Below are 115,343 nucleotides of genomic sequence, written 5' to 3' on the forward strand. Positions count from 1 at the left end.
TGCTGGGGTCGCCGCAAGGGCCGCGCATGGGCAGCTTCATCGCGCTTTACGGGCTCGACAACAGCCGAAAGCTAATTGCGGAGTCGTTGGAGCAGGTCGCGGCCTAGCGGAGCGCCGCTAGTGCGGCCTGACCCGTCAGGCCGACGCCGGCACGGCGCAGCGCCTCGTCGAGCGCCTGGTCCGCCGAGACAGCCACGTCCGGCTTCACCCCGACTCCTTCCCAGCCCTCGCCGTTATCGGGATCGAAGGTGCGACCGACCGGTATGAACGCCGCATAGATGCTGCCGACCGGCATCATCCGGCCATAATGACCAGCGCCATAGGTCGTCTCACCGATCACCGTCGCTCGATGGCTGCGCTTGAACGCGAGGGCGAGATGCTCGGCGGCCGAGGCGGAGCGCTTCGAGGTCAGATAATATACATCGGCCTGCCGCAGCGCCGTGGGCGTGGAGTCGGGTAGCGCGCTATGCACCCGGCGCACCACATCTTCGGAGGTCGGGACCATCTTGATGGTCGGGCGATTGTCATCCGGGTCGCTTCCCGCTTCCTCGGCCGCCCGGCGCGTATCCATCGTGAGCAGATCGGCCGGCTTGGAGAATATCTCCCCGAAAATCATGTCCATTTCATCCATGCCGCCACCGCGATGGGCACGCGCATCGATGATCAATGTCTTCGCATCCTTGTGCGCGTCGAGGAATTTGCGAAGCTCCTGCAGCGTCGCCTCATTGCCCGGGAACATGGCGAAGCTGATGTAGGCCACGCCCGGCGCCAACCAACCCGACCTCGTAATTGCGCTACCGTCGGGCAAGCTGATCGGAGCATTCTCGTTTGCATTGCCGCGATCCTCGGGCGGAATGACGTGCAGGCGGAGGTGCCCATCTTTATGCACTGCCTGGAGATCGTTTGAGACGCGAATGGCGAAGGCCCTGGCATTCGGGAAGCTGTCATAAGCACCCGACGCGAGGTTGGACCGAAGCATCGCCGCGTAGGCCTTCCCCACGTCGGGGAAGACGAAATTGCTTTCCAGCGCCGTCGCCAGATTCTCGACGGCGACCTTGGCGTCGCCCGCCCGGAACGGGTCGTCTGCCGCCTGCTGGACTGGCGCTGTGATAGGCTGGCTGGAAAGCGGGCCGGCAATCGCGACCGCAGCCAGCACTATGGGAAACAGGCGTGTCATTTACGGAAGCTCCGCTGTGTTAAATTAATAACACAGTAGCTGAAGATTCACGGAAAATCTGACTGAATTAAGGGGTAAGGGCGCCAAAAACGGGCGGAGGATCAGGGTCCGAAGCTTAAAATCTGCACGTCGAGCTTGCGCTTCTCGACCAGTGCAACGCTGCGAACCGGTGCCGCCTTGATCGTGGCGGTTGAGCGCTTCGCGACCTTCTTGCTGTGATGGCATTTTGACGAGCCAGACTTGTCCGCCGACCAGGCGGGCGCAGCGACGGATGCTGACAACATCAGCGAAATTGCCGTGGCGGCATTGGCGAGCAGCTTGATCATTGTCCGGTTCCCAATGTCGGAGTCTTAACTCAAATTATTGGCGCAGGGTAGGCAATTGCACTGGCTTCCTTGCCAAAATTTGGCAAGGTTCGGCAGATGTTCGACAATTTCGACCTGAAGCTCCTGAACGCCATGCAGGAGGACGCGGACCGCACCGCCGAGCAATTGGCGGAGATTATCGCGCTTTCCCCCTCCGCGATTGCCCGCAGGCTGCGGCGATTGCGAGAGGAAGGCCATATCGCGCAAACCATCGCGCTTTTGCCCACGGCAATGGCCGATCGGCGGTTGAGGGCACTGGTCAATATCCAGCTGCACGACCATGCGCCGGCGGGCGGCCTCGCCGAGCTCAAGGAACGTATGCGTGCGTTGGATCAGGTTCAGCTATGCCTGGAAGTCAGCGGTACCACGGACATGCTCCTCCTGGTCGCGTCCCGGGACATGGCCGAATTCAACGCATTCGCCGACGCCGAGCTGGGATCGAACCCGGTCGTCCAGCGATACGAGACCAGCTTCGTCAAGAAGGAGATCAAGAACCGGCCGATGATCCGGCTGGACGAGCGCGACGCGCAGGCCTGAGACCCGCGAGCCGCATGACGGTTAGCTGGCCTTCTTGCTCGCGATCCAGCGGTCGATCTTCTGCTCGAGGATCGCGAGCGGAAGCGCGCCGGTCATCAGCACCTGTGCGTGGAATTCGCGAACATCGAACTTTTCGCCCAATTCCGCTTCCGCCTTCTTGCGAAGACGCTGGATGGTCATCGCGCCAGTCTTGTATGCAAGCGCCTGGCTGGGGATGGCGATGTAGCGTTCGACCTCGGCGGTGGCGTCGGTCTTCCCCATGCTGCTGTTGGCCAGCATGTAATCGATCGCCTGTTCGCGGGTCCAACCCTTGGAGTGGATGCCAGTATCGACGACCAGCCGCATCGCGCGGAGCATTTCATCGTCGAGCGTGCCCATGCGCTGATAGGGGTCCTTGAAGAAGCCCATGTCGTAGCCCAGCGTCTCGGCGTAGAGCGCCCAACCTTCGACGAAGGCGGTGTTTCCGCCGAACCGCATGAAGGCGGGCAGGTCCGCATTCTCCTGCGCCAGGCTGATCTGGAAATGGTGCCCAGGCGAACCCTCGTGCAGGTAGAGTGTGGTCATGCCCGGCGTCGTGCGTGACGGCAGGTCGTATGCGTTGAAGTAGAAGATGCCGGGCCGCGAACCGTCGGGCGTTCCCTGTTCATAGCTGCCGCCGGCCTGGAACTTCTCGCGGAACGGCTCGTACGGGCGGATCTCCAGCTTGGCCTTGGGAAGCGTAGAGAAATAGGTCGGAAGCTTCGCATCGACCGCCTTGCCGATGTCGTAGTAGCCCTGGGTCAAAGCCTCGCGGGTCGGCTTCTTGAATTTGGGGTCCGTGCGAAGATATTCGAAGAACTCCGGCAACGTGCCCTTGAAGCCGACTTCCTGCTTCACCTGTTCCATGCCGGTCTTGATGCGAGCGACCTCGCTGAGGCCGGTCTGGTGAATTTCCTCCGGCGTCAGAGGCAAGGTCGTCGTCGACTGGACCATGTAGGCGTAGAGTTCCTTGCCGCCCTTCATGTACATGAGGCCGTACCCGTCGCGCGCCTTGGGCAGGTAGCTCGTCTGCAGGTAATCGCGGAGATTCTTCATCGCCGGGTAAATGTCGTTGGTGATGGCCGCCCGATAAGCGGCCTCGAGGCGGGTCTTGTCGCCCTGGCTGAAGTCAGCCGGGAATTTCTTCACTGGCTGGTAGAAGGGCGAGTCCTCGATCGGCTGCTTCAGCTGGGTGTCGAACTGCTCGATGACGTTCTTGATCGTCATCTTGGTTTCGAACACGCCGGCGGCCTCGCCTTCCTTGAACCGACCGATCGCGCGGCCCAGCAGGGTGGCGTAACCGGCGTGGCGCTTCAGTGCATTGTCATAATCCATGACGGTCTTGAACGGCGCGCCGCCTGACCCGCTGGAGAAGCTGGGATAGAAGGTGTGGAAACCCGAGAAATGGTTGATCGGGCGAACCTTGCTGACGTTCAGATACTGGGGCTCGTAACCCCTCAGCGTATCCTTGGTCGAAAATTCGAATACGTCATAGGCGAGCTGGTCGGTCGGGCTCAGCGATGCGCGATCGATCGCGTGGAGCGCTGCAAGATCGGCTTCGGATGCGGCCTTCTCTTTCGCCAGATAGTCCTCGGTGATGTAGTCGCCGAACTGATCGGCATAGCGCAGGTCGCCGCGGAAAATGCCGAAGATTGGGTTGCGCTTCAGCTGCGCCTCATCGCTGTCCTTGAACAGCTTGAACAGCCGGTCGTGGGGGGTCTGCGCGACGGCATCGGAAGCAGCCGGCTGGGCAGCTTGAGCCGCGACTGGCGCGGCGGAAAGCAGCGAAGTGCAAAGTAGTACTGCGAGCGTCTTGGTGCGGCGATTCATCGGTGAGAAACCCCTGACATATAGTGTATTAAGCGCATAAAACGGCTATTTCGCGTGGGCAAGTGCTGCAACGCCACTTCGACCAACTGCTCGAGCCTGTCTACCAGAGGAAGCTATTGAGCTGGGGCCTCTGCGGCTGCGCCTCCGGGAGACTCCGGCCGTTGGGCCGCAGTGCCTGCCGGATGGGGAGTAGCAGGCGGCGCGGCAGCCGACGCTGCCCGGGCAATGGCCTTCATGATACGCGGTGTCGCTCCGCAACGGCAGATGTTCGGGAGCGCCGAAAGCTGATCCGGCGTCGGATTGGGCGTCGCCCGCATGAGCGCCGCCAGCGCCATGATGAATCCGGGGTCGCAGCGCCCGCACTGGCTGACCTGCTCGGCTGCCCAGGCCTGTTGCAGCGGATGGGCGCGGTCTGCGGACAGCCCTTCAATGGTGGTGATCTCGGCGCCTTCGGCGGCGGCGATGGTCAGCTGGCAGGACAGCACGGCCTGGCCGTCAGCAATGACCGTGCAGCTGCCGCAATCGCCGCTGTAACAGCCATGCTTGGCGCCGGTGAGATTGGATGCGTCCCGAAGCGCGAACAGCAAGGGCGTTTCCGGATCAAGCCGGTATTGGAGCGCCTCGCCGTTGACGGTCATTCGGGTCATGGGCGGAGCCTAGCTTGCAATATCCGCTCGCGCGACCCCATGATGCAGTAATGGGGCACATCCAGACGGCGCTGGGGCGCATCGGATATATTGAGAAGGGTAGCGGCGATGAAACGCCGATCCTTTTCCTGCACGGCGTCGGATCCGACAAAAGCGTCTGGCGGCCGCAGCTAGATCATTTCGGAAGATCGCGACGATCGATTGCATTCGATTATCCGGGCTATGGCGAAAGCGAGTTCGTCGATGGCGAGACGCGCGAGGACTTCGCTGCCGCGATCCTCGCGGCCATGGATTCGCTTGAGATCGATCGGGCCCATATCTGCGGACTCTCCCTTGGCGGCGTGATCGCCATCGCAATGCATTCGGTTGCGCCAGAGCGCTGCGCCTCGCTGATTATCGCCGACAGTTTTGCGGTTCATCCGGACGGCCAGGGCATCCACGACCGATCGGTCGCCGCCAGCCAGGCCATGACGATGCGCGAACTGGCCGAAGCACGAAGCGGGCTCTTGCTGGGTTCGGAAGCGACGGATGCGCTCAAATCTGAAGTAGTGGACACGATGACCGCGATCGATCCGGCCGCCTATCGCCTAGGCGCAGCGGCCGTTTGGTTGGCGGACCAGCGCGATCGCGCAGCGAGGATCGATGTGCCGACCCTGGTCCTGGTCGGTAACGAGGATCAGATCACCCCTGCCAGTCTGTCGGAGGATCTCCACAGATTGATCACGGGGTCGGATCTTCTGGTGATCGACAAGGCCGGTCACCTGGCCAACGCAGAGCAGCCGCAAGCCTTTAATTCAGCGATTGAATCCTTTCTCTCTCAACAGCGTTAGCGCCTTGTTAACTATGTGATTTAAGCCAGTTTTTTCCTTGTCCTGCGAAAAGCGGGGCAATGAAGACCGCCGCACTCCGCTTTGCCCACATCCTGCCAGCTCTGGCAGTGGCCGCATTTGCACTGCCTGCACAGGCACAGGTGGTTTCAGCCGCGTACCGCGGAATTTCGAAATCGGAAGCGATCCTTGGAGGAGCGCCCAGCGCCCTTGCTGCGATCACCGCACGACAGGACGGCGCTGCCTATCTGCAACCGGCAGCGGCTCCATCCTATTATCGGCCGGCGGTTGCCAATTACGCCCGCCCGGCGATTTCGAGCGACCGCCCGGACGTGTTCAACAGTGTCGCCCTATCCATTGGCCGCAGCCCGCTCGATGCGCGCTGGAGCCAGGTGTCGGGGGCGGGCGTCGGCGGAAACGCCGGCGCCTTCGCCGCCTCGCTTCGCGACCAGGACGTGTTGTCGAAGCTCGAGGCCGTGAACAGCTACGTCAATGCGCGCGTCCGCTTTGTCGACGATCGCGTACAATTCGGCGTCGCGGATCGCTGGCTTGCCCCGGCCGATACGCTGAACCGCGGACGCGGCGATTGCGAGGATTTCGCGCTAGCCAAGCGCGCCATGCTTCGTGCCGCCGGCGTGTCCGACAAGGACCTGTATATTGTTGTCCTGAAAGACCTCAGCCGCCGCGCCGATCACGCCGTTCTGATCGTGCGAGCAGCAGGCCGCTTCCTCGTGCTCGACAATGGCACCAACCGCATCGTCGATTCCAGCGACGTACAGGATTACAAGCCGATGCTGACCTTCGCATCCAACGGCCGGTCCTATACCCATGGATATCGCCGGGACCTGCCGCCGGTCACTTATGCGGCCAATCGCGTTACGGCGCCGGTCGTGTTGGCTGAAACGCGGTTCGAACCGTCGTCAGGCGACGATGAGCTTCCGCAGGTCGTGCAGGAAACGGCTAGCCTGGTTCCTACCGCCGTTACGCTCTGATCAACGCTCGCGCAGCGCGTCGCTGCGGGCCTTCAGCACCGGCTTCAACAGATAGCTGAGAACGCTCTTGCGGCCCGTGATGATCTGCGTGTCGGTCATCATGCCCGGGGTAATCGGTAGCCGACGGCCAATCTTGTCGAGATAGGCCTTTTCCGTTTCGACGATGACGATGAAGTAAGCCTGGCGCTCGACCTCGTCATAGATGCTGTCCGCCGAAACCTGGACGACTTTGCCGTCAAGCCCGCCATAGGTCGAGAAGTCGTATGCGGTGACTTTGACCAGCGCCTTGTCGCCCACCTTGATGAAGGCGATGTCGCTCGGCTTGACCCGCGTTTCGACGAGCAATTTGTCGCCCATCGGAACGACTTCCATAACCTTCTCGCCGGGCTGGACGAAGCCGCCGATCGTGGTGATCTGAACGTCGTTGACGATGCCGTTGACCGGGGAACGCAATTCCATCCGGCCTGGTGCACCTTGCGCACCGCTCAGCGACTGCCGGTTGATGGCGATTTTCTGCTGCACCTGGCTGCGCTCGTTCAACGCTTCCTGGCGGAAGGTGAAGGATGCTTCATTGGCCTGGCTCAGCGACTCGCTGACAGCGGCCATGGCGCGACCCTGCTGTTCGCGGGCCGCCGCGATCCGTCCCTGCAAATCGACGACCTCGCGCTGTGCGTTCGCAAGCTCAGTTACCGGAACGATGTTCTTCGCCGCGAGCGGCTCCAGTCGATTCACATTATCCTGCGCCAGCACGAGGCTGCGCGACAGGGAACTAATCGTAGCCGCTGCTTCCGCACCTTCGCGTCGCCGCTGTTCAGCAGCAGAGCGTAACGCAGCGACACGGCTGGACAGGGCTTGCCGGCGAACCGCGCTCAAAGTCGCCTCTTCGCCGCCCAATGAGGCCGACGAACCACCCAGCCCTTCGGCTTCGAGACGGGCCGACCGGGCCTGAAGCGCATCGGTTTCGGCTTGGATCGAACGGCTTTCCGGATTGTCGAGACGGGCCAGCAATTGGCCTTTCGTGACCTGCTGACCCGAGCGGACGAGCAGTTCGACCACTGTTGCAGGCTCAGCCGACTGGATGAGCTGTACTTTGCTGGACGGAATGACCTTGCCCTGTCCGGCGGTAACTTCGTCGACCTTGGCCAGCATCGCCCACAAGATGAAGACGGCAAAGCCGATCGAGACGGACACGATGATCCGCTGCGCGCCGCTTAGCGGTGCGCGATGCCGGTTGGCCGGCTGCTGGGAAAGGAATGGAAGCGTCGCCATGATCCGAACTCGCCTATTCGCGGGCCGCCAGCGTGACCGGCTTGGCCGGCTCCGCGGGGAACGCTTGTTGCTTTGCTGTTGCGCTGGAAGCCGAGCTTGATTCGGACGGCATCGGGATGTTGAGGGTCCAGCCCTTGGATGTATCGAGAAGCCCGCCGACGTCATTCTCGGCGCGCGAAATCGGTGGTCCGGCGACCGCCGGATCCTCGACCGGAACCAGGCTGCCGTCGGTCAACACAGCCTGACGGAGAGGAGGCCGAAGCGAAGCGGGGTCGTTCGGCTCGCCGATGTAGCGACCGGAGAAAGCGGCGGTCGAACCCCAGGCGCCTGGCCAGCGATAAAAGATATGGGCGCCGATCTGGGCGATCTTCGCCAGTCGCGGCGCCCAATAGGGTGCGACATAATTGGCATGGTAATGCGTCGCTGCCCCAACGGATTTCTCGACGAAGCCGTTGATCGCTGCAGCTGCGATCTTTTCTGCTTCCTGCCACGCACCAAGCGCGGGACGGCGATAGAGCGAACCGTCGCAGACGAAGCTGAACTGGCAAACCGGATCGCGAGCGCCCTGATAGACCACCCCGCAAATCGACTTGGGGAAAGCCGGATGGCGCATCCGGTTCAGCACGACCTGCGCCACGGCGCGACGGCCCTCGAGCGGCTCGAACCCGGCTTCGTAATAGATTGCCTGCGTCATGCACAGCAGAGCCCGGCGCCGGTCCAGCGGATCCGAGCCCGAAAGATCGAACGGCCGCGAAGCGGAGATTGGCGCGGTACTGAAGGGCATCGAGGCGTTGATCAACTTGGCCTGGTCACCGGTCGCACGGTTGTGGACCAGCTCTTCGCCCGACGTCGCAGCAATCAATGAAGCTGCTGCAGACGACGGAATGGAAACGGTAGCGGTCGAGGCCAGCGTCGGATCGACGCGCAGCGTGGTTCCGCCAACGATGCCGGCGAGCAAAGCCGCCGCCGCAAAAGTTGCGGTCCGACGCGCAATGGCGAGCGTGGGCAGCAGGGCCGTCATTGTGCGGCGTCTTTCTGGCCAGCATTCTTGAGCTTGCCGAGCACCTCGTCGCGCGGTCCGTCGGCAACGATCTTGCCGCCGTCGATGACGATCAGGCGGTCGCAGATCGTCAGCATATTGTGGCGGTGCGTCGAGACGACCATCGCCTGGTCCTTGCCCAGCGCGGTCTTCAGCTTCTCGATGAAATAGAGCTCGGTCTGCGTATCCATCGCGCCCGTCGGCTCATCGAGGAACAGCAGCTTCGACGGACTGACCAGGGCACGTGCGAGCACGAGCAGCGAACGCTGTCCGCCGGAGAGAAGCGAGCCGCGCTCGCCTACCGGCCGATCGAAACCGGCGGCATCCCGCGACAGGAAGATGTCGGCACCAGAGCGAACCACTGCATCGATCAGCTGCTGATCGTCCGCCCGCGCCGCGCCCAGCATGAGGTTGTCGCGGACCGTGCCGGAGAACAGCTCCGCGTCCTGGCCGACGAAGCGGAAGGCTTCGCGCAGCTGGTGCGGGTGATATTGGCGGCTGTCGAGGCCATCGACCAGCATCTCGCCGCCCGTTGGGGCGTAAAGGCCGCACATCAGGCGGCCCAGCGTGGACTTGCCCGAGGCAACGCGGCCGATGATTGCAATGCGCTCGCCCGGCTCGATTTTCAGGTTGATGCCCGACAGGCTGTCGACGCTTGCCAGCGGATAGCGGAAGTCGACGCTCTTGAGTTCCAGGTGCCCGGCACGGATTTCCGGCACGATGCTGCGCGCGGCGACCTTTCGCTCGTCGGTCGCTTCCATCATGTTCTGAAGCGATTCAAGTGTCGTCATCGACTGCTTGCCGCGCGTCAGGAGGAAGGCGAATTGTCCGATCGGTGCCATGGAGCGGCCGGCCAGCATGACGATCGCGATGATCGCACCCATGCTGATGTCGCCCTCCTGGAACAGGTAGAAGCCGCCCACCACCAGCCCGACGCTGATCGCCTGCTGGCATACCGATGCAAGGTTGATGGCAACCGACGTCAGGCGGCGAAGCTTTTCCTGGGTCGCGGCGGACATCGCCGCATAGCGCCGCCAGCGACCGAGCATCTGGCCTTCCGCGCCGGCGGATTTCAGCGTTTCGATTGCCGAGATGGATTCGACCAGAACGCTATGCTGCAGCGAACTATCGGCCTGAGCGTCGATCGCCGCGCCGGCCATCCGCTTTTGCAATATCGTGCCAACCGTGAGCATCGCAGCGATGCCGACAATCGGCACCAGCACCAGCCAGCCGCCGATCAGTGCGATCAGGGCCAGGAACACGAGCATGAAAGCGATGTCGACCAGAAGCACGACTGAGGTCGATGCGAAGAAATCGCGCACGCCTTCATATTCGCTGACCCGTTTGGCGAAGGCGCCGGTGCTGCCTTGGCGCTCGGCCATCGGCAGGTTCATCACCTTTTCGAACAGCTTCTGCGAATATTTGTCGTCGAGCTTGCGGCCGATTTCATCGACCAGCTGCGACCGCGCGAGGCGCAGCGTATAATCGAAGCCCAGGGCCAGGAACACGCCGATTGCCAGCACCCACAGGGTCGGCACGGCCTTGTTCGGAATGACCCGGTCGTAAACGTTCATCGTGAACAGCGGCACTGCAAGCGCCAGCAGGTTGACGATGAGCGCGGCCAAAAGAACCGGCCAGAATTCGCGACGGACCTTCCACACTTCCGACCAGAACCAATGGGTCCGGCGGAGCTTGTCCCACGGGCGTTCGCCCGCTCGCTCCTGCGTCGGATCGGCCTCGACCGCGACGGCGTGGCCCGTGAAAACCGGTTCCAGGTCCGAAACCGGAACCCACATCGGTTCAGCGGTGCCCGGAGAATAGATTAGGGCGTCGCCCGCCTTCATCTCGATGAGGACCGCGGCGCGTTCCTCGGTCAGTTCGATGATCGCGGGGAGCTGTTGCAGGCGCCAGCCCGAAATGCGGCGGCGCGAAACAGGCTCGCCGCGCATTCCGACCTGTTCGAGCGCAGGCTCGATCTGGTGGAATGGCAGCGTACCCGTCGAAGAAACCGCCAACCCCGCGCGCAGCAAGACCGGGGAAGACGGCCTGTCTGCGCGGCGCGCGAGGAAGGTTAGGCAATCGAGGACAGGGTCGATCTCACGCGATGGCGCGGAATCCAGCCAGTGCATGATACTCAACACCCGTCCCCTTCATCACTTAATTGTTGCCCGACGGATAGGGCGAAGGATCTTCCCCAGGCGTGGGCGGGCCCATGCGCGGATAGGGGAAGCTGTTCTCCTGCCGATCCTCAGGCGGGATTGGATTGACGTCGAACTTCTGACGCTGGTCCTGACGAGCCTCGGTCGCAATCTGCACGCCAAGCGCATCGATCAGGCGATTGCTCGCCGCCAGGATGCGATACTGGGCATAGAGCTTCGACATGCGCGCCGTCTCAAGCGACGACTGGACGTTGAAGCGCGTGTTCTGCGCATCCAGCACGTCGAGCAGCGAACGGCGGCCGACATTGAACTGCTCACGATAGGAGAGCAGCAGGTCGTCGGCGACGCGGCCCTGGGTTTCGAGCTCCGTTACCAACCGGCTCTGGTTGGTGAGGCGGCTCCAGCCCGAACGAGTATCCTCTTCGGCACGGCGGGTCATTTCGAACAGCCGTGCGTGGATCTCGTCAGCCCGCGACTTTTGCTCGCGAACATTGGCCGTGTTGGCAAAGCCGTCGAAGATCTTCCAGCGCATCACGACGCGGGCGCCAAGGTCGCTGGTGCGGCCTTCGAACCCGTCGATGTCCTGACCGTAGCGAGCCGTGCCTTCAAGATTGAAGCGCGGCCCAAGCTCCGACTGGGCGACCTTGGTGAGGTACCGTTGGGCTTCCAGGTCGGCGATCGCCTCCTGGACCCGCGGGTTGTTCTGCCGGGCCAGCTCTTCTGCTTCCGCCAGCGAGGCCGGCATGGCCTGCGACAGATCGGGCGGCATGGAGACCGCATCGATCGGAACGCCGGTCAGCGTCTGGAACTGAATCGCCGCCGTATCGAGGTCTTCCTGCGTCTCGGTCACCCGGGCGCGGGCCGACTGCAGGCGCTCTTCGGCCTGCTGCTGGTCAGCGATCGAGATGGAACCGCGAGCAACGCCTTCGCGAAGGTCGCCGGCGAGGCGATCGTGGAACGTCACGTTGTCCTGCGCGATCGCAACCAGCCGCTGCTGCAGCAGATAGTCGATATAGGCGCGGCTGATGTTCAGAGCGACGAACTCGCTCCGCTCCTCGACGCGGGCACCTGCGGCATCCGTGCGGGCAGCCTGATACTTGATATCAGCCTGGCGTCCGCCCGAGTTCCACAGCAGCTGGTCGGCGATGACGAACCCTTCGACAGGCTTCAACGTCTCGTCGTCCAGGCCGATGTCACGGCGGGTCGGGTTGCGCAGCTTGCGGAGGCCAGCCGAGCCTTCGACCGAAACGGTCGGCAGCCATTTGCCTTCAGCCTGCTTGCGCTCTTCCTTGGTGGCGAGCTTGTTATGGACCGCTTGCCGGATTTCCGGATTGGTCTGCATCGCCGATTGAATGGCGTCCCTAAGTTCTACGCCAAATGCCGGCGTGGCGCACATCAGCACCGCCCCGGGAACGATAATCGTCCAGTGCTTCCTCTTCATGTCTTCCCCCTTCTGGTCATGGGCGTATAGGCCCTCCCCGTCCACAGGGAGGGCCCTGCCCCCGTCAGCCGTTGTGAACCGGCTGAACTGCGTCATGATGGTTTGCCGAAACATCCATCTTCATCATCATGTCGAGCGCGGCTCCGCCAGCGGCATGACCGCCGGTGTGCCAAGCCGAAACGCCCGCATCTTCAAGGCTTGCCATATGGGCAAGTGCCTGAAGTCCGCCGTTTCCGCCCGGCAGGTTCGCGAGCGCGGCATCGACGTCCGAACCGCTATCCTGCAAGGCTTCGGCAACGATCTGCTCGACCGAGCCGCCCTTCTGGGCATTGCCACCGTCGTTGGCGGCTGCCTCAAGGGCTTCGGCCGAAACCATCGCAACCGTCGGTGCAACCGGGTTGGCCGCATCGGCAGCGCTATGCGATCCGCCATCATCGGCCGCCGGAGCATCGTTCGATTCCGGCGCCGCCTTTGCCGCGCTGTCATCGAGGCTGTTGCTCGAGCTCGAATGATCCGAGCTGCTGGAGGAAGTATCAGCCGGGGCCGAAGCCTTGGACGAAACTTCCGGAGCCAGCATCGACACTGCGGCGTCGCCGCTGTCGTCGACCGAATAGCTCATGACCGTTTCAGGCGCCGCATGGCTTGCTGCCTCGACATTATGGCCGTTGCCATTGTGCTTGCCATTGTCATGAGCTGCGACCGGTTCGACAAATCCAGCGGCAGCCACAGCAGTTGCCAGCGTCAGCGTGTTGCTGTTCGCCGCAATCTTCTGCACCTGCTGCTCCTGGCTCGCGAACGAGGAGAAGGTGGCAGCAAGCGTATCCACCGGCGGATTGATCGCCGTCGAGATGGTCGCCGCCTCCTGGTCTCCGTCACGATCCTGCGCGACAATGTCGAAGTCCTGCAGGATGGGATCGCCAGACGAAACGCTGCCGATCGACAGGATACCGAGGTCGTAGCTGCCGCCACCGGCGGGCTCGAGGCTCTGGTTCACCACCGCGCTGAACGGATCGGACGTGTCGATTTCGTACTGATCCCCTTCCTGAAGGTTGAAGATCGAAACTGAACCGTCCGCATTGAACGTCACGCTGGTCGTGGTCGTACCGCTGCCGTCTGCATTGGTGTGCAGGAATGACAGCGAAGCCGGCACGTTTGGATCGAAGGTATGCGACACGCCGATCGCGAAGTTGATCGTCACCGAAGTGATGTCGGCGATCGACTCTCCGACTTCCGGCGCGACGGACGGCGTATTCTCGTAGACATTGTCTTCGTCTGCGAGGATCGCAGTGACCCGCATGTCGACGACCGTGTCGGGATTGCCGTTGGTCTGGGCAATCAGCTGCTCGAAGTGGGTCGTCGTGACATGCCCGCTGTGATGGAAGCCTTGCGGTCCATTCGGCGGGTCGCCCGGGCCGACTACCGTTTCCAGATTTTCGACGAAGTCGATCCGGATCCGTTCGCCGCTTTCCATGGACTGGTTGTTGACGCCCATCGAAGTCGAGTTGGTGTTCACCGTACCGTTACCCGACAGGATAAGGTCGGTGTTTTCGGCATTGTTGTTGCCAACGTCGGATCCGACCAGTCGGAAGGCGACATTGCCGGCCGCGGCGCTGGTCAGATCGGTGAAGCTGGTCTCCGTACCGTTGGAGATGACGCCGTGCAGCTGGAAGCTGTACGTCCCGTTCTGATTCAGCGTGATGGTGAAGCCAACGTCGCCGTCAGCAGTCTCCGCAGTCAGTACGTTGCCGTTGACCTGGTAGAACAGCTGTTCGCCGCCGAAAGTGAGGTTGTGGCCATCAGCGTCCTGGGCGGGATCGCCGTCATGGGCCGAGTTGAAGAACAGCAACCCGTAGCCGTCAGATCCGATCTCAAGATTGAGATTTTCGATCTGAACGGTCGTGTCACCATTTTCCACTTCGACGCCAGCGGGCGGAGCAGTGAACTCCGGACCGTCGTCCTCGATGTGGAACACACCTTGACCGACACTGACCGTAGCGGTGTCGAAGTCGCCATCGGCGTCGGTGACACGCTGCACCACCTGGACATTGGCAGCCGCCGCCGTGGTCAGCGTCGACGTGTCGTCGTCGCTGCCGGTGTTGGCATGCCAGACGTTGAGCAGTTGGGTGAAGGTCACCACACCAGTCGTCGGGTTGATGCTGATGGTGAAGTAGGGGGTTGCCCCAACCGTACCAGTGATGGTGAGACCATCACCACTGATGTTGAGCACGATCTCCGCACCTCGGCCGATGCCGTCGCCGTCACCGGCGGTGATGTCAGCCTGGTCGAGCGCATAGAGACCCGAACCGACGTTCGATCCCGACAGAGAAAGCGAATAGGTAACTGCACCCGCTCCATCGGCGCCATAATCAGCCGGCCCGACGAAGTTGTTGGAGAAGTCCGCCGTGATCTGGCCAAGGCCAGCGGGCGCACTATCGCCATTCGTTTCCGTTCCCAGCGGACGGGTTTCGTCGAGGACCAACTGGTCCAGCGTCGCGTTTACGTCGGCCTGGGCGTCGGGGCCATCGTCGAGGAACACAAGGTCGTCGCCGATTGGTGCCGAGCCAGGTGCCGTATCGCCATCGCCATCGGTGATGGTGATCGTGGCATTGACCAGGCCGGTCAGATCCAGCGCGTCATTATGCAGCGCTGGACCGCCATCCTGGGTATGGTTCAGCGCAACGTTCTGGGTCAGCGTGACCCTCCCGTCGGTGCCGATGTCGATCGTGAACGCGACGTTCGAGCCATTATAGCGGCCCTCGATCGTGTTAGCGTCGACCTGCACCAAGGTGATGGCGAAATTGCCGGCAGTAGTGAACAGGCCGGTACCCGGGCCACCAGTGATCGCCAGGCCATAAACGACCGAGTTGACCGCCGCAGCGCCATCGGCACCAAAGGCCTGGGTCGCGGTGATCATCGCGGCAGCACTCGTGTTGCTGATCGGGAAACCGGCCGGCGTTCCGGCGCTGGTTTCGTCGAGCGTGACACCCGATGCGCCCACGACATTCGACAGGGTCGGAGCATCGTCGTTGAACTCGATGTTCAACGTGCCGTTGACACCACCTGCCGGCGAATTGTCACTGTCGGTGACCGTATAGGTCAGCGGGACATTCGGCGCACTGGTCTCATTGCCGCCAGCCGCGTGGATGACGTTGTCGCGAAGCGTCAGCGTATATTCGCCAGTCGTCTGGTTGACGACGATGTCGAACAACACCGTGCCGTTGCGCGGACCACCTTCGACCGTAGCCGTCAGCGTGCTTCCGGCCCAGGTGTAGCGGACCGTTTCCGTGCCCACGGTGCCGGTCAAGTTGTTCATCGCCGCGAAGGTCACCGTACCCGGGCCATCGCCACCGAAGTTCAACGTCAGCTGGCCATGGAAGATGGCTTCGTTGCTGTTTGCCGGAGCAAGTTCGCCGACGTTGGCGTCGATGTCGCCAGTGCTGCTTGCCGGATTGTTGCCAGCAAGACCGTCATCGTCCAGACGGGCGGCAGACGTACCAGCCGTCGGAACGTTGGCATCAGTGATGTTGAACGCCCAGTTAGCGGTGACGGGGTCGCCGTCGCCATCGGTAACCGTGAAGGTCCCGTTGGTGACGCCGCTTCCCGACGCATCCGACTGGAATTCGTAGCTGCCGTCGGCCTTGGCTCGGATCTGGCCGTCGTCGACCGGAATCCACTGGCTGAAGCCGCCGACACCGAAGACCAACTGGATGCCGTTGATGTGGGTGACGCCGCCGCCGTCTGCCCCGGCAACGAAGTCGAACGTGCCGGTTACAGTCTGGAAGCCTTCCTGCACATTCTGCTGCGCTTCGTTTGAAGCCGAAGGACCGTCATCGTAGAACTGGATCCGGCTGCCGACATCGAGCGAACCCGAGGTGAAGGTGTCGCCATCGCCATCCGTGATGGTGACCGTCGCGCCGAGGCTGCCCGCGGCGAGCGTCAGGATGTCGTTCGGGTCCGGATTCGTCGGATGGTCAAGGCTGAGATAGAGCTCAGCTGTGACGACGCCGGTGTTCGCATTGAGCGAGATGGCGAACGCCGCCTGGCCTGCGAACGGACCTGCCTGAACAACGCCGACCACCACGCCCGAAGGCAAGAGGACGAGGTTGATTGCCGATCCATCCGTCAGGGTCAGGCCCGACGACGCATTGTTGACAGTCAGGTGGTAGGTGATCGCGCCAACCGCCGCCGGGCCGTCGGCGCCGAAGAAGGCGTTCGGGACCAGCAGGGTCGTGCTTCCGGACGCGATCGCCTGACCGCCGACCAGATCGGGATCGTCACCCTTCACATAGGGATCCGTGTTGATGGTCGGATCCGAGACGGGCGGGCTTTCGTCGACGACCGCAGGAGCCTCGGTGCTGACCGCCGGCGTAGCCGAAGGACCATCGTCTAGGAATGTGATCTGGTCGGAGATGTCGACCGCACCCGAGGTGACGGGGTCGCCGTCGCCGTCGGTCGCCGTCACGGTGACCGCGATGGTGCTGTCGCCAAGGCCGAGCGGATCGTTCGGATCCGGATTCACTGGGTGGTCGAGCGACAGATATTGCTCAACCGTCACGACACCCGTCGTCGGGTTGATCGCGATCGCGAATGCCGCTTGGCCCGCAAAGGTACCGGCCGCAACCACGCCGACGATCACGCCATTGGGGAGCAGCTGCAGGTTGATCGCCGTGCCGTCGGTGAGCGTCACACCCGAGCTGACGTTCGTGACGCTCAGCGCATAGGTGATGCTATTGAGCGCGGCAGCGCCGTCGGCTCCGAACACCGCATTGGCGTTGACGATGGCAACACCCGAGTTGCCCTGGCCGATGGCCGTACCGGTGGCATCGGAGAGGTCAGGATCGTTGCCCTTGGTCACGCCCGGAGTCGCAATGGCCGGGACACTGGACGGAAGGGTCTCGTCAACCGTCACGACCGCCTGCGCGTTGACCGTCGGGTTCACCGAAGGACCATCATCGAAGAAGCTGATCTGGTCGGAGATGTCGATCGCACCCGAGGTGACGGGGTCGCCGTCGCCGTCGGTCGCCGTCACGGTGACCGCGATGGTGCTGTCGCCAAGGCCGAGCACATCGTTCGGGTCCGGGTTCACCGGATGGTCGAGCGACAGATATTGTTCGACCGTGACCACACCCGTCGTCGAATTGATCGAGATGGCGAAGGCCGCCTGGCCGGCAAATGTACCGGCGGCAACCACGCCGACGATCACGCCGTTGGCGAGCAGCTGCAGGTTGATCGCCGTACCGTCGGTCAGCGTCACGCCCGAGCTGACGTTCGTCACGCTCAGCGCATAGGTGATGCTGTTGAGCGCGGCCGGACCGTCGGCACCGAACACTGCGTTGGCGTTGACGATGGCGACGCCTGAGTTGCCCTGGCCGATGGCCGTTCCGGTCGCATCGGAGAGGTCAGGATCGTTGCCCTTGACCACGGCCAGCGTGTTGATCGCCGGAACGCTCGAAGGCAGACTCTCGTCCAACGACACCACTGCCTGCGCATTGACCGCCGGATTCACCGAAGGGCCGTCGTCGCGGAAGGTGATGTTGCTGGAGATGTCGACCGCACCGGTGGTGATCGGATCGCCATCACCGTCGGTCACCGTCGCCTTCACGCCCAGCGTATTTTCGCCAAGGCCGAGCGCATCGTTCGGATCCGGGTTAATCGGATGATCGAGCGACAGATATTGCTCGAGCGAGACAACGCCGGTCGTCGGGTTGATGGCGATGGCGAAGGCCGCCTGGCCAGCAAATGTGCCCGAGGCAACAACGCCGACCACCACGCCGTTGGCGAGCAGCTGCAGGTTGATCGCCGAGCCGTCGGTCAGCGTGACGCCGGAGCTGGCGTTGATGATGCTCAGCTCATAGCTGATGCCGCCGCCCGCCGCCGGGCCGTCGGCCCCGAAGAAAGCGTTGACGTCGATGATCGCGCTGCCGCTGTTGCCGGCACCGATCGCGGTTCCGGTGGCATCGGACAGGTCAGGATCGTTGCCCTTGACCACGGCAAGCGTATCAATCGCCGGGACGCTGGACGGCAGGCTTTCGTCGACCGAGATCGTCGCTTCCTGATCCAGGACCGGATCGGCCGAAGGACCATCGTCGAAGAAGCTGATCTGGTCGGAGATGTCGACCGCACCCGAGGTGACGGGGTCGCCGTCGCCGTCGGTTGCCGTCACGGTGACCGCGATGGTGCTGTCGCCAAGGCCGAGCACATCGTTCGGGTCCGGGTTCACCGGATGGTCGAGCGACAGATATTGTTCGACCGTGACCACACCCGTCGTCGAATTGATCGAGATGGCGAAGGCCGCCTGGCCGGCAAATGTACCGGCGGCAACCACGCCGACGATCACGCCGTTGGCGAGCAGCTGCAGGTTGATCGCCGTACCGTCGGTCAGCGTCACGCCCGAGCTGACGTTCGTCACGCTCAGCGCATAGGTGATGCTGTTGAGCGCGGCCGGACCGTCGGCACCGAACACTGCGTTGGCGTTGACGATGGCGACGCCTGAGTTGCCCTGGCCGATGGCCGTTCCGGTCGCATCGGAGAGGTCAGGATCGTTGCCCTTGGTCACGCCTGGGGTGTCAATGCCCGGAACGTTCGACGGAAGGCTTTCGTCCACGTTGACCACCGCCTGAGCGTTGACCGACGGGTTTACCGAAGGACCATCGTCCAGGAAGTTGAACAGGGCCGAAATGTCGATCGGATCGCTGGCATCAGTATCGCCGTCGCCGTCCGTCGCCGTCACCACCACGCTGACCGTGTTCGGGCCAAGCGGCAGGGAGTCGTTCGGGTTCGGGTTCAGCGGATGATCGAGGCTGAGGTACAGCTCGACCGTCGCAACGCCAGTCACCGGATCGATGGCGATCGCGAACGCGGCCTCGCCGTCATGCGCGCCTTCGGTGACCACACCGACGATCACGCCGTCGATCAGTTGGAGCTCGATCGCCGAGCCATCGGTCAGCGTCAGCGGCGTATCCGAGCTGCCGAGCTGCAGCGCATAGCTGAAGTCGTCGCCGGACGGACCATCGGCGCCGAACGCCGCATTGGCATCGACCACCGCGGCTGCGCCGACGGCGCGACCGATCGGACCGGAGCCCGCGACATTTTCATCGTCACCCTCGGTGACGCCGCCGCCAACGACGATCGTCGAGGCGCCCGTCGGGCCGCTTTCGTCGGTCGTGACCGCACCTTCCGCGTTGACTTCGCCGCCAGCCGTCGGGCCGTCATCTAGGAAGTTGAACAGGCCGGAGATGTCGACCGGATCACTGGTGTCCGTGTCGCCGTCGCCGTCCGTCGCGCTCACCACCACGGCGACCGTATTCGGGCCGAGCGGCAGAGAGTCGTTCGGGTTGCTAACGTCCGGATGATCGAGGCTGAGATACAGCTCGACCGTCGCGACGCCCGTCGCCGGATCGATCGCAATCGCGAACGCGGCTTCGCCGTCGTGCGGCCCTTCGGTGACCACACCGACGATCACGCCGTTGATCAGCTGGAGCTCGATCGCCGAACCGTCCGTCAGCGTCAGCGGCGTATCGGAGCCGCCGAGCTGCAGCGAATAGGTAAGGCCGCTGCCCGAAGGACCATCGGCGCCGAACAGTGCGGAGGCATTGACCACGGCCGTAGTTCCGACCGCACGCCCGATCGGGCCCGAGCCGGCAACATTCTCATCGTCACCCTCGGTGACGCCGCCGCCAACGACGATCGTCGAAGCGCCCGTCGGGCCGCTTTCGTCGACCGTCACCGCGCCTTCGCGGTTCAGTTCGACATTCACGACCGGCGTGTCGTCATCCACGTCGATGTGGAGCGTGCCGTCCGCCGAATCGCCGTCCTGGTCGGTGACCCGGTAGGTGATGTCGAAGTCGACATTGTTTTCCGCACCGCCCGCCGAATGATCGATCGGGTTGACCTGCGTGACTTCATAGGCACCGGTGCTGGTATTGATGGTGATGGTCAGGACATGCGTAGTCCCTTGCATCACGTGGACCGAACCGTTCGGACCATCGACATAGCTGAAGCCGGCCGGAGCGCCGGTCAGCAGAAGGTCGTAGACCAGCGGCCCGTCACCGCCCGAAGCAGCGAGGAAGCCGGTAACGTTGACCGCGTCGGCGTCGTCGCCGTCGCCGCCAGGATTGCCGTTGGCAAGCGCGTCGTCGTCGAGCTGGACCGGAGGATTCTCGTCGGTCTCTGGCTTCAAATCACCGATGGAAATGGTCAACGTCGATACCGACGTGTCGCCGTCGCCGTCGGTCAGCGTATAATTGAAGACCTCGGTTACGCCGCCGGGCGTACCTTCGTTGCGCGTGTAGCTATAATCGCCATTCGAGTAGATCCGAAGGACACCATATTGTCCGGCGATGTCGACGAAGCCCCCATTGGGCACCGAAGCGCCAGGCGCGGCATTGCTGTGATCGATGAAAGTGACGCGGGCATTGTCCGCGCCAACCGTGTCGGCAGCATTTGTGTCGGTGTCGCCAACGTCGCCCGGTGCGGCGTCGGTGATGACATTGCCGGTGGCCGGTCCGAACTCACCAGCCGGGATCAGATCAGTGTCAGGGCGCGCGGTCGGTACATCGTCGATGATGTCGATACGAAGCGTCGCGGAAGCGATGTCGCCGTCGGAGTCGGTCAGTTGAACCGCGAAATCATCATGCGTGTCGTTGCCCGACGTATTGTCGTTCAACGTATAGCTGTAGCCGATCACGCCCGGCGCGATGCTGGTGATCGTCAGGCTGCCGAAGCTGCCGGCGATGACCTGCCCGACCGACGCTACCGCAACGCCGTTGATCGTGATGACGTTCGGGGTGTCTTCCGACGTGTAGACGATATTGCCGGTCGTGGTTTCGCCGGTAGCGCTATTGTTGGAACCGTTGCCGTCGGCGCTTTCGGCCGAACCGGCGGGCTCCCCACCATTTCGCGTCGGAAGACCGGCTTCTTCAACTTGGTCGACCGCATTGATCGTCGCCGGCTGTCCGTCCGGCTGAACAAAGATTTCCGGCTCATTGTCGAGCGGAAGGAAAGTTTCCTGCGGTTCGGGCGGGACATAGTCCCGGACCGTCGGCGGAATGAGGTCGCCCAGCGGAACGCCCGGATCCAGCGGGGGCGGCGGAACCGCGAAGTTGCCGCCTGACGAAGGCGGAAGTTCGCCGGCCGCCGGCTGCGGTTCCTGACCGATGAGCAGGGCAGCAACGTTGGTCGCGGGGACCTGTACGCCGTCGAGAACCAGCTGCGGAACGAACACCGCGCCATCGACGATGATGAGCTGGGTTCCGTCCGGCATGTTGATGACGAGGTTGCGGCCAACGACCATGACGTCGCTGAGCTCGACGCCCGGCGGAAGCGTTACGACGCCATCCGGTCCCGGAACGATCTGCTGGGCATCGGCCTTGATCACGACCGGCGTTTTGCCAAGCTCGATGACCAGTGCGGCCGTGTCGGTGTTACCCTGGTTGTCGGCGAGCGTGTAGGTAAAGCGGTCGCGCACATTCTCGGGCGCGTTCTTGTTGGCAATATAGCTATAGTTGCCTTCCGCATCGACGCTGAGATTGCCGTGCTCGCCAGTGACGCTGAGCTTGCCGCCGGAAAAGCTCGAGTCTTCCCCGCCCTTGCCAGCGATGGAGGTGATATGCCCGCCCGCAGCGCTGTCCGCGCCCGCGGCCGCATATTGCGTGCCTTCGCCCGTAATCAGGTTGCCGGTTGCTGGCTGACGCGAACCCGCCGGAAGCGTGTCGCTGTCGTCATTCGCATTTGGCCCGGAAGCCTGGAACGAACCCGAAGCATCTTCGTACCGCATAACCACCTCTGCCCGTTTGCGCCGGTGACAGCCGGACGCGTTAATCACTCATGGCAGGGGCGCGCTGTTAACCTCTTTCGGTTAATGCAACCGCGTTTAGTCGAGACCGCCCCCGCGCTCGCAATACAAAAGAAACACCTCAAAACGACAATTTTCAAGCTGGGCGCCTTATCCTGTAGATCAATCCAGGACGCATTTCCCATTTCATTAATGTAATTGTTGGTTAACATTTGAACTTCTTGCAAGTAATTACGCAACTAAACTTGCAATGATGAATGTTATTATGTTGGTCATCGGTTGGATTTGTATGAAATAACCTAGAGCAGCGCCGCGAATAGATTCGCCGAATAGCTAGAAAGTTAATTCGTGTTAAATTTCTAATTTTGGTTAGTGAAAGGTTAACAGCCCGCTTGGATTGGAACGATCGCGATTCAACCGGGATTCCGCGAGGCCATGGGTTTGTGGAAAAAATTGTGGGCCGATCGTCCCGCTTTGGGAAAAATCGCGATTCCGGCACGCCCGACTCGAAAGAAACCGACCAGGCGGTATGACGACTCGGGCTTATTCGCCGGGGTGTAACTGGGACGCTACGGGGCTAGATGACCGACAGAAGCGGGAGTGACGCCTTGAGAATCGCATGCGTCGGCGGCGGGCCGGCAGGACTATATTTCGCAATCTCGATGAAGCTTCGGGACGCGCGTCATGACGTGCACGTCTTCGAGCGCAATCCTGAGGGCGTGACCTTTGGATGGGGCGTCGTCTTCTCGGACCAGACGGTCGAAAATCTGATGTCGAACGACCCGGTGTCGGGCCAGGTCATCAGTGACGAATTCGCCCATTGGGACGATATCGACGTCCACATTCACGGCGAATGCATACGTTCTTCGGGCCATGGGTTCATCGGCATCGGTCGCAAACGCCTTCTGGAAATCCTTGCGTCCCGGGCGCGCGAACTGGGTGTCGAGATTCATTATGAGCAGGAATGCCAGCCCGACCTCGCCGCCTGGGATGGCTGGGACCTGGTCATCGCTGCCGACGGGATCAACAGCCGATTCCGCGATGCCTACGCCGAGCATTTTGGCATAGATATTCAGGAAAGAGCCAACCGCTTCATTTGGCTTGGCACTCCCAAGACGTTCGATGCATTCACCTTCGCATTCGAAAAGACCGAGGCGGGCTGGATCTGGGCGCACGCCTATCGGTTTGCCGATGATTGCTCGACCTTCATCGTCGAATGCTCGGACAAGACCTGGGCAGGCCTGGGGTTCGACAAGATGGACCAGGCGCAGACCATTGAAACTTGCGAGCGGCTATTCGCCAAATATCTCGATGGCGCACCGCTGCTGACCAATGCCGCGCACCTTCGGGGCTCGGCGGCATGGCTTAAATTCCGACGGATCATTTGCGAGCGCTGGCATTACGACCGGCTGATCCTGCTCGGCGATGCAGCCCATACCGCTCACTTCTCCATCGGCTCCGGAACCAAGCTGGCACTGGAAGACGCGATCAAGCTGGCGGAAGTGCTGAACAGGCCCGGCGCCGACAGGATCGAGGCGCTGGCCGAATATCAGGCGGAGCGAAACCTCGAGGTTCTGAAGCTACAGAATAGCGCGCGCAACTCTACGGAATGGTTTGAGACGGTGGAGCGCTACCTCGATTTCGAACCTTGGCAATTTGCCTATTCGTTGCTGACGCGATCGCAGCGGATCAGCCACGAGAATCTCCGTCTTCGCGATCCCGATTGGCTCGAGCGGACCGAACGCACTTTCTGGAAGAATGCTACCGGGAATGAAAAGGCCGCCTGGCCGATGTTCGCACCCTTCAAGCTGCGCGAAATGGAGCTGCAGAATCGCATCGTGGTGTCGCCGATGGCTATGTATTCGGCGGTGGACGGCGTGGCGGGCGACTTCCATCTCGTCCATCTTGGAGCCCGGGCCCAAGGCGGGGCCGGCCTGGTCTTCACGGAGATGACCTGCCCTTCACCGACTGCGCGGATCACACCCGGTTGCGCGGGCATGTGGAAGCAGGAACATGTGACTGCCTGGCGGCGGGTCACCGACTTCGTTCACAGCAACAGCAAGGCCAAGATCTGCCTTCAGCTCGGCCACTCCGGCGGCAAGGGCTCCACCCAGCTTGGCTGGGAGGAAATGGACGCTCCCCTGGCCGAGGGGAACTGGCCGCTGATCGCTGCGTCGGACGTTCCCTGGTCGGCACCCAACCAGTCCCCACGGTCCATGAACCGCGCGGACATGGACGAGATCAGAGATCAATTCGTCTCGGCCGTGCGAATGGCCGTCGACGCCAATTTCGACATGGTCGAGATGCACGCTGCCCACGGCTATCTCCTGTCGAGCTTCATCACCCCGCTGCAGAACAAGCGAACAGATGAATATGGCGGAAGCCTTGAGAATAGGCTCCGCTTCCCGCTCGAAGTCTTCACGGCAATGCGCGAGGCATGGCCACCCGAACGGCCTATGTCGGTTCGCATTTCGGCGAACGACTGGGCCGGCGACGCGGGGGTCACCCCGGACGAGGCGGTGCTGATCGCCGAGGCATTCTCACAGGCGGGCGCCGACCTCATCGATGTTTCAGCGGGACAGACCTGGGCGGATGCCAAGCCGGTATACGGCAGGCTGTTTCAAACGCCTTTTTCCGACAAGATCCGCAACGAGGCAAAGCTTGCGACCATGGCGGTCGGCAACATCACCGATCCGGACCAGGCCAACGCGATCCTGATTGCAGGCCGCGCCGATCTTGTCGCGCTTGCCCGTCCGCATCTGGTCGACCCGATGTGGACGCTCCGCGCGGCAGCCATGGCCAACTACCGCGATCAGTGGGTACCCCCGCCCTACCTTGGCGGAATGGCCCAAATGGCGCGCCTGTTCGAGCGCGAGGCGGAAATGAAGGCTGCGGAGCTTAAGGCCTAGTGCAAATTGGCGGAGACGGAGGGATTCGAACCCTCGATACGGTTGCCCGTATGACGCTTTAGCAAAGCGTTGGTTTCAGCCACTCACCCACGTCTCCGGGCCCATGCGGCTCGCGGGCTGTAGCGAACCCTTTGGCGTCGTTCAACCGCCCTTGAGCAGTCGCAGCAAATTCGTTGCGGAGGCAACGATTTGGGCTGCCAATCATTGGGAGGCTGACCCTCGCATTTAGATCGTGCTTCGATATGTCCCAAACCCGTTATGCCCCACCGTCCGTTGCCGACGCCTATGGGGGCAACCGCCTCCTCTCAACCTTTCCCGACGAACTGCGCCAATTGATCGAAGCCAAAATGCAAGTGGTGGAGCTCGACACGGGCGCCACCGTCCTGCGCCGCGGCGTAGACGTCGCCCACTCGGTCTTCCCATTTGGAACGACGATGGTTTCCCTCACCGTAGAGCTGGACGATCGCCGCTCGGTCGAGGTCACATCGATCGGCTCCGAAGGCGCGGTCGGCGGGATCATCAGCTGCGGCCACATCCCGGCCTTCACGCGTGCAGAGGTCATGGTTGCCGGACCGGCGGCAAGACTACCGATGGACGTAATTGAGGAGGCCAAAAGCCGGTCGCCACATCTTCGAAACCTGTTCTGCCGCTATGCTGACTATCTCCTTGCCCAGATCATGCAGACCGTCGCGTGCAACAGCTTCCATCCGATCGAGGCACGGGCGGCTCGTTGGCTTCTGACTGCCCATGACCGGGGCGGAAGCCGCCTTGAATTGACCCAGGAATCGCTGGCCGGGCTGCTTGGCGTCCAGCGAACGACGGTCAATGCGGTCGCGCGCGAGCTGCAGGACGAAGGGCTGATCACGACCCGCCGGGGCATCATCGAGGTTCACGATCGGGCCGGGCTCGAGCGCCGTTCCTGCGAATGCTACGATCGGGTCGAACGTTTTTTCGGTGATATCGTCGGGCCGAAGGGGATTGGCCGGTCCTAGTCGACGAATTTCCAGTTGAGCTGTTGGCTGGAGTGGAAGGGCACCAGCCCGTCGACCGTTTCGGGCACTTGCACCTCGGCTCGCTCCAAGGTCACCGCCCCGTCGTTTAGCGGCAAGCCGTAGAAGCGCGGGCCATGCTCCGAGGCGAAGCCCTCGAAATTGTCGAGAGCACCTTCTTCGTCAAATACCTGGACATAGCTTTCAAGCGCGTAAGGCGCGTTGAAGATGCCGGCGCAGCCGCAATCGGACTCCTTGGCCTCGCGCGCATGCGGGGCCGTATCGGTACCGAGGAAGAATTTGGGTGAGCCGCTGACCGCGGCCTTGCGCACGGCAAGCCGATGTTCCTCCCGCTTCACGACGGGCAAGCAGTAAGCATGAGGGCGGAGGCCGCCCTGAAACAACGCGTTTCGATTGAGGTGCAAGTGCTGCGGCGTGATGGTCGCCGCGATATTATCCGGGGCAGAAGCGACAAACTCGGCGGCCTGCCTGGTCGTGATATGCTCCAGCACCATCTTCAGGGCCGGGAATTCACGGGTCAGCGGCGTGAGGATGCGGTCGATGAACACTGCCTCCCGATCGAACACATCGATGTCCGTGTCGGTCACCTCACCATGGATGCAGAAGACCATCCCGATTTCCTGCATCCGCTCCAGCGCGGGATAGATGTTGCGTATGTCCGTCACGCCCGAGGCGCTGTTGGTCGTCGCTCCCGCCGGGTAGAGCTTCGCCGCAACCCAAACCCCTTCAGCGTGCCCGCGCGCCAACTCATCGGGATCGATGCTATCCGTCAGATAGCAGGTCATCAGCGGCGTGAAGTCGTAGCCAGACGCCGCGCTCAATATACGATCGCGATAGGCAGATGCGGCTTCGACGCTCGTCACCGGCGGCACCAGGTTCGGCATGACGATAGCTCTCGCGAACTGCCGCGCCGTATGCGGCGCTACGCGCTCCAGCATCTCGCCATCGCGCAGATGCACATGCCAATCGTCGGGGCGGCGGATGGTGATGGATTGCAAAGTCACGCCGGCTCCTTAGCTAAGCGGCATGCCCCAGAACAGCCCTACGGCTACCACCCTTGCCGATCGTTCCGTCATCCGACTTTCCGGAGAGGATGTCCGTGGTTTCCTGCAGGGGCTGGTAACGCAGGACGTTGCCGGAGACCTGCCTGTGTGGGCCGGATTGCTGTCCGCGCAAGGAAAATGCCTCTTCGATTTCATCGTCTGGGCAGACGGCGACGACCTGCTGCTGGACTGCGAGGTCGAGGCCGTGGACGACCTTATCAAGCGCCTGTCGATCTATCGGCTGCGCCGGCCGATCACGATCATCCGCGACGAAAGCCTTGCGGTTCACTGGTCCGTCAGCGGCGAGCAAGGCATTGCCGATCCGCGCCTCGCCGCACTTGGCAATCGATGGCTTGGTCCGGAGGACGAAGCCGCATCGGGCTGGCTCGAGCATCGGCTGCGCCTAGGCGTGTGCGAAGGCCGGGCGGAGCTGGGCGACTTGCTCTGGCTCGAGTGCAACGCCGACGAGCTGAACGGAGTCAGCTTTGGCAAGGGTTGCTTCGTCGGCCAGGAGAATACGGCGCGAATGAATTGGCGGCAGAAGATCAACCGGCGGCTGGTCGTCGTCGAAGGTGACGGCGGAGAACGGGTCCGGATCGCCTATCCCGACCTTGGCCTAGCCGTCGTTCATGCCCGGATCGACGACATCCCCGCCGACGCGTTGATACCGCCCTGGCTGGCGCCGGTGCTCAGCTAATTATCGCAAAGGCCCGGACCGGAAAGGTACCCATCCCCTTGATCTTGGGCGGGACGGCCGAGAAGCGGAAGCCGCTGCCTGGTAGCTCGCCGAGGCCGGTAAGGTGCTCGCCAATCGGTATATCTGCGCCGAGCAGTATCGTATGCACGGGTCGCGCGCGGACGCGCGTGTCGTCGATATTGTGGCTGTCGATTCCGACGAAGGCAGCGCCCTCATTCGCCAGCCACCGCGCGGCACCCTCAGTCAAATAGGGGTGATCCGTGAAGTATGTATCGGTTCGCCAATGCCGGTCCCATCCGGTCGCGACGAGCACCGCCTTCCCCCGGACATCGAGCCCGGCAAATGCGTCGGCATCGATCGCCAACCCGCCCTCAAACGGCCGCCGGACCACGATCCCGTCGAGGTTCGCCAGCGATTCCAGCGGCAGCTCGGACAGATCCTTGCCCTCAGCATAGCGGTGGAACGGACTGTCGACATAGGTACCGGTGTTCGCGACCATGTCGATCCGGCCGATCTGGAATGTGGACCCATCATCGTAATTGGCCGCCGATGCCTCGCGCGTCCAATAATCGCAGATGTGCGGACCCGGCAGACCCTTGTAAGTGGTCATGCCCTCTTCGATCACATGGCTGAGGTCGACGAGCCTTTTCGCTGAGCGATCCGCCATAGCGCCACTCCCCCAATCAGCATCCAGATGACGTTGAGCGATGCCGATGGCAATGCGCCGTGCCACCAGCCGTTGACCGTGAATCCAGCGGCGCCGACGACATTCATCCACTGATAGAGGACGGACTGCCCGGTCAGCTTACCCATCGACAGCAGAAGATAGGCGAGCAGGATCAAGACCGCGCCGGACCAGCCGACGACCTCGACAAGGAGGTCGACGGTGCTCAGCTCGCCAGGTTCCTCAGCACATAGTGGAGGATGCCGCCCGAACGATAATATTCCAGCTCGTTATAGGTATCGATGCGGCAGCGGGCGATGATGTCGAAGGTCTCGCCGCCCTCGCGCTTCACCTTCACCGTCACATCCTGGCGCGGCTCGATCGCGGCGACGCCGTCGATCGAGAAAGTCTCGCTCCCGTCCAGCTGGTAGGTCGCGGCGCTTTCGCCGTCCGCGAACTGCAGCGGGAGGACGCCCATGCCGACCAGGTTGGAGCGGTGGATCCGCTCGAAGCTCTCCGCCAGCACGGCGCGTACGCCAAGCAGGATCGTGCCCTTGGCTGCCCAGTCGCGCGACGAGCCGGTGCCATATTCCTTGCCGGCGATGACGACCAGCGGCGTACCGTCCGACTGATACTTCATGGCAGCGTCGTAGATCGGCATGGTCTCGCCGGTCGGCGCGTAGCGGGTCATGCCGCCTTCGACCCCGTCCAGCATGCGGTTGCGGATGCGGATGTTGGCGAAGGTACCGCGCATCATCACTTCATGGTTGCCACGGCGGGCGCCGTAGCTGTTGAACTCCGCCCGCGGGACGCCGTTATCGACGAGATATTTGCCCGCCGGGCTGTCGAGCTTGATCGAGCCGGCCGGTGAGATGTGGTCGGTGGTGATGGAATCGCCGAACAGCGCCAATGCCCGCGCGCTGTCGATATCGGTCAGCGGCTTCGGCGTCATGGTCATGCCGGCGAAGTAAGGCGGGTTCTGGATGTAGGTGGAAGCGCCCGGCCAATTATAGGTGTCGCCGCCGGTCACCTCGATCGCGCGCCAGCGATCGTCGCCGTGGAAGACGTCGGCATAGCGCGAGCGGAACATGTCCGAATTGACATGCAAGTCGATCAGCTGCCGGACCTCGTCGTTCGACGGCCAGATGTCGGCCAGGAAGACGTCCGCGCCATTCTGGTCCTGACCGATCGGCGACTTGGTGATGTCTTGCGTCACCGTGCCGAATAGCGAGTAAGCGACCACCAGCGGCGGCGACGCCAGATAGTTGGCGCGGCAGTCCGGAGAGACGCGGCCTTCGAAATTGCGGTTGCCCGAAAGGACCGAAGCCGCAACCAGATCATTATCGTTGATTGCCTTGCTGATCGGCGCGGCGAGCGGGCCGCTGTTCCCGATGCAGGTAGTGCAGCCATAGCCGACCAGGTTGAACCCGATAGCGTCGAGGTCCTCGGTGAGACCCGAGGCGTTGAGATAGTCGGTCACGACCTGGCTGCCAGGTGCCAGGCTGGTCTTGACCCATGGCTTGGGGCTAAGCCCCCGCGCCCTGGCCTTGCGTGCGACCAGGCCGGCCGCGACCAGCACCGATGGATTGGAGGTGTTGGTGCAGCTGGTGATGGCGGCGATCATCACATCGCCATTACCGATCTTGTAAGCTTCGCCCTCAACGTCGACCCGGTTGTCGTTCGACTTTTTGTAGGTGCCTTCGAGCTCGGCATTGAACAGTTCGTCGACCTCGCTGAGGCGCACGCGATCCTGCGGGCGCTTGGGACCGGCGAGCGACGGCTCCACGGTCGACATGTCGAGGTCCAGCGTGTCGGTGAAGACCGGGTCTGGTGTCGCGGCATCGCGCCACATGCCCTGCGCCTTGGCGTAAGCCCGGACCAACTCGATCCGCGCATCCTCGCGACCCGTCAGCTTCAGATAGTCGATCGTGCGCTCGTCGATCGGGAAGAAGCCGCAGGTCGCGCCATATTCCGGCGCCATGTTGGCGATGGTCGCGCGATCGGCGAGCGACAGCGCATCGAGACCCGGTCCGAAGAATTCGACGAAGCGGCCGACCACGCCCTTGGCGCGGAGCATCTGGGTGACGGTAAGCACCAGGTCGGTCGCAGTGATGCCTTCCTTGAGCTCACCGGACAGGCGGAAGCCGACCACTTCCGGGATAAGCATGGAAACAGGCTGGCCGAGCATGGCCGCCTCGGCTTCGATCCCGCCGACGCCCCAGCCAAGCACACCAAGGCCGTTGACCATGGTAGTGTGGCTGTCGGTTCCGACCAGCGTGTCGGGGTAGGCAACTTCATCGCCGGTCTGGTCGACGCTGCTCCAGATGGTCTGGGCGATATTCTCGAGGTTGACCTGGTGACAGATGCCGGTGCCCGGCGGGACCACCTTGAAATTGTCGAATGCGCTCGAGCCCCACTTTAGGAACTCATAGCGCTCGGCGTTCCGCTGATATTCCAGCTCGACATTCTTTTCGAATGCGCGGGGATTACCGAATTCGTCGACCATGACGGAGTGGTCGATGACGAGGTGGACCGGGACCAGCGGATTGATCTTCTGGGCATCGCCCCCGAGGCCCTTCATCGCATCGCGCATGGCGGCCAGGTCGACCACCGCCGGGACGCCGGTGAAGTCCTGCATCAGCACGCGGGCCGGGCGGTACTGGATCTCGCGATTGATCCGGCGCTCCTTCTGCCAGTCGGCCATGCACTGGAGATCGTCGCGGGTGACGGTGACGCCGTCCTCGAAGCGAAGGAGATTCTCGAGAAGCACTTTCATTGAAAAAGGCAAGCGAGAAACGTCGCCAATCGCGGCGCTGGCCTTCTCAAGCGAATAATAAGCGTATTTCTTGCCTCCAACCTCCAGCGTCGAGCGGGTGTTCAAGCTGTCCTGGCCGGTCGGGATCATTCGTATTTCCTCGTGGGTAACGTCGCGTTGAAGCCTCACGCGGGTGCGCGCGCGGCAGTTGGCGCGGCCCCTAGCAAGAATGTCCGGCCAAGACAAAGGGCTGCTTGGCAAGTTTGGTGTCCGTGATAGTCATACACCCATGACGGCTTTCGCGCGGCCGAAGCCGCTCATCACGCTCCTCGCGACCCTGTGTATCGTCATATTGATCATGGTGGCGATGGGCCGCCCCCCGCTATGCACGTGTGGAACAGTTGAATTGTGGGGCGAGGTTGGCCCCAAGCAGAGCCAGATGCTGGCTGACTGGTACAGCCCCAGTCACATCGTTCACGGTTTCTTGTTCTATGCCGCGCTCACCCTGCTCTGGCGGAAATCCCCAATCGAACGGCGTTTCATCACTGCCTTGTTGATCGAAGCAGCCTGGGAGATCGCGGAGAACACGCCGATGGTCATCGACCGTTATCGGGAGGCCACGATCGCGCTCGGCTATTCGGGCGATTCCATCCTCAATTCGGCGAGCGACATCGTCATGATGTCAGTGGGTTTCCTGGCCGCCCGGAAGGTCCCGGTCTGGACCAGCATTGCAATAGTCCTGGCGCTGGAGCTCATCCCGCTGATCGCCATCCGAGACAATCTGGCGCTCAACGTCATCATGCTGCTTGCGCCCAGCGACGCGATCCTGAACTGGCAGTCGGGCTAATCTAGACGCAGCGATTGAGTTGTGCCGGCGCGCCCAGCATCAAATTGTAGGGGCCAAGGGCCGTGCCGTCCTCCAATTCGACATTCAGAGTCATAACACCCTCAAGGGCCGTGCCCGAGTAGATGGCGGTCTGGCTGCGGAAGATCTGGCCCACGCGCACCGGTCCGGGAGAACCCTCGCGGTAAGTGCCTTTGACCAGGAATGAGCCATCCTTCGCAGGATAGACCGGGACGTCGATCGATCCTGAAGCGCAGTCGAACAGCACATCGGCCGTGACATGAAAGGCGATTCCCGCACTAGGACCACCCCAGGTGCCGATGAGATAGGCGGGTTTATCGACAGTCGTAGTGCAGCCGGAAAGGAGCAGTGCGGCAGCCGCCGTTATTGCCGCCCTCATCGCGAATTCCTCAATGCCTGGAGGTTAGCTCGCATGACGCTTTCCGCGTTGGCTGCCACTGGCCGCAATGTCGGGCTGTCACCCGTTTTTGCATAGCTCGAATGAAGTCGCAGCGCCTCCTGCACGACAATGTTCTGCTGGGCACGATAGGTATTGTCGAAGTCGGCGGTCGCGCTCAGGGCATCGAGCATCGCCTGATGGTTCGGATCAAGCGTAGCGGTCGGCAAAAGGTTCAGGCGCCGCCCGGCAAAGGACAGTTGGGCACTCGTTCCCTGGTGGGCGCGCAGTGCCCGCTCGGCAAAAGCACGATTCGCCGGATCCTGCGCGCGCTCCATCGCCATCTGAGCCGATTTCACCTCGTAGAGGTCGATCGAGGACGCCGTGGCCACATAGGCCGCAGCGCTAAGCGCCATCGGCGCGATCGCCGTCGAGGCAACCGAAGCGGATTGCACAGTAGCACCGCCTCTGGCGCCGCCACCGCAGGCCGAGACGAGCAAAAATGATGTGGCCACCAATGAGACTGCAAGCCGCCGCATGAACAACTCCCGCCGTATTCACGGCTACCGTAGCAGCATATTAGCGGCCGAGCATCATCTCCGGCTTTACCACCCGATCGAAGGTTTCCTCGTCGACCAGGCCCAGTTCAATGCCGGCCTGCTTCAACGTCTGCCCCTTCTTGTGGGCATGCTTGGCGATGGTCGCGGCATTGTCGTAGCCGATTTCCGGCGCAAGAGCCGTCACCAGCATCAGCGACCGGTTCATGAGGTCGGCGATGCGATCCGCGTCCGGCTCCAATCCGTCGAGCGTCCGCTCGGTGAAGCTCTCCATCCCGACAGAGAGTAAGTTGATCGAACGAATGACGTTCGCGCCAATGAGCGGCTTGAACACGTTCAATTCCATATGGCCTTGCAGGCCGCCGATGGTCACGGCGACATGGTTCCCCATCACCTGGGCCGCGACCATGGTCAGCATTTCGCACTGCGTCGGGTTGACCTTGCCAGGCATGATTGAGCTTCCCGGCTCATTTTCCGGAAGCTTCAACTCGCCCAGGCCGCAGCGCGGGCCTGACCCGAGCAGGCGGATGTCGTTGGCGATCTTGGAAAGGCTGACCGCAATCGTGTTGAGGACTCCGGACAGCTCCACCAGCGTGTCGTGCGCTGCCAGCTCCGCAAACTTGTTGGGCGCCGAAGTGAAGGGCAGCTGGGTGAGGTTGGCGACTTCCTTGGCAAAATCCTCCGCAAATCCCTTCGGCGCGTTCAAGCCCGTGCCCACCGCAGTTCCGCCCTGGGCAAGCCGCATCACCCGCGGGAGGACGCCCTCAACGCGCGCGATATTGTCCTCGATCATCGCCGCATAGCCGGAGAATTCCTGGCCAAGCGTCAGCGGCGTTGCGTCCTGCAAGTGCGTACGGCCGATCTTGACGATCGGATCCCACCGCTTGGCCTGGTCCGCCAGGCGCGCATGGATAGTCTGGAGCGCGGGCAGCAGCGTGCGATAGACCGCGATCCCGGCCGCGATGTGCATCGCCGTCGGGAAGCTGTCGTTCGATGACTGGCCCTTGTTCACATGATCGTTCGGATGGACCGGAGACTTGCCGCCGCGATTGCCCGTCAGAGCCTCATTGGCCCGGCCCGCGATCACTTCATTGGCATTCATGTTTGACTGGGTGCCGGACCCGGTCTGCCAGATCACCAGCGGAAACTGGCTATCGAGATCACCGCGCGCGACTTCGCCTGCAGCCTGCTGGATCGCTTCGGCGATCTGAGCGTCCAACCCGCCTATACGGGCATTCACCCGGGCCGCTGCCTGCTTCACATAGCCGAGTGCATGGACGATTTCCGCCGGCATCCGCTCACGCTCGCCGAACGGGAAGTTGGCGATCGATCGCTCCGTCTGCGCTCCCCAATAGCTGTCGCCCGGAACCTCGATCGGTCCAAAGCTGTCGGTTTCGGTGCGCGTTTGGGTGGTCATTTCTGATCAATGTCCTGAATGGATGAACGTCCCGCTGGCCCCTAGCTAGCAGAATAAAGGGAGTCGAGATTGAGTTAAGTGCTCGGACTGCCCCCGACAGCCCTGCACGCTTCACTTCTTCTTCGTGAAGTCCACGTTGACGACGTTCGATCCGTCTTCGGCCTGCACGACGGGCACGTCATTCTCCGCTTCGTCATGTTCTTCAGGAAGGTCGGAGGCTCCATTGGACTGGAACTTCAGGCTGAAATCGACTGCCGGATCGACGAAGTCGGTCACCGCTGCGAAAGGAACAACGAGGGTCGACGGAACGCCGCCGAAGCTGAGCCCGACCGAGAAAACATCCTTGCTGACCTTGAGGTCCCAGAATCGGTGCTGGATGACGATCGTCATCTCGTCAGGAAAGCGTTCGACCAGATGCTTGGGGATCTTCACTCCAGGCATCTTGGTCTTGAACGTTATGTAGAAATGGTGGCCACCGGGAAGCCCGCCGCCCTGCTCGACCTCATGCAGTACACGTCCGACGACGTCGCGCAGCGCTTCCTGCACGATCTCGTCATAGGGAATCAGGGACTCAGGTGTTTCTTCGCTCATCGCCCTTCGTGGTAGCGAGCGGCGCAAAGGGGTCAAGGCCGACGCAGCCAATTCCAGCGCCGATTTCCTCCGCCCGCGAGCCCTGCCTTCTCCAAACCAGTCGTGGCAAGTTTATCTCAACAGAACAATGACTTGTCACTTGCTTTGGCGTTTCGCTTGACGTCCGGCCCGGCCCGGTGAAACTCTGGCTTGAATAAGGAGCATCCATGCCGATCGACGCCAAACAGCCTTACGACGACCAGAACATCTTCGCGAAGATCCTGCGCGGCGAGATCCCCAACAAGACCGTGATGGAAACGGAGCACAGCCTGGCGTTCCACGACATCAATCCGCTGGCGCCGATTCATGTGCTCGTGATTCCCAAGGGCCCGTACGTCAGCTGGGACGATTTCACGGCGAAAGCTTCCGATCCCGAAATCGCCGACTTCGTCCGGACCGTCGGCGAAGTGGCGCGGATGACCGGCGCCGACGCACAGGGATATCGGATCCTCTCGAACAGCGGAAAGCGGAGCGGACAGGAAGTGCCGCATCTTCATTTCCACGTGTTCGGCGGCCAGCCGTTGGGGCCGATGCTGGCGCGATAGCCACAGCGGAACTTCATATGTTGCAAGGGGATTGCAACATATGAAGGAAGCGGTTAGGGTCGCCGCAAAACGTTAAATTACCAAATCAAGGGGAGATCTGATGGCGAGTGCCGCTCCGCGGGGACTGCTCGGGCGCATCATGATGCGCAAGAGTGTCGCCCAAATTCAACAAGAGACTGCGTCAAGCGAGCTTAAGCGCACGCTGGGGCCCTGGAACCTGGTGTTCCTCGGCATCGGCTGCATCATCGGTGCAGGCATTTTCGTCCGGACCGGCAATGCGGCGGCGCTTCATGCCGGACCGGCGGTTTTGCTGTCCTTCGTCATTGCCGGCATCGTCTGCGGTTTCGCGGGCCTTTGCTATGCGGAGCTGGCATCGACCCTGCCCGTTTCGGGCTCGGCCTACACCTATAGCTACACTACCATCGGCGAGTTCGCTGCATGGATCATGGGCGCCCTGCTCTTGCTGGAATACGGCCTTGCCGCTTCGGTGGTTTCGGTCGGCTGGTCCGGCTACATGGTCAGCCTGCTTAGTGACATCGGCATCCATGTTCCCGACGCACTGACGGGGCCCTATGGCCACCCGAAAGAATTGGCTGACGGGACGGTGATCACGACGATCTTCAACCTGCCTGCCTTCCTGGTCTGCCTTGCGCTGGCCCTCTTGCTGGTCGTCGGCGTGTCGGAATCGGCCAAGTTCAACAACGTCATCGTCGCCATCAAGGTGACCGTGTTGGCCGCCTTCATCCTCGTCGGCGGTTTCATCCTGATCCAGAACTATGACCAGTTCGCTCATAACTGGCAGCCCTTCATCCCCGAGCCGACCGGGGAAAAGGGCGAATTCGGCTGGAGCGGCATCCTTCGCGCGGCGTCGATCGTCTTCTTCGCCTATATCGGTTTCGAGGCGGTCTCCACCGCCGGCCAGGAAGCGAAGAACCCCGCCAAGGACATGCCGGTCGGGATCATCGGATCGCTGGTCGTCTGCACCGTCATCTACATCCTGGTGTCGATCGTCCTGACCCTGATCGTGCCCTACACCGAACTGAACGTGCCGGATCCGGTAGCGGTCGCGGTCGATGCCTTCGGGCCTCAATGGGGATGGCTCGCCAAGACCATCAAGGTCGGCGCGATCATCGGCCTCACCTCGGTCATCCTGGTGCTGATGTATGGTCAGACCCGCATCTTCTACACCATGGCCCGCGACGGCCTGTTGCCGAAGGTGTTCTCGACCGTCCATCCGAAGTTCCGTACGCCGTGGATCAACACCATCCTGGTCGGCATCGCAGTTGCCACCGCGGGCGGTTTCTTCGACATCAACTTCCTCGGCGACGCGACGTCGGTCGGAACGCTGGCGGCATTCGGTATCGTCTGCCTGACCGTGATCTGGCTTCGCCGGACCCATCCGGAACTGCCGCGCGGCTATCGCGTGCCGCTCTACCCGGTCCTCCCGGCGCTCGGAATCATCAGCTGCTTCGCCCTGATCTTCACGGTCGAAGCGCGGGTGCTGGTGTTCTTCGCCTGGTATGTGGTCGGCGCGATCGTGCTCTACTTCCTGTACGGCATGCGCAATTCGGAACTGGCGAAGGGCCATCTGGTCGTTGCCGATGCCGAAACGCCATATTTCCCGGAAGATGCTCCCAGGGATGAATCCGGCAAGCCGGTGATCCGTCCGTAAAGGGGCATAGTTCGAAAACTGGGGCGGGTCCGGCGACGGGCCCGCCCTTTTTCGTTGAGCGATAGAAGCGTAAGTTGGGACGGATGACACATCCGCCGTTCAAGCTCGAAGGGCTCGATCATGTCGTGCTTCTGGTGCGCAATATGACCGAAGCGCAGCATTTCTACGAACAGGTGCTGGGATGCACCGTGGATCGTGCCCTACCGAAGTTCGGAATGCTCCAGCTACGCGCGGGGGCATCTTTGATCGACCTGGTCGACATCGGATCCAGCGAAGGCGAATGGGCCAGGCCCGAAGCCGAGGGCGGCCGCAACATGGACCATGTCTGCATCGCCACCGGGCCGTGCACCGAACAGGCGATGCGGGCGCACCTTGCGCATCACGGCATCGCAATCGTCGAGGAAGGCATTCGCTACGGCGCCAACGGCGACGGCATGTCCTTCTACATCCGCGACCCGTCTGGCAATCAGGTCGAACTCAAGAGCCCGATCGCCGATTAGCCGACGAGCTCGCCGGCCAACGCCTTGAGGTCCTTCTCCGGCCGCGCGCCATAATGCTGGATGACTTCCGCCGCGGCGATCGCACCAAGCCGTAGCGAGGCCTTTAGGCCCAGGGCGCGTGCCTCGCCCGCAAGGAAGCCGGCGGCGAAGAGGTCTCCAGCGCCAGTCGTATCGACCAGCCGCTCGATTGGCTCGGCCGGCACATCGGCGCGATCACCCCCGGAGACGGCGGTTGCGCCATTCTCCGACCGGGTGACGACCAAGGTCTGGACGTAGGCCGAAAGCGCCGGAATGGCCTCCTCGACGTCGTTGACCTTTGCCATCGACGATGCCTCCGCCTCATTGGCGAACAGGATATCGATCTTGCCGTCGCGAAGCAGCTGCCAGAAGCCGTCCCGGTGCCGATCGACGCAGAAGGTATCGGACAGGGAGAAGGCGACCTTGCGGCCGGCGGCATGGGCCGCCTCGATCGCGGCTTCCATCGCGGCGCGCGGCTCGGCCGGATCCCATAGATAGCCTTCGAGGTAGATGATCGAGCTGTCCGCGACGGCATTGAGGTCGACGGAGCGCTTCTCGAGCAACTGTGCGGCGCCGAGGAAGGTGTTCATCGTCCGCTGTGCGTCCGGCGTGACAAGGATGAGCGAACGAGCGGTCGCCCCGACATCGCCGCGCGCCTCGACCAGGAAATCGATGCCCTGCGATTCAATGTCGTGCTGATAGATCTTGCCCAACTGGTCGTCGGCCACCTGTCCGATGAAGGCAGCCTTGATCCCGAGGGCGGCAAGGCCCGCTGCCGTATTGCCGGCGGAACCGCCGCTGATCTCCCGGCCCGGACCCATCGCATCATAGAGGCGCACGGCTTCCGCCTCGTCGATCAGCCGCATCGACCCTTTGTGAAGGCCCTGCTTGCTGAGGAATGCGTCGTTGGTATCGGCGATGACGTCGACGATGGCGTTGCCGATGCAAAGCACGTCATAGCGGGCTTGGGTCATGAAGTTTTCGATCCTGCGGGAAATGGGGTTGCGGCGCGCCTAGCGGCGGCGGGGAGCAGTAGCAAGCTTGCAAGCCGCCAAGCCGCCCGCCACAAGCTGCTGATGCGTCAATTTATCCCATTAGTTGTCCTGCTGCTTGCCGGCTGCGCCGCGACACCCACGCCCCAGCCCGTCAAGCCTGTCGAGCCCGCACCGGCCGCAGCCAATGATCACAATCATTCATCGCTGGATGGAATGACCGCCAATGAACTGGGCCAGCACTTCGGGCGGCCGAGGCTGCAAATCCGTGAGGGCGACGGCACCAAATTGCAGTTCGCTGGTCCGAACTGCGTTCTCGATGCCTATCTTTATCCCAGCACCAGCGGCGCCGGCCTTCCGCGCGTCACCTATATCGACACGCGCAATCTCCAGGGAGCGCCGGTCAACGCGCAGAACTGCATCGCCTCGCTAGAGGCGAATTAGAGCCGCTCGATCGCCCACCGAGCGGCATCGGCCACGACCGGATCTTCGCTCGTCAGATGCTGCTCGACAGCTGGACGCAATGACGGGTCATTGCTGTTGCCTGCGGCGATCAAGCAGTTGCGGATCATCCGGTTCACGCCGATCCGCTTGATCGGCGATCCGGAAAACAGCTCACGGAATCCAGTGTCGTCGAGGGCCAGGAGGTCCGCCAACTGGGGGGCAACCAGTTCGGGCCTCGGTTGAAACGCCTTGTTCGATTGCGCGGCAGTGGCGAAGCGATTCCACGGGCAGACGGCTAGGCAGTCGTCGCAGCCATAGATGCGATTGCCCATCGCGCTCCGGAACTCATGAGGAATCGGCCCGGCATGCTCAATCGTCAGATAGGAGATGCATCTCCTGGCATCGAGCCGTCCGGGCCCGGTGATCGCATTGGTCGGGCAAGCATCGATGCACCGCGTACAGCTGCCGCAATGGAATTCGGCCGGCTTGTCCGGTTCCAGGTCCAGCGTGGTGTAGATGACGCCGAGGAACAGCCAGCTACCATGTTCGCGATTGAGCAAGTTGGTGTGCTTGCCCTGCCAGCCGATACCGGCGGCCGCAGACAGGGGTTTTTCCATGACCGGTGCCGTATCAACGAACACCTTGAGCTGGCACCCGGCCTCGTCGGCCAACCAACGCCCCATGGCTTTCAGCGCCTTCTTCACCACCTTGTGATAGTCGGCGCCCTGCGCGTAGACCGAGATTCGCCCCCGATCGCGAACGCCCTCCAGCACCAACGGATCGTGGGGCGGCGCATAGCTCATGGCGAGTGCAATGACCGACCTGGCTTCGGGCCAAAGACCTTGCGGGCTGGCGCGCTGCTCCGCCCGATCCTCCATCCAGCCCATCTCGCCATGGTTGCCCTCGGCAATCCATTCCTTGAGCCGTTCGCCAGCCTCCGACGCGGCATCGGCGCGCGCAACGCCCCAGGCGGAAAAGCCCAGTTCCTTCGCCTTGTCGAAAATCCGCTGCTTCAGGCTTGCCATGACACCGCGACCCTTTACCCATTGTCGGCATGGGGGAAAGAGCGATCGCCGCCGAGGCGCGGGACCTGACCAAGGATTTCGACGGCAAAATGGCGGTCGACGGCGTCAGCCTTTCGGTTCCCGAAGGGAGCATCACCGGAATCCTCGGTCCCAATGGCGCCGGCAAGACCACCACCATCCGGATGCTCCTGGGCATCATCGACCCGACCTCGGGAACCCGCAGCTTGCTCGGTCATGACCGGCCGCTCGAGGTCGCAAGAGCGGTCGGCTATTTGCCCGAGGAGCGCGGTCTCTACCCGTCGATGCCAGCTGCCGAAGCGATCGCTTTCATGGGCGCACTTCGCGGATTGCCGATCCGGGAAGGCCGGCGCCGGGCGCTACAGCTGCTCCAGGATGCCGGCCATGAGGATTGGGCGAAGAAGCCGATCCGCACCCTGTCCAAGGGCATGGCGCAAACCGTCCAGTTGCTCGGTACCATCATTCACGAGCCCAAGCTCATTGTGCTGGACGAGCCCTTCGCGGGGCTCGATGCCCTCAACCAGCAGAAGCTTGAGCAACTAATCCGCGACCAGTCGGCCGCGGGTGTCACGGTCATCTTCTCGACCCACGTCATCGCCCACGCCGAACGGCTGTGCGAGCGCATCGCCATCATCGCCGAAGGCCGCGCCGTGTTCGAAGGCGATGTCGACGAGGCGCGCGGGAAGCTCCGCCCGATCGTCCATCTTCGTACCCGATCCGAAAGCGGACCATGGCAATCGGCGCTTCCTCAATCCGCCAAGAAGGTTGGCGGAGAGTGGCGCTTCGAGCTTCCCGCCTCGGGTCCGGAGCCACTGTTGAAGGCGCTGATTGACGGCGGTGCGGGGATCGAAACCTTGAGTATCGAACGGCCCGGGCTGCACGACGCCTTCATTGCCATCGCCGGCGAGGCTGCAGCGCGCGAGATGGGCCATGTGCCTGCATCGGAGGAAGTCGCGTGAAGTTGCCCGAGACCTTCCGCGCCGCCTTCGTCATCGCCCGCCGTGATTTCACCGCGACCGTGTTCAGAAAGACATTCTTCTTATTCCTGCTGGGTCCATTGTTCCCGCTGCTGATAGGCGTGGGGATGTTCGGCATCGGAGCGCAGGTCGACCGCAATGCAAAGCCTCCTCCAGTCGCTGTAATCTCGTCGCAGCAAGATTTTGAATTGCTCAGTGCTGCTCGGGAGCAATTGGCGCCGGCGGCCGATCCGCTGCCGATGGTTGAACTGCGCCATGTCATACCCGAAGCCGATCTCGCCGCCCAAAAGGACGAGCTGCTTTCCTCGGCGGATGAGCCGGTGATGGCCGTGCTCGACGGCGGGCTCACTGCTCCGCACCTTACCGGGACCGTGACGAGCAAGGATCGCACGGCTCGGCACATCAGATTGTACATCGATGAAGCGCGGCGGATGGCTGCCGGTCCACCTCTCAAGGCGGTCAAAGTTCAGATCACCCAGTCCAAGAAAATGGCCGGTCCGCAGGCAGCGAGGCGCGTCCAGACTGGCCGGTCCGGCCAAGCTCTCCTGTTCGTTCTCACGATCCTCCTGGCCGGCATGGTACTCAGCCAGCTGATTGAAGAAAAGTCGAGCAAGGTGATTGAGGTTCTGGCAGCGGCGGTGCCGGTTGACGCCATCTTCCTCGGCAAATTGTTCGCCATGCTTGCGACATCGCTCACCGGCATTGCCGTCTGGACCGTTGCCGGCGCGTTCGCAATCGACAGTTTCAAGGCCGGAGGCGTAAGCAGCTTGACTGCCCCCGCCGTCGGCTGGCCGGCATTCATCGCTTTGATTTTCGTATATTTCTCGATGAGCTATTTGCTGATCGGCGCGACCTTCCTGGGGATCGGCGCCCATGCTTCAACTGCGCGCGAGGTCCAGATATTGTCGATGCCGGTGACCATGGGCCAGCTGGTCCTGTTCGGCTTTGCGTCGCTGGCAGTTGGCCAGCCGTACAGCACGGTGGGTATCGCAGCTGCCGTCTTCCCGCTTTCCTCGCCCTTCGCGATGATTGCCCGGGCAGCGGAGCAGCCGGCGCTTTGGCCGCATCTGCTGGCCCTGATCTGGCAAGGGCTATGGGTTGCCTTAATTCTCAAGATGGCATCCGCCGTGTTCCGGCGGAGCGTGCTGAAGTCCGGCAAGAGCCGCCGACGCTGGTGGCAGCGGAAAGCAGCCTAGGCGAGAGCTTCCCCCGCAGCCTCTTCGAGCTGCTTCATCAGCGCCATGTGCGGGAAGGGGCCGTGGCTCACGCGAGCGACCCCGGTAGCGGCAACCTCCGCATTGGACGGGCAACCGGGGTAAGTCATGAAGTTCACCGGTATCGCTGACTCGTCGCAAAGGCGGCGCAGCAGGTCGAGGTCGCCCAGCATCGGCACGAAGAAGCCGCTCGCCCCCGCTTCCGCATAGGCCCGCCCCCTCGCGATCGCTTCGTCGAGCATGGCGCCGTCATGGGCTTCCTGTGGGACCTTCAGGAACAGGTCGGTCCGGACGTTGATGAAGAAATCCGGCCCTACGGCTGCGCGAGCTGCCGCGATCCGCTGTGCCTGAACGTCGATCGAGTGCAATCCTTCGCCGCCCACCACCTGATCTTCGAAATTGCAACCTACGACGCCCGTAGCGGCCAGCTCAGCAATGTTGCGAGCGCCCTCGTCGGCATCGTTCGAATAGGCACCCTCGAAATCCACCGTGACCGGCAGGTCGACGCTTTCGGCAATCCGCCGGGCATTCGCAAGCGCGAACTCCATCGGAAGATTTTCACCGTCTCCGAACCCGTTTGCCATCGCGACTGAGGCGCTCCCAGTGGCGATCGCCTTCGCTCCCGCTTTTACGACTGCAAGTGCACTTCCAGCGTCCCAGATATTGAACAGGACCAGCGGATCGCCCGAGACGTGTAGCGCGGCAAATCGCCGAAAAAGCTCATTGGCCATGATATTCTCCTCTGCGCCACGGCCTAGGGAGTGAAGTCCGCCTCGACTTCCTGAATCTTGCGGGCAACAGATCAGGCGATGGCGGCGCGAGCTGCCTCTTCGAGCTGGGCCATCAGCGCGCGATGCGGAAATGGTCCATGGCTGATCCGCGCAACACCGGCCGCTGCCCATTCCGATTTGGGCGGAGCACCGGGGAAAGCAATGACGTTGAGCGGCAGCTGCACCTCCCGGACGACGCGCTCGATCTGTCGCGGGTCTGCCAGCCGGGGAACGAAGAAGCCGCTGGCCCCCGCGCCCGCAAAGGCTTTGCCACGTTCGATGACCTCGTCGATCACCGCATCGCCATGATCGTCTGCCTTCAGGAACAGATCCGTGCGGGCGTTGATGAAGAAATCTTCGCCGACCGCGTCGCGAATTGCCCGGATGCGGCGGGCCTGAAGGTCGAGAGGGTGAATTCCCTCACCGCCGACCACCTGGTCTTCGAAATTGCAGCCGGCGGCCCCGCTCTCCTTGAGGTTCGCGACGTTTCGGCCGCCTTCCCCGGGATCGGTGGAATAGGCGCCTTCGAAATCGACTGAGAGAGGCAAAGGATCGATTGCCGCCACGATCCGGGATGCATTGGCGAATACATAGTCCAGCGGCACCTGGTGGGCATCGCCGAACCCGCTGGCATCACCGACCGGATGGCTGCCCGTCGCGAGTGCCTTGGCACCCGCCTTCACCACCGCCAGCGCGCTCCCGACATCCCAGATATTGTAGAGGATTACCGGGTCGCCCGGCACGTGCAGAGCGGCGAAAGTCTCGAACTTGCTCCGATCAGCCATGATCTACCTCGCTTATTCCGGCGCCGGGCCGAGCTGCTGCCAAAGTTCGACCTTCACGCCGTCGGGATCCATGATCCAGGCGAAGCGGCCATAATCCTCGTCCTGCCGCCCGAGGATCTCGATCCCCTTGCCCTCAAGGTCAGCGACCACGCCGTCGAGGTCGTCGACTCTAAGGTTGACCATGAACTCCTTGGCGCTCGGGCCGAAATAATCGCTGTCGGCCTTGAACGGCGAGAACAGCGTGAAGCCTTCGGGATCGTCTTTCTTGAACGGGAACATCGCGCCCCATTCGCCTCCGATGCCGAGTGACTCCTGATACCAGGCGCGAGTCTTTTCCGGGTCCGCTACCTTGTAGAAGATGCCGCCAAGTCCCGTGATGCGCGCCATTTTCGCCCCCCTCGTTCGCTAGTGAACGAACCTTGCCACCACGTCGCGATAGCTTCGTGACACTTTGACCTGCGCCCCTGAATCCAGCACCAGGAAGCACTCGCCATTGGTGTGCGGCTTGACCTGGCGCACGAGGTCCAGGTTGACGATGGTCGACCGGTGAACGCGCTGGAAGCGCCGCGGATCGAGCCGCTTTTCCAAGTCCTTCATGGTTTCGCGCAGGATCAGCGTGTTGTCGCCCGTCTGGATGCACATATAGTCGCCGGCCGCGTCGATCCGCTCGATTGTATCGACGTCTACCCGGAAGATCTGACCCTGGTCGCGGATGTTGATCATCTTTTCGAAGCGATTGGCGGCCGGCGCTTCGGGCATTGCCTCGGCAAGCTCTTCCGCTGCCTCCGGCGCATGCTCGGCCAGCGCCTCCTTAAGCTGCTTGACCTCCTCCGCGCCGCGCTTCTCCGCCAAACGCTGGCGAACCCGGTCCAAGGTCGATGCCAGCCGATCTTCTTCGACCGGCTTCATCAGATAGTCGACCGCCTGGGCCTCGAACGCCCGCAGCGCATGTTCGTTGTAAGCGGTAACGAACACGAACAGCGGCGGCTCGACTTCCATCATCCCGGAAATGACCGAGAAGCCGTCGAAACCCGGCATCTGGATGTCGAGGAAAACGAGGTCCGGCTTATGCGTCTTGATCGCCCGGATCGCCTCGCGGCCATTGGCTGCGGTGGCGACGATCTCCACGTCCTCATGCGCTTCGAGGCGCAGGCGAAGTCCCTGGGTCGCCAGGGGTTCGTCGTCAACGAGGATGGTGCGAATGGTCATGAATGATCCCTTTGATCGGTTTCGAGCGGAAGTTCGACAATAACGCTAAAGCCCCCATGTTCGTTCGTTCGCGTGGAAAAACCATGTGCCGGACCGTACGCCTGCGCCAGGCGGTCCTGGATATTCGCAAGGCCGACGCCGGTCGATTGCGCATCGATCGGAGTGCCGCCAGGCCCTGGTCCACTGTCCGCCACTTCGATCCTCACTGCCTGCCCCTCACGCTGAGCGGTAATCCAGATGTCGGCCCCATGTTCCGCCGGCGTGACGGCATATTTGATCGCATTCTCGATCAGCGGCTGGAGGAGCAACGATGGTAGCCGCGCCCCGATCGTATCCCCGTCGATCTTGAAATGTGGGCGCAATCGATCCTCGAAGCGCATCTTTTCAATCTCGAGGTAGAGCTTCAGCGTCTCCACTTCCTGCACCAGCGTCACCTTCGCCGTCGGTTCATTGACCAACGTGTATCGAAGGAATGACGACAGCCGCGACAGCATCGCGTTGGCCCGTTCGGTCTGCTTCAACAGCACTAGAGTCGAAATGCTGTTCAGCGTGTTGAACAGGAAGTGCGGATTGAGCTGGTAGCGAAGCATCGCCAGCTGGGCCGTTGACGCTTGGCTTTCCAGCCTGGCGCGCTGGTCGATCTCCTCTTCCAGCAGCAGATAGTAATTGATCCCGTAGTAGAGCGCCGACCAGGCGGCGAGCAGCGAAAAGTCGAGGATGATCGCGCCTAGATATTCGACACCGACCGGCTTGGCGTCCGGCCTCAGGAACGTCGCATAGCTCCACGTCTCGATGAACGAGAATGCCGCCGATGCGAGGATCACGGTGCCGAGACTGATGATCACCGTCCACATCGCGCGCATCGTGATCAGCCGGCGGTAGAGCGAGGCCATCAGCAGGGTCAGCGAATAGCCTGTCGCGGTCAGCAGAAGCGAGTGGACGACGAACATCGCGCCCATCGAATTGGCGAGCCCGGACAGCGAGCGGAGCATGAAATATCCGCTCCAGCCGATCGACTGAAGCACCCAGAACGCGCGGTTCTTGTCGTCGAAAAAGGGCCGATCCAGCCCGACCAGCGCCAGGATCGGGCGCGCCGGGCCCTTGCTGCGGCGGATCGGCGCCCGACCTTGAGCCGCGGCTTCCGCCAGGGCGCGAACGCTGTCGCTTGCAATGTCCGTCTGGTTGGTCACGGCACGATCCATTCAGCCGATATAGGCTGGCCGCCGCGATGCGCCTACCCTTGGCGTTCCCGTTGCCCGGTACTAGGCTGGCCCGCAAGGAGAGGCGACATGACAGAGCAGCGCGCCCAATTCAGCTCGATGAAGGAGGGAACGGCGGCCGACTGGTCGATCATCGGCTCCCATTTCATGGACTATGCCGCAGGTTTGCCCGACCGCGTGCTCACGCATCTCAAGCTTCTCGACGGGGATTATGGCGGCTTCCCGGTCGACCGGCTTCAGCATTCGCTCCAGACCGCGACGAGGGCCCACCAGGCCGGTGAAAGCGAATCCTATGTCGTGATGGCCCTGCTCCACGACATCGGCGACACGCTCGGCAGCTACAATCATCCCGAAATCGCGGCAGCCATCCTGAAGCCATTCGTCGACGAGAAGCTCCATTGGATCTCGGAGCAGCATGGAATCTTCCAGGGCTATTATTTCTTCCACCACCTCGGAATGAACCGCGACATGCGTGAGGCGTTTCGAGGTCATGAGCATTTCGAGGATACGGCGCGCTTCTGTGAGCTCTACGACCAATCCGCCTTTGACCCGGCCTATGAAAACGCCCCGCTCGACTTCTTCGAGCCGATGGTCCGGCGGGTCTTTGCACGGCCGCTCAACACCCTCTACAAGGCCGTCGCCCAGCCAGCCTGAGCCCCTATTTTTCCGGAGTGACCCGTTTCGATGCGTTACCTGATTGCCGCCGTCGCGGCCCTTTGCCTCGCTTCCTGCCAAACCGAAACTTCGCCCCCGCCCGCGGGTCAGTCGGGACAGGTAGCGCCGATTCTGGATTCGCCGGACGCGGTCGACGCAGCCAGCTACGCCAAGCCGCTTGAGGCGCGCGTCGCCAATGTCGATCTCGACCTGGCGCTGGATTTCGATGCGAAGAAGGTCAGCGGAACGGCCGCGCTCGACGTCATTGCCAAGTCCGGCGTGAAGCAGATCATCCTCGACAGCAAGGGCCTCGAAATTGCCGAAGTGAAGGATTCGGAAGGCAATTCGCTCAAATGGGCGCTTGGCCCCGCCGATCCCAGCAAGGGTTCACCGCTAACCATCGACCTGCCTGGCGACGGCAAGCAACGGATCATCATCAGCTATAGTTCGAAGCCGGACGCCGCCGCCCTCCAGTGGCTGAGCCCCGAACAGACGGCCGGAAAGAAGCATCCCTACCTGTTGAGCCAGGGCCAGCCGACGCTCAACCGGACCTGGATCCCGACGCAGGACAGCCCTGGTATCCGCCAGACCTGGAGCGCAACGGTCACCGCGCCCGAGCCTCTGAAAGTCGTCATGTCGGGCGAACGGCTGACGCCGGACGGGGAGCCCGCGGGCGACGGCCGCCGAGCCTATCGATTCAAGATGGACAAGCCGGTGGCCCCCTATCTGATCGCCATCGCGGCGGGCGACCTTGCCTTCCGCGAGCTTGGGCCGCGCACCGGCGTCTGGACGGAGCCGGTTATGCTCGACCGCGCAGCCGCCGAACTGACCGACACGGAGAAAATGGTCGAAGCTGCGGAGAAGCTTTACGGCCCGTACCGCTGGGGCCGCTACGACGTGATCGTCCTTCCCCCCTCCTTCCCCTATGGCGGAATGGAGAATCCGACCCTCACTTTCCTGACCCCGACCTTCATCGCCGGCGACAAGAGCCTGGTTGGCCTCGTCGCCCATGAGCTGGCGCACAGCTGGTCGGGCAATTTGGTGACCAATGCCACCTGGGCCGACAGCTGGCTCAACGAGGGCTTCACCTCCTATTTCGAAAACCGGATCATGGAGGCGATCTACGGCCCGAAGCGCGCTTCGCAGGAAGCGGCGCTGAGCTTCGACGAGATGACAAAGTCGCTGGAAGAAGAGGGAGCCACCGGCCCCAACACCCGCCTGCACCTGCAGCCGTCCGAAGCCAACCCTGACGGCGGATCGGGCGGCATCGTCTATGACAAGGGAGCGATTTTCCTCAGGACATTGGAGAAGCTGGTCGGGCGCGATCGCTTCGATGCTTGGCTCAAATCCTATTTCGACCGCTACGCGTTCCAGCCGATGACGTCGGCCAAATTCCTGGCCGATTTCCGCGAAAATCTGGTGAAAGGCGACAAGGCGCTGGAAGACAAGCTGATGCTTGATCAATGGGTCTATGAACCCGGTCTTCCAACCAATGTCGCGCGCCCGGATCCGGCGGCATTCGCCGACGTCGACAAGGCTGTTGCCGCCTTCGCTGCCGGTGGCCCCGCACCAGCCGAATTCGCAAACTGGACGACGGCAGAGAAGCTCCGCTTCGTCAATCGCATCCCCCGCAAGCTTGAATCGGCCCGGCTCGATGAGCTCAACGGCAAGCTCGGGCTAAACGGTGCCGGCAACAATGAGGTGTTGTTCGCCTGGCTCGATCTGGCAGTTGGCAACCGTTACCAGCCTGCCGTGCCGGCGCTGGAACGGTTCCTGACGGAGCAAGGCCGGCGCAAATTCGTTCGACCGCTGATCACCGCTCTTGCAAAGGACAGCGAATGGGGCCGCCCGATCGCTGCCCGAATTTACGCCAAGGCGCGGCCATCCTACCATTCGGTGACCTCGAGCGATCTCGACAAATTGGGGCTGGTCCCGGCAGCGAAATCGGCAAAGCTTTAACCGCGAAGTAACCCAATTCGGCCTATCTGTTGGCGTCCAACCCAACGGAAAGACCGGATGTACGAGGCACCTGACCGTTATAAGCGTATGATTTCAGCGCGCCTGCCCGATGGCGAATCGCTGGGTGTCACGTCGCAAGCCGCGGATGAAGGAAGCAGCCCGCTTCGCGATGCACAGCTGATTGCGCGCGGCCAATTCGCACCGTTTTTCGCCGCCGTGAACAGCATCGCCGCCATTTTCATGGCCATGATCCTCTTTGGCCATGTCCCTTCCAGCTATTTGGGCGGATGGGCCTTGGCGGTCGTCGTCACGAATCTCGGCGCGATGCAGCTGGCGCGGACACAAGCCGTCACGCATGTCGGCCGTTCCGGTCGGAAGGTTCCGAAATGGCAGATGGTCGGCGACATCTCTCTGCGCGGCCTCGTTTGGATATCGCTTCCGGTCCTCAGCTTCGCAACGCTGGAACCGCAGAGCCAGGCCGTTGCGGCGACGCTGATCGCGGGCCTCGGCATCGCGGCGCTCGGACTGGTGGTTGTCCCGGCCTGCGTCACGGCATGGATGGCAATCTTCACCGGCGCGCTCTGTTATTCGCTGCTGGTGGCCGGCAATTCGCTACCGTTCAACACGGTATTGGCAATCATCTTCACGTTAGGTGTCGCGGTCGTCGGGGTCCTTACGGTCGCACGCTGGGCCTTTGGCCAGCTTAAGACCAACGCGGATTTCGGCTCTCAGTCGGAAAGCGCGAGCCTGTTGCTGCAGGAATATGAGCAGCGCGGCGTGGGCTGGCTTTGGCAAGTCGATGGCGAGAATCGCGTCACCTACATTTCAAGCCGAATGACGGCCCTTCTGGGCCGTCCGGCAAGCGCGCTGCTGGGACACTCGATGCCGTCGCTCTTGGGCGGCCACGCGGAACTCGGCCGTGTACTGCTGCAGAAGCAGCCCTTCTCAAACCTGGAGATGGAGCTTCAGACGGCACGCGGCGCCCGCTGGATCTCGATCGCTGGCGACCCGATCGTCGACACCGCCGGCCGTTTCGAAGGATTTCGCGGAGTCGGCAGCGATATCACGGAGATCCGCCAGACCCAGGAACGGCTGACCCACCTTGCCAATATGGACGTGCTGTCCGGGCTGCCGAATCGCGGCCGCGTGCGTCAGCTGCTTGGCGAGGCGCTCCGCCAGGCGACGGTCGGCAATGTACCGTGCGCCATCATGTTCCTCGACCTCGACGGCTTCAAGCCGGTCAACGACACCTTCGGCCATCCGAAGGGTGACGCAGTGCTGCAGGCCGTTGCCAAGCGCTTGTGCGACCAGGTCGGGCCCGACGGCCATGTCGGCCGCATGGGCGGCGACGAATTCGCGATTGTGATCGCCGATGCCCAATCGCGCCACAAGGTGGAGCAGCTGGCCGAAGGGATCATCAACGCGATCAAAGAACCCTATATGATCGACCAGACCGAAATTCGGATCGGCGTGTCGATCGGGTGCGCATTTGGTCCGATTGACGGCGCGACCGTCGACGACCTTATCCTGAAGGCCGACCTTGCGCTGTACGAAGCCAAGGGTGCCGGCCGCGGCGTCGCCAAATATTTCTCCTCGGAGCTGCAGACCGAGCAGGACGACCGCGTTCGCCTGGAGACCGACCTTCGCGGGGCGATCGCTTCCAAGCAGTTCCACCTCGTCTTCCAGCCGCTCGTCAGCGCCAAGACCCAGAAGCTGGTCGGTTTCGAAGCGCTCATCCGCTGGAATCACCCGCAGCGCGGCTTCGTCCCGCCGAACGTCTTTATTCCGGTCGCTGAGGAAGCCGGCCTGATGCCGGTGATCGGCGAATGGGTGATCGAGGAAGCGATCCGCGCGGCCGCGACCTGGCCCGAACCGATCACAGTCGCGCTCAACGTCAGCCCGAAGCAGATCGTCCTGCCGTCGCTTCCCAACGTCGTCAGCCAGGCCCTCGGCCGCTACAAGCTGCCGGCCAACCGGCTGGAACTGGAAGTCACCGAAGGCGTGTTCCTTGGTGGCGAAGGCGCGACGCTCGACGTGCTGAAGCGCCTCAGGGCACTAGGCGTGGGCATCGCCCTCGACGACTTCGGCACCGGCTATTCGTCCATCGGCTATTTGAACAAGGCCGTGTTCCACAAGCTGAAGATCGATGGCAGCTTCGTCCGCGAGGCGGGGTCCCGGCAGGAAAATGTCGCCATCATCCAGTCGATCGTCCAGCTGGCGAAAAGCTTCCGAATGTCGGTAACGGCCGAGGGCGTTGAAACCGCCGAGGATTTCGAACGCATGCGCGAACTCGGCTGCGATACGATCCAGGGCTATTTGTTCGGACGCCCGCTCAGCTACGAGCGAGCCAACCAGATGGTGCTCGGGCTCGGCGCCAAGCGCATGGCCGGCTAAGCCTCGTACCGGCCCCAGAAGGCTCCGATGTCTCGAAGCTTGCCGAAATGACGCTTGGCCGCGCGCAAGTGCCGGCTTCTGAATTTGCGGTCCGTTTCATGTGCATGGCCGAATAGCAATTCCTGCCGCGTCGCCAGGTCGTTTAGCTCGCCCAACCGGTCCTGAACGCCCTCAGCGGCATTGACGAACCTAGCCCTTTCATCAGCCAAATTCCGAAATGGCTCGGCCAGGAACTCGACCGCGTAGCGCATCTTCTTGGTGCTGATCCTAAGCTTGTGCCGCTCCACGTCGGAAAGCCGCCCCAATCCTTCGGCCTTGCGATTGATCCTCGTCCAAAGCCGATCTAGCCGCTTGATCGCAAATGGCATCAGCGGCCCCATGGCCTTCTTGCTCGACCGCCATTTGCCCGTCTGCACCCAGGCGAACAACTCAAACATGAACAGTCGGAAGCTTCGCGAATCCAGCTTACGGATCAACCGGCTGTAGAGGCGCTTACGATTGTCCTCCAGATTGCCGCGCGCGGGATCGTCGAGCGGCAGGGAAGCCAGGATCACGTCAATGTTGCGAGCCGCCCCCATTTCGCGCGTGAAGCGGCGCAGCTGGTCCTCGAATGCCTCGACCTTCGCATCGCGGATGGCAGGCCTGAACAGCCAAAAGGCCGAGCGGAGGCGCCGGATGGAGACCCTCATCTGATGAAGCGCCTCGGCATCCCGTTCGGCAATCAGCAGCGGCTCGTTCATCCGAAAATGCTTGAGGCAAGCGGCAGCTACGGTCGCAAAGCCTTCGGCAACGGACATCCTTGCACGGAGCACAACCGGGGTCGCCTTGACCGGCGCATTTATCCGCCCGTCAGCAAGCCTGAAGCCGCGTTCGGACTTCGCCAGCACCCCGATCTTCGCCGGCACTTGGCGGACGATCCTTCGCGCCGATGCGAACAACGCCTCGAGATTGCCCGCCTTCATTTCGAGCTCGATCTCATGGATCGGCTCGCAGGCCTCTCGGGCCTCGACCAGGCCTTGGTCATAAGTCAGCTCGAACGAGCCTTTGCCGTTGGCGACTGTCCGGGACACCCGCTCCACGTCACACCGGCAAAGCGCGGTGAGCTGGCGGATTTGCCGCCCCTTGAGGACATCGCCCAGCGGCGTCCTTGCGATGGCCTTTGCTTCGGGCCTCAGCCCGCTGATTTCTTCCTCCCACTCATCCCGTTCGATCGGAATTGGCGACCCCGAACATTTGACGGTCTGGGTAAAGCGTCCGTCGACCTGCCGGACCCGTAGCACCCAACCGCCGCGGCGCAGCTTTTCCTTCGGCGTATCGAAATAGACGGTGATCTGCCGCTGGCGCTCCTCTTCTCCAGAAAAGCAGGGAAGCGCTTCCAGCTCGAGAGCGTCGGACGGATCGATATCCAGTTTGATTTCGATTTCCCGGCTCGGGCTGCAGCTGTCCGCCATCCCGTCACTCCGCCTTTGCCAGCGCTGCCCGGACGGAATCTTCTAGGGTCGCGGCGCGAAAGGGCTTGGCCAAAATCTCCGCATCCGGCGCGACCCGCCGGATCGCATCGGTTTCGTTGTAGCCTGACACGAACAGGATCGGCTGCCCTGGCCTCGTGGCGAGGATATGTTCGGCAACCTCCGCGCCCGACAGGCCCGGCATGATGTAATCGACGATGACAAGATCAGGGCTGGTGGCGGCGAACTTTTCGATCCCTTCCCCGCCGTCGGCCGCCTCCATGACTTCATGGCCATATTCTTCCAGGCCGGCTGCGATGAACTGCCGGACATCGGGATCGTCGTCGATCACCAGCACGGTGGCAGCTCCACGGCTCCGGCGCAGTTCGTCCCCCGTCTTGCCGCCGCTCGCCGGTACTTCGCCGTCCCGGTCGGCACGGCGGAAGTAGAGCTTGACGGTCGTGCCTTTGCCCGGACTGCTTTCGATCTTGGCGTTACCGCCCGACTGGCGGGCCATGCCATAGACCATCGACAGGCCGAGCCCCGTTCCCTTGCCGACTTCCTTGGTGGTGAAAAACGGATCGAATGCGCGGCCCAGGACCTCCGGCTCCATCCCGCCGCCGGTGTCCGTTATCGACAGCTCGACATAGGTGCCTGGAGCCAGGTCGGGGTCATCGGTGATGCGCAACCGCCGGCTTGTAATGGTCAGCGTCCCTCCATCAGGCATGGCATCGCGCGCGTTGATGGCCAGGTTAAGGACCGCCACCTCCAGCTGCGTCGGATCGGCGAGCACTGGGGTCAGATGCGGATCGAGGTCGAACTTCTTTTCAATCCCGGGACCAAGCACGTTCCGGAGAAGCGGTCGCATCTCCTCGATCAGCGGTGCGACATAGGTCGGGCGAACTTCCAGCCTCTGTACCCTGCTGAACGCGAGCAGTTGGGACGTAAGCCGAGCACCTCTTTCCGCGGCAGCGAGCGCGTTCGTGGCGAAGCGCACCAGCCGCTCATCCTGGACCTGCTTGGCTATGAGATCGAGGCCGCCGACGACCACCGTCAGCAGATTGTTGAAGTCATGCGCAATCCCGCCCGTCAGCTGGCCGAGCGCCTCCATCTTCTGGCTTTGGCGCAATTGATCCTGGGTTTCGATCAGCTCCTTCGAACGCTCGTCGACCTGGTGGAGGAGGTCGATCTCGCCTTCCTTGGCAACGGTGATGTCGGTCGCGACGCCGATAAAGCCGATCGGCGATCCGTCGAGCCCGAACCGCGGCTGCGACACGCTTCTGAGCCAGCGATATTCGCCGTCGGCCCGCCGGAACCGCGCTTCCAGGGTGAACGGCTTCAGCGAGGCCTCGCCGGCGACGCTCTCGGCGACGATCCGGTCCCAATCTTCCGGATGAATCCACTCGCGCCAGTTATGCGTGTTGATCTCTTCCGGAGAGAGGCCGGCGAATTCGCGATATGCCTCGTTCACGAAATCGCGGGTCCGGTCGAGCCTGGTGACCCACATCATCACCGGTGCGGAATCGGCAATTCGACGGAAGCGCGCTTCGCTTTCGCGCAGGGCAATTTCACTCGCCCTTTGCTCGGTCACATCCTGGATGACCAATATCAGGCCGACTACTTTCCCCTTCCTGTTGCGGTGGGGAACATAGTGGGCCTGTACGGTCAGCTTGCCGCGCGTGACATGGTCGAAGTCGGCGATGAACCACTGCTCCTCACCGGCCAGTGCTGCTTCGACCATCGGCCGGCGAAACTCATAGGCCGCCTCGCCGACCACTTCCTTCATCGTCCGTCCGAGCACGCTGCGCCGCGGATGCTCCAGCCAGTCGGCCAGCGTCCGGTTGAGGAAACGGTATTTAAGGTCCCGATCGAGGTAGGCGATCATCACGGGGAGGGAATCGGCAATTGCCAGCACGCCGGCGAAATCCACTGGACCGGGAAGGTTCGAGATTCCCGCCGCGACGGCTTTCAGGTCGGCGGCTTCGGAAGCCGGCCGGTCGCGCCCAGCGTCGTCCTTGGACGACTCAATTTTCCCCCGGTCGGCCATCGCGTCGAAGCTGCCTCGAATCGGCGCGAGAGTCACGCAGACTGTGGATAACCAACATTAAGACTTTGATTTCAGTCGAAATGCAGTCGCCGGTAACTGCCGCGAAAATAGAGCAGGGGGTCGAGCCGCGGCTCGAACGTCGCCTTCTTCACTTCGCCGACCAAGATGAAATGATCGCCGCCCTCATGAATGGCATGGCGAGCGCATTCGAACACCGAAAGCGAATCCATCAGCACCGGCACTCCATGTTCGCCCATGCTCCATGGCGTGCAGCCGAACCGGTCCTCGACCCGCGTCGAGAAGGTGATCGAGGCCGGCTGCTGCTCGGTCTGCAGCACATTGACCGCGAAATGCTCGGCCTCGCTCAGCGGATTGGCGCTTGCGGCCGCTTTCGACACACAAACAAGCAGCAACGGCGGATCTAGGCTGAGCGCGGTAAAGCTGTTGGCGGTAAGGCCAATCGGGTGCCCATTGCCGTCGAGGCAGGTGACCACCGTCACGCCGGTCGCAAAACATCCGAGCGCATCGCGAAGCGTTCGCGGGTCGGAGCCGGTGCGATATTCGCGAGTGACGGGCGCGTCGGTCATGCTTTCGCCGCCATAGCGGGCGGCGCCCATCGATGTCACCCCGCCAGCGCCCGCAGCCGGGCCAGGTCGAGCGCTTCCAGCTCCTCGGCTGCCTGATCCAGCGAGTCCGACACGAAATACAGCGGCTGGAAGGCGTCGCTACGGTAAGCCGTGCGCGCCGCATCCTTCAGTGTAAAGCGCGGCCGCTCGGCATCCGCCTCGAGCGCGAAATGCGCTTCGCCAAAGCTCGACGCCAGGCCCGCTCCAAGGATCTTCACCTCACCGGCTTCGCGTGCCAGGCCGAACTCCACGGTATGCCAGTAGAGGCGGGAGATGGTTTCCCCCTGCCCGTTCGCGACCGCCGCCACTCCCAACCGTCCCATGGCCTGCATCAGCCTCGCGACCGGCTCATGCGCAAGCATCGGCACATGGCCGAAGATATCGTGGAAGCAGTCCGGCTCTTCCAGATAGTCGAGGCTATCGGCCGAGCGGATGAAATTGCCGATCGGGAAGCGTCTGTCGGCCAGCATCGCGAAAAAGGCATCGTCGGGCACCAGCCCCGACACGGAAACGCAGCGCCAGCCGCTGACCGCCTCCAACCGCTCATTGAGCCGGTCGAGATCGGGTATGCCCGGCCGGTCGAGACCGAGCTTGGGAATGCCCTCCAGGAATGGCGCCACGATCCGCGAGCCCAGGTACGGCACCTGGCGCGCGAACAATGTGTCCCAAACGCCATGCTCGTCGGCGGTGAAGTGATCCCAATTCTGGGGAACAAGATGGACATGCCAGTCGACAGCACATCGATCTTGGGTCGCCGGAAGGTCGGTAACTTCAAACTCTCGAAACATTCTTCTTGTCCTTTGCGGGCAATAAAAAACCCCGCCGAAGCGAGGCTTGGCGGGGCGGTGGTCCGGTGCTGGGCGCGCGAAGCCTCAGCCGGTCTCCACCGCGTTTCGATAATAACGGACCGCAGCCGGCAGCACGGTCGGGCAAGCTTGGTTCAAGGCGAAGTTCGCGGTCATTGCGGCTCTCTTAGGCCACAACGCTTCTGAACGGAAGATGGCTGCTCGGATTAGGCAGGCGGCGGCGCCAAGAGTTGGCGCCGCCTTGCTGCCGATCAAATGAAGCCGAAATTATTGTAGTGATCGAGGCCCGCGTGGATCGTGCCGCCTCCGATGATGTCGAGATTGACGTCATCCCCCAGGTCATGCTCGTCGAACGCCGGGAGATCGTGCTGGACACCCAGCGTTCCGTTGAAATCATAGCCGGTGTTCCAAGCGGCAGTGTTTGTCCCGACTTTCGTCGCGGCGGACAGATCGGACTTGGTCAGGAGATGATTCTCGTCCGTTGTCGCTTCGATCAACCAGGCCACGCCCTCGTCGATGTAATGCATCGCGCTGTTCGGGTCGTCGCTATCGCCCACAAAGGAGCCGCCCAGATAGTTGAGCCACGACGCGATGACATCGCGGGCCAGCATATAGCGGCCGTCCTGCTGCAGCTTCTGTGACGCATCCAGGAACGACAGGGCATCGTCACGGCTGATAATGAGGACATTCTCTGTGGGGTCTGCGATCCCGTCCTTGTCCCAGTCGCCGATCATCAGATACCCGTTGACGCCTGGCGCGCTTTCAACGTCGCCGTCGCCATCGGTGTCATGGATCTTGTACATGAGATCCGAGTTCGGGCCGAGGATTCCGAGACCTCCTGCCTTCGGGAAGGTGCCGGTATCGCCATCCCACAACTTCGACCCGTTGTTCGACCAGAATCCAGGCGTCCGCCCAAGATTGAACGCCGTGATGGCGGCATCGTCACTGTCGTTGACCGGATTATCCTCGTCATCATGGCCGGTAACGCTGACGATGTTGGTGCGCGTCTCTCCGGCAGCCAAGGTTACGTCGGTCGTATAGGTGAAGGTCCAGGTTTCGTCCGTGTCGAGCAGCGTATCGCCATCGGTGTCGCCGCCGACGAAATGCGTGCCGTCGAGCAAGTTGACGTCGTCGCTCGTATCGCCTGGCGTTCCATTGTCATCGACCAGGGTGACAAGCGTCAGCGGATCGAACGGTGACGGGCTCGTATTGGTCAACGTGTAGGTGAAGGTCACCGACGTCGTTGCCCCAGCCTGGACCTCCGTCAGCGACGCGACCTTTTCGATGTTGATAGCCGGAAGGACATCCTGCCCTGTGACCGTCGCATCATCGTCATCGCCGACTTCATTGCCTTCATCGTCCTCGGCCGTCACCGCCGCGACGTTCGTTCGCGTCTCATCGGCGTTCAGCGTCACACCGTTGACGGTATAGTTGAAGACCCAGGTTTCCGTACTGTCGAGCAGCTCGTCACCATCGGTATCGCCGCTGACATAATGAATGCCGAGTGGATTCAGAACATCCACACCCTCGAGCAGGTCGATATCGTCGGTAAGGTCGCCAGGCGTCGCGTTGTCGTCGACGAGCGCGGTGATCGTCAGCGGGTCTGTCGTCGCGCTCTGGCTGGTCAGCGTATAGGTATAGGTGATGTTGGTCGGCTGGCCCTCCAGGATCGAGACCGAACTTGCGTCCTTTACCAGCGTGATCGCCGGCGGGACATCATTGACCGTGACAACGGCATCGTCGGCATCGTCAACCGAATTGCCTTCATCGTCCTCCGCGAACACTTGCGCGACATTCGTCCGCGTTGTGCCGGCATTGAAATTTAGGTCGTTGAGCGTGACCCGGAACGTCCAGATCTCGGTGTTTTGAAGCAGTCCATCCCCGTTGTCATCGCCGCTGACATAATAGACACCGAGATTGGTGCCGCTTGCACCGGTCAGCAGATTGATGTCGTCACTGGTATCGCCCGGCGTCGCATTGTCGTCGATGAAAGACGTCAACTTCAACGGATCGGTGTTCGAACTCTGGCTGGTGACAACATATGTGAAGGTGACGTCCGTAGGATCGCCTTCACCGAAGCTTGTCGGGTCCGCCGTCTTCTCCAAATGGATCGCGGGAAGGCCGTCACTGCCGATCTCGTCCGCCAGGACGCGCCATTCCTCGAATCCGCCATCAGCTCCGCTGAACTCGGAATAAAGTGTAAAATAGCCGGTTTTGTCCAAGAACAATGAGGTGGGGACCCGGAAGATATAATCGTCGCTGCCGCTGCCCGTATGTACGTCGGTCAGCAACAATGGGTCCTCCAGGTTGAAGACCTCGTTTAGGTCGACGAAACCATTGTCGAAATCCGTTCCATCGGCCGGATCCGCGGAATAGAAGAATCTCAGATCTTCGAGCGTGATCGGGGGATCGCCCGCTGCGTTGCCTTCGTTGAGGTCGAGCCTGAACTCGTAATAATCGATGCCGCCTTCGGTGACGATCTGCATCGAACTGAACTGAACGCTGTGAGTGAAGACGCCTTCCTTGTTGTCGGCCTCGTGGGGGTCGTCGGTGTTGAAACCTTCTTCATCGTCATGCGACTGCAGACGAAGGAAGGAATCATAGTTGCCGCTGCCGGAATTTACGTCGGACACGTCGTAGAGGACGCCCGTGCCCTCGATGTTGATGAATGCCATGACAAACCTCCACTACACAAACGGGAAGGAGCGTGGCGAATTAGGCCGGTTAACCGAAATTAAATAGCTATCGAAGGATAAGGTGCTGATACGCCTGCGAAATCATCACCTCGCGGTAAAATGATACCGCCTAAGGTACATTAATCATAAGTAAACGGAACTTCGGAACGACGGCCATTACAAGAGTTTGTTGATTGCCGTGGCCAGCATGACATCCCGATCGGTCAAAGCGTCAGCATCATGGGTCGTCAGCCTGAAATCGACACGATTCCAGACACTTGCGAACTCAGGATGATGGTCCACCTTCTCGGCATGCATGGCGACCCGGGTCAGGAATCCGAACGCTTCCGAGAAATCCTTGAAGCGAAAGCTTTTGTGGAGTGACTTGCCATCGGCGCCGAGCGCCCATCCATCGGGAATATCCATCGGCGCCCCTTATCACCTCCCTGCAATAATTTCCTGTCCTACGGGATGAGGCGGGGCTAGTGGGGCGGCGATATGGCCCGCCTGCAATTCGCCCGGTCACGAATGCCCACTGCCGGGACGTGACTTGAGCGGACGCCCATGTCAGTGCGAACATTGGTGAAGATTCGCGGGTCGAAGACTGGAGAAAATGCCATGGTCACCCTAGCCCCTGCCCCCGAGCTCGGCCCGCTGGGCCTTGAGAATCCGATGGGCACCGACGGCTTCGAGTTCGTCGAATATGCAGCGCCGGATCCTGAACTGCTGCGCAGCCTGTTCGCCAAGATGGGCTTCCCGGCCGTCGCCAAGCACAAGCGCAAGAATGTCACGCTGCACCGTCAGGGCGATATCAACTTCATCATCAATGCCGAGCCGGGCAGCCTTGCGGAGAAATTCGCTGAACTGCACGGTCCCTGCGCCTGCGCGATGGCTTTCCGGGTCAAGGATGCGAAGCATGCCCACGACCGCGCGATGAGCCTTGGCGCTACCGACGTTCACAACGATGTCGCGCCCGGCGAAATGGACATTCCCGCAATCGAAGGAATTGGCGGGTCGATCCTCTACCTCGTCGACCGTTACGGTGACAAAGGCACGATCTACGATGTCGATTTCGATTTCTATCCGGACGCGGCCCAGAAGGAAGCAAGCCACGCCTCGAACCTCACCTATCTCGACCACCTGACCCACAATGTGAATCGCGGGCGGATGGACCACTGGGCGGAATTCTATGAGCGGCTCTTCAACTTCCGCGAGATCCGCTACTTCGACATTGAAGGCAAGGTCACCGGGCTCTTTTCCAAGGCGATGACCTCGCCCGATGGAAAGATCCGGATCCCACTCAACGAGAGCCAGGACGACAAGAGCCAGATCGAGGAGTTCCTGCGCGAGTATAAGGGCGAGGGCATCCAGCACATCGCGCTCGGCAGCTCCGACATTTACCGCACCGTCGATACGCTCCGCGACCGCGGCATTCCGTTCCAGGACACGCCCGATACCTATTACGAGCTGGTCGACGAGCGCGTGAAGGGTCATGGCGAACCGACCGCGGAGCTTGAGAAGCGCCGCATCCTCGTCGACGGCGCGCCGACCGAAGGGCAGGGCTTGTTGCTGCAGATCTTCACCCAGAATGTGATCGGTCCGATCTTCTTCGAGATCATCCAGCGCAAGGGCAACGAAGGTTTTGGCGAAGGCAATTTCAAGGCGCTGTTTGAGAGCATCGAACTCGACCAGATCCGCCGCGGAGTGATCGACGCTGAGTAACAATCCTGCCGACGCTCTGGCCGAGCGCGTGGCCTTTGCGATGCTGGCCAATGAAGGCACCGGAAAGGCCTGGGGTATCCAGATCGAGGAAGCCCGAGAAGGCTATTCGCGCATCCGGATGAAGCTCACCCCCGACATGCTGAATGGGCATGGGAAGGCGCATGGCGGGATGGTCTATGCGCTGGCGGACACGGCATTCGCCTATGCCTGCAACAGCCGCAACGTCAGGACCGTCGGCGCGCAGGCGACGATGGTGTTCCTGGACGGCGCCGAACTGGGCGAAGTGCTTGTCGCCGAAGCACAGGAACAGGCCCTTGTCGTCCGCTCAGGCGTCTACAATGTCAGCGTGCGGACCGACGCCGGAAGGCCGGTGGCCGAGTTCCAGGGATTTTCGAGATCGCTTGGCGGTCCCTATATCGAGACCGGAGACGAAGATTGACCGATGCCTACATCTGCGACGCCATCCGGACGCCCATCGGCCGCTACGCCGGGGCTTTGAAGGAAGTGCGGCCCGACGACCTTGCGGCCATTCCGCTGAGGGCGCTGAAGGAACGCAATCAAGGCATCGACTGGTCGGCGCTAGACGACATCATCCTCGGCTGCGCCAACCAGGCGGGCGAAGATAATCGCAATGTCGCGCGCATGGCCGCGCTATTGGCTGGCCTTGGCACCACCGCGCCAGGCACCACGATCAACCGCCTTTGCGGCTCTGGCTTGGACGCGGTGGCAATGGCAGCCCGAGCGATCAAGGCCGGCGAAGCCGACCTGATCGTCGCCGGCGGCGTCGAAAGCATGACCCGAGCGCCGTTCGTAATGCCCAAGGCGGAAGGGCCGTTCAGCAGGGCCAATGCCATCTACGACACCACCATCGGCTGGCGCTTCGTCAACAAGAAGCTGAAGGCGGAGTTCGGCATCGATTCCATGCCGGAGACCGCCGAAAATGTGGCCGAGGAATTCCAGGTCAGCCGCGAAGACCAGGACCGGTTCGCTGCGGAGAGCCAGCGGCGCGCCGCCGCCGCCCAGGCCAATGGCCGCCTCGCCGCCGAAATCGTCCCCGTCACCATCCCGCAGCGGAAGGGCGATCCCATCATCGTCGACCACGACGAGCATCCGCGCGAAACCAGCGCCGAAGCGCTCGCCAAATTGAAGCCCATCGTTCGCGAGGACGGCTCCATCACCGCCGGCAATGCCAGCGGCGTCAACGACGGCGCTGCGGCACTGATCGTCGCCTCGCAAGCAGCGGTCGAAAAATATGGCCTTACCCCGCGAGCCAAGGTTCTAGGTGGCGCGGTCGCTGGCGTTCCTCCCCGGATCATGGGGATCGGCCCCGCGCCGGCGACGAACAAGCTGCTTGAGCGGTTGAGCTTGCAAGTGAGCGACCTGGACGTCGTCGAACTGAACGAGGCCTTCGCTGCCCAGGGCCTTGCTGTGATGCGCCAGCTTGGACTTCCCGACGACGCCGCCCATGTGAATCCTAACGGCGGCGCGATAGCGCTCGGCCATCCACTCGGCATGTCAGGCGCCCGGCTGGCGATGACCGCTACCGAGGAATTGCAACGCAGCGGCGGCCGCTACGCGCTGGCCACCATGTGCATTGGCGTCGGCCAGGGCATCGCGCTGGCGCTGGAGCGCGTGTGAGCGAGGCGGGCATCCGCGCCGTCCTGGAGACGGTGATGGATCCGGAAATCCCGGTCGTGTCGGTGATGGATCTCGGCATCGTTCGCGACGTTCGCCCCGACAAAGTGACGATCACGCCGACCTATTCGGGTTGCCCGGCGACCGATGTGATCGAACGAACGGTCCGCGAAGCGCTCGATGCCAACGGCTATCGCAATGTCGCAATCGAAACCGTGCTGACGCCGCCCTGGACCACCGATTGGATCAGCGACGAAGGCAAGGAACGGCTGCGCGAATATGGCATCGCCCCGCCCGAACTAACCAAGGCGGCTACCTGCCCGCAATGCGGCTCAACCGACACGGAAGAAGTAAGCCGCTTCGGCTCAACGCCCTGCAAAGCCCAATGGCGCTGCAAGGATTGTCTGGAACCGTTCGACCGGTTCAAATGCCACTAGCTAGCCGCATTGCCCCCTGTGCAGCAGCTTGTGATCGGCCAGCACGAGCGCGACCATTGCTTCGACTACCGGCGCACCACGAATTCCGACGCAAGGATCGTGACGGCCGCCGATGCCGATGCTCGACGTCGGCTTGAAAGCCACGCGAACGACGATCGCCTTGCCGGTAGAGATGCCGCCATCGATGCCGCTGGCCTTTTTGGCCTCCATGCTCTCGCTGCCGCGAGCGCGACCAGCGGCGAAGCCTTCGCCGATCTCGACACCTTTGACGGCGTTAATCCCCATGCAGGCTGCTGCAAGTTCCGCATCCAGCTTGGCATAAATGGGCGCGCCCCATCCGATCGGAACGCCGGTCGCAACGCATTCGATGATCGCACCTAAGCTGTCGCTGCCGGATCGAGCCTCGTCGAGCATCTCTTCCCAGCGGCTCTCGTCCTGCTCGCCGCCAATCTCGACCACGGCGGCCGCGATGTTCACCTCCGGGATCACCAGCCTCGCCACCGCCCCGCCGGCTACCCGCATCGCGGTTTCTCGGGCAGACGCCCGACCGCCGCCGCGCGGATCGCGAAAGCCATATTTGGCGTCGTAGGCAGCGTCGGCATGGCCAGGTCTTGGAGGCAGGTTGGAATAGTCGGCGGATCGCGCGTCGACATTGTCGATCATCATCGCGATCGGCGTCCCGGTCGTCCGGCCCTCATAGGTGCCGGACAAGATCCTGACCCGATCCGGCTCCTGCCGCGGCGAGACATTCTTCGACGTCCCCGGCCGCCTGGCATCGAGAAAGCGTTGTACCCAAGGCTCGTCGAGCTCCAGCCCCGGCGGGCAGCCGTCGACCACGCATCCGATTGCGGGCCCGTGGCTCTCGCCCCAGGTTGTCAGCCGCAACATATGACCGAAGCTGTTGATGCTCATCCGATATCGGCTCCGATCGACTTCATCACCTCGACAAAGCCCGGGAAACTGGTGCCGATCATTTCGGCCTCGTCAACCTCGACTGGCTGCTGGGATGCCACACCCAGCGACAAGAACGCCATCGCGACACGGTGGTCGCCCTGCGTGGAAATAGCTGCCCCGCCGCGCACACTCCCCTTGCCGAAGATACGCAAACTGTCGCCGTCAGGGATCGCGGTAACGCCGCAAGCGGCCAGTCCGGCAACAATTGAGCCGAGCCGATCGCTTTCCTTGATGCGCAGTTCGCTCAGTCCCTCGATCACGCTTTCGCTATCGGCAAAGGCACAGGCAATCGCGAGCGCGGGGATCTCGTCGATCATCGCTGGGATCCGCTCCGCACCGACATGACAGGGTGCAAGCCTTGCCCCACGGACGCGCACATCGGCGAGGATCTCGCCGGACTGGATGCGCTCGTTCGAAAGCTCAATATCCGCGCCCATTGCCTCAAGCGTTTCGTACAGCCCGGTGCGAAGCGGATTGACCAGCATCCCCCGTACCAGCACGTCCGAGCCCGGCGTGATCGAAGCGGCGACTAGCGGGAAGGCTGCTGCCGACGGATCAGCGCCGATTGCCAACCCGCATCCGCTGAGCTTTCGCTTCTCGCCCAACGAAATAACCCAGCCGTCGGGCGTGTCGTCGACCGAAACCGGGCAGCCAAACCGGGCGAACATGATCTCCGTATGGTCGCGGCTCGGCCATGGCTCGACGACACTGACGGACGCACTTGTTCCAAGACCGGCGAGCAGGATTGCCGATTTTACCTGGGCCGATGCGGGTACATTGCGATACTCGATGCCACCCAGCCGGCCGCCGGCGACGGTAATTGGAAGATATTCTCCGCCGTCGATTGTCGCGCCCATCCGCGCCAGCGGCCCTGCAACCCGCTTCATCGGCCGCGCCGACAATGAGGCATCGCCCGTAAAGGTCGCACGGACGTCCGGCATTCCGGCTACTGCGCCCATCAGGAGGCGCGCGGTCGTGCCGCTATTGCCGCAATCGACTGGCCCTTCCGGGGATTGCCATGATTGTCCATGCACGATCCAGGCGTCGTCCGATCGCTCGACAGGAACACCAAATGCTTCGATCGCGCGAACGGTCGAGAGCACATCTTCGCTTTCCAATAGCCCGATGATCCGCGTCTCGCCCGTCGCCATAGCGCCCAGGATCAGCGCGCGATGGGAACTGCTTTTGTCACCCGGGATCGCCGCCTCGCCTATCAGCGGGCCGCCGGGCCTTGCGGTAAGCTTCACGCCATCAGCGCCGCGATATGGGCGGCGAGGTCGATCGCCTGCGCGCGGTTGAGGCGCGGGTCGCAAGCCGTCAGCCAATTCTTGTCGAGCTCCGCGATCGATGCGGGACCGCGTCCGCCGATGCATTCGGTCACATCCAGCGCGCTCATTTCCAGGTGAACGCCGCCACCATGCACGCCCTCCGCCTGCGCGATTGCGAAGAAGGCGTCGATCTCGGCCAATATGTCAGGCAAGCGGCGCACCTTGCGCTTGCCCGTCATGCTGGTGTTGCCGTGCATCGGGTCGATCGTCCAAACGACCGGCCTGTCCTTCGCGGCGCGCATCAAAGGCGGCAGCAGCTGCCGAATCTTCTTGGCCCCGAAGCGGCCGATCAGCACGAGCTTTCCAGGACTTCCCACGGGATCCAATCTGTCGATCAGGCGGCAAAGCTCCTCGGGCTGGAGCGATGGGCCACATTTGACTCCGACGACATTCTCGATGCCGCGAAGATATTCGACATGCGCCCCATCGACCTGACGAGTCCGGTCGCCCAGCCAAAGCATGTGACCCGAGGTCGCCCACCACCGACCGGCCGGATCGCGGCGGGTCAGTGGTTCCTCATAGGGCAGCAGCAATGCCTCATGGCTGGTAAAGATCGGTGGATCGGAACCGCGCGCTGCAGCCAGGCTGGCCGCCGTTCCAACCGACTGCATGTGGGCGCGGATCATTCTTTGCGGGTCGGCGCGGCGGCTCAGCGCATCGAACGATGTCCCGTTGACGATATCGCCCCGATAAGCAGGAAGCGTCTCGCCCTCATGCGTTTCGGTCTGTGCACTTCTGGGCTTGGCGAACTGGCCGGCGATTCGTGCAACTTCGATCAGCGGCCCATTGACGGCAGGTCGGATCTTGGCCGCCATCTCCTCGAACAGGCCAACGATACCGGAGACCTGCTCCGCGACGGGGTCGTCGAAACTCTCGGCGCAATCGCCGCCCTGGAGGAGAAACCCGCGTCCTTCGGCGAGACCCGCCATTGCCTGCCGCAGGCGCTGCGCATCCTGAAATGCGATGACAGGCGCCGCGGCTTCCAGTCTCGCCTCGACCGATTTGAGCTGCTCGGGCTCGCCATAGCTGGGCATCTGGTTGGCCGGGAATCGGCGCCAGCTTGCCGGATACCACCCCAGGTTCGATACGAGCGTCGCACTCATTGCGCTGCGCCCTAGCCCATTCATGGCCGCTTGCCAAAGCATGGGATGATCGCTTTTCTTGCCTGGGGAGAGGAACGATGGCGATCCAGTTCGATCAGGGAGCAGTGCTGCCGGCCGCAAGGCCCTGGTATCGCCACCTCTACGTCCAGGTCCTGATTGCCATTCTGCTCGGAATCATGATCGGCCATTTCTGGCCGGCCACCGGGGAAGCGCTGAAGCCGCTCGGCGACGGGTTCATCAAGCTCGTACGCATGATCATCGCTCCGGTGATTTTCCTGACGATCGTCACGGGCATCGCCGGAATGCGCGACCTGCGACGCGTCGGCCGCGTTGCGCTGAAGGCCTTCGCTTACTTCCTCTTCTTTTCGACGCTTGCGCTGATCATCGGCCTCATCGTCGCCAACGTCGTGCAGCCCGGCGACGGCCTCAATATCGACCCTGCAACGCTCGATCCGTCCAAGATCCGCGATTACGCCAGCAAGGCGCATGAATCGACCATATCCGGCTTCCTGCTGGAGACGATCCCGGACACGTTCTTGTCCGCGCTGACCGCCGGCCATATCCTTCAGGCGCTGCTGGTTTCGATCCTGTTCGGGGTCGCTCTCGCACTTGTCGGCGACAAGGGAGAGAAGGTGCTGGACCTTCTCAACCAGCTGTCGGTGGTCATGTTCCGGCTCGTCGCGATCATCATGGCCGTGGCGCCGATCGGAGCGTTCGGGGCCATGGCCTTCACTATCGGCAAATATGGCGTCGGTAGTCTCGCCAACCTCGCCGCCTTGGTCGCAACATTCTACGCAACATCATTGCTATTCGTCCTGGTCGTGCTCGGCGCGGTCGCCCGTCTCGCGGGCTTTTCGATCTTCAAACTAATCGCCTATCTGAAGGCCGAACTGCTGCTCGTACTCGGCACCTCGTCGAGCGAAAGTGCGCTTCCATCCCTGATCGAGAAGCTGGAACGCGCCGGATGCCCCAAGTCGATTGTCGGCCTGGTGGTACCGACCGGCTACTCCTTCAATCTGGACGGCACCAACATCTACATGACCCTGGCCGCCCTGTTCATTGCCCAGGCAGTCGGGATCGACCTTAGCCTGGGTGAGCAGCTGTTGCTCCTTGGAGTCGCGATGCTGTCATCCAAGGGCGCGGCGGGAATTACCGGTGCCGGCTTCATCACCCTCGCGGCGACGCTCTCCATCGTGCCATCGGTCCCGGTCGCCGGCATGGCGCTGATCCTCGGCATCGACCGGTTCATGAGCGAATGCCGGAGCCTCACCAACTTCATCGGAAATGCGGTTGCGACGGTGGTTGTCACCCGCTGGGAAGGAGCGCTGGACAGGGAGCAGTTCGACCTGGCGCTTGCCGGCAAACTTCCGAGCGTCGACCGCATCGCACCGGCGGAAATCGCAGCCTAGGCGTTGAGCTGTTCGACGGCTTGATCGTAGAGGGAGCGGCTCGCCGCGGCGACGATCCGGCCACCCGAGAAATCGTCCCCACCAACCCAATCGCCGATATGTCCGCCTGCCCCGCGCACCACGGCAACGAGCGCGTCATAATCGTGCGGCTTCAGACCATTTTCGACAACCAGGTCGAGGTCCCCCGTCGCGATCCGCGCATAGGCCATCGCGTCCAGCCCGAAACGGGTCAGCCGGCACTGGGTCCTCACCCGTTCGAACGCTTCGAACTCGTGACCGATGAAGAGATTTGGATCCGTGGTGGAAAGGCGCGCCTCGGCGAGCCGGTCGCACCCGCTCGACCTGGCCGTCCGGCCGTTCCGAAGGGTCCCTCCACCAACAGCGACCAGGCATTCGTCAAGCGCCGGAAGGTCAATCATGCCGGCAATGTGGTGTCCGTCTTCCAACAGGCCGACAAGCACTGCCCAGCTAGGCAATCCGCAAACTAGGGCCCGCGTCCCGTCGACCGGGTCAAGGCTCCATCGGATCGGCGCGTCCGGGCGCGACATCCCATATTCCTCACCCCAAATCCCGTGCTGCGGATAATGCTGTTCGATCAGCGCGCGCAGGCCACGTTCCGCCGCACGATCGGCCTCGGTTACCGGGTCGAAACCAGCCGACGACTTATTGTCAGCGACCAGTCCGCGCTCAAGCTCTGTAGCGACTGCGGCCCGGGCGACAGCAGAAAGCTCAGCAAAAAACGACCGATCCATGGTGAACCCCAAACCATCAGCAGAACAGTACGGCAAGCCCGCCTGATGCTGCATCGCGCAAATATTTGTGCATATGCTAACAAAAGCTTGGAAACTCGGCGCGGTTCAATTCGTTAGGATGTGGGGGGCCGACGTTTCGGTCGCGCATCCCTTTCCAGCTTTTGGAAGTCGAGGCGTGATGTTTGATTTCGACATTCTTCCGGATTCCGACCAGGGCGGCCGTGGCGAGCGGCGCCGTGCCGCTCCGTTCGGGCGGCTGGCGTTGATCGGCAATGCGTTGCCGCGCAAATGCGGATTGGCGACCTATACGAGCCATGTCGCGGATGCGCTGCGAGATCTTTATCCCGACATGACGGTCGATCATTACGCGATGGATGACTCAACGGGCGTCTTCTACTCGGGCTCGATCCGCACCATCGACGCGGAAAATATCGATGATTATCAAGGTACTGCCGAACGCATTGAAGCGAGCGGCGCCGATGCGATCTGGTTGCAGCATGAGTTCGGAATTTTCGGCGGAACGGCCGGCTCCCATATCCTGGAACTGGTTGGCGCGACCGACCTGCCGCTCATCCTGACGCTCCATACCGTCCTGGAGGAGCCGGACGATGGCCAGGAAGTCGTCCTGAAACGACTGGTTGCCCGGGCCGACCGCGTGATCGTGATGTCGTCGACGGGCGCCGAGATACTGAAGCGGCGCTATGGGGTTTCGGCCGAGCGGCTGCGCATCATTCCACATGGCGTCCCGGACCGGCCGCTGTGCGATCCGGACTGCCTCAAGGCCAAGTTCGGGTGGGCCGGCCGCAAGGTGCTGATGACGTTTGGGCTGCTCGCGCCAAGCAAAGGCATCCGCCATATGATCGAGGCAATGCCCGCAATCGTCAGCGAGCATCCCGAGGCCCTTTATGAGGTGGTCGGCGCAACGCACCCGAACCTCGTCCGCAATCAAGGCGAGCGGCATCGGCGAATGCTCATGGACCTCGCCCGTGAGCTGGGCGTGGAGGAGCATGTCCGGTTCCTCGATCGCTTCGTCGAGCAGGAAGAGTTGCTCGACATGCTTCAGGCAGCCGACATCTACGTGACCCCTTATCTCAACATGGAGCAGGTGACATCGGGCACGCTCAGCTATGCGTTCGCCGTCGGAAAGCCGATCATTGCCACGCCTTACGTCCACGCCCGCGAAATTTTGGGCGATGGTCAGGGAATATTGGTGCCGCCGACCGATTCATCGGCTTTGGCCTGCGCAGCCCTTGACCTGCTGAACGACGATGCGTTGCGGTCGAGGATTGGGCGAGCAGCCTATGAGGACGGCCGGGCCATGCTGTGGCCAAATGTCGTTGAGCAGTCGCTAGCACAGCTTCCGACAAGACCAAGACTGGTCGCAAGTCATTCGCCAGCGCCGCATCCATCGACGCTCCCGCTCGACGCGATCGAGCGGATGTCCGATGCCGTCGGAATGATCCAGCATGCCGTTTATCGGGTACCGGATCGCAATCATGGCTACTGCATAGATGACAATGCCAGGGCGCTGATGACGATGGTTCGGCGCGGCGACGATCGCCGGGCCGCCGAGCTTGCCTCAACCTATGCCGCCTTCATCCAGCATGGCTGGAACCCGGCCGAAGGACGGTTCCGCAACTTCATGGCCTATGATCGCCGCTGGCTTGAGGACTGCGGGTCCGAGGACAGCAACGGCCGAACGATCTGGGCGCTTGGAATGACCGCAACGCGATCGCCATGGCCGGGCCTTCGTGAATGGTCCTCCAGACTGTTCGACGAAACCGCGCCGATCGCGGCCGATTTCACCGCGTTGAGGGCGCGGGCATTCGCTGCTTTGGGCGGCTACGAGCGCTTGTCGAGGCGCGGGAATCACGAGGTCGCGCGCTCGCTCCTTCGGGCTGCTGCGGAGCATCTTCTGGAATCGCACAGTCAATATGCGCGCGACGATTGGAACTGGTTCGAACCGTCGCTGGCCTATGACAATGCCCGCCTGCCGGAAGCGCTCATTCGCGCCGGCCAGGCGCTGGACGATCGATCGATGGTGCAACTTGGCCTCGCCACGCTGGAATGGCTGCGTGCCCGGCAATCCAGCCCCCGGGGAATGTTCCGACCTGTCGGCTGCAAGAGTTTTGGACGGCCCTATGCAGCTCCGCTAGCGTTCGACCAGCAACCGCTGGAGGCCACGGCGACAGTAGATGCGGCGGCCGCAGCGTTCCAGGTCACCGGCGACTCCAAATGGCGCCAGATGGCGCAGGATGCGTTCGCCTGGTTCTTTGGTAGCAATGATGCCGCCATGCCGATGGCAAATGCGTCCGACGGAAGCTGCTTCGACGGGCTCATGGCCACGGGGATCAATCGCAACCAAGGGGCTGAATCCATCCTGTCGCTGCATCTCGCCGCGCAGTCCGTTCGGGAAATCTTTCGGGACGGCAAAGCGTCTGGACAGGAGCGCCCCAGCGACGCAGAAGCGAGGTCCCTCGCCGCAAGCTGACAAGGTCGATGCTCCAGTCTGAACTTCACCCGTTAAGGCTCAAGGCGGACCCGTCTCGAGTCGTGGTTCGTCCTTTCCACCTGGCGTGGCAGGGATCGAAATCCGACCCCGGGCGCGCTCGCCGGCTGGTGGACCAGGTGCTGACGCTCAGCGACCAGGAGATCGGCCGGCAGTTGCAGCATGTGATGCAGAATTTCGAGCAGCGGCATTGGCAGACCAGGAAGGTCTTCCTCAAACGCTTCCGGGAGGTTTCCGGATTGCTGAACCTTTCCCTGACAGGCATCGGCGAGAAGCGGCAACAGCTGATCGGCGCCTATTTCTGCCAGGAATATAGCTATGCGGCTGCGGCGCTGATGAACCCCAGCGTTGTCCCGCACCCCGATCAAAGCGGGCTGGATCGCCACACCGTCCGTTTCCTGATGTCGCTCCGGGCGGTCGGTGAAGGGCACATCAGTTCGATTGCTTTTCGCGAGGGCCTCGTTTCCGACAATGGCGGGCTTGAGCTTGCTCCAGAACCGCCATTCGCCGTTGCCGCCGACGCGCCCGAGCTGGACAGGCTGTGCGGCGACTGCGCGGTCACCGTGTACCGAAGCGAGGATTCCAATCTTTCCGGTACCGTCATTTTCCCGGTGACCCCGGCCCAGTCCAACGGCCTTGAGGATCTTCGCCTCACCTATTTCACCCACGAGGACGGAAGCACCGAATATCTCGGTACCTATACGGCCTTTTCCGGCCGCGAGATCCGGTCCGAGCTACTTCGAACGCGCGATTTCCGCGCCGCCGAGCTGATGCCGATGACGGGCGACGCAACGCGCAACAAGGGGCTTGCGCTGTTCCCCGAGAAGATCGGCGGCCGCTTCATGATGATCGGCCGCCAGGACGGGCAGAACATGTATCTGCTCGATTCCGACGATGTTACCCACTGGCACGGCGGAAGCCTGCTCATGGCTCCCAAGTTCGCCTGGGAATTCATCCAGATCGGCAATTGCGGAGCACCGATCCTGATTGACGAAGGCTGGCTGGTGTTGACCCATGGCGTTGGCGCAATGCGGCAATATGCGCTCGGGGCGGTGCTGCTCGATCGCCAGGATCCGTCGAAGATACTTGGGCGCACGCGCTATCCGATCCTCCAGGCGGAGAATGACGATCGCAACGGTTATGTGCCCAATGTCGTTTACACCTGTGGCGGCATGCGCGTCGGTGACCAGCTGTTCATGCCTTACGGAATTTCGGACAGTTCGATCGGCTTCGCGTTCCTGCCATTGAAGGAACTGGTTCAGGCCCTGGATTGAGAGGCGCCTTGGAAAAGCTCGCGACGAAGATTGTCGATAAGCCCTGGGGCCGGCGCGGGATCGACTCGCGGTTCGGGGTCGAGCCCGATCGCCAGGTCGGCGAGATCTGGTTCGAGCCGCCATCCGGACATGACCTCGACGTCATGGCAAAATATCTGTTCACGACCGAGCGGCTATCGATCCAGGTCCATCCCAATGACGCGACCGCGAGGGAGCGGGGTTATCCGCGTGGCAAGGACGAGTGCTGGGTCGTTCTTGATGCTGCTGATGATGCGGAGCTCGGAATCGGGACGGTACGAGATGTCGACCCACAGGATCTTATGCGTGCAGCAAAGGACGGCTCGATCGTCGAGCTGATGGATTGGAAACGGCCGCAGAAGGGCGACTTCATCTATAATCCGGCAGGTACGATCCATGCGCTGGGCCCGGGCCTCACGGTTCTCGAAATCCAGCAGGCAGTCGATCTCACCTACCGGCTTTACGACTATGGAAGGCCGCGCGACCTGCACCTCGACGAAGCCGCCGATGTCGTCGAGGCGCGCCCGCATCACAACGACCTCGACACCAATGTCGGAGAGGCCAGCAAGCTGCTGGTCGACGGGCCGCATTTCGGCGTCGCCTGGTGCGTCAAGGAGCCACCTGAGCTTCCTGCGCGGATGCGCGACGTGCAGCTGCTTCCGATCGACTGTCCGGTCGGAATTGTGAAACCCGGGGAGTGCGCCCTGATTGACGCGGGCGCCGCGAGGACGTTGATGTGCGAGGGCCGGTTCATACTGGCCTGGTCGACCGAATAGCCCGCGAGCATTTGGGGGAAATTATGGCAGAAGCCTATATCGTCGAAGCATTGCGAACAGCGGGCGGTCGCCGTGGCGGCGCGCTTCGGGAGTGGCATCCGGCGGACTTGGGAGCCGCGGTGCTGGATGCCCTGGTCGGCCGAAGCGGCATCGACCCGGCAGCCGTAGAAGATGTTATCGCAGGCTGCGTCAGCCAGGTCGGTGAACAGAGTTTCCACATTGGCCGCAACATGGTCATGGCCTCCGATCTACCCGACAGCGTCCCCGCCGTCAGTATCGACCGGCAGTGCGGTAGCTCCCAGCAAGCGCTGCACTTCGCCGCGCAGGCGGTGATGAGCGGAACGCAGGACGTGGTGATTGCAGCCGGGGTCGAGAGCATGACGCGCGTCCCAATGGGGACGCCGGTTATCCTGCCGATGCAGGCGGGGATCGGAATCGGTCCGTGGCCGCAATCGATCAAGGGGCGCTATGGCGTCGACCAGTTCAGCCAGTTCACCGGCGCCGAGATGATGGCGCAAATCTATGGCTTCGTCCGCGAAGAGTTGGATCAGTTCGCGCTGGACAGTCATCGCAAGGCGGCGGCCGCCGCCGACAACGGGGCCTTCAAGCGCGAGATCGTCACCCTCGACGGCCTCGACAAGGAGGGCGGCCCTTGCCACCACGACCGCGATGAAGGCATTCGCGCCGATGCCAGCCTGGCAGGCCTCGCTGAATTGAAGACGATCGCGCCCGATGGAATGATCACGGCCGGCAACGCCAGCCAGGTCTGCGACGGGGCGTCGGGCGTGCTGGTCGTCAGCGAGCGGGCGCTCAAGGATCATGGGCTGACGCCGATTGCCCGGATCGACAATCTCACGGTCACCGCCGGCGACCCGGTCATCATGCTTCAGGAGCCGATCCCCGCAACTCGCCGCGCGCTGGAGCGATCGGGGCGGAAGCTCGACGAGATCGACCTTTACGAGGTGAACGAGGCCTTCGCTCCGGTGCCGCTGGCATGGCTCAAGGAAATCGATGCCGATCCGGAGCGGCTCAATGTCAACGGCGGTGCGATCGCGCTTGGCCACCCGCTCGGTGCCAGCGGGACCAAGCTGATGGCGACATTGGTCCATGCGCTGCGTGCTCGCGGCAAGCGCTATGGCCTGCAGACGATGTGCGAAGGCGGCGGCATCGCCAATGTGACGATCGTCGAGGCACTTTAGCGGATCAATGAAAATCCCGCGACTTGGGCAGCACTCTTACATTGCGTGGATGGCCATGCCGTTCTGGAAGAGTTTGAAGTGAGTCTTCCGTCAGTCGTTTGAGCAGATCGCTCCGATCGAAAACCCGCCGCGCGATGACGTGCATGACGCCTTCCTTGCTGCGCTGGATTTCGCCTTCGACCTCCATCAGCCGGGCAGCCATCACCTCGCGCCGATAGCGTTCGAAGTCACGAGCCCAGAGCAGCACGTTGGTGATTCCACTTTCGTCCTCAAGTGTGATGAAGAGCGCATTACCCTTGCCCGGCCGTTGGCGGATCAGGACCACGCCGGCGACCCGTTCTATCCTGCCGTTTCGGGCCTTCGCCGCTTCCGCGCAGCTCAGCACCCTCTCGCGCTCGAACACGGAACGGAGGAATTGCATCGGATGACCTTTTAGCGACAGGCGCGTTACCTGGTAATCGGTCACCACTTCTTCCGGCAGCGGCATCGCCGGAAGCTCCATTTCCGGCTCCTCACCCAACTCGGCGGCTTCCGCCGAAGCAAATAACGGCAGCACGCCTTGCGGAGTCCGCCGCGCTTCCCACAGCGCTTCCCGTCGCCCGAGATCGATCGAGCCGAAGGCATCGGCATCGGCCAGCAGCCGTAGCGCCCGTGATGGCAAGGCAGCCCACTGGCTCAATTGCTCGACATGGGTGAAGCCGCGTCCGCGCGCCGCGACCAGACGTTCCGCCCAATCCTTTCGAAAGCCGTCGACCTGGCGGAAGCCCAGCCGGAGCGCGAGCCCGCCGTCATCACGTCGCTCGAGCAGATTGTCATGCTCGCTGGCATTGATGTCCGCCTCAAGCACCTCGACTCCATGTTCGCGCGCGTCGCGGACCAGCTGGGCCGGTGCGTAGAAACCCATCGGCTGCGAATTCAGGAGCGCGCAGGTGAAGACCGCCGGATGATGGCACTTCAGCCAAGCCGAGACATAGACCAGCTTTGCAAAGCTCTGGGCGTGGCTTTCCGGAAAGCCGTAGCTGCCGAAGCCCTTGATCTGGTTGTAGCAGCGCTCGGCGAAATCGCGGTTATAGCCCCGCGCCACCATCCCCTCGACCATCTTCGCTTCATAACGATGGATGGTGCCGACATTGCGGAAGGTGGCCATGGCGCGGCGAAGGCCATTGGCTTCGTCGGGCGTGAAGCCGGCAGCGACGATGGCGATCTTCATCGCCTGTTCCTGGAACAGTGGCACGCCAAACGTCCGGCCAAGAACCTCCTTCAATTCGTTGGCCGGATGCGGTGGCCCGGGTGAGGGAAGATCGGCTTTCTCCTCGCCGTTCCGGCGGCGGAGATAGGGGTGGACCATGTCGCCCTCGATCGGTCCAGGTCGGACCAAGGCAACCTCGATCACCAGGTCGTAGAAGCAGCGGGGTTTGAGCCTCGGCAGCATGTTGATCTGCGCCCGGCTTTCGACCTGGAACACGCCGATGCTGTCCCCTTCGCACAGCATGTCATAGACCGCCGGATCTTCGCCCGGCACCGTGTCGAGTTGATAATCGCCGAGTCCGTGGAGCCGCATCAGGTCGAAGCTTTTGCGGATGCAGGTCAGCATCCCCAACGCCAGCACATCGACCTTCATCAGGCCCAGGTCGTCGATGTCGTCCTTGTCCCATTCGATGAAGGTCCGGTCCTTCATCGCGGCATTATGGATCGGGACGATCTCGTCCAGCCGTCCTTCGGTCAGCACATAGCCGCCGACATGCTGCGACAGGTGGCGGGGGAATTTGAGCAGGCGCTCCACCAACGCCCGGAGCCGCGCGATCTCCGGGTTGGCGAGCGTCAGCCCGGCTTCGGAGAACCGCTCATCCTCCAGTTCATTCTCATAACTTCCCCAGCTGGTGTTCGCGAGCCGGGCAGTGACATCCTCCGACAGGCCCAGCGCCTTGCCGACTTCGCGCACCGTGCTGCGCGACCGGTAATGGATGACGGTCGCGGCGATGCCCGCCCGTTCTCGTCCGTAGCGCTCATAAACATACTGCATCACCTCCTCGCGCCGCTCATGCTCGAAATCGACATCTATGTCGGGCGGCTCGCGGCGCTCTTCGGACAGGAAACGGGTGAAGAGCAGGTTGTTCTCGACCGGATCGATCGGCGTGATCCCAAGCAGGTAGCAGACCAGGCTGTTGGCGGCGGACCCGCGCCCCTGGCAGAGGATCGGCGGTTCCCGCGATCGGGCGAAATGAACGATGTCGTGAACGGTGAGGAAGTAGTTGGCGTATTGGCATTTGCGAATGAGACCGAACTCCTCGTCCAGCACCCTCTGCCATTTTGCTGGGAGCCCTTCGGGAAAGCGGCGCTTCGCCTCCGTCATCACCAGATGTTCCAGCCAGCCTTGGGGCGCCCATCCTTCCGGCACCGGCTCGTGGGGATACTCATATTTGAGCTCGTCGAGGGTGAAGTCGATGCGGTCGAGGAGACGAAGGCTTTCCTCCACCGCCTCCGGGCAATCGAGGAACAGCTGCTCCATTTCTTGCGACGACTTCAAATGCCGCTCGGCATTGGCGGCAAGCAACCGGCCGGCTGACCGGATCGTCACGCCTTCGCGGATGCAGGTGACGATGTCGTGCAGCGGGCGGTCCCGGGGCGACGCGTAGAGCGCATCGTTGGTGGCAAGGAGCGGAATTCCGACCCGATCCGCCAGTTGCCTGAGCCGTATCAGGCGGCGCCGGTCGCGGCCTTGCCGAGGCATGGACGCCCCGAGCCACACCTCTCCGGCCCGCGCCTGGGCCAAGCGCCTCAACAGAAATTCATGCCCTTCGTCGGCCAGTACGATCAGCAGCAGCTCTTCCGAATGATCGACCAGGTCGGCGAAATTGAGGATGCAGTCGCCCTTCTCGGCCCGCCGGTTGCCGGTGGTGAGCAACCTTGTCAGCCGCCCCCAGCCATGACGGGTCGTGGGATAGGCGATGATGTCCGGGGTCGCGTCGGCGAACACCAACCGGGCGCCGACAACCAGCTTGAAATCGATGTCGCCGGCCAGTGCGGCCCTCGCCTTTTCGCGCGCTTCCTCAAGTGCGGACCAGGCCCGAACCACGCCGGCCACGCTGTTGCGATCGGCGATCCCGATCCCGGTCATGCCCAGCTCCAGCGCCTTGGCGACCATGTCGGCCGGATGGGATGCGCCGCGAAGGAAGGAGTAATTGGTCGCGGCGACAAGCTCGGCGAAACTCATGCGAACAGGCCGTGGAGGTACCATTGCGGCTTCGGTTTTTCCCCGAACAGCCCGTGCCGGAAGACCCAGAACCGCCGTCCCCGCACATCCTCGACCCGATAATAGTCGCGGGTGAGGCCGGGCTTGTCGATCGCCCCGTCGCGCCGCTTCCACCATTCGGAAGCGATCCGCTCCGGTCCTTCGAACCGCTTGATGTCGTGAAGCTTGCGGCGCCAGCGGAAACGGTGGGGCGGTCCGTCGGGAACTCCGGCCATGACCTCGATCGGCTGTGGCGGATCGAACAGGTGCAGCGGGCGGAGCGGCGGCTCCCCGGGAACCGCTTCCGGCCAATCGGCGACGGGGCGGCTGGTTTCGACGGCCGGCAGCTCGAGCTGCATCTGCTCCGGAATATGGGTGTCCTGCGCGGCGAGGCGCCGGATCCTGTTCCGTCCCAGCCTTGTGCTCAGCCGGTCGATCAGCGCCGCGACCTCGGCCTCCTTGACCGCACCCCCTTCCAGTCTGAGCTGAGTTACCGCCAGTGTCTCGACCACGGGCACGGAAAGACGGATGAGGTCGAAACCGAAGCCGGGATCGATCGGGTCGCTCAATCCCTCGATCCGCTCGTTCATCAGGCGGATGACCATGGCGCAATCTCGGGTCGGCTGGCCGGTCTCGACGGCGAGCGGGCGGATGAGGCCGTCACTTCGGAAAAAACTGGCCTCGAAGCGCCGGCCGCCTTCGCCCCTTTCTTCCATCTGGCGCGCTACCTCCGCCGTCAGCTCGCCCAGCACTTCCAGCGCATATTCGGTTCGCGCGACGGGTTCGGCAAAGCGCCGCTCGGCGACTACCGGCGCAATGGGGATTAGTGGCCTTATCGGTCTTTGGGCCTCGCCCAGCAGGTGGCGAAGCGCGGTCGCCGCTTCGCCGCCGAAGCGGGCGGCGATGGTCGACATCGGCAGCTTGGCCAGGTCGCCAACCGTCTTGAGCCCGGCGCGGATCAGGCCCTGGGTCGCCTCCGGGTCCAGTTCCAGCGCCACCACTGGAAGTCGCCGAATGGCCGAAGCTTCATCCTTGGCGGGCAGCGCCTGGTAGCGGGCGAGGGCGCGTGCCGCACCCGCCGTGCTCGCGAAAGCCGTCCGCACGGTCATCCGAAGCCTGGCCATCCGCGCCTCGATATCGGCGGCAAGGCCCTGCTCGCCGCCGAACAAATGCGTGCAGCCGGTGATGTCGAGGATCAGCCCATCGGCCGCATCCAGCGCCACCAGTGGGGTATAGCGGATGGATCCCTTGGCGAGCTGTTCGAGCCAATGGCGATCGGCTGCTTCGTCGAGATCCTCGGCGATCAGCTGCGGCAGGCGTGCCCGGGCATCGGCAAGGGCCATGCCCGGCTCCAGGCCCTGACTACGCGCCGCCTGGTCGACCGCGGCAAGCCTCAATGCGCTCTTCGCCTTGACGACGAAGGCGAGCGGCGTCTCAGGCGCTAAGTCGAAGCCCGGCTGGCGACGGAGCCGATCGGCTGGGAGATAGGGGAACCACAGCGCCAGATAGCGCCGGGTCGCAGAATATAAGTCGGTCACGGTTCCACTCCAGGCGCCAGCGCATCCCGGCCGGGCCGGCCCGCCGGCGCAACAGTTCGATTTCAAACATGGGTCGACCGGGTGCACCGGCCTCCAGCGGCTGGCTCGGCGCGGCAGCAACCATCCAGCGCGTGTCCGCGGCACTGGGAACCGGCTGCGCCTCCAGCCGGAGCAGGAACAAGGTCACGCCCGACTGTTCGGCGGCAAGGGCCAGCCGCCTGCTGGCGGTGAGGTCCAGTGCGGGACACTGCCCATGGCATTCGACGATCAGCGCCGAAAGACCGGGGCAGCGCGCCGCATCGGCCGCGGCCTTGAGCAGCGCCTTGGTATCGGGAGCAACGCCCACCACCAGCGAGTCCGGATCGCCGCCCAGCTCGATAAGGCCCGGCCCATGGAGCCGCCCGCCAAGCCGTTCGGATTCATCGGTCCGAAGCCAGAAGATCGGCGAACGACGGCCGACCGCACGCAACGCCAGCATGGTTGCGAAACCCGTGACGCTTCCCGCATCGTCGCCAGTTTCGGCGAACAACTCATGCAGTCGCCCGCGTCCGAACCCGCCGCCCAGCACCTCATCCAGCGCGGCATGGCCGGTTGCGATCCGATGATCGCCGGACAGCAGCTTCCCCCCGGCAATCGAGGCCAGGTTCCGTTTGAGCATGACAAGATGATCAATCGACTCGCGCATTATTTGTTCCTGATTTGTTCTCAGGTGCGCTTCGAGCTTGCGAGAGTCAAGCAACGCTGTTTGCTAAACCTGCCGCTATCTCTGGACCACTTTCCCCCGGCAGCAAAACGGCGCCCCGCACAGGGACGCCGTTCGCATACAAATGTCGATTGCCCGTCTTAGAATTTGAACCTGAAGCCACCGTAGAACTGGCGGCCCGTGTGGTGATAGACGCTCAACCGATTAGCTTCGCTGTCGATGAACTGATCGACATATTCGTCGGTCAGGTTCACGCCTTCGAACGTCAGCTGGAAATTATCGGTGAACCAGTAGGACGCCGACATGTCGACGTTGAGCGTCGAATTGGTGCCTTCAACATCATTGAACAGCGGAAGGTTGGCGTTCGAATTGGTCAAAGGCAGGCTGTTGCGACCCGGCACTTGGGTCAGGAAATCGCTGCGATATGACAGCGACGCACGAACGCTGAACTTCTTGTCCTCATAGTACAGCGTACCGTTGGCGGTATGACGAGACAGTCCGACCAAATCCTCGCGGATCACGGCGGCGCCAGCCGCTGCGGAGAGGGGATAATCCACCTTCGAATCGACGAAGGTATAGTTGGCCTGGATACCGAAATTGTCGAACGGCGCCGGAAGGAAGCGGAACGGTGCCTGAAGCCCGATTTCGGCACCCTTTAGCTTGCCGCCGTCGCTATTGATTGGCTGCGTCACCGTGAACAGGTCGGACGGAAGCGTGCCCGGCGGCAGGATTGAATCCGGCAACCCAAGATCGCTGAACGGGATCTGCTGCGCCGTCGTCGCGATGAAGCTCTTGATGTCCTTGTAGAACAGCCCGACGATCAGCGCGGATTCAGGCGCGAAATACCATTCGGCCGACAGATCGTAGGTAATCGCCTCGATCGGTTTGATGTCCGGATTACCGCGCGCGAAGGTGCGGTTGCCGCCGGATACGCTGAACGCGCCGCCCGGATTCAGCGTGCCGATGTCTGGCCTTGAGATCACTTTGGCGATGGCGCCGCGAAGCACGAAGTCCTGAGTTATGTCCGCCGCAACGTTCAGCGACGGCAGGAAATAGTCGTACTTGCGATCCGCCTCGGTGAGGACGAAGCCGGAAGCCGTGTTGGTGTAGCCGGTCGAATTCTGCTTGGTCTGGACCCAGCGGGCGCCGACATTGCCGCGCAGCCGGACGTCGCCCAGATAGAGATTGAAATCGGCTTGGCCGTATATGCCGAAGTCCTTTTCATCGACCGTCCGCCAATTGGACCGCGCCGTGGCATTTTCCAGCCCCTGGAGCGTGAACATCCCGCAGTTGCAGTAGATGTCCAGGTCGCTGGCGAAGGCATCGATGATTGGGACCAGGAACCGTTCCGGGGTGGCGCCCGGCAGTCCGGTTTCCATGCCATAAAGCTCGGTCAGCGTCGCAAGCTGGCCCGGTGCGAGGACCGGAACCGTGGTTTCGCTGGCGCGGCGATATTCCTTTGAATCGAACTTGTACTTCTTCCAGTCGAGCCCACCCTTCAGCGTGAACTCAGGCGAGATTTCATACTTGGCTTCGCCGCGAAGTACGGAGAAGTCGTTATCGACATATTGGGGACGCAAGCGGATCTCGCCGAGCGTAAATCGCGCCGGATCCGTGACATCGAGATTGCCATAGTCGAACGTCGGGAAGCGTCCGTCACGGAAGTCGAAGCTGTAGCCCTGGACGTTGAGCGCATCGAGCGCGATCGTCGTCTGGATCGGGTTTTCGAATTTCGACTTCGACTTGCCGCCCAAAAGATCGATGCTGAACTGGTCGCTGAATTCGTGTGAAATCGACGCGGTGTACTGCGTGAACTTGGTTTCAAGCTCGTCGTAGCGGCTTTCCACGCGGACATCGACGTTGTTGAAAACGCCATAGACCAAGCTGTTGTCTTCGACGACCGCGCCCGGAAGGATGACTGTCTGCGGCTTGCCGGTGCCAGACCGGCTGAACGAGAGCGCTTCCAGATATTGTTCGGCGCGCTTGGAATCGAACTTCGAATAAAGCGCGTCGATCGTGATCATCGTGCGATCGGTCGGTTCGAACTGCAAGGTACCGGTTAGGCCCAGCCGCTCGGTGTCATACTTATAGCTGTCGTAGCGCGGAATGCGCGGATGGAAGTAATTGTTGTCAGTGGCTCCGGTCGGGCGGGTCGATGTGGCGTGGAAGCCGCCGTTCGATGAAGCAGGCTCCCAGCGAACGGTGCTGGGCCCTTCTTCCATGATCTCACGAGTGCTGTACGCCGCAGACAACAGGATGCCTATGCGATCGTCGGCGAAGCGTTTTGAAACCAGCGCGGAAAGGCGCGGGTCCACGCTTTCCGAGAAATCATTGTAACCGGCCTGCGCGGATCCCGCGAAAACGAAGTCGTCGGCATAATCGAACGGCCGCGCGGTCACGAGATCGACGGTGGCGCCCAGCGAACCTTCCTCAATATCCGCCGAAGGCGTCTTGCGGACCGTGATGCTGTTGAACAGGTCCGATGCGAAGACGTTGAAGTCAAACTGGCGACTGCGGTTGGCGCCGCCGCTGGCGTCCGCACCGCCGGTGGTGCTCATGCCTTCGATGCCGTTGATCCGGACACGCGTGAACTGCGGGGAGAGGCCGCGCACGGAGATGTTACGGCCTTCACCCTGGTCGCGCATGATCGCGACGCCGGGGATGCGCTGGATGGATTCGGCCAGGTTGTTGTCGGGGAAGTCCGCAATGTCTTCGGCTTTGATGACGTCGATGACGCCGGCCGCCCTGCGCTTGTCCTCAAGCGATGCCTTCAGCGACTGGCGATAGCCGGTGACGACGATTTCGTCGCCGGACTCTTGTGCAGCCTGGGGCTGGGCCTCTGCATTCGAATCCGCGGGCTGATCCGCCTCGACAGGAGCTGCTGGGGCTGCTGCATCCTGCGCAGCCGCCGGCTCAGCGGCGAGCGCCGCCGCTAACATGCACCACAACGCCGTCGCGCCTTTCAGCCGACCGCGCGAATCAGTGCTGGAATTCCCCCTGTTGCTGTTCATCTACCTCTCCTTGACCCTGCCCCGCCGAACACACCCTGTCGAGATGACACCGGTGTCTACAGCAGACAAAACAAAGGAAAGGATTGCACAGCGTGGCCTGCGTTTGCCTGGTCTCGCGCAATGTGCTGCTCCTCTCCCCAGTTGCAGCCTATTCTTTTTTTACTGCCCGGCCCCCTTGACAGAGTAACCGGTGTCATTGGCAGAGTGACTTGCGTCGCGGTAGCTGTCAAGACGCGTCAAACGGAGGGGTCTGGTGAAGAGAAATCGTCTTGTTGCGCTATTGCTGATCGTCGCCAGCATTACCTTGAATCCAGAGACAGCCGCGGCCGAACCGTTGGTGAAAGGCTGGGCCACGACACAGGGCGGACGCGGCGGCGCGATAGTCCGAGTGACCAACCTCAACCCCGGTGGGCCAGGATCGTTCAAGGCGGCGGTCGAACAGAAGGGTCCCCGGATCGTCGTCTTCGAAGTCGGCGGCGTCATCGACCTTGGTCTTACAACGCTGACGATCAGTGAGCCTGACCTCACCATCGCAGGCCAAACCGCTCCGTCGCCCGGCATCACACTGATCCGCGGCGGGATCGACATCAGGACCCATGACGTGATCGTCCAGCACATCAGGGTGCGGACCGGCGCATCGGGGCAGGCCAAGCGCAGCGGGTGGGAGGCAGATGCGATGTCGACCGTCGGCGCCCGCAACGTCATTGTCGATCATTGCACCATGACCTGGGGCCTCGACGAGAACCTGTCCGCGTCGGGGCCTCGCTTTACGGGAAAGACGGTTGAGGATTGGCGCAATGGCACGTCACGCAACATCACCTTCGCCTATAATTTGCTGGCCGAAGGAATTGCCGATTCCAGTCACCCGAAAGGCGAGCATTCCAAGGGCTCACTGATCCACGACAATGCCACCGGCATTCTCATCTACCGAAACGTCTATGCGCATAATTATGAGCGCAATCCGCTGCTGAAGGGCGGGGTGCAGGCGGCGGTCGTCAACAATCTAATCTTCGATCCGGGCGCACAGGCCATCCACTACAATCTGATGGATCTCGAGTGGACGGGGCAGAGGCCGATTGCCGGCGAATTGTCCGCAGTCGGCAACATCCTTCGTGCCGGCTTTTCAACGCGACCGGACATTGCCTTCGTGTCGATCGGCGGAGTCGGCGACCTCAACTATTACGGCCGCGACAATGTCGCGGTCAGCCGGCTCGGAGAGGCCCTGCCGATGTTCGGCCGATACACGACTAGTCCGGCAAAAATCGTCCAGAGGGACAAGCCGGCGCTGTGGCCCCAAGGCCTCGACGTTTTGCCAACGAACCAGGTCGAAACGCACTTGCTCCGCTTTGCGGGCGCCAGGCCTTGGGATCGGGATGCCCATGACCTTCGGGTCCTGTTCGATGTCGCCGAGGGTCGCGGCAAGATTATCGACGATGAGGCCGAAGTGGGCGGCTATCCGGTCCAGCAGATGACCCGTGCGGCCTTCGTGCCTGGCGATTGGAACCTCGACACGCTGGAGCCGAAATCTGGGCGCTATCCGGGTCAGCGTGACGATTATGTGGCGCAGCCGACCACCAGCCGTGACTTGCAGATGCGGGAACAGCAGCGATGAGCATTTTGCTTCTTCTGGCCTTGGCCGGCGCGGCGCCGCCGATGGTCGTGGTCGACGAACGAACCGTGGTGAAACAGGAAGCTCCGCCGCATGGCGCGATCGGGATGAGCACTGCCTATCGGATCAGCGACGTCGTGCCGGATCGGACGATGGAATTCCGCAAACGCGTGCTTCACGTCGGGGCGGCAATCGGCATCCATCCGATCGAGCATGACGAAGTCTATTATGTCCTGTCCGGCTCAGGCGAAGTGGAGTCAGACGGGCAAAAGGCCCAGCTTGGGCCAGGCATGGCCGCCTACCTCTATACCGGAGCCCAGGTGGGCATCAGGCAGATGGGCGCAGAACCGCTTGAGCTGATCATTTCCTATCCGCTTGCGAAGGCGCCGGCAGGCAAGCCCTAGAAAAATCGGATCACCGCCTTACGTCGAGCTCTCCGGCAAGAAATGCGTCGATGTCGCCCTGCCCGAACAAGCTGGCGTCACCCGGCAGGCTATGTTTGAGGCAGGCGAGTGCCAGCCCGTAGCGCACGGTCGTTTCCATCTCGCGGCCAGTGATCAGCCCGTGCAGCACGCCTGCCGCAAAGGCGTCGCCGGATCCAATCCGATCGACAATTCCCGAAACGACGACCTCATCGGTCGCGAACGCCGCATCCCGAGTGTCGATCCGCGCCGCAATGCGATGGCGGTCGGCGTCGTCCAGATGGCGCGCGGTCGATGCAATCGCCTGCAGCTTTGGGAAGGCTTCGAAAGCCGCAACAGCGGCCTCATGCCGCCGTTCCTCGCCGTCTCCGGCAAACTCCCGGCCCAGCAGCAGCGAGATGTCGCGGTGATTGCCGAACAAAATGTCGGACCTTGCGACCAGTTCGGTGAGAATTGTGCGCGGCTCGCTTGGCCATCGGCTCCAAAGCTGGGCACGATAATTGCCGTCGAAAGAGACTTTGGCACCCTTGTCCTGAGCCGCTTCGACCGCTGTCAGCGCTGCAGCGGCGGACCTTATTCCAAGCGCCGGCGTGATGCCTGACAGATGCAGGAACGACGCGCCGTCCAGCATCCGGGTCCAGTCGAAATCGCCAGCCTCCGCCAATGCGAAGCTGCTACCCTCGCGGTCGTAGACAATGGATGACGGGCGAAGCCCGGCGCCCGGCGACAGGAAATATAGCCCCATCCGGCCGGGGCCGGTGCCGACGCCAACGGTGCCGACGCCATATCGCCGAAGATGGCCGGCCGCCGCGTCGCCCAATGCGTTGTCGGGAACACGGCTGACCATCTCGCAATGATGGCCCAGGCGTGCGAGCCCCACCGCCACATTGGCTTCCGCGCCGCCAACATGAACATCCAGCCGAGGCGACTGCATGAGCAACTCGCGGCGCGGCGAGGTCAGGCGCAGCAGCAGCTCACCGAAGCAGACTACCTTGGACATCAGCGCGCCATCCACCCGCCGTCGACGGTCAGGATATGACCATGGACATAGTCGGAAGCGGACGAGGCCAGGAACAGTGCGGCTCCACCGAGGTCGGAGGGCTCGCCCCAGCGGCCGGCGGGGATCCGTTCCAGTATCTGCCTGTTACGAGCCTCGTCAGCCTGAAGCGCCGCCGTGTTATTGGTCGCGATATAGCCGGGCGCGATTGCGTTCACATTGATGCCCTTGGCCGCCCATTCGTTGGCGAGGAGTTTGGTGAGGCCCGCAACGCCGCTCTTGGATGCCGTATAGCTGGCGACCCGGATGCCGCCCTGGAAGCTCAAGAGCGAGGCGATGTTGATGATCTTGCCCCCGCCTTGCTCCACCATGTGACGGGCTGCGGCCTGGCTCAGGAAGAACAGGGACTTGAGATTGGTGTCGACCACCGCGTCCCAATCCTCTTCGGTGAATTCCAGCGCATCGTTTCGGCGAATGATGCCCGCATTATTGACCAGTATGTCGAGCCGGCCGAGCTCGCCTACAGTACGCTCGACGATCGATGCGACGTCGACCGTAGTCGAAAGGTCGGCATCGACGATGAGCGCCCGGCGCCCGGCGGCGCGAACCTGCCCGGCAGTATCCTCGGCGGCGGTGCGGCCAACCAGCGCTACGTCCGCGCCGGCTTCGGCCAAAGTCAGTGCGATCGCCTGCCCGATGCCGGTGTTGGCGCCAGTGACAGCGGCAACCTTTCCGCGAAGGTCGAACGGGTTCGTCATTGCAGCTGGCAAATATCGAGGACGTTCATGTCGGTATAATCCTGGTTCTCACCGGCCATCGCCCAGATGAAGGCATAGCTTCCCGTCCCAGCGCCCATGTGAATGGACCAGACCGGACTGATCACGGCCTCGCCGTCTTCCACGACGATGTGACGCATCGCTTCGCCTTCACCCATGAAGTGGAACACCCGATTTTTCTCGCCCAACTCGAAGTAGAAATAGATCTCGCTACGACGTTCATGGATGTGGGGCGGCATGGTGTTCCAAACGCTGCCCGGCTTCAGGACGGTAAGTCCCATGACCAGCTGGGCGCTATCGCAAACACCGGGGATGACGAGCTGGTAGATGGTCCGCTCGTTCGATTCCTCGAGGCTGCCTCGCTCGAGCGCGTTCGCTTCGCCGATCGAAAGCTTCCGTGTCGTGAAGGATTTATGCGCCGGGCAAGACGCCAGATAGAAGCGTGCGCCTTCGCCGGAGAAGACGACGTCCTTCGCTCCCATTGTGACGTACAGGCAGTCCTTGTTTGCAAGGTCGAACTGTTCTCCGTCAACAGTAACGGAGCCGTCCGTGTCGCCGACGTTTACAATTGCAAGCTCGCGCCGTTCCAGGAAAGGGCGCCCAGCAGCGGAGGCCGGCTCGACCTGGTCGGGTATTCGGACGTCCGATGCTCCCACCAGCACGCCGCCAATGACGAAGCGATCCGCATGAGTGTAGTTCAGCACCACTTCGCCTTGGCGAAACAGCTGCCCAATCAAATAGCGGTCGCGCAACTCGTCATTGGAGACGCACTCCATCATGTCGGGGTGCGTCGCATAATAGTTTCGGTCGAACATTTTCAGACTCTCCTGTGTTCGCCGTGGTAACCGGTGTCAGTCACCTCTTCAACCACCAACGAGGCGCCACCTAGCTTGGCGGCGGCGCGACCGACGAGCGCTTGACCAGCATCGAGGGAAGCACCGACGGCTGCGGCTCGGCCGACTCTCCGCCGACAATGTCGCCGACGAGCTTGCGTGCAGCAGCTCGGGCCATCGAGACAATTGGCCAGCGCACCGTTGTCAGCGGCGGCCAGATGTGCGCCGCGATCGGCGTATCGTCGAAGCCGATGATCGAAAGATCGTCGGGAACGATGATCCCCCGCTCGCGCGCCGCGAACACCACTCCCGCCGCCATCTCGTCATTGCTTGCGAAGATGGCGGTTGGACGCGGCGACAAATCGAACAGGCGATTGGCCGCGGTGACTCCGGTTTCGAACGTGTAGTTGCCCCTCGCGATCAGGCTCCGCGGCAAGGGTAGTCCGGCCGATTTTAGCGCATCCTCGAACCCCAGCCGCCGCTCCTGGGCCGATCTGAAACCGTCCGGCCCCTCCACAAGGCCGATCAGCTTGTGCCCTTGATGAATCAGATGCTCGGTTGCTTCGCGCACCACCTCGCGGTCGTTCGAAGCAACCATATGGTCGGCATCGTCCAACTCCGCCGAGCCAATTCGAACGTATCGGCAGTTGAGTTCCTCGCATAGGTCGGCAAGCGCATCATTCTCGCTGATCGGCGGCAGTATCACGACGCCGAACAGCCGTTGCCGTTCCAGGAAGGTGCGGACGTCCTGAAGCATCATGGGTGAAGTCCGATCGACCGGCCGAACGATCATTTCGAAGTCGGTGCCACTCAAAGCTTCGAGGATCCCGTGCTGCATGTTCAGAACCATCTGCGCATTTGGGTTGTCATGGATCAGCCCCACCAGGAAATTGCGCCGCAGCGCCAGTGCGCGAGCCTGGGGATTCGGCACATAGCCGAGATCGCGGATCACCTTCTCGACCCGTTCCCGTGTTTCTTCATTCAGCAGGGGAGACCGGTTGATGACCCGGCTTACGGTCTTCTTCGAGACCTCTGCGAGACGCGCGACATCATTGATCGTCGGCTGCCCTGACTTGCCGCTCATCGTGCCCCTTTTTGCCATCCCGACTTACATCCTTTCGGTACGCGTAACCCTTGCTACCAGCCCATGGCCGCTTTCCCAATCCGGCAATACGCGGACAAGGAAAAGCTCAACCCCCGTTGCTTATGACACCGGTTTCCAATACCGTCCAAAAAAAAGGCGGAGAGGACAGTTGGGTGGCAACAACCCATGAAGAGGCGGCATTGATCGCCGGAAGATTCGTGTCGGCGCGACGCGCGGCCGAAGGTATTTCCGGCTATCCCGGCGACATGCCGGCAAGCCTTGAGGAGGCGTATCGGATTCAGGACGAGGCGATCGCAACATGGCCGCACCCCGTTCGCGGGTGGAAGGTCGGCCGGGTCGTTCCGCCATTCACCGCGCAGTTTGGAACCGACCGGCTTGCAGGGCCGATTTTCAGTGTCGCTGAAGCTACCCAAGATGTGGATGTCGCCATGCCGGTGTTCGCCGACGGCTTTGCCGCTGGCGAAGCGGAATTCCTCTTCCGGATCGGATCAACTCCGCCGCCCGGTAAGACCCGCTTCAGCCTGGAAGAGGCTGCCGACCTCATTGACGCCGTGCATGTGGGCATCGAGATCGCCAGCTCGCCGCTACCGACCATCAATGCACTCGGCCCGGTCGCGGTGGTCTCCGATTTTGGTAACAACAATGGCCTGTTGGTCGGCCCGCCGATTCCCGACTGGGCTCGCAGCGGTTTCGAAGATTGGACCGTCGCCACCTTGGTCGACGAAGTCGAGGTGGGACGCGGATCCTCATCGGCCTTTCCGGACGGAGCGGCTGGATCGGCGCGCTTCCTGTTCGAGCTGATGGCCGGGCGGGGCATCCAGCTACTCCCAGGCCAATGGATATCAACGGGTGCAGTAACGGGCGTCCATGAAGCGGCCCCGGGTCAAACCGTCGAGGCACGGTTCGGCGCCCGATATCGACTTTCGTGCACATTTATCGAAGCCCGTCCGGAAAGGGATTAGTTGATGGCCAGCGTTGGGCAATCGGAAGTCGCGGCTTCGCCACAGGTTGGGCGTTTCCGCTGGGTTATCGTGGCGCTGCTCTTCGCCGCCACCGCGATCAATTATGTCGACCGGCAGATGATCGGGCTGTTGAAGCCGACCCTGGAACAGGAATTCGGCTGGAGCGAGACGACCTACGCCGACATCGTCTTCTATTTCCAGCTGGCCTACGCGATCGGCTACATCGTATTCGGCAACGTCGTCGACCGGATCGGTGCGCGTGCAGGCTATGCCATTGCATTCCTGATCTGGACAACCGCGCACATGCTGCACGGTGCGGCCCGATCGGCCGTTCAGTTCGCGATGGTGCGCTTCCTCCTCGGCATCGGCGAAAGCGGCAATTTCCCGGCGGGAATCAAGGCTGTCACCGAATGGTTTCCGAAGAAGGAGCGGGCATTCGCGACCGGCATATTCAATGCCGGCGCCAACGTCGGCGCGGTCATCACCCCCCTCATCGTTCCGGTGCTGGTCCTGACCTATGGCTGGCAGGCCGCCTTCGTCATCACCGGTGCCGGCAGCCTGATCTGGTTGGTTGCCTGGCTGGCGTTGTATCGGCGTCCGCGGGAATCGACGCATGTCTCTGAAGCGGAGATCGCCTACATCGAGAGCGATCCGGCGGATACGACAGCAAAGGTTCCCTGGTCGCGCTTGCTTAGGGTCAAGGAAACCTGGGCCTTCGCGATCGGCAAATTCCTCACCGACCCGATTTGGTGGATGTTCCTCTTCTGGACCCCGGACTTCCTGGTCAAACGGCACGGCCTCGACCTTAAGACCTTCGGCCCGCCGCTGGTCGTCATCTACCTCGTGTCCGACCTCGGCTCGATCGCCGGGGGCTGGATGTCGTCGAAACTCATCCACCGTGGCTGGTCCATCAACGCCGCGCGCAAGACCACGATGCTGATTTGCGCGATTGCCGTCACGCCGATCTTCTTCGCCCAATATGTCGATGACCTGTGGACAGCGGTCGCGATCATCAGCCTTGCGACCGCGGCGCACCAGGCATGGTCGGCAAATCTCTATACGCTTCCCGGCGACACCTTCCCGCGTAAGGCGGTGGGCTCGGTGATCGGGATCGGAGGTACGGCTGGCGCCATCGGTGGCATGCTGTTCGCCCTCTATATCGGACAGATCCTCGAACGTGTCGGCAGCTATGGACTGATCTTCGTGGTCGCAGGCTCGGTCTATCTGATCGCGCTGACTCTGATTCATCTCCTGATGCCTCGAATGGATCAGGCACTTCCCAGCGAGTAGCTATTCAAGCGGCTATCGAGGAAGCAGTATCTCTCAATCCTGCTTCTTCGCCGGTGCGGCGGACCGGCGGGCGCGGAAGTTTCGAACGCGCGCCGCGTTGCCGCATTGTCCAGGGTGACACCAGCGACGATGTCGCGACCGGCTCCTGTCGAAGAATAGCCAATCGCAGTTTTCGCCCTCGCATTCGCGCAGCAATTCCCGACCGGCCAGCCCGAAAAGATTCTCGATCGATAATGCAATTCGATCCACCAGCTCATCGAAGCCGCCGGCCTCATGCCCGCGCTTGAAGCTGATCCCGTCATTATCGACCATGACGCGAACGCCGCGCGCCGCGCGCTCTACCCTCGCTCTTAAAAATTCCATCGCCTTAAGGTCGATCTTGCCATTCAATCTGGCGCCCAACGCGTTGCGCGCTTCCTCTCGCAGATGGGCGATGTCCCGAAGCGCTCTTTCGGCGTTACCCGGGCGCTCGCTTGCCAACCGGCGCAAATCTCGACTCTCGTCCTGATCGATCAAACCGGCCATCTCGCTCCAGGCCAGAAGCCGGTCGAGCGAGTTCAGGCGATCTCCGGGCTCAAACCGACCTCGATATTCTACCGTGTTCATCAGATCGAGCGCTGGATGGCCGCCGACCTGGGGAAGCCCTTCGAACAGTCTCTCGCGATTCAAGCTCATGCCTCCGTCTAGCGTCCCCAGGGGCAATGCCAATGTAATTCCATTAAATGTCCTTGACCCATTACACAATATCGACGCAAAAGCTCGCCGATTTGTTGGAAAGACGATGATGATTGCTTGTGGGCGGTTGGACACTTGAAGGTCGGAGTGATCGGCGCTGGCGTGATGGGATGCGCCGCAGCGGCTGCGTTTGCGAGGCGGGGCGCCGACGTCCATTTGTTCGAACGCGAGACCATCGGCGCGCCAACCAGCAGCAGCATGGGCCCATCCCGGATTATCCGCCTCACCTATGATGAGGTCGATTATGTTCGACTGGCCCAGCAATCGTTCGAGGCGTGGCACCTGCTCGAATGCGAAACGGGCCAGTCGCTTCTCGTCGAAACCGGCGGGATCGACATCGCTGATCGAGCCGACACATCTCTCGACGCGATCGCCAATGCACTGACATTGGCTGAAGTCGAGTTTGAGCTTTGGGACGACAGGGACCTCACGTGGGCGTACCCGCAGTTCGAGTCAGAGGGCTTGCGCGCCTTGTTTCAGCCGAAGACGGCGGTGCTGCTCGCCGATCGATGCGTCGAGGCATTGGCGGCGGTCGCAATCGATCATGGGACGCAGGTTCATGAACGAACCGAAGTCCGTGAAATCGAACCAGGTGACGGCTGCGTCACCATAAGAACGGCAAACCAAAGCCACATCTTCGATAGGGTCGCCGTCTGCGCCGGCCCGCGCATCGGCCCTTTGCTAGGCGGAATTGAACTTCAACTTCCCGTCACGGTCAGCATGGAGCAGTCGGTCTATTTTGGTGCTGGCGACGATGCCAGCTTCAGGCCGCCGCGCTTTCCGATTTGCATTGGCCGATTTGGCGATCGCGGGCTGACGTCGATCTTCCCGGCGCTCGGCGGTCACGGCGTGAAGATGATGATTGAGAACAAGAACGCAGCAGCCGACCCCGAAGATTTTGCCATCGACCGGGCCGCCGTCGACCAGGTAGCGGAACGCGCCCGAATGCTCCTGCCTTCCCTCGACCACGCCATCACGCGCGTCGACCGGGCCCGCTACACGATTTTGCCTGATGAGGATTTTCTCGTCGATCGCCATCCGGCGAACGGCGAGATCATCTTGTGTTCCGCCTGCTCCGGGCATGGTTTCAAATTTGCGCCCGTGATCGGGGAAATGGTCGCTGATCTCGCCGAGGGCGGGGACGCCCATCCGCGATTTCACTTCCGCCCGGATCGGTTCGGCCTGCAGGATAGTGGAGCGTGAGGCTTTGGCCCGAATCTGCCCGCGTAGACGGCGGGCGCCTGGCTATCGGCGGGTTAGATGTCGAGGTGCTCTGCCGGACCCACGGCACGCCGCTCTATATCTTTGACGAGGCAACCTTCCGGTCCCGTTGCCGCGCCTACCGTTCCGCTCTCGAGCGCCATTACGCCGCGGAATCGGCAGTCTATTATTCCGGCAAGTCCCTGCTCAACATCGCCGTTGCTCGCCTAGCGGCCGAAGAAGGACTCGGGATCGATGTCGTTTCGGCCGGCGAGATGGAGCTTGCCCGACGGGCGGGCGTGCCGGCCGAACAGCTCCACCTACACGGCAATGCCAAGCCCCGTCATGAGATTGCCTGGTCGATCGAAGCCGGTGTCGGTGCGATCGTCGCCGACAATCTCGACGAGCTCGAAACGATCGAAGCGGTCGCGCATGAACTTGGCCGCCCAATCCGCGTGCTGCTCCGGTTTGCACCGGGCGTCGGGGCCGCCACTCACTCTCATATCCAGACCGGGCAACAGGATTCCAAATTCGGCCTTCAACCTGATCAACTGCCCGAAGCTCTGCGGTTGCTCGCAACCGCGCGCTGGACGTCACTAGTTGGAATCCATTGCCATCTTGGCTCGCAAATCTTCGACCTGGAAGCTTATCCGGTAGCGATCGAGATCATGCTCGACCTGCGCGCCGCGATCGGACGCTCCCTCGGATCGCTGCTCGCGGAGTTCAGTCCTGGCGGCGGGCTTGGCACGGCTTATGTCGATAGCGACCCGGACGTTTCGATCGACAGTTTCGTGGCCATGATCGCCAGCGCGGTGACGAAGGGTTGCGAGCGTCGGTCGATGCCCTTGCCAAAACTGTTTCTCGAACCGGGGCGATCGATCTCCGCACGGTCAATGATCGCTGTCTATGAAGTGGTCGCCCGCAAGGATCTTGCGAACGGGACCAGTACGGGAGAGGTGTCCCAATACATCCACCTCGACGGCGGAATGGCGGATAATCTGCGGCCTGCCCTCTATGGAGCCAGTTACCACGCTGCGGTCGTTACGCGTATGGATGCGCCAAGGGATCAGCGCGTCCACATCGCCGGACGCTATTGCGAATCCTCGGACATTCTCATTCGCAACATCGACATGCCGGCCGTCGCGCCAGGCGACCTCATCGCCGTTCCGGGTACCGGTGCATACACGCTTGCCATGGCGAGCAACTATAATTGGACCTGCCGGCCCGCACTCCTCGCCATCGGCAGCGACGGCGCAAGACTGATTCAGCGCCGCGAAACGATCGACGATCTCCTCCGGCGCGAAATCGAGGTCCGATCCGACATTCCCGCATGAACCGAGGTTAGATGGAACAGCAAAGCATCCAGGTGCCCGGCTACGGGGCCATAATGATTTGCGGCAGCCCGTTTATCGATGGGCGTTTCCGCAGCGCGCAAAGCGATGAAACCCTTGTCACAATCAATCCAGCGACCGGACAGCCGATCGCGTCGATAGCTGCGTGCGGCGCCGCCGATGTCGATGCAGCCGTTGCTTCCGCCCGGAAGGCCTTCGAAGACGGCCGCTGGAGCCGGCGTTCTCCCAAGGATCGCAAGCTGGTCCTGCAGCGCTTCGCCGACCTCCTCGATGAGCATCGGGAGGAGCTCGCACTTCTGGAAACGCTGGAGGTCGGAAAGCCGATCAGTGACACGCGCTCCGTCGACATCCCGAAGGCCGCTTACATGATCCGCTGGTACGCCGAGGCGATCGACAAGCAATATGGCGATGTCGCTCCCACGGGCCCAACTGCGCTCGCACTGACCACTCGCGAGCCGCTCGGCGTCGTTGCGGCGATCATACCCTGGAACTTTCCGTTGTACCTCGCCGCCTATAAGCTGGGCCCGGCCCTGGCCACTGGGAACTCGGTGATCCTGAAACCCGCCGAACAGTCGTCGCTGACCGCCCTTCGTGCGGCGGAGCTCGCGGTCGAAGCCGGCCTTCCTGAGGGAGTCTTCAACGTTGTGACCGGCAACGGCCTGACCGCCGGCCGTGCCCTCGGCCTCCACATGGATGTGGATTGCATTGCCTTTACCGGCTCCGCGCGAACCGCGAAGGTATTTCTCCGCTACGCTGGCGAATCCAATATGAAAAAGGTGCAATTGGAGGCCGGCGGCAAGTCGCCCAACATCGTCATGCCGGATGCCACTGACCTCGACGAGATCGCGCGGCAGGCAGCCTGGGGCGTTTTCTACAACGCCGGGCAAGTATGCAGCGCGGGAAGCCGCCTCCTCGTCCATCGCAACGTCCATGACGAGCTCCTCGGCAAAATCGCCGATGTCACCGCCGAGATGAAGATCGGCGATCCCCTGGACGAGGCCACGCAGATCGGCGCGCTGATCGACGAGGCCCAGCTACGCAGAGTGCTCGGCTATATCGAGCAAGGGAAACTAGAAGGAGCCGAGCTTGTAGCCGGCGGCAATCGTACCCTTCTGTCCAGCGGCGGCTACTTCGTCGAGCCAACCATCTTCGCCGGCGTATCCAATCAGATGGCAATCGCCCGCGACGAGATCTTCGGTCCTGTCTTGTCCGTGATCGGGTTCGACAGTGCCGACGAAGCAATCAGCATCGCCAACGATAGCGATTTCGCGCTCGGGGCAGCGGTGTGGACCTCGAGCATCGACACCGCGCATTCGGTATCCGCTCTGCTCCATGCCGGCCTGGTGTGGGTCAACAACTATGATGCGAGCGATCTCACCGTACCCTGGGGCGGCTTCAAGCAGACCGGGACAGGCAGGGACAAATCGCTGGAGGCCATGAATGAATATACCGGATCGAAAACGGTCTGGATCGCACGCCGATAGGTCGAATCATTGAGCTGAACTAGCTCCCACCAATCAATGCTCCCGGAAAGCCCTCCACATGGTCTCGGTCAAAGGCTCAAATGCATATTGGAGCGCTGTCCTCTTTTTGAGAGGAATTAGGACAGCGACCGGAGCGCCTGCGCGTAGCTCAAAGTCCTTGCCGCGGACCTCCTGCAGCTTTCGAATCTGTTCCGCCGATACTCGCACCTCGGCGGTGTAGAAGACGTCTCCACTTTCCTTGTCAGTCAGGCTGTCCGCCGAAAGTTTGGTCAATGTGCCCGTAATCACGGGTATGTTGCGATCGTGCAGGCCGAGGAAGCGGACCTGCGCGTCCTGACCGATCCTGAGGTCGTCGGCATCATCGATCGACACGCGAGCCCCTACCACAAGATCCGATTTATCCGGGACGATGTCCATCAGCGTCTGGCCCGGAGCGATGACACCGCCGACGGTGAAGACGTTGAGGCCAATAACCGTTCCACTTACGGGCGCCCGGATCTTGAGGCGCTCCAGCTGGTCTCTTGCCGCGCGATACTTGGGCGTCAGCTCGCCAAGCTGGAATTCGACGTCGCGCAATTCAGCAGATGCGCGTTCGCGGTAGGATTTCTCCGCCTCGATCTGGCGAAGCCGGCCTCCACTCGCGGCCGAGCGCGCCTCGGCCACATTGGCCTGATATTGCCCCCGCTGGCCTTGGAGGTCGGCCCTAGCCCGCTCCAGTGCACGCATTCGCGATTGGGAGACGAATCCCTTGTCGGCGACTGGTCGCAAGGCGTCGATCTCAGCCTGGATCAGGCGCTCTTGCTCCGCCGAAGATGTCATTTTGGACTGATAGCCTGACGCGCTCTGGTTGGCTTGGGAAGACTGCTGCCCCAACACCTGCGACTGCGCCACAAGAGCCGACCGACGAGCCGCGTACTCGCTCGACTGGAGGCGAACTGCTTCCGGAATTGCCTCCCGCAACGACCCGTCCGCGCTTGCGAATTCCGAAGGCCATTGAATGGCTGCGGCACCTGACAGTTCCGCGTTCAGCCGTGCCCGCTGGGCTTGCAGGTTCACTACCTGCGCCGCGAACGCCCGCTCCTGCGCACGGACTTCGGCGCCAGCCAGTTCGACCAGCGTATCACCCTTCCGGACTTGCTGACCTTCGACGACTTCGATCTTTGCGACCACGCCTCCGTCGCGATGCTGGACCGACTGACGCTGCCCGGACACAACGAGTTGACCGTTGGCGTAGGCAGCGGAGTCCAGCCGGGCGAATGCGGCCCAGCCCAGGAACACCAGGAAGAATAGTGCCGCAACGATGATTCCGAACCGTATTTCCCGGCGCTCATCGTCGATCGGCAAACTGTCTAAGCCGTCACCATAATCATCCGGGATCAGCGCCAACTCCCGGGGGCTCACCGTGAGATCCTTGCTCATGACGCCTTCTTCTGCCCGCCCGCTTGTCCAGGAGCTTCGATCGGCGTCGCCGATGTGCCGCCCAGCCGAGCCATGATCTCGTCGCGTGTGCCGAAAGCTTCGACCTGGCCGTCACGCATGACAAGGATTTTGTCGACAGCCGCAAGCACTCCCATCCGGTGCGCAACCACGACCACGCCCGCGTTTCGAGACCTCAACGCGACCAAGGTTTCGATCAATTGACTTTCGCCGGCGGCATCGAGGTGGGCATTGGGTTCGTCAAGCAGCACGATAGGCGGATCGCCATATAGCGCACGGGCAAGCGCAATTCGCTGCGCCTGCCCCGCCGACAGCCCGCGCCCGCCCCAGCCTAGCGGGGAGTCGTATCCGTTCGGGAGGCCCAAAATTAGTTCGTGCGCCTGGCAGTATTTGGCAGCCGCGATCACCCTCGCGTCAATCTCGCTCATGTCGCCGTCGGATCCCTGCTGAAATCGAGCGATGTTTTCCTTCACCGTGCCGGCAAATAGCGAGACGTCCTGCGGCAGGTATCCGATGAATGGCGCGAGCCGTTCCGGATCCCAATCAAGCATGTTGGCATGGTCGATCCGGATGATGCCCCGATCGGGGCGGCCGGCGCCTGCCAGCAAGCGCAGCAGCGTGGACTTGCCCGCTCCGCTTGGGCCTACCACCGCGATCACTTCCCCTGGCTTCAATTCCAGGCTGACGTTGGCAAGAATGGCGCCGTCGCCTGCCGGCTTTGCAACCCACAGCTGCTTTGCATCCAGGCGCCCCTCCGGCGGGGGCAACTGCGTCAGTGCCGTTTCCGCTTCCCTCGCGCCGAGCAGGCTGTTCAACTTCTCATAGGCGGTCCTGGCGTTAACGACGGATCGCCAGGAAGATAGCAGCTGCTCGACCGGTTGCAGTGCGCGGCCAGCGAGAAAAGATGACGCAAAGACGGCGCCAGCCGAAATGCTGTTGTTGATGGCCAGCCAGGCACCAAGACCAAGCGCCATTGATTGTAATGCCAGACGAAGAAATTTGCTGATGGTGACGTAGCGGCTGGAGGCCAAGCTCGCGAAGGTTTGCTGGGTGGTCATCAGATTGCGTTCGGCGAGATGGCGGCGGACCATTGCCCTACGCATCCCGAGCGCGCGGACGTTCTCCGCACCGGCGAGAACCTGCTCCTGGCTGGCATAAGCTCGGGCAGCGGCCTCATTCGCACGTTGCAGCGGCTCGCCGATCACCTGCTGGTTGCGATAGGCAATTACCGCCAGAAGCACTGCCCCGACGAGAACCAGCAAGCCGATGAAAGGATGAATGACGAGGCAGACCAGGATGTAGATCGGCGTCCAGGGCGCATCGCACAAGGCAATGATCGCTGGGCCGGTCAGTGCCTGCCTAAGCGTATCGAACTCGCGCATGGACTGTCGCGCCACGGCGTCGAATGTCTTGTCCCGCCGGGCAAGGCTGGTGTCGAGCATCACGCCGGCGAGCTGGCGATCAAGCCGGATCGAGGCCCGAACCAGCAACCTCGAGCGTACGAAATCGAGCAATGCCAGCGTGATCAAGCCAAACAGCAGCACCAGTGTCAGAAAGAACAGCGTCAGCCCGCCGCGGGTCGGTATCACCCGGTCGTAGACCTGCAGCATGTAGAGCATCGGAACCAGGAAAAGCAGGTTCAGCAGCGCGCTGAATGCAGCTACGCCTATAAAGTGACGGCGGCAAGCGCGAAGGGCGCTCGCTATCAACTCCGTTGGTGCCGCAAAATTCAGCATCGAATTTGCGTACCTCCCCCCCTCAAACGCAACGCCACAGAGGCGAACTTCTGACCTGCTAACTCTTGCTCAAATTCCAACGTCCACAAGTTCTAATCGTCCCAGTAATGCGGTCGTGGCGCTCACCCGATTATGGACGCCGAGGGTCCGGAATGCGGCATTCACATGCACCTTCACGGTACCTTCCGATATCCCGAGTGCATTGGCAATCTGCTTGTTTGACTTGCCTGCGGCAACCAGTTCCAGCACTTGCTTTTGACGAGCCGTCAACCTTGCGTCCGCAGCCGAGCCGTGAGGGGGCGCGATGTCCGGAGAATTATGATCGCCTGGTAACGGCGTTACGAAGACATGGCCTTGAGAGATCGACTTGAGCGCATGTTCGAGCTCCGCGGCCGAACTGCTCTTGGGGATGAATCCATGACTTCCGGCGGAAAGTACCTCCAAAATCGTATCTCGGTCGCATCCTTCGGCGATCACCAATATCTTCGCTGAAGGCCAGGCGTCACAGAGGCGGCGAAGCCCGCTTACGCGCTTCATCCCGGGCAAATCATAGTTGACCACTGCCAGGCCGACACGTGATCGATACTGGCCGAAAATTCCGCTGGCCTCCCTGAAGTTCCTGCAGACCAGCACTTTGGAAAAGCTTAGGCAGGTTTCCATGATGTGAAGGAGCCCGGCGCCGCAGAGGGCGTTTTCGTCGGCCACGATTGCTACGTGATGATCACGAGCCAAAGCATGTCCCCCGCATTTACCCGCCGTCCTCGCAACTTGATGAACGAGCAAGCCGACATTCCGGTCTAAGTGGTTGTAGGATCGAATTAATCCCCAAACAATATATCGAAAGTTAATGGCCGATCGGAATGGCGCGATGCGGACTGCCCTCCGGACCTATACAGTTTGTAATAGTCCAGACTGAATAGAGACTATGTATATCTCTATAACTAAAAATATATCTGCAAACAGTCATAGTAGAATAGTTACGAATCCATAGTCCGTAAGGCAAGTCGACAACAATATATTGATCGATGTAAATAAAACACATCATTCCAACCCCTAAATCAGTGGGTTGGTCTCCAATCTTGGCTTGCCGGTTGTTTCCCGGCAGCGAGCAGGGGGTATGATCATGGCTATCACGATCAACATCAACGGAACGGTAACGTATGACGAGTCCGTCGGCGCACAGGTTGGCGGAGTCGCAGTAGGCCAGGAAGACAACAACGATAATGACGTTGCGATCGGCACCCTGCCATCAGCATTCTCCACGCGGCTATTCAACGCGCTTCAACTCAACTTGAGCAACACGCTGGCAACCAGCATCTCGGTAGCCAAGAGCGCGGATGATTACATCACCCTCACCGGGTCTGGGTCAGTCGTCAGCCTCAACTTCACGACATCGGCCGGCGCGGCACTTCCCGTTTATGCCGGAGTGGCGACGGGCGGCGCGGCCAGCAATTTGGTGGCACTCGATGGCGGAGCCATCAGCCTGTTCGCTGACGCCAGCCTCGGCGGTCGACTCGTGCTCGGCGTGGACGCGGACAATGACATCGTGTTCGCCCTATTCCTGGACCCGAATGCGACCCTGACCAGCGCCAAGGTCTGGATGGTCCAGTTCGAGGCATTGGATAACCCGGACGATGCCGACTTCGACGACATGATTGCCATGACGGGGCTTGGCGTCGGCGCCGGCGTGTCGACAGCCTTCGACTTCAATGCCTTGCCCTCGGGACAGAATTTGTTCGGGACGGTGGGCAATTCAGCCACGGCACTGATCGTCTATGGCATCGACACCCATCTCAACGCTGACGGGTCTTTCACCAACACCAGCGACACGGTCAACACGTCGAAGGGCGGTGGACCAACCACGATCGGCATTGACAACCAGATGTTCGATCCGGGGGATGGCGCCTTCTTCACCTTCGTGAAGAATCCCGTCACCAATTTCCTGGCGGGTGCTCCAGGAGGGCTCGACCAGAACGAAGCCGATCTTGCCGGAAATATGCAATATACCGGCGGAACGCTCGAATCCGACGGCGGCTTTGTCCAGATTTCGCAGATCCAGGGCAACAGCCTGGCAACGATGACGATCGCCGCCTACAACATCGACGGTTCGCCGCAAGGGGCGGCATTGATCGCAGAAAGCGGCCAGGCGGAGGATCTCATCGCTCTGGATCGGATCGTGGTCAAAAATGCGGCCGGCCAAGTGCTTGAAGACAGCGATATTGCCGGACCGCAAAATCCCAACATCAACATCACCATCGACGCGAACGGCATCGCGACGATCACTGGTCTTGGCGCCGGGTATAAGGTTGAATTCTATACTGCCAGCCAGGCCGTGAAATTCGACCAGGTGAAGATTACCGGAGTTGCTGGCAAATTCGACATCGGCGGCTTTGGCGTCAACGAGGCGACAGGAGTAACTAAGCCGCTGACGGGCGTACAGTTCGAGGACGACGGGCCCAGTGTCGACCTGGTCCTGAGCGGCACTGCCGAACTGCGCGTCGATGAGTCCAAGCTCAATGCTGTCGACACGATCGACATCGGCGGCGTGGGCGGCCTGCTGTCGACCAACTTGGCGACGTTCGGAACCGACGGCGACGGCGGTGGAGGCGCGCCCGAGTATAAGCTGACGCTTGGCGCGGACGTGACGAGCGGCCTGCTCGATACGGCTACCGGCCTTGAGGTGATCTTGTCCATCAACGCGGGCGGAACGCTGATTTCGGGCAAGGTCGATGACGGCGGCCTCGTGGACGTATTCACGATCGCCATCGATCCCTCCACCGGCACGATCACGCTGACGCAGATGCGAGCGTTGGTGAATGGCGATCCGACAGATGGCGACGAAGCGGATACTCCGCTTGGGCTGGCGGTCGGGACGGTTGGTGTCCAGCGGACCGTTACCGACGGTGACGATGACACCGCCAGCGACACGGTCGACATCAGCCCGATCTTCAAGTTCGAAGATGCGGAACCTTCGCTACAGCCGGCCGGTGAGGCCGTTCCGGACCTGATCACCGACGACACCGATATTGGCGTTCCTTCGTCGGACACTGTCTCGACGGACGACATCTTCCCGCTTCCGCCAATTTTCGGGAGTGATGGTCCCAATGCGGACGACCCAATCGTCTACAGCCTGCGCGTACAGGGGACGGACCCCAACAGCGGACTTGTTGACACGGCGACCGGAAGGGCGATCCTTCTGAAAAAGATCGGAGCCGACGTGGTCGGGATTGTCGACACAAACGGCAATGGCGCGATCGACCTCACGGAAACGACGGTGGCAATTCGCTACAGCCTTTCCGACGCGCCCGACCCCGCGGATCCCCAAACCGAGATCGTGACGTTCACCCAGTACCGGTCGGTCGTGCACGGCAATATCAACGATCCAAATGAATCGACAACGCCGGAGACCATCACAGCAGGCCTTGTCTTCATCGATCAGACGGCAATTGACGGAGACGACGACGTGTCGGCCAAGGTCAGCTTCGACCTGGCATCCATCACCCAGCTGCTGGACGACGGCCCGACGATTGGGCCGATACCGGACGGCGTAGTAGATCTCACGATCAACGACTTTGTCACCAACTCGCTCCTCGGCGATGTGAACAACGACCCGAAGACGTCGCCCTATACGATCACCGACTATACGGCGTCGCTAACGGTCGGAGGCGTACCGGTGCACGGGGTGCTCGCGGCCAACGCCCAATCGGTGAAATATTGGGCAGATACGAACGGAGACACGATCTTCGGCAATCCGGGCGACACGGCCTATTATGAGCTAACGCTCAATCAAACGGCCAATAGCGGCGCGGGCAGCTACACCTTCACGGTGCTGATCGATCCGCCACCGGCCCTGACGGAGTTCGACTTCTCCGACCTCCCATCGGGCCAGAACCTGTTCGGCGCCATCGCGCGGGACAAGACCGACCTCGATGGGCTGGTGCTGTTCGTTCTGGGCAAGAATGCCGACATCAACGATCCAGGCGACGGTCAGATGACCAACACCAGTTCGACGGTCAACACGTCCAAGGGTGGCGGTCCGGTTACGATCGGCAACACCAACCAGATGATCGATCCGGGCGAAGGCACCTATTTCGCCTATCTGTCCGATGCCGTCACGCCAATGATCGCGGGCGTTACGGGCGGATTGACCCAGAACTCGGCCGACGACGCCGACACCATTGGCTTCGGTGGTACTATCGGTGCCCACACAGCACAGGTGGAGATTGTCCAGGTTCAGGGTGGTGGCACCGTGACGATGGACATCAAGGCCTACGATCTCGACCTAACCGCCAACTATGGTGCGGACGGCGTTGTTTCGGATGCGGAGGCGAGGGACTTCGTTGAATCGCCGCTGCTTCCCGCGGATGACCCGGTCAATATCATCGCGGTTCGCGTTTATAATGCGAGCGGCGTGCTGATCGAGGAATGGGTGGATCCGGAACATGACGGCACCTATGCGAACCCCACCAATTCCGCTTCAGTCAATGTGCAGTTCCTCGCAACCGGCGTAGCTGACGTCTTCTATGCCCGTGTCTCGGGCGTCAATGACGACTATATGATCGAGTTCGAGACCGAGACCCAACACGACATGGCGCTTGTCGAAGGCGTCGCCGGCAAGTTCGACATCGGCGGCTTCAACATCATCGAGCGCCAGGACATTCCGGACAATGAGCTCGCTTTCGAAGTCACGGTAACCGACGGTGACGGGGATACGGCCAGCGACGACTTCACCATCGGCATCGATGGGACCGGTCAGTACGACAACGGTATCATTGTGATTTAGAGATACAGGGTTGGAGCGCCGCTGTCGGTTCGAAGAACCCCAGCGGCTTCCTTCCACTGTAATACCTAAGCCAAAGACGCACCGCCCCCCGCGCTTGCGTCTTTGGCTGACCTTATTCCAGCGCCAGCTTTGTCATCGCTTCCATCAGCCTAGTCATTCGCCTGGCGCGGTCCGGGCTCTCTTCCCACAGCTCCCGTAGGTTGCGCTCCACTTGCGCCCAGGCCGCGTCCCTCTTGGTCGCCGGCCTGGCGGCTTGCGGGTCGAGCCCCAGCACGCGGCAGATCTCCACGACATTATGGCTCATCGTGCGGAACTCACCGCGACAGATGCGCCCTACCTGACTCGGGTGGACGCCGGCTAACCGGCCAATCTCGGCGGCCGTGAGCCGTTGTTTTTTCAGGGCAAAATGAAGCCGCTGACGCAGATCATCTATTTCCGCGCGACTCAATTTCATGCAAATTAGCATAATAATTAGCGAGCAAATTTGCAATTACTTGAATATGGTTAACGCATTCTTTCACGCTCATCTCAAAAGTGAGCGAAGCGGGCCGGATTTCACCGGCAGCGTCAGCAGGTGCGAGACCTCAGCTCGCATTCCTCATCAGATCAGGGGCGATGTGTCCGTGAAACGCTGGACACGCTCGGGACTCGGCACATCAACTCCACCAGCGTCGAGACTTCCTCTCTCTCCGCGCGAAATCAACAATAAAATTAAGATGTTGGCTCGCGTCGATAAGAATTTCTTAACCAATTTTTCGGACAATTTGGCTGCCAATGAATGTTGCGAGCCAAGAAAGTGACTTCTTTTGGAGCACGGCGCGCTTCGGCCGCGCCAGCACGTCGCAAATCGCTAGGTCTTGCGACACTAATTCTGGCGAGTGGGGCCTGCGCCATGAGTAATGGCGATGCTGCAGCCAACAATTCGTCAAGCAATGGCGAAGCCCGCGTAACCATTATCGGCAAACTCACGAATGAAGGCGTCGAATGCCAGGCCCTGAGAGGGGACGATGGCGAGTTGTACACATTGCTGGGGGGGGAATTAGGCGACCTGCCTGTTGATACTCGAGTGCGCGTCACTGGCGAACGGGTGGAATTCTCCATCTGCCAGCAGGGAATCACCATCCAAGTCCAAAGCATAGCCCCAGCTGATCCGCGTGGAACTTGATTAGGAGCAGCTTGAATGCAACGGACTTTCGCCCGCGATTATTTCGCCTCGGCGTCGTTACTCGAATATAGTTCTGACGCGGACGGTCCCGAACCGTTCTACATGCCTTCCGACGGAATGGTGTCGTCGCAGTGGCACCTCAAGAACACGGGCCAGACCGGCGGAACGGCCGGAATCGACCTCAATGTATCAGCGGTGTGGGACGATTATACCGGCGCAGGAGTCTCGGTTGCCGTTTATGACGACGGCGTCGATTTCACCCATTCCGACCTCGACGACAATTACGACGCATCCCAGCATTTGGTGATCAACGGCACGACCTATTCGGCGATGCCGACGACGGGGTTCCACGGGACGGCGGTTGCCGGACTGATTGCCGCCGAGAACAATGGAACAGGCACGGTCGGCGTGGCCTATGACGCAAGCATCACTGGCGTTCCGATCCTGCGATCTTCCCAACAGGCAGACCTGCTCAGCTCGCTTTGGCAGATGAACCGCTTCGACATCGTCAATAACAGCTGGGGCTACAACTCGGCCTTCTACGTGAACGCCAATTCGTCCGATCCCTTCTGGGCAAGCTTTGAAGGCGCGCTCGTCAACGCAGGAACCGGGCGCGACGGGCTCGGCACGATCCTGGTTAAATCGGCCGGAAACAATCGCGGTTCGGGCTTCGACACCAACTACGATAATTTCACCAATCATCGCCAGGTGATCGCCGTCGGCGCGGTCGATCATAATGGCGCCGTCAGCTATTACAGCACGCCGGGCGCCAACTTGCTCGTCGTGGCGCCAAGCAGCACCTATGGCGTGGGCCTGACGACCACCGATGTCGCTGGCGCGTCAGGCAACAATAGCGGCGACTATATCACTGGTTTCACCGGCACCTCGGCTGCCGCGCCCCAGGTTAGCGGCGTGGTAGCCTTGATGCTGGAGGCGAACCCCGATCTCGGCTGGCGCGATGTCCAGGAGATATTGGCCATGTCCGCCCGGCAGGTGGGCGATCCCTCATCGCTGACCGGGTCGGAGAAGTACCAATGGTCCTATAACGGCGCATCCAACTGGAACGGCGGTGGGATGCATTTCTCGAACGACTATGGCTTCGGTCTCGTCGATGCGCTGGCGGCCGTCCGGCTTGCGGAAAGCTGGACCTTGCTTGGCACCTCGGCCAACGAGATCAAGGTCAGTATTTCCGCGGCCATGAACACCTCGATCCCGGACAATGGCAGCGTCACGTTCCAGCTAGCGCTATCCCAAGACATATTGATCGACCATCTGGAACTGACGGTCGACATCCTGCACCCGAACCGCGGCGACCTGGTGATCACCCTGACATCGCCCGACGGAACGACGAGCATCTTGCTCAACCGGCCGCTCAACGGGACGGACACGACCGACAATCTGCTGTTCCGCTTCGGCAGCAATGCATTCTGGGGGGAGCTGTCCGCAGGGACCTGGACGGTGACAATCAGCGACGCGAGCGGCGGCAACGTCGGTACGGTACAGTCGCTGAACCTGGCCGCCTATGGCGACAGCCTGACCGCGGACGACCTTTACGTCTTCACCAATGAATATTCGACGATCGGGAGCGATCCCGCACGCTCTACCCTGACCGACAGCGACGGCGGCATCGACATGCTGAACGCCGCGGCAGTCACGATTGGTTCGATCCTGGATCTGAGGTCCGGCGCGACCAGCACGATCGCCGGCAGATCGCTCAAGATCGCCAATGGGACCATTATCGAGAACGCCTATGGCGGCGATGGCGCGGACCTGATCATCGGCAACAGCAGCGCCAACAAACTTTATGGCGCGCGCGGAAACGACACGCTGGACGGCGGAGCCGGGAACGACACGCTGGACGGCGGGGACGGCAGCGACATCGCCCGATTTGCCGGCAATCAATCGCGCTATACGATCGTTGCGGAAAATGGCGGCTACCGCGTCACCGACAGCCAGTCGAACGGCGATGGCAGCGATTTCCTGACCAACATTGAAAGTCTGCAATTCTCCGACGGGTTCGTTTCGCTGGGGGGCGGAACACTGCCTCCTCCGCCTCCGCCGCCACCGCCGCCGAGTTCGGACATCAACGGAACCGCCGGAGATGACGTGCTCGACGGCAGCTCGAGCGATGAGAAGCTCTACGGCAAGGAAGGCAATGATCGCCTGAAGGGCAGGGCCGGCGCCGACCGACTGGACGGTGGAACAGGGATCGATGTCGCGGACTTCAGCACCTCATCCGCCGGGGTCACGGTGAACCTTGCGACCGGTCTCGCCAGCGGCGGCGACGCGGCCGGAGACTCGCTGTTCTCGATCGAAAACATCGACGGCAGTGCATTCGCAGACACTCTGACCGGCGATTCCGGATCCAATCGGCTATCGGGCGGCGCTGGCAACGACACCCTCGACGGCGGCGCGGGCGCGGATAATTTGCTCGGCGGCGCGGGCGACGACCTCTATTACGTCGACAATAGCGCCGACGTCGTCACCGAGGCTTCCGGCGAGGGCGTCGACACCATTGTTTCTTCCCTTTCCTGGACTCTGGGCGCCAATGTCGAGAATCTGACCTTGGTAGGGTCGTCGGCAATCAACGGCACCGGTAACGCCCTCGCCAACTCGCTGGTCGGCAACGGCGGAGCCAATACGCTGGATGGTGCGTCCGGCGACGACTTCATCCAGGGCCTCGGAGGAAATGACACGCTGCTTGGGCAGGCCGGCAACGACCGGCTTGAAGGCGGCGATGGCGCCGACTTGCTGATCGGTGGCGCGGGTCGCGATACCTTGGCCGGCGGGGCCGGCGCCGACCGCTTCGATTTCGATGTCGCCGGGGATTCCGCCGTTGGTTCGGGCGACCAGATCCTCGATTTCGTCTCGGGCCTGGACAAGATCGACCTGTCGACCATGGACGCCAAGACGGGTACGAAGAAGAACGACGCGTTCCAGTTCATCGGCACTGGAGCCTTCACCGGCGCCGCCGGCCAGCTACGGTACGAGACGGTCGATTTGGCGGGTACGTCCGGCGACTACACGAAGATCACGGGTGATTTGAACGGCGACAAGATCGCCGATTTCGAGATCATCCTTTTGGGCAGCGCTGGCACGCTTCACGCGACCGACTTCATCTTGTGAAGCGAAGTCTTCCGATCTTGCCCTTGTAGCGGCCCACCCCGCGAAGGCGGGATGGGCCGTCACGTTAGGCCTTAGTCTTCGAGATACACATACTGCGTCTGCTGACCGTCGTTGATCGTCAGCGTACGCTTGCCGTCCTTGGTTCCCACCAGCGCATCGACGCCGATGTTCCCCGGGCCGACCGAGATGATCGAGGTTGTGCCGTCGGCATTCTTGCGGGTCGCGATTGGTCCTTCGACAAACCCGGCCTTGATCCACTTCTGACCTCCCTTGTCGGAGATCGTGATCTGCCCCACGGACGGGTCGCTGTAATGGCCCGCCAAGTTGCTCAGGACCGCGCCATCGCCGGGATAGGTGAGCCTCTCGCGCCGTGATTTCGCCTGAGCCTTGATCCGGGCCGCCGCCGCGGCGACGTCGCGCTCGGCTTCGGGCTGGCCATCGTAGAGGACCTCCAGCAGGCGCCGCAGAACGGGGCCGAACAATTGTGCGCCCGGATCGGAGTTGGTCAGGATGACCAGCCCGACTTCGGACTCTGGAAGCGCAAACCAGGTGCTGTGATAGCCAAGCAGGGTGCCGCCATGGGTGACGACTTGCACTCCTGAAGCATCGCGCTGGAACAGGCCCATGCCGTACCAGCTATCCGGCCCTACCTGGACGCCCTTCTCGCGCCGGGCGACCAGATTCTTCTCGCTTACCAGCCGCTTGCCATCAAGGACGCCCTTGCCCAGCTCGAGCTGAACGTATCGGATCATGTCCTTGGTGGTGGCGAAGGCCGCACCGGCGGGGCGATAGGGATAGGGCGAGTAGTTGAAGTCGTTCGACATCAGCGTGACCTGACCATCGACGTTCAAGCCATGCGGCGCGGCCCAATTGCCGGCCATGCCCTTGGCATAGTCGAAGGTGCTGTCCTTCATACCCAGCGGCTTGAAGATCTTCTTCTCCATCGCTCGGTCATAGGCGGCGCCCAGTTCCATCTTCGGATACAGGATGTGCCCGCCGACATAGCCGGCGGCCGAGGCCATCTGGTTGCTGTACTGGAAAAGGTCCCCGAACTTGCTGGTCGGCATGGTCGCAGCGAGCTGGGTGAAGGTGTCGGACGCAGGCAGGCCCTTGTTGCCGAGGATGAATGCGAAATCCTTGCGCGGCAGGCCGGTGCAGGCGCAGATCAGGTGCTTGACCAGCACGGATTGCGTGACTTCGTCATTGCCAAGCCGGAACTCGGGATAGAGATCGACGACCTTTTCGTCCCAGCGCAGCTTGCCCTCGTCGGCCAGTACCGAGAGGAGCAATGTCGTGAGCCCCTTGGTGTTGGAGGCGATCATGAACTTGGTGTTCTCGTCGACCTTCTCGGGCGAGCCGAGCGCGCGAACGCCGAAGCCGCCCTCCCAGACCACCTTGCCATTATCGATCAGCGCAAAGCCGATACCAGGCACTTCCAGAGCCTGACGGCTCTTCTCAACGAAATCGGTGAGCTGCTGGACGCGCTCGGGCGTGAGTTCATGCGCGGTCTTGCCCGCGAAGCTTTCCTTCTGGAAGCCGGCCGGGTGCAGCCCTTGCGCAACTACCGACAAGGCGGCGGAGCGCTTGGCGGCAGTACCGGCCGAGCCATCAACGAGCAGCACGGTCCATGCGGTTCCCTTGCGAAGCGCGGTGGCCGAGCGGCTGGCGCGCTCGCTGGGCAGCGTTTCATAAGAGAAGCTCACTCGCTCATCCCAGCCTTCAGCGGGCGGCGCGCTGTTGGTGGTGCGAAGCGTTGGCGCCGCACCTGGACGAACGACTTCCCAGGCCTTCGCCACCGCATCCTTGGCATCGGCCGCGGCGCCGATATCGGCTACGACAATGCGCAGGTCGCCTTCGGGCGCGGTGAAGGTCAGAGCCGGGCCCTGCTTCGACGCGTTCCAGTCCTTTGGCTGGACATATTGCGCGCCGCTGGCGAGCTTGCCAGGCGTATCGGCAGGGACAGTCTGGGCATAGGCCGCGACAGGTGCGCAGGAGAGCGCGAGTGCGAGCAACAGCTTCATGGATGCTTCTCCTCAGGCGGAACGAGATGGTAGAGAACATGGGGTTGTGAACTGAACGACAGCCGCCAGCGACCGTCAGCTCCGTGGAAGCGCAACTGCTCAAAGGGCCCGCCGGCGCGGGCGCCGGTGACCTGTTCGAACTGCATCGGGCCGACCCGCTTCCAATAGGTGGTGCGGCCCTCGCTGGTGACGATGACGCCGTTCGCGCCGGAGGCCGCAACCTTGAGGTCGCGCTCCGGATTGGCCGGCTTCGAATAGTCGCGCCGGTTACCGCGATAGGCGCCGAGCGGCAGTTTCTCGTCGGCTGGTGCCGCCACCTGGGGCAATGACGTCACCGGGAATAGTCGGCCGATCAGCGCCTCGATCAGTTCAGTGCGTCCGCCATAGCTGCCTTGCCCGCCCGTCTCCGACACGAAGAAGCCTAGGTCGGCTTCAGGCGACAGGATCATGTTGGAATGGAAGTCGCCGGTGTTGCCGCCATGGCCGACCATGCGCGGGCCCTTCTCGCGGACGACGAAGAATCCGTGCGCCATGCCGGGCATGCCGGTCGCGTTGGCGAAGGAGTTCGACGTTAGCAGATCGACCGATTCACGGCGCAGGATCCGGGCCTTGCCGATCGCTCCGCCGTTCAGGATCGCAATCATGAAACGCGCCATGTCGGGCGCACCGCTGGTGCCTGATCCGGCCGGCATCACCGGGCTGAACAGTTCGAACGGCTTGGCCTCAAGCTTGCCGTCCTTGTAGCGGTATCCGGTCGCCATGCGCGGTGCGAGCGCTGCGGGAAGCGGCTCGCGGAAGGTCGTCGAATTCATGCCCAGCGGCTGGAAGATGTGCTTCTCGACATAGTCCGCGAAGGGCTCGCCCGAGACACGCTCGACGATATAGCCGGCCAGGGCGGCGCCATAGTTCGAATAGGAAATCTCGGTTCCCGGCGCCCAGACGCGCTGCGGGACGCGTTCCTTCAGCCATTGCTGATAGGGAATGAGCTTGTCGACGGACGGTGCGGTGAGCCCACCCTGGTCGCTCATCCCCGGCGTATGCTGGAGAAGGTCGCGAACGCGGATCGGCTTGCCTTCGAACTCGGGAATCTTGAAGTCGATATAGCTGTTCACATCCGCGTCGAGGTCTACACGGCCAAGTTCCACCTGCTGGAGCAGCGCGGCCCAGGTGAACATCTTGGAGACCGAACCCGGACGGAACAGCGTCTGCTGCGCATCGACCGGGATGCCCTTGTCGACATCCTGAAACCCATAGCCGCGCGCGAAGACGACTTTGCCGCGATGGACGACGGTGACGACCGCACCGGCGACTTCGCGGGTGGCAAGCTGTTGCGCCATCACGCCGTCAACGAAATCTTCCAGGCCGTCGATGCCGACGGGCGCAACGGCATGTGTTGTGCGCGATCCGCTGGCGGCCGTGGCTGGGGACGCCAGCACGGTGGTGCCGAGTAGGACGGCGGCGATCAATTTAGAGCACCGGTTCATTTGTGAATGTCTCCTTTGCAGGATTGTCAGGCGAGGCAGCTGGCGACCAGCGCGTCGAATGCGGGGCCGCCGCGGATGGGATCGGCCACCGGCAAGCAGAGCCGACGGCTCTCCCTTGCCATCAGCTCTGCCGCCTCTGCGTCTTCCAACGCGGAAGTGTTGAATGAAAGGCCGGCGCAGCGGATCGCGGGATTGGTACGCCGCCCCAGCAAGGTGGTGAGCTCGATGATTTCTCCCACGCTGGTCAGCTTGTAGCCGGCGGTACCCAGCATCTCCGTCCTGCCAGGTTCATGGCAGACAACGAACACGTCGGGCTGGCTTCCGTGGAGCAGGCCGAGCGAGACCGCCGCATAGGACGGGTGGGTGATTGCGCCCTGCCCTTCGATCACGTCCCAATGCTCCGGATCGGCATCCGGCGAGAGCAGCTCCGCTGCACCTGCCTCGAAATCCGAAACGACAGCGTCCATCGGCATTCCGCCGCCCGAGATCATGATCCCGGTCTGGCCCGTCGCCCGAAAGTCGACATCGACGCCACGATCCTTGAAGGCCCGGGCCAGCGCGAGCGCCGTATATTTCTTGCCGAGCGCACAATCGGTGCCGACGGTGAGCAACCGCTTGCCGATGCGCTTGCGGCCGGACCCAACCGGGATCTTCGACGGGGGCACGCGCACGTCGATCAGTCGCCGTCCAAGCCGAGACGCCGTCTCAGCAAGTTCCGGGATGTCGGCCAGGCGCATGTGCAAGCCGGCGACCAAATCGAGCCCGGCTTCCAGCGCTTCGATCAGCGAGGCACGCCAGTTTGCTGGGATCACCCCGCCAGGGTTGGCCACGCCGATCAGCAATGCACGGGCGCCGCGGGCATAGGCCTCGGCCGCGCTCAACTGATCGAGGCCCGTGGTCACCGTCGCACCGGCCAGCCGCAGCTCGCCGACGCATTTGTCCGGCGCCCAGTCGCGGAGGCCGAACGCCGTCTTCGCGTAACCCGAGACCGTGGTGTCCCCCAGGAACAGCACATAGGGATGCGGAAGCAAGAGCGCGCCAACCATTCGATCCACCGGAGCGTTCATCAGCCGCCCCAGGTAGCGGTGAGCAGCCGCTGGAAATTGCCGCCGAGCACTGCGTTGATGTTGGCGTTGGAGTAGTTGCGGCGGATCAGTTCTTCGACAAGGTCGTACATCTTCAGCGGATGGTCGAAACCCTCGATGTCGATCTTCTCGCGAAAGGCGTAGCTGTCCTTGTAGGCGCCGCGCAGCATCTTGTTCATTTCGGGCGAGGTGTCGTCATATCCGTAAAGGTCGGAATCAGTGCCGATGCCGACATGGTCGATGCCGACCAGCTTCACGACATGGTCGATGTGATCGGCATAGTTCACGATCGTCGTCGGATCGGTCTTGCTCACGAAATTGCGCACCCCGGTGATGCCCATCACGCCGCCCTTGGCGGCCATCGCCTTGATCGCCTCGTCGGTCTTGACCCGGGGATGGTCGATCAACGCGCGGCAATTGCTGTGGGTGATCGCGATCGGCTTCTTGGAAATCTCAATGCCGTCGAGTGTGGTGCGATCGCCGCAATGCGAGACGTCCACCAGCATGCCGACCTTGTTCATCTCTTCAATGATCGACGCTCCAAAATCACTGACGCCGCCGTCGATACGGTCGGTGGAGCCCGATCCGATGCGGTTCTGCGAGTTGTATGTGAGCTGGGAGCAGCGCAGGCCGAGCTCGTAGAACATCTTCACATCGGCAGGCCGATTGAATTGGTCGGCGTTCTGCAGTCCCATGATGACCGCGACCTTGCCGTCCTTCTTGGCGCGCAGGATGTCGGCGAACTTGTCGACGCCGACCAGCACATGGCTGTTCCGTGCAACATAATTGCCCCAGGTCGCGAGGAAGCTTAGCGCTTGCTCGCGGCCGTTGTTTCCGCCGATGCCAATTGCATGATGGATCGCGTTGATCCCGCTGGCGCGGAAATCCGCGGTCATCTGCTCGCTCATCGGGACGCTGTAGAAGCTTGGCTCGAAGTCGATCTTGATCGGCGCAAGCATATCCACGACCAACGATCCGCGGACGAGTTCGACGGCCCGCTTCGAATATTGGCGTTTCGAATAGGGGCTGACCGGAAGGCTGGCTTTCGCCACATATGGAGCGGCGACTGCCGCGCCTGCTGCGGCGCAAATCGCCTGGCGACGAGTCAAAAGCATCCGATTCCCCTAAGACAAGTATTTTCTAATCAGGATCGTAACATCCCAATTAGAAACGTCAACGCTTGGCGCTCACCACCGGAAGTTCGACATAGGACTGCCCGTGATGAACGACATTGTCGGCCACCTGGCCCTTGCTCTCGCTCTCGTTGGGGCCGCCCGTGTTGAGGTTGCGGACGAACTTCGGGAAGTTCGACGAGGTCACCTCGATGCGGATGCGATGCCCGGCGCCGAAGCGGATGCTCGTCGCAATCGGGGAGGGCTTGATCGTATAGGTCTCGCCGGGCTTCATCATCGCCGGCTTGTCGAAGCCGTTCCGATACCGGGCCCGAAAGATGGTGTCGCCTATGATCCAGGCCGTTCCGTCAGGCGCGACGTCGACCAGCTTTACCGCGAAATCGGTATCGGGCGCGCTGGACGATACGTTCAGCACCGACTCGACGAAGCCGCTGACTTCAAGCGGCTCCTTCAGCGGTTCGCTCGAATAGACGAGCACGTCGTTGCGGGCTTCCACTCCGCGCTGGTCGAACGCACCGGGGACGACGATTCCGCCATTGCAGCAATCGCCGCCGCCGACGGTGGGTACCGGGTTCATCGGATCGTAGCGGAAGCGATCGGACTGGCCGGCAGACGGTATAGTCGCGACCAGCCGGCCGCCGCCATTCAGGCTGTTCGCGTCGCCACCACTGCTGAGATAGAAGCGCATCATCTGCGTGCCCTTGGGCGGCCAGCTTTCGTTGCTGCGCCACTCGTTCGCGCCCATTGCGAAATAGCGAACATGCGGCGTTGAATCCGGGAAGGCCTTTGCGTCGCCCTTCAGCCATCGATCGAACCAGCCGAACACCGCGCCATCGACATCGAAGCTGGTGTCGCCCATCGACCGTTCGCCGACGGTCGTGTCCTTACCAAGGCGCGCATAGCCGCAATGGGTGTTGGGCCCTACGACAACATATTGGTTGGCGGCCGCTTCTGCGTCGGTGGTGGTTGAGCGGGCGTGATTGAACAGCTCCATGTTCGGGCCGATCGACACGTCGTACCAGCTGTTGAACCACAGTGCCGGAACGCCCCACCCCATATCCTCATGATAAAGGCCGCCCTTGCGCCAATCCGGATCGTCGGGCGTGCGTGCAATGAGCCTATCGAAGGTCTGCGGCGGCTCGCCCAAGGTCTTCAGCATGTCCGCCACGGGCAGATATTTGATGTGCTTGTTCCACTCGACCTTGGGCTTCAATGCGGCGAGGTCGTTGTTGAGCGTGGCGCGGGCCCGGGTCGCCTCGTCGATGTCGGCGGGAAGCTGCGCGCGGATTGGATTGTCGACGCCGTAGAGCCAGACGAAGAACAGGCTGCGCGGCACGCCGCCGGTGTACCAATTGCCCTGCTCCTGGAATCGGCCGACCTTGCCGATCCCGGCGCCTGCCGACATCGGCACCATTGCCGCGTGCGCCGGATGATTTTGCGCGGCCAGCGCGAGCTGCCATTCGGCGGACGAAGAGCAGCCGAGCGTGCCGACCTTGCCATTCGACCAGCCCTGCGATGCGATCCAGCTGAGCGTGTCGTATCCGTCGGTTTGCGGATAACCCAGGATCTCGTACTTGCCTTCCGAGAAATAGCGGCCGCGCTCGTTCTGGACGATGAAGACATAGCCGCGCTTCACCGCCTCGATCGCATAGCGCAACGACGATCCCTTGAGCTTGTGCTCGTTATAAGGAGTCTTCCACAGGATGACGGGTAGCCGGCCCCGGGCGCCCTTCGGCGTATAGATGTTAGTCGACAGGCGGATGCCGTCGCGCATCGGCACCAGGACGGCGGTCCGTGAATCGGCGGTCGCTGCTATCTCGCCCTCAAGCGCCTCCGGCGAATATTTGGAATAGTCCTGGGCGCTAACGGCCTGCACGGCGGAAGTCGCGAGAAACAAGGCAAGCAACGGACGCGACATCGTCAACTCCATATCCGCGCCGCGCATGATTCGACGCGCATTCAGGGGACCTGATTGATGTCGATTAGTCAATGT

General features: G+C 62.1%; 88 protein-coding genes and 1 tRNA gene (1 of these 89 running past the window's edge). 36 read left to right on the forward strand and 53 right to left on the reverse strand.

Annotated elements, in window-relative coordinates; genetic code table 11:
• Positions 1-107, forward strand: the 3' end of a protein-coding gene (locus LZ496_RS06990) for a lysine--tRNA ligase (RefSeq protein WP_249903932.1). It extends 1,480 nt beyond the left edge of the window; only the last 107 of its 1,587 coding nucleotides appear in the window; the start codon falls outside the window, past its left edge; its stop codon occupies positions 105-107.
• Here the strand turns inward: LZ496_RS06990 and LZ496_RS06995 are convergent.
• The gene (locus LZ496_RS06995; protein ID WP_249903933.1) at positions 104-1,177 is read right to left on the reverse strand and encodes a S41 family peptidase; all 1,074 of its coding nucleotides are present in this window, start codon (positions 1,175-1,177) and stop codon (positions 104-106) included. The genes LZ496_RS06990 and LZ496_RS06995 overlap by 4 nt on opposite strands.
• Before the next feature lie 101 nt (positions 1,178-1,278).
• Entirely contained in the window at positions 1,279-1,503 is a 225-nt protein-coding gene (locus tag LZ496_RS07000) for a hypothetical protein (RefSeq protein WP_249903934.1), read from the reverse strand.
• Between the two features lie 96 nt (positions 1,504-1,599).
• Here LZ496_RS07000 and LZ496_RS07005 point away from each other — a divergent pair, with 96 nt between their 5' ends.
• Positions 1,600-2,079, forward strand: coding sequence for an Lrp/AsnC family transcriptional regulator (locus LZ496_RS07005; protein WP_249903935.1), 480 nt, complete (start codon positions 1,600-1,602; stop codon positions 2,077-2,079).
• A 21-nt stretch (positions 2,080-2,100) separates the two neighbouring features.
• On the opposite strand, the gene LZ496_RS07010 is transcribed toward LZ496_RS07005, so the two are convergent.
• Both LZ496_RS07010 and LZ496_RS07015 read right to left on the reverse strand, forming a co-directional pair.
• Positions 2,101-3,927, reverse strand: coding sequence for a DUF885 domain-containing protein (locus tag LZ496_RS07010; RefSeq protein WP_249903936.1), 1,827 nt, complete (start codon positions 3,925-3,927; stop codon positions 2,101-2,103).
• 113 nt (positions 3,928-4,040) lie between these two features.
• A complete protein-coding gene (locus tag LZ496_RS07015) occupies positions 4,041-4,574 on the reverse strand; it encodes a (2Fe-2S)-binding protein (protein ID WP_249903938.1) in 534 nt (177 codons plus the stop codon).
• A gap of 50 nt (positions 4,575-4,624) precedes the next feature.
• Here LZ496_RS07015 and LZ496_RS07020 point away from each other — a divergent pair, with 50 nt between their 5' ends.
• On the forward strand, positions 4,625-5,404 hold the full coding sequence (locus LZ496_RS07020) for an alpha/beta fold hydrolase (RefSeq protein WP_249903939.1): 780 nt from the start codon (positions 4,625-4,627) through the stop codon (positions 5,402-5,404).
• Between the two features lie 59 nt (positions 5,405-5,463).
• On the forward strand, positions 5,464-6,393 hold the full coding sequence (locus LZ496_RS07025) for a transglutaminase-like cysteine peptidase (RefSeq protein ID WP_249903940.1): 930 nt from the start codon (positions 5,464-5,466) through the stop codon (positions 6,391-6,393).
• Here LZ496_RS07025 and LZ496_RS07030 read toward each other — a convergent pair whose 3' ends face one another.
• The 5 genes from LZ496_RS07030 to LZ496_RS07050 form a co-directional block, all read right to left on the reverse strand.
• Positions 6,394-7,662 carry an HlyD family type I secretion periplasmic adaptor subunit gene (locus LZ496_RS07030; protein ID WP_249903941.1) on the reverse strand — a complete coding sequence of 423 codons (1,269 nt, stop codon included), beginning with the start codon at positions 7,660-7,662 and terminating at the stop codon, positions 6,394-6,396.
• A gap of 13 nt (positions 7,663-7,675) precedes the next feature.
• Positions 7,676-8,683 carry a cell wall hydrolase gene (locus LZ496_RS07035; RefSeq protein ID WP_249903942.1) on the reverse strand — a complete coding sequence of 336 codons (1,008 nt, stop codon included), beginning with the start codon at positions 8,681-8,683 and terminating at the stop codon, positions 7,676-7,678.
• The gene (locus LZ496_RS07040; RefSeq protein ID WP_249904912.1) at positions 8,680-10,830 is read right to left on the reverse strand and encodes a type I secretion system permease/ATPase; all 2,151 of its coding nucleotides are present in this window, start codon (positions 10,828-10,830) and stop codon (positions 8,680-8,682) included. Before LZ496_RS07040 ends, LZ496_RS07035 begins: the two co-directional genes overlap by 4 nt.
• A 28-nt stretch (positions 10,831-10,858) precedes the next feature.
• On the reverse strand, positions 10,859-12,301 hold the full coding sequence (locus LZ496_RS07045) for a TolC family protein (RefSeq protein WP_249903943.1): 1,443 nt from the start codon (positions 12,299-12,301) through the stop codon (positions 10,859-10,861).
• 64 nt (positions 12,302-12,365) lie between these two features.
• The gene (locus LZ496_RS07050; protein ID WP_249903944.1) at positions 12,366-22,076 is read right to left on the reverse strand and encodes a beta strand repeat-containing protein; all 9,711 of its coding nucleotides are present in this window, start codon (positions 22,074-22,076) and stop codon (positions 12,366-12,368) included.
• 626 nt (positions 22,077-22,702) lie between these two features.
• On the opposite strand from LZ496_RS07050, the gene LZ496_RS07055 reads away from it, so the two are divergent.
• Positions 22,703-25,003 (forward strand): bifunctional salicylyl-CoA 5-hydroxylase/oxidoreductase, encoded by a 2,301-nt coding sequence (locus LZ496_RS07055; protein ID WP_249903945.1) that lies wholly within the window; start codon positions 22,703-22,705, stop codon positions 25,001-25,003.
• Positions 25,004-25,010: 7 nt separating this feature from the next.
• Here LZ496_RS07055 and LZ496_RS07060 read toward each other — a convergent pair.
• Positions 25,011-25,100 (reverse strand) — tRNA-Ser (locus tag LZ496_RS07060).
• A 145-nt stretch (positions 25,101-25,245) separates the two neighbouring features.
• Here LZ496_RS07060 and LZ496_RS07065 point away from each other — a divergent pair.
• Complete coding sequence (locus tag LZ496_RS07065; RefSeq protein ID WP_249903946.1) at positions 25,246-25,995, forward strand: Crp/Fnr family transcriptional regulator; 750 nt, start codon at positions 25,246-25,248, stop codon at positions 25,993-25,995.
• On the opposite strand, the gene pyrC is transcribed toward LZ496_RS07065, so the two are convergent.
• A complete protein-coding gene (pyrC, locus tag LZ496_RS07070; RefSeq protein ID WP_249903947.1) occupies positions 25,992-27,017 on the reverse strand; it encodes a dihydroorotase in 1,026 nt (341 codons plus the stop codon). The two genes, LZ496_RS07065 and pyrC, sit on opposite strands and share 4 nt — an antisense overlap.
• Positions 27,018-27,039: 22 nt before the next feature.
• Here pyrC and ygfZ point away from each other — a divergent pair, with 22 nt between their 5' ends.
• Positions 27,040-27,753, forward strand: a complete 714-nt coding sequence (gene ygfZ / locus LZ496_RS07075; protein WP_249903948.1) for a CAF17-like 4Fe-4S cluster assembly/insertion protein YgfZ — start codon at positions 27,040-27,042, stop codon at positions 27,751-27,753.
• Here the strand turns inward: ygfZ and LZ496_RS07080 are convergent.
• The 3 genes from LZ496_RS07080 to acnA are packed head-to-tail and all read right to left on the reverse strand — an operon-like array spanning position 27,746 to position 31,322.
• Complete coding sequence (locus tag LZ496_RS07080; protein WP_249903949.1) at positions 27,746-28,420, reverse strand: cyclase family protein; 675 nt, start codon at positions 28,418-28,420, stop codon at positions 27,746-27,748. The genes ygfZ and LZ496_RS07080 overlap by 8 nt on opposite strands.
• Positions 28,375-28,596 carry a CBU_0592 family membrane protein gene (locus tag LZ496_RS07085; protein WP_366516702.1) on the reverse strand — a complete coding sequence of 74 codons (222 nt, stop codon included), beginning with the start codon at positions 28,594-28,596 and terminating at the stop codon, positions 28,375-28,377. The genes LZ496_RS07080 and LZ496_RS07085 overlap by 46 nt, the downstream gene beginning before the upstream one ends.
• A 47-nt stretch (positions 28,597-28,643) precedes the next feature.
• Complete coding sequence (acnA, locus tag LZ496_RS07090) at positions 28,644-31,322, reverse strand: aconitate hydratase AcnA (protein WP_249904914.1); 2,679 nt, start codon at positions 31,320-31,322, stop codon at positions 28,644-28,646.
• 139 nt (positions 31,323-31,461) lie between these two features.
• Here acnA and LZ496_RS07095 point away from each other — a divergent pair, with 139 nt between their 5' ends.
• Positions 31,462-32,019, forward strand: coding sequence for a DUF2585 family protein (locus LZ496_RS07095; RefSeq protein WP_249903950.1), 558 nt, complete (start codon positions 31,462-31,464; stop codon positions 32,017-32,019).
• A gap of 1 nt (position 32,020) precedes the next feature.
• Here the strand turns inward: LZ496_RS07095 and LZ496_RS07100 are convergent, their stop codons facing one another.
• The 4 genes from LZ496_RS07100 to LZ496_RS07115 form a co-directional block, all read right to left on the reverse strand.
• On the reverse strand, positions 32,021-32,416 hold the full coding sequence (locus tag LZ496_RS07100) for a hypothetical protein (protein WP_249903951.1): 396 nt from the start codon (positions 32,414-32,416) through the stop codon (positions 32,021-32,023).
• Entirely contained in the window at positions 32,413-32,868 is a 456-nt protein-coding gene (locus LZ496_RS07105; protein WP_249903952.1) for a DUF4142 domain-containing protein, read from the reverse strand. The genes LZ496_RS07100 and LZ496_RS07105 overlap by 4 nt, the downstream gene beginning before the upstream one ends.
• Before the next feature lie 124 nt (positions 32,869-32,992).
• Positions 32,993-34,387, reverse strand: coding sequence for a class II fumarate hydratase (gene fumC / locus LZ496_RS07110; RefSeq protein WP_249903953.1), 1,395 nt, complete (start codon positions 34,385-34,387; stop codon positions 32,993-32,995).
• Between the two features lie 111 nt (positions 34,388-34,498).
• Complete coding sequence (locus LZ496_RS07115; RefSeq protein ID WP_249903954.1) at positions 34,499-34,978, reverse strand: SspB family protein; 480 nt, start codon at positions 34,976-34,978, stop codon at positions 34,499-34,501.
• Between the two features lie 206 nt (positions 34,979-35,184).
• Between LZ496_RS07115 and LZ496_RS07120 the strand changes: the two genes are divergently transcribed.
• The 3 genes from LZ496_RS07120 (at position 35,185) to LZ496_RS07130 (ending at position 37,734) form a co-directional block, all read left to right on the forward strand.
• The gene (locus tag LZ496_RS07120; protein WP_249903955.1) at positions 35,185-35,562 is read left to right on the forward strand and encodes a histidine triad nucleotide-binding protein; all 378 of its coding nucleotides are present in this window, start codon (positions 35,185-35,187) and stop codon (positions 35,560-35,562) included.
• A gap of 100 nt (positions 35,563-35,662) precedes the next feature.
• Positions 35,663-37,234, forward strand: a complete 1,572-nt coding sequence (locus LZ496_RS07125) for an amino acid permease (RefSeq protein WP_249903956.1) — start codon at positions 35,663-35,665, stop codon at positions 37,232-37,234.
• 83 nt (positions 37,235-37,317) lie between these two features.
• Positions 37,318-37,734 (forward strand): VOC family protein, encoded by a 417-nt coding sequence (locus tag LZ496_RS07130; protein ID WP_249903957.1) that lies wholly within the window; start codon positions 37,318-37,320, stop codon positions 37,732-37,734.
• On the opposite strand, the gene LZ496_RS07135 is transcribed toward LZ496_RS07130, so the two are convergent.
• Positions 37,731-38,726 carry an adenosine kinase gene (locus LZ496_RS07135; protein ID WP_249903958.1) on the reverse strand — a complete coding sequence of 332 codons (996 nt, stop codon included), beginning with the start codon at positions 38,724-38,726 and terminating at the stop codon, positions 37,731-37,733. The two genes, LZ496_RS07130 and LZ496_RS07135, sit on opposite strands and share 4 nt — an antisense overlap.
• A gap of 102 nt (positions 38,727-38,828) precedes the next feature.
• Between LZ496_RS07135 and LZ496_RS07140 the strand changes: the two genes are divergently transcribed.
• Complete coding sequence (locus LZ496_RS07140) at positions 38,829-39,188, forward strand: hypothetical protein (RefSeq protein WP_249903959.1); 360 nt, start codon at positions 38,829-38,831, stop codon at positions 39,186-39,188.
• On the opposite strand, the gene queG is transcribed toward LZ496_RS07140, so the two are convergent.
• On the reverse strand, positions 39,185-40,213 hold the full coding sequence (queG, locus tag LZ496_RS07145; RefSeq protein ID WP_249903960.1) for a tRNA epoxyqueuosine(34) reductase QueG: 1,029 nt from the start codon (positions 40,211-40,213) through the stop codon (positions 39,185-39,187). The genes LZ496_RS07140 and queG overlap by 4 nt on opposite strands.
• A 29-nt stretch (positions 40,214-40,242) precedes the next feature.
• Here queG and LZ496_RS07150 point away from each other — a divergent pair, with 29 nt between their 5' ends.
• The gene (locus tag LZ496_RS07150) at positions 40,243-41,190 is read left to right on the forward strand and encodes an ABC transporter ATP-binding protein (protein ID WP_436286461.1); all 948 of its coding nucleotides are present in this window, start codon (positions 40,243-40,245) and stop codon (positions 41,188-41,190) included.
• The gene (locus tag LZ496_RS07155; protein ID WP_249903961.1) at positions 41,187-42,404 is read left to right on the forward strand and encodes an ABC transporter permease; all 1,218 of its coding nucleotides are present in this window, start codon (positions 41,187-41,189) and stop codon (positions 42,402-42,404) included. Before LZ496_RS07150 ends, LZ496_RS07155 begins: the two co-directional genes overlap by 4 nt.
• Here the strand turns inward: LZ496_RS07155 and LZ496_RS07160 are convergent.
• From LZ496_RS07160 to LZ496_RS07180, 5 genes are all read right to left on the reverse strand, one after another.
• Positions 42,401-43,153, reverse strand: coding sequence for an isocitrate lyase/PEP mutase family protein (locus LZ496_RS07160; protein ID WP_249903962.1), 753 nt, complete (start codon positions 43,151-43,153; stop codon positions 42,401-42,403). The two genes, LZ496_RS07155 and LZ496_RS07160, sit on opposite strands and share 4 nt — an antisense overlap.
• A 71-nt stretch (positions 43,154-43,224) precedes the next feature.
• Positions 43,225-43,977, reverse strand: coding sequence for an isocitrate lyase/PEP mutase family protein (locus tag LZ496_RS07165; protein ID WP_249903963.1), 753 nt, complete (start codon positions 43,975-43,977; stop codon positions 43,225-43,227).
• A 12-nt stretch (positions 43,978-43,989) separates the two neighbouring features.
• On the reverse strand, positions 43,990-44,364 hold the full coding sequence (locus tag LZ496_RS07170) for a VOC family protein (RefSeq protein WP_249903964.1): 375 nt from the start codon (positions 44,362-44,364) through the stop codon (positions 43,990-43,992).
• Between the two features lie 18 nt (positions 44,365-44,382).
• Entirely contained in the window at positions 44,383-45,186 is an 804-nt protein-coding gene (locus LZ496_RS07175) for a LytR/AlgR family response regulator transcription factor (protein WP_249903965.1), read from the reverse strand.
• The gene (locus LZ496_RS07180) at positions 45,183-46,268 is read right to left on the reverse strand and encodes a sensor histidine kinase (protein WP_249904916.1); all 1,086 of its coding nucleotides are present in this window, start codon (positions 46,266-46,268) and stop codon (positions 45,183-45,185) included. Before LZ496_RS07180 ends, LZ496_RS07175 begins: the two co-directional genes overlap by 4 nt.
• A 207-nt stretch (positions 46,269-46,475) precedes the next feature.
• Between LZ496_RS07180 and LZ496_RS07185 the strand changes: the two genes are divergently transcribed.
• From LZ496_RS07185 to LZ496_RS07195, 3 genes are read left to right on the forward strand one after another with little or no spacing between them, the layout of a single operon-like run.
• The gene (locus LZ496_RS07185; protein WP_249903966.1) at positions 46,476-47,060 is read left to right on the forward strand and encodes an HD domain-containing protein; all 585 of its coding nucleotides are present in this window, start codon (positions 46,476-46,478) and stop codon (positions 47,058-47,060) included.
• Between the two features lie 30 nt (positions 47,061-47,090).
• Positions 47,091-49,019 carry a M1 family metallopeptidase gene (locus LZ496_RS07190; RefSeq protein ID WP_249903967.1) on the forward strand — a complete coding sequence of 643 codons (1,929 nt, stop codon included), beginning with the start codon at positions 47,091-47,093 and terminating at the stop codon, positions 49,017-49,019.
• Positions 49,020-49,076: 57 nt separating this feature from the next.
• Entirely contained in the window at positions 49,077-51,413 is a 2,337-nt protein-coding gene (locus LZ496_RS07195; RefSeq protein WP_249903968.1) for a putative bifunctional diguanylate cyclase/phosphodiesterase, read from the forward strand.
• Here the strand turns inward: LZ496_RS07195 and LZ496_RS07200 are convergent.
• The 6 genes from LZ496_RS07200 to LZ496_RS07225 all read right to left on the reverse strand — a co-directional run bounded on the left by LZ496_RS07200 (position 51,410) and on the right by LZ496_RS07225 (position 59,441).
• Positions 51,410-52,864 (reverse strand): CYTH and CHAD domain-containing protein, encoded by a 1,455-nt coding sequence (locus tag LZ496_RS07200; protein ID WP_249903969.1) that lies wholly within the window; start codon positions 52,862-52,864, stop codon positions 51,410-51,412. The genes LZ496_RS07195 and LZ496_RS07200 overlap by 4 nt on opposite strands.
• Before the next feature lie 4 nt (positions 52,865-52,868).
• On the reverse strand, positions 52,869-54,908 hold the full coding sequence (locus tag LZ496_RS07205) for a hybrid sensor histidine kinase/response regulator (protein ID WP_249903970.1): 2,040 nt from the start codon (positions 54,906-54,908) through the stop codon (positions 52,869-52,871).
• Between the two features lie 71 nt (positions 54,909-54,979).
• On the reverse strand, positions 54,980-55,495 hold the full coding sequence (locus LZ496_RS07210; protein ID WP_249903971.1) for a flavin reductase family protein: 516 nt from the start codon (positions 55,493-55,495) through the stop codon (positions 54,980-54,982).
• Positions 55,496-55,530: 35 nt separating this feature from the next.
• Positions 55,531-56,322: a phenylalanine 4-monooxygenase gene (locus LZ496_RS07215; RefSeq protein WP_249903972.1), complete on the reverse strand. Its 792-nt coding sequence runs from the start codon at positions 56,320-56,322 to the stop codon at positions 55,531-55,533.
• 269 nt (positions 56,323-56,591) lie between these two features.
• On the reverse strand, positions 56,592-59,015 hold the full coding sequence (locus LZ496_RS07220) for a DUF11 domain-containing protein (protein WP_249903973.1): 2,424 nt from the start codon (positions 59,013-59,015) through the stop codon (positions 56,592-56,594).
• Between the two features lie 177 nt (positions 59,016-59,192).
• The gene (locus tag LZ496_RS07225) at positions 59,193-59,441 is read right to left on the reverse strand and encodes a 4a-hydroxytetrahydrobiopterin dehydratase (protein ID WP_249903974.1); all 249 of its coding nucleotides are present in this window, start codon (positions 59,439-59,441) and stop codon (positions 59,193-59,195) included.
• Between the two features lie 192 nt (positions 59,442-59,633).
• Here LZ496_RS07225 and hppD point away from each other — a divergent pair, with 192 nt between their 5' ends.
• Genes hppD through paaD form a run of 4 tightly spaced genes read left to right on the forward strand, consistent with a single transcriptional unit; the run spans position 59,634 to position 62,809 of the window.
• Positions 59,634-60,737, forward strand: coding sequence for a 4-hydroxyphenylpyruvate dioxygenase (gene hppD / locus LZ496_RS07230; protein ID WP_249903975.1), 1,104 nt, complete (start codon positions 59,634-59,636; stop codon positions 60,735-60,737).
• Positions 60,738-60,777: 40 nt separating this feature from the next.
• Positions 60,778-61,176, forward strand: a complete 399-nt coding sequence (gene paaI / locus LZ496_RS07235; RefSeq protein ID WP_249903976.1) for a hydroxyphenylacetyl-CoA thioesterase PaaI — start codon at positions 60,778-60,780, stop codon at positions 61,174-61,176.
• On the forward strand, positions 61,173-62,375 hold the full coding sequence (gene pcaF, locus LZ496_RS07240; RefSeq protein ID WP_249903977.1) for a 3-oxoadipyl-CoA thiolase: 1,203 nt from the start codon (positions 61,173-61,175) through the stop codon (positions 62,373-62,375). Before paaI ends, pcaF begins: the two co-directional genes overlap by 4 nt.
• Positions 62,372-62,809, forward strand: a complete 438-nt coding sequence (paaD, locus tag LZ496_RS07245) for a 1,2-phenylacetyl-CoA epoxidase subunit PaaD (protein ID WP_249903978.1) — start codon at positions 62,372-62,374, stop codon at positions 62,807-62,809. The genes pcaF and paaD overlap by 4 nt, the downstream gene beginning before the upstream one ends.
• Here the strand turns inward: paaD and LZ496_RS07250 are convergent, their stop codons facing one another.
• Genes LZ496_RS07250 through LZ496_RS07260 form a run of 3 tightly spaced genes read right to left on the reverse strand, consistent with a single transcriptional unit; the run spans position 62,810 to position 66,194 of the window.
• Positions 62,810-63,721 (reverse strand): chorismate synthase, encoded by a 912-nt coding sequence (locus LZ496_RS07250; RefSeq protein ID WP_249903979.1) that lies wholly within the window; start codon positions 63,719-63,721, stop codon positions 62,810-62,812.
• Positions 63,718-65,010 carry a 3-phosphoshikimate 1-carboxyvinyltransferase gene (gene aroA, locus LZ496_RS07255; RefSeq protein ID WP_249903980.1) on the reverse strand — a complete coding sequence of 431 codons (1,293 nt, stop codon included), beginning with the start codon at positions 65,008-65,010 and terminating at the stop codon, positions 63,718-63,720. Before aroA ends, LZ496_RS07250 begins: the two co-directional genes overlap by 4 nt.
• Entirely contained in the window at positions 65,007-66,194 is a 1,188-nt protein-coding gene (locus LZ496_RS07260) for a 3-deoxy-7-phosphoheptulonate synthase (RefSeq protein ID WP_249903981.1), read from the reverse strand. Before LZ496_RS07260 ends, aroA begins: the two co-directional genes overlap by 4 nt.
• Before the next feature lie 77 nt (positions 66,195-66,271).
• On the opposite strand from LZ496_RS07260, the gene LZ496_RS07265 reads away from it, so the two are divergent.
• Positions 66,272-67,603: a dicarboxylate/amino acid:cation symporter gene (locus tag LZ496_RS07265; RefSeq protein WP_249903982.1), complete on the forward strand. Its 1,332-nt coding sequence runs from the start codon at positions 66,272-66,274 to the stop codon at positions 67,601-67,603.
• On the opposite strand, the gene LZ496_RS07270 is transcribed toward LZ496_RS07265, so the two are convergent.
• Positions 67,600-68,355 carry an inositol monophosphatase family protein gene (locus tag LZ496_RS07270; RefSeq protein WP_249903983.1) on the reverse strand — a complete coding sequence of 252 codons (756 nt, stop codon included), beginning with the start codon at positions 68,353-68,355 and terminating at the stop codon, positions 67,600-67,602. The two genes, LZ496_RS07265 and LZ496_RS07270, sit on opposite strands and share 4 nt — an antisense overlap.
• A 178-nt stretch (positions 68,356-68,533) precedes the next feature.
• Between LZ496_RS07270 and LZ496_RS07275 the strand changes: the two genes are divergently transcribed.
• The 4 genes from LZ496_RS07275 to LZ496_RS07290 are packed head-to-tail and all read left to right on the forward strand — an operon-like array spanning position 68,534 to position 74,131.
• On the forward strand, positions 68,534-70,846 hold the full coding sequence (locus LZ496_RS07275; RefSeq protein ID WP_249904917.1) for a glycosyltransferase family 4 protein: 2,313 nt from the start codon (positions 68,534-68,536) through the stop codon (positions 70,844-70,846).
• An 8-nt stretch (positions 70,847-70,854) separates the two neighbouring features.
• Positions 70,855-72,138, forward strand: a complete 1,284-nt coding sequence (locus LZ496_RS07280) for a glycoside hydrolase family 130 protein (protein WP_249903984.1) — start codon at positions 70,855-70,857, stop codon at positions 72,136-72,138.
• An 8-nt stretch (positions 72,139-72,146) separates the two neighbouring features.
• The gene (locus LZ496_RS07285) at positions 72,147-72,932 is read left to right on the forward strand and encodes a class I mannose-6-phosphate isomerase (RefSeq protein WP_249903985.1); all 786 of its coding nucleotides are present in this window, start codon (positions 72,147-72,149) and stop codon (positions 72,930-72,932) included.
• A 23-nt stretch (positions 72,933-72,955) separates the two neighbouring features.
• Positions 72,956-74,131: an acetyl-CoA C-acetyltransferase gene (locus tag LZ496_RS07290; protein WP_249903986.1), complete on the forward strand. Its 1,176-nt coding sequence runs from the start codon at positions 72,956-72,958 to the stop codon at positions 74,129-74,131.
• A gap of 4 nt (positions 74,132-74,135) precedes the next feature.
• Here LZ496_RS07290 and LZ496_RS07295 read toward each other — a convergent pair whose 3' ends face one another.
• The 4 genes from LZ496_RS07295 to LZ496_RS07310 all read right to left on the reverse strand — a co-directional run bounded on the left by LZ496_RS07295 (position 74,136) and on the right by LZ496_RS07310 (position 82,615).
• On the reverse strand, positions 74,136-77,345 hold the full coding sequence (locus LZ496_RS07295) for an error-prone DNA polymerase (RefSeq protein ID WP_249903987.1): 3,210 nt from the start codon (positions 77,343-77,345) through the stop codon (positions 74,136-74,138).
• The gene (locus LZ496_RS07300; protein ID WP_249903988.1) at positions 77,342-78,901 is read right to left on the reverse strand and encodes a Y-family DNA polymerase; all 1,560 of its coding nucleotides are present in this window, start codon (positions 78,899-78,901) and stop codon (positions 77,342-77,344) included. Before LZ496_RS07300 ends, LZ496_RS07295 begins: the two co-directional genes overlap by 4 nt.
• On the reverse strand, positions 78,798-79,586 hold the full coding sequence (locus LZ496_RS07305; RefSeq protein ID WP_249903989.1) for an ImuA family protein: 789 nt from the start codon (positions 79,584-79,586) through the stop codon (positions 78,798-78,800). Before LZ496_RS07305 ends, LZ496_RS07300 begins: the two co-directional genes overlap by 104 nt.
• 158 nt (positions 79,587-79,744) lie before the next feature.
• Positions 79,745-82,615 (reverse strand): TonB-dependent receptor, encoded by a 2,871-nt coding sequence (locus LZ496_RS07310; RefSeq protein ID WP_249903990.1) that lies wholly within the window; start codon positions 82,613-82,615, stop codon positions 79,745-79,747.
• Positions 82,616-82,865: 250 nt separating this feature from the next.
• Here LZ496_RS07310 and LZ496_RS07315 point away from each other — a divergent pair, with 250 nt between their 5' ends.
• Both LZ496_RS07315 and LZ496_RS07320 read left to right on the forward strand, forming a co-directional pair.
• Positions 82,866-84,227, forward strand: coding sequence for a pectate lyase family protein (locus LZ496_RS07315; protein WP_436286472.1), 1,362 nt, complete (start codon positions 82,866-82,868; stop codon positions 84,225-84,227).
• Entirely contained in the window at positions 84,224-84,628 is a 405-nt protein-coding gene (locus LZ496_RS07320) for a cupin domain-containing protein (protein WP_249903991.1), read from the forward strand. Before LZ496_RS07315 ends, LZ496_RS07320 begins: the two co-directional genes overlap by 4 nt.
• A 10-nt stretch (positions 84,629-84,638) precedes the next feature.
• Here LZ496_RS07320 and LZ496_RS07325 read toward each other — a convergent pair whose 3' ends face one another.
• The 4 genes from LZ496_RS07325 to LZ496_RS07340 form a co-directional block, all read right to left on the reverse strand.
• On the reverse strand, positions 84,639-85,646 hold the full coding sequence (locus tag LZ496_RS07325) for a sugar kinase (RefSeq protein ID WP_249903992.1): 1,008 nt from the start codon (positions 85,644-85,646) through the stop codon (positions 84,639-84,641).
• Positions 85,646-86,401 carry a 2-dehydro-3-deoxy-D-gluconate 5-dehydrogenase KduD gene (gene kduD / locus LZ496_RS07330; RefSeq protein ID WP_249903993.1) on the reverse strand — a complete coding sequence of 252 codons (756 nt, stop codon included), beginning with the start codon at positions 86,399-86,401 and terminating at the stop codon, positions 85,646-85,648. Before kduD ends, LZ496_RS07325 begins: the two co-directional genes overlap by 1 nt.
• Complete coding sequence (gene kduI, locus LZ496_RS07335; protein ID WP_249903994.1) at positions 86,398-87,234, reverse strand: 5-dehydro-4-deoxy-D-glucuronate isomerase; 837 nt, start codon at positions 87,232-87,234, stop codon at positions 86,398-86,400. Before kduI ends, kduD begins: the two co-directional genes overlap by 4 nt.
• A 70-nt stretch (positions 87,235-87,304) precedes the next feature.
• Positions 87,305-88,354: a LacI family DNA-binding transcriptional regulator gene (locus LZ496_RS07340; RefSeq protein WP_436286462.1), complete on the reverse strand. Its 1,050-nt coding sequence runs from the start codon at positions 88,352-88,354 to the stop codon at positions 87,305-87,307.
• A 155-nt stretch (positions 88,355-88,509) separates the two neighbouring features.
• On the opposite strand from LZ496_RS07340, the gene LZ496_RS07345 reads away from it, so the two are divergent.
• Together LZ496_RS07345 and LZ496_RS07350 are read left to right on the forward strand one after the other, a co-directional pair.
• Positions 88,510-89,319, forward strand: coding sequence for a 2-keto-4-pentenoate hydratase (locus tag LZ496_RS07345; RefSeq protein WP_249903996.1), 810 nt, complete (start codon positions 88,510-88,512; stop codon positions 89,317-89,319).
• 3 nt (positions 89,320-89,322) lie between these two features.
• Positions 89,323-90,609: an MFS transporter gene (locus tag LZ496_RS07350; protein ID WP_249903997.1), complete on the forward strand. Its 1,287-nt coding sequence runs from the start codon at positions 89,323-89,325 to the stop codon at positions 90,607-90,609.
• A gap of 33 nt (positions 90,610-90,642) precedes the next feature.
• Here LZ496_RS07350 and LZ496_RS07355 read toward each other — a convergent pair whose 3' ends face one another.
• Positions 90,643-91,284 (reverse strand): CGNR zinc finger domain-containing protein, encoded by a 642-nt coding sequence (locus tag LZ496_RS07355; RefSeq protein WP_249903998.1) that lies wholly within the window; start codon positions 91,282-91,284, stop codon positions 90,643-90,645.
• A gap of 147 nt (positions 91,285-91,431) precedes the next feature.
• On the opposite strand from LZ496_RS07355, the gene LZ496_RS07360 reads away from it, so the two are divergent.
• Genes LZ496_RS07360 through LZ496_RS07370 form a run of 3 tightly spaced genes read left to right on the forward strand, consistent with a single transcriptional unit; the run spans position 91,432 to position 95,380 of the window.
• Positions 91,432-92,547 carry an FAD-dependent oxidoreductase gene (locus LZ496_RS07360; protein ID WP_249903999.1) on the forward strand — a complete coding sequence of 372 codons (1,116 nt, stop codon included), beginning with the start codon at positions 91,432-91,434 and terminating at the stop codon, positions 92,545-92,547.
• The gene (lysA, locus tag LZ496_RS07365; RefSeq protein WP_249904000.1) at positions 92,544-93,878 is read left to right on the forward strand and encodes a diaminopimelate decarboxylase; all 1,335 of its coding nucleotides are present in this window, start codon (positions 92,544-92,546) and stop codon (positions 93,876-93,878) included. Before LZ496_RS07360 ends, lysA begins: the two co-directional genes overlap by 4 nt.
• An 11-nt stretch (positions 93,879-93,889) precedes the next feature.
• A complete protein-coding gene (locus tag LZ496_RS07370; protein WP_249904001.1) occupies positions 93,890-95,380 on the forward strand; it encodes an aldehyde dehydrogenase in 1,491 nt (496 codons plus the stop codon).
• 33 nt (positions 95,381-95,413) lie between these two features.
• Here LZ496_RS07370 and LZ496_RS07375 read toward each other — a convergent pair whose 3' ends face one another.
• From LZ496_RS07375 to LZ496_RS07385, 3 genes are all read right to left on the reverse strand, one after another.
• The gene (locus tag LZ496_RS07375) at positions 95,414-96,799 is read right to left on the reverse strand and encodes an HlyD family type I secretion periplasmic adaptor subunit (protein WP_249904002.1); all 1,386 of its coding nucleotides are present in this window, start codon (positions 96,797-96,799) and stop codon (positions 95,414-95,416) included.
• On the reverse strand, positions 96,796-98,553 hold the full coding sequence (locus LZ496_RS07380; RefSeq protein ID WP_249904003.1) for a type I secretion system permease/ATPase: 1,758 nt from the start codon (positions 98,551-98,553) through the stop codon (positions 96,796-96,798). Before LZ496_RS07380 ends, LZ496_RS07375 begins: the two co-directional genes overlap by 4 nt.
• A gap of 69 nt (positions 98,554-98,622) precedes the next feature.
• The gene (locus tag LZ496_RS07385) at positions 98,623-99,258 is read right to left on the reverse strand and encodes a LuxR C-terminal-related transcriptional regulator (RefSeq protein WP_249904004.1); all 636 of its coding nucleotides are present in this window, start codon (positions 99,256-99,258) and stop codon (positions 98,623-98,625) included.
• A 418-nt stretch (positions 99,259-99,676) separates the two neighbouring features.
• Between LZ496_RS07385 and LZ496_RS07390 the strand changes: the two genes are divergently transcribed.
• Positions 99,677-103,336, forward strand: coding sequence for a DUF5801 repeats-in-toxin domain-containing protein (locus LZ496_RS07390; protein WP_249904005.1), 3,660 nt, complete (start codon positions 99,677-99,679; stop codon positions 103,334-103,336).
• Positions 103,337-103,448: 112 nt separating this feature from the next.
• Here the strand turns inward: LZ496_RS07390 and LZ496_RS07395 are convergent, their stop codons facing one another.
• Complete coding sequence (locus LZ496_RS07395) at positions 103,449-103,790, reverse strand: helix-turn-helix domain-containing protein (protein WP_249904006.1); 342 nt, start codon at positions 103,788-103,790, stop codon at positions 103,449-103,451.
• A gap of 438 nt (positions 103,791-104,228) precedes the next feature.
• Here LZ496_RS07395 and LZ496_RS07400 point away from each other — a divergent pair, with 438 nt between their 5' ends.
• Both LZ496_RS07400 and LZ496_RS07405 read left to right on the forward strand, forming a co-directional pair.
• On the forward strand, positions 104,229-104,501 hold the full coding sequence (locus LZ496_RS07400) for a DUF5818 domain-containing protein (RefSeq protein ID WP_249904007.1): 273 nt from the start codon (positions 104,229-104,231) through the stop codon (positions 104,499-104,501).
• Positions 104,502-104,516: 15 nt separating this feature from the next.
• Positions 104,517-107,627 carry a S8 family serine peptidase gene (locus tag LZ496_RS07405; RefSeq protein WP_249904008.1) on the forward strand — a complete coding sequence of 1,037 codons (3,111 nt, stop codon included), beginning with the start codon at positions 104,517-104,519 and terminating at the stop codon, positions 107,625-107,627.
• Between the two features lie 71 nt (positions 107,628-107,698).
• On the opposite strand, the gene LZ496_RS07410 is transcribed toward LZ496_RS07405, so the two are convergent.
• Genes LZ496_RS07410 through LZ496_RS07430 form a run of 5 tightly spaced genes read right to left on the reverse strand, consistent with a single transcriptional unit; the run spans position 107,699 to position 115,268 of the window.
• A complete protein-coding gene (locus LZ496_RS07410) occupies positions 107,699-109,648 on the reverse strand; it encodes a serine hydrolase domain-containing protein (RefSeq protein ID WP_249904009.1) in 1,950 nt (649 codons plus the stop codon).
• Positions 109,645-111,132: a serine hydrolase domain-containing protein gene (locus LZ496_RS07415; protein ID WP_249904010.1), complete on the reverse strand. Its 1,488-nt coding sequence runs from the start codon at positions 111,130-111,132 to the stop codon at positions 109,645-109,647. Before LZ496_RS07415 ends, LZ496_RS07410 begins: the two co-directional genes overlap by 4 nt.
• A gap of 26 nt (positions 111,133-111,158) precedes the next feature.
• Positions 111,159-112,199 (reverse strand): DUF1611 domain-containing protein, encoded by a 1,041-nt coding sequence (locus LZ496_RS07420; RefSeq protein ID WP_249904011.1) that lies wholly within the window; start codon positions 112,197-112,199, stop codon positions 111,159-111,161.
• Positions 112,199-113,332, reverse strand: a complete 1,134-nt coding sequence (locus LZ496_RS07425; protein ID WP_249904012.1) for a dipeptidase — start codon at positions 113,330-113,332, stop codon at positions 112,199-112,201. The genes LZ496_RS07420 and LZ496_RS07425 overlap by 1 nt, the downstream gene beginning before the upstream one ends.
• 58 nt (positions 113,333-113,390) lie before the next feature.
• Positions 113,391-115,268: a CocE/NonD family hydrolase gene (locus LZ496_RS07430; RefSeq protein WP_249904013.1), complete on the reverse strand. Its 1,878-nt coding sequence runs from the start codon at positions 115,266-115,268 to the stop codon at positions 113,391-113,393.
• Between the last annotated feature and the right edge of the window lie 75 nt (positions 115,269-115,343).

Source organism: Sphingomonas caseinilytica (genome assembly GCF_023516455.1).
GTDB lineage: Bacteria > Pseudomonadota > Alphaproteobacteria > Sphingomonadales > Sphingomonadaceae > Sphingomicrobium > Sphingomicrobium caseinilyticum.

Coding starts and splice junctions, on each gene's coding strand:
- LZ496_RS07035 (WP_249903942.1), bottom strand. CDS start 8,683: ATGACGGCCCTGCTGCCCACGCTCGCCATTGCGCGTCGGACCGCAACT.
- LZ496_RS07355 (WP_249903998.1), bottom strand. CDS start 91,284: ATGAGCTTGAATCGCGAGAGACTGTTCGAAGGGCTTCCCCAGGTCGGC.
- LZ496_RS07030 (WP_249903941.1), bottom strand. CDS start 7,662: ATGGCGACGCTTCCATTCCTTTCCCAGCAGCCGGCCAACCGGCATCGC.
- LZ496_RS07405 (WP_249904008.1), top strand. CDS start 104,517: ATGCAACGGACTTTCGCCCGCGATTATTTCGCCTCGGCGTCGTTACTC.
- LZ496_RS07380 (WP_249904003.1), bottom strand. CDS start 98,553: ATGCTGAATTTTGCGGCACCAACGGAGTTGATAGCGAGCGCCCTTCGC.
- kduI (WP_249903994.1), bottom strand. CDS start 87,234: ATGTTCGACCGAAACTATTATGCGACGCACCCCGACATGATGGAGTGC.
- LZ496_RS07320 (WP_249903991.1), top strand. CDS start 84,224: ATGAGCATTTTGCTTCTTCTGGCCTTGGCCGGCGCGGCGCCGCCGATG.
- LZ496_RS07040 (WP_249904912.1), bottom strand. CDS start 10,830: ATGCACTGGCTGGATTCCGCGCCATCGCGTGAGATCGACCCTGTCCTC.
- LZ496_RS07095 (WP_249903950.1), top strand. CDS start 31,462: ATGACGGCTTTCGCGCGGCCGAAGCCGCTCATCACGCTCCTCGCGACC.
- LZ496_RS07125 (WP_249903956.1), top strand. CDS start 35,663: ATGGCGAGTGCCGCTCCGCGGGGACTGCTCGGGCGCATCATGATGCGC.
- LZ496_RS07395 (WP_249904006.1), bottom strand. CDS start 103,790: ATGAAATTGAGTCGCGCGGAAATAGATGATCTGCGTCAGCGGCTTCAT.
- LZ496_RS07045 (WP_249903943.1), bottom strand. CDS start 12,301: ATGAAGAGGAAGCACTGGACGATTATCGTTCCCGGGGCGGTGCTGATG.
- LZ496_RS07160 (WP_249903962.1), bottom strand. CDS start 43,153: ATGGCCAATGAGCTTTTTCGGCGATTTGCCGCGCTACACGTCTCGGGC.
- LZ496_RS07420 (WP_249904011.1), bottom strand. CDS start 112,199: ATGAACGCTCCGGTGGATCGAATGGTTGGCGCGCTCTTGCTTCCGCAT.
- LZ496_RS07205 (WP_249903970.1), bottom strand. CDS start 54,908: ATGGCCGACCGGGGGAAAATTGAGTCGTCCAAGGACGACGCTGGGCGC.
- LZ496_RS07430 (WP_249904013.1), bottom strand. CDS start 115,268: ATGTCGCGTCCGTTGCTTGCCTTGTTTCTCGCGACTTCCGCCGTGCAG.
- LZ496_RS07015 (WP_249903938.1), bottom strand. CDS start 4,574: ATGACCCGAATGACCGTCAACGGCGAGGCGCTCCAATACCGGCTTGAT.
- LZ496_RS07295 (WP_249903987.1), bottom strand. CDS start 77,345: ATGAGTTTCGCCGAGCTTGTCGCCGCGACCAATTACTCCTTCCTTCGC.
- LZ496_RS07350 (WP_249903997.1), top strand. CDS start 89,323: ATGGCCAGCGTTGGGCAATCGGAAGTCGCGGCTTCGCCACAGGTTGGG.
- LZ496_RS07310 (WP_249903990.1), bottom strand. CDS start 82,615: ATGAACAGCAACAGGGGGAATTCCAGCACTGATTCGCGCGGTCGGCTG.
- LZ496_RS07005 (WP_249903935.1), top strand. CDS start 1,600: ATGTTCGACAATTTCGACCTGAAGCTCCTGAACGCCATGCAGGAGGAC.
- LZ496_RS07265 (WP_249903982.1), top strand. CDS start 66,272: ATGGCGATCCAGTTCGATCAGGGAGCAGTGCTGCCGGCCGCAAGGCCC.
- LZ496_RS07190 (WP_249903967.1), top strand. CDS start 47,091: ATGCGTTACCTGATTGCCGCCGTCGCGGCCCTTTGCCTCGCTTCCTGC.
- LZ496_RS06995 (WP_249903933.1), bottom strand. CDS start 1,177: ATGACACGCCTGTTTCCCATAGTGCTGGCTGCGGTCGCGATTGCCGGC.
- LZ496_RS07100 (WP_249903951.1), bottom strand. CDS start 32,416: ATGAGGGCGGCAATAACGGCGGCTGCCGCACTGCTCCTTTCCGGCTGC.
- LZ496_RS07130 (WP_249903957.1), top strand. CDS start 37,318: ATGACACATCCGCCGTTCAAGCTCGAAGGGCTCGATCATGTCGTGCTT.
- LZ496_RS07065 (WP_249903946.1), top strand. CDS start 25,246: ATGTCCCAAACCCGTTATGCCCCACCGTCCGTTGCCGACGCCTATGGG.
- LZ496_RS07390 (WP_249904005.1), top strand. CDS start 99,677: ATGGCTATCACGATCAACATCAACGGAACGGTAACGTATGACGAGTCC.
- LZ496_RS07250 (WP_249903979.1), bottom strand. CDS start 63,721: ATGAGCATCAACAGCTTCGGTCATATGTTGCGGCTGACAACCTGGGGC.
- LZ496_RS07270 (WP_249903983.1), bottom strand. CDS start 68,355: ATGGATCGGTCGTTTTTTGCTGAGCTTTCTGCTGTCGCCCGGGCCGCA.
- hppD (WP_249903975.1), top strand. CDS start 59,634: ATGGTCACCCTAGCCCCTGCCCCCGAGCTCGGCCCGCTGGGCCTTGAG.
- LZ496_RS07120 (WP_249903955.1), top strand. CDS start 35,185: ATGCCGATCGACGCCAAACAGCCTTACGACGACCAGAACATCTTCGCG.
- LZ496_RS07080 (WP_249903949.1), bottom strand. CDS start 28,420: ATGGCGGATCGCTCAGCGAAAAGGCTCGTCGACCTCAGCCATGTGATC.
- LZ496_RS07010 (WP_249903936.1), bottom strand. CDS start 3,927: ATGAATCGCCGCACCAAGACGCTCGCAGTACTACTTTGCACTTCGCTG.
- LZ496_RS07200 (WP_249903969.1), bottom strand. CDS start 52,864: ATGGCGGACAGCTGCAGCCCGAGCCGGGAAATCGAAATCAAACTGGAT.
- LZ496_RS07325 (WP_249903992.1), bottom strand. CDS start 85,646: ATGTCCAAGGTAGTCTGCTTCGGTGAGCTGCTGCTGCGCCTGACCTCG.
- LZ496_RS07410 (WP_249904009.1), bottom strand. CDS start 109,648: ATGAAGCTGTTGCTCGCACTCGCGCTCTCCTGCGCACCTGTCGCGGCC.
- LZ496_RS07220 (WP_249903973.1), bottom strand. CDS start 59,015: ATGGCATTCATCAACATCGAGGGCACGGGCGTCCTCTACGACGTGTCC.
- acnA (WP_249904914.1), bottom strand. CDS start 31,322: ATGATCCCGACCGGCCAGGACAGCTTGAACACCCGCTCGACGCTGGAG.
- LZ496_RS07140 (WP_249903959.1), top strand. CDS start 38,829: ATGCGTCAATTTATCCCATTAGTTGTCCTGCTGCTTGCCGGCTGCGCC.
- fumC (WP_249903953.1), bottom strand. CDS start 34,387: ATGACCACCCAAACGCGCACCGAAACCGACAGCTTTGGACCGATCGAG.
- LZ496_RS07400 (WP_249904007.1), top strand. CDS start 104,229: ATGAGTAATGGCGATGCTGCAGCCAACAATTCGTCAAGCAATGGCGAA.
- LZ496_RS07135 (WP_249903958.1), bottom strand. CDS start 38,726: ATGACCCAAGCCCGCTATGACGTGCTTTGCATCGGCAACGCCATCGTC.
- LZ496_RS07305 (WP_249903989.1), bottom strand. CDS start 79,586: ATGCGCGAGTCGATTGATCATCTTGTCATGCTCAAACGGAACCTGGCC.
- LZ496_RS07280 (WP_249903984.1), top strand. CDS start 70,855: ATGCTCCAGTCTGAACTTCACCCGTTAAGGCTCAAGGCGGACCCGTCT.
- LZ496_RS07425 (WP_249904012.1), bottom strand. CDS start 113,332: ATGCTTTTGACTCGTCGCCAGGCGATTTGCGCCGCAGCAGGCGCGGCA.
- LZ496_RS07020 (WP_249903939.1), top strand. CDS start 4,625: ATGGGGCACATCCAGACGGCGCTGGGGCGCATCGGATATATTGAGAAG.
- LZ496_RS07175 (WP_249903965.1), bottom strand. CDS start 45,186: ATGACCATTCGCACCATCCTCGTTGACGACGAACCCCTGGCGACCCAG.
- LZ496_RS07115 (WP_249903954.1), bottom strand. CDS start 34,978: ATGAGCGAAGAAACACCTGAGTCCCTGATTCCCTATGACGAGATCGTG.
- ygfZ (WP_249903948.1), top strand. CDS start 27,040: ATGCCCCAGAACAGCCCTACGGCTACCACCCTTGCCGATCGTTCCGTC.
- LZ496_RS07210 (WP_249903971.1), bottom strand. CDS start 55,495: ATGACCGACGCGCCCGTCACTCGCGAATATCGCACCGGCTCCGACCCG.
- LZ496_RS07340 (WP_436286462.1), bottom strand. CDS start 88,354: ATGGCAAAAAGGGGCACGATGAGCGGCAAGTCAGGGCAGCCGACGATC.
- paaI (WP_249903976.1), top strand. CDS start 60,778: ATGCTGGCCAATGAAGGCACCGGAAAGGCCTGGGGTATCCAGATCGAG.
- LZ496_RS07370 (WP_249904001.1), top strand. CDS start 93,890: ATGGAACAGCAAAGCATCCAGGTGCCCGGCTACGGGGCCATAATGATT.
- LZ496_RS07260 (WP_249903981.1), bottom strand. CDS start 66,194: ATGAGTGCGACGCTCGTATCGAACCTGGGGTGGTATCCGGCAAGCTGG.
- LZ496_RS07000 (WP_249903934.1), bottom strand. CDS start 1,503: ATGATCAAGCTGCTCGCCAATGCCGCCACGGCAATTTCGCTGATGTTG.
- LZ496_RS07225 (WP_249903974.1), bottom strand. CDS start 59,441: ATGGATATTCCCGATGGATGGGCGCTCGGCGCCGATGGCAAGTCACTC.
- LZ496_RS07150 (WP_436286461.1), top strand. CDS start 40,243: ATGGGGGAAAGAGCGATCGCCGCCGAGGCGCGGGACCTGACCAAGGAT.
- LZ496_RS07375 (WP_249904002.1), bottom strand. CDS start 96,799: ATGAGCAAGGATCTCACGGTGAGCCCCCGGGAGTTGGCGCTGATCCCG.
- LZ496_RS07275 (WP_249904917.1), top strand. CDS start 68,534: ATGTTTGATTTCGACATTCTTCCGGATTCCGACCAGGGCGGCCGTGGC.
- kduD (WP_249903993.1), bottom strand. CDS start 86,401: ATGACGAACCCGTTCGACCTTCGCGGAAAGGTTGCCGCTGTCACTGGC.
- LZ496_RS07415 (WP_249904010.1), bottom strand. CDS start 111,132: ATGAACCGGTGCTCTAAATTGATCGCCGCCGTCCTACTCGGCACCACC.
- LZ496_RS07025 (WP_249903940.1), top strand. CDS start 5,464: ATGAAGACCGCCGCACTCCGCTTTGCCCACATCCTGCCAGCTCTGGCA.
- LZ496_RS07215 (WP_249903972.1), bottom strand. CDS start 56,322: ATGTTTCGAGAGTTTGAAGTTACCGACCTTCCGGCGACCCAAGATCGA.
- LZ496_RS07290 (WP_249903986.1), top strand. CDS start 72,956: ATGGCAGAAGCCTATATCGTCGAAGCATTGCGAACAGCGGGCGGTCGC.
- LZ496_RS07050 (WP_249903944.1), bottom strand. CDS start 22,076: ATGCGGTACGAAGATGCTTCGGGTTCGTTCCAGGCTTCCGGGCCAAAT.
- LZ496_RS07165 (WP_249903963.1), bottom strand. CDS start 43,977: ATGGCTGATCGGAGCAAGTTCGAGACTTTCGCCGCTCTGCACGTGCCG.
- queG (WP_249903960.1), bottom strand. CDS start 40,213: ATGGCAAGCCTGAAGCAGCGGATTTTCGACAAGGCGAAGGAACTGGGC.
- LZ496_RS07195 (WP_249903968.1), top strand. CDS start 49,077: ATGTACGAGGCACCTGACCGTTATAAGCGTATGATTTCAGCGCGCCTG.
- LZ496_RS07170 (WP_249903964.1), bottom strand. CDS start 44,364: ATGGCGCGCATCACGGGACTTGGCGGCATCTTCTACAAGGTAGCGGAC.
- LZ496_RS07185 (WP_249903966.1), top strand. CDS start 46,476: ATGACAGAGCAGCGCGCCCAATTCAGCTCGATGAAGGAGGGAACGGCG.